This window comes from Cytobacillus sp. EB106-05-05-XG126 (assembly GCF_058791715.1).
Map to the genome: position 1 here is coordinate 1,178,177 of NZ_JBYTDU010000001.1, position 115,343 is coordinate 1,293,519.

The following is a 115,343-nucleotide window of genomic DNA, read 5'->3' on the forward strand; positions in this document are numbered from 1 at the left end:
TCAGTGAGATTTCATCTTCAAGCCACACTTTGTATGTGATTTTATCTTTTTCTGAATAATGCTCCGCATAATTTTGCCCGCTTACCGGATCGTATACCGGAGTAATTTTATTTTGGCTGAGCCATTCTTTCACTTTTCCCATAGAAAGGGCTTTGGAAGAAACATCCCCATTTGATTTTTGTTCCCATAATCTTGTATATAAAGGCACACCCAATATTAATTTCTCATTGGGCACAACCTCAAGCAAAAGTTTCAGGTTTTTCTCCACCCACGGGAGGCTTGCAACACTTCCTGCAACCTGTGAGCTGCCCCAATGCTCATCATAAGCCATGACTACCATATAATCTGCTATCCGGGCAAGCTTATCCCTTTCATAAAAAGCCGACCAATTGCCGCTTGATGAAATGAAGGTGATATCCATCGATACTACTAAACCTGCGTCATGAAAATATGGAGTGGCTTCCCTCACAAACTGCGTTATGAAAGGCCCGTCTTCAGGATTAACATTTTCAATGTCAAGATTAATCCCGTTTAATTCATATAATTGACTGAAATGCAGAAGCTGGCGAATCATATTCTGCCTTGTTTCAAAAGAACCAAAAGCTTCATGTGTTAATTCAGGGTCAAATGCATTTGAAAACAAGCCCCAAATTTGGTATCCCTGTTTTTTGGCCCATTTTGCATAATCCTTCGAACCCAGGTTTTTGATAGCCCCTTTTCCGTCCGCTAGCTCAAACCATGTTGGTGAAATGACATTCACGTCAGCCATCTTCGGGATGCTCGAAGTATTCGGGTTTTTTGTATATACAGCTTCCCAGGTCAGCTGAATTGGACCTTCCATTTTCGGCACTGTGTTTTTTGCTTCTTCAAGAGAAATAGCTATCTCCTTTCTCTCCCCCTTTTTTATGTATTTCTTTTTCAAATAGCCGGCTCTGCCGTCTTCTTTTCTTATAAAATAGTAGTCTTCTTTTTCCTGTTCTATAAATACATTCTCTTTCGGAGATACGGTGGCCGTATATGGAGAATCCAGGCTTGCTTTTGTCCGCAGCCGGAGCAATTCTTCATGAATATCTTTTTCCTGCACTTTACCGGCAGCAAAGGTCTCTCCATTCTTTTTAACCCAAACTGCACCTGTATCAGAGAGTATTGAATAAGTTATTGGATAGAAAGCCAATAAGGGCTCAATCGCTAAATACCTGTTTCCTTCTATCTGTTTAACAACAGAAAAGTCCAATTTCACAGGTTTCTCATTCACATAATAGCTCGAAGATTCAGCCGGCAGCTGCACTACTTTATTTGCAGTGGCAATAATGATAGATTGTGAATGTTCATCAAAAATAATAGCTTCGTCAACAAATTCCTGCAGAAAAGTTAACGGCAGGTAGATCGTTTTGCCTTCTATATAAGCATTTCCCGCTTGTTTGCCCATAAACAAAATCGGATGATCTCCTTTAAAGTAAGATACCTTCTCTTTTGAAGCAAAAGGATATAATAATAGGATGACACTCGAAATTATCAGTGTAAAAGCAAACAAAAGCCCCGCAATAATAAGTTTTTTAGCGGAAGGCTTTTGTGGTCTTGTTTCAATTTCATACATTCCTTTTCCTCCCCTGCATTCATCGTAACGAAATTATCAAAAAATGGGAAGGAAATTTAGAATGTTTTCCAATTATTTCACCCCTCCTATATTAACGGAATTTATATAAGAAAGGTTTCATGTTTTTGTCAGTATGTTGTAAAGTGAGTAAGCTTCTGCAGTCTGTAAGTAATATATTTAACCCCAGGCATCTTCTCATTGGATGAATAGTTCTTTGTATAAATGGCACCGTTATTATTCCAAAGCTTATTAAAATACCTGTCAACATCCCTTATAACCTGGGATTGGGCTGGGGCACTGATTTTTAAATTTGTCTCCAGGTTTAAATCATCCAAATTTCTTTTTGTAAAATTAGCTGAACCAGCTATGATCAAACTTTTTTCTTTGCCGGTTACATACATGATTTTCGGATGGTATTGTTCAAATCCAGTATTGTACCATCTGATTTTTATGTTTTCATGGCCTAGTTTGTCCAATTCAGCTGCAACAGGTATATTAGGCAGCCCAATTTTTTCAGATCCGAAAGCGTTCTGGTTGGGATCCAGGATCATTTTTACTATAACTCCCCGGTCGGCTGCTTCTTTAAGTGCATCAACTACTTTTCGGTCAGCAAGATAAAACATGCCAAGCCAGATGGTTTCCCCTTTCTTAACTTTATTAATTTCCTGAAGAATGTGTTTATAAATCTTTCCTTCAGTCAGTACCTGGACCTTAAGCGGGCCGGTTTTGTTGCTCTTTTCAGGCTTGAAATCTGCCAGTTTACCGGATGCTGAATAATCGGCCACCGCCTGCTCGGTTTTTACGAGATCACCTAAGATTGGCCCTTTTACTTCAAATGCTATATTTGAGTGAAATCCGCTGGCATTGTGGGGATTTCCAGATGTTACAATCCCTGATTTTTCTGTCACAAAGACTTTACGGTGATTTGCTTTTATGTTCATAAGATCAAGATAAGACCGGAATGTCACTTTAGGTGCATTTTCTGCGAGCGGATTGGGCAGCCAGCCTTCTCCACCCTGGCCAAACCATTGTATAAACACACGCCAAAATGCCGAATAAATGGGATTTGAATCCCTTAAAGGAACTAATGAAGTATAAACAACATTTATGCCATTCTCTTTGAGTTTCCGGAATTCCGGAACTTCATGCGATCCATAGGTGCTGTTAATCCGATCTGTGATCACAGTAATATCCATATTCGGGCGGCTAAGCTTTTTATCGATCAGCTTATCAGTTATTTTACCGCTAATATTAGGATAATCTTTATCACCGTCGTTAAAGCTATTGAATAAAAACATATCCATCACTATAAAATCCTCTGCCTCGTCAACTGCTTCTATAATACGCTGAAAGATCTGCTGTTCACTTTCTCTTTTGCCATTTTCTTTTTCATATGTTAAATCGTATAAGAATTGAACATCTTCTGCAGAATATACTTCCCCCTCAAATGAAAGACCCTTTGGCAAAGATTTATTGGATTGATAGATAATGGTTGCTGCCAATACCAGCACAAGGCTCAAAATGGGTATCCATACCTTTTTTGTTTTTACTTTTCCCAGAACCTTTTTCACCAAGACTCCCCCTGCTCCTTAGACTGCGATAACTATATATAGACCATTTTTGACTATTGTAAACTCATCTATGCGCTTTCAGGCAAAATAAAAAACGAAGGCCGGTGCCTTCGCCATTAATATATATTTTTTAGCTAACAAGCTTTACAAGCATATGAGACAGCTTATGCTTTTCTTCTTCTGTTCCTACCTTCCACAATTCCTGAAGAAGCTTTTCTTCACGGTTTCTCGGTTCTTCTTTGGAAGCCAGATAATCGCCTACCTTTTGAGCAGTATTAGCAAGCTGCTCCTCATCCATGCCCATTTTCTGTCCCATGGAAACCTTTCCGCTTAAATAATCTTTAAATCCGTCAAAGCTTGAAAGAATTTCATCTTTCTTTTCGCTCCCCATATTATCTAGCTTTCCCTCTACATTTGCTGCTTGTCCATTTACGTTATTCATATTTTGTTCCATGCTGAATCTCTCCTTTAATTGGATTTGATTGCTGTGACAGTCTACTTATACCCGGTGTCAAACATATCAAACACAAGCCAGAGAGTTTGAAGCACCCCTCAGAAATAAATTGGACTACTTTTTAATTGCACATGGTATGCTGCTTTGCTCACATGGTACAATATACTAACATAGAAAGTATGAAGGAGAGTTCTTATGATTTATGGAATTATCATTATTTTAGCTTATTTACTTGGCTCCATTCCTTCTGGTTTAATTGTAGGAAAACTTTTTTATGGAATGGATATTCGAGAGCATGGCAGCGGAAATCTTGGCGGTACCAATACTTTTCGGACCCTTGGAGTTAAGGCCGGCATGATCGTGACCATAGCTGATATCTTAAAAGGCACCCTTGCTGCATCCCTGCCATTGTTCTTTGGATCAGATATGCATCACCTTCTTGCCGGGATTTTTGCAGTAATTGGACACATGTATCCTCTGTTTGCCGGCTTCCGCGGAGGAAAAGCAGTGGCAACTTCAGGCGGAGTGCTATTAGCCTACGTACCGTTCATGTTTCTTATCCTATTGGGTGTTTTCTTCTTAAGCCTTTACATAACCAAGTATGTGTCTTTATCCTCTATTCTGGCAGCAGCAGCATCTATCATTTACGCACTTGTACTAGGTGACATACCCTTGATAATAGTCGTTTCTATCCTGGGATTCTTTGTTATTTACAGGCATAGGGCAAACATTAAACGAATCAGGGACAAAACCGAGCCCAAAATAAAATGGCTTGGCTGAAAACCAGCCGTAAATGCAAAACAGCAGACCTTTTATCTGCTGTTTTTTATTTTGATTAAAAAATATTTTTTAATTAATAACATGAATATACTTTATACATAAAAGAACATATATTGATATCTTTCGCCATACATTAGTTTAGGCTTAAATTTTGCCGAAAACGCTAATGTTAGGATGAATAATGAGATGGAAAAGGAAAAAATGAAGAATTTAAAAATAGCTGAAGGAAAAATCCTGGAAAGCGACGGCCAGCTGGCAGCAGCATTAGCCCATGAAATCAGAAATCCGCTGACAACAGTAAAAGGGTTTATGGAACTCTTAAAGCCTTATTTAACTGAAATCGGCAAAGAACAGTACGCCCAAATTGCGATTGATGAGATTAATAGGGCAAATGATCTGATTTATGAATTTCTAAATGCATCGAAACCTGGAATAAACAAGAAAACGGAAATAGACTTAAACAAATTGATTCAGGAAATGAAGATTTCTTTCGAAAATCAGGCAAATATTAAAAATATAAACCTTTCAGTTAACCTATGTCCTGGAGAGCCCGCCATCTATGGTGATTCTAATAAGATAAAGCAAGTACTGATTAATTTAATAAAAAATGCACTGGAGGCATGTGAAGAAGCTCATGCAGGAGAAGGAATGGTTTGCCTGACTGCCAAATCAAACAGCCGGAAAATCCAAATCATCATTGAGGATAATGGACCGGGAATGACAGGAGAAACGATCAGCAGATTATTTTTGCCATTTTATACAACGAAAGAAAAAGGGACTGGCATCGGTCTATCCTTATGCCGGAAAATAATAGAGGAACATAAAGGCAGAATTAAAGTCCATTCCACACTTTCACAAGGCAGTGTTTTTACAATTGAACTTCCTATGGCATTTAGCAAATAAAAACATTGAATTTGAATGGGAAAATTGCAGAAAAATGATGAAAAATGCAAAAATTCATATTAAAATTAGACTATTAATATATTCTGCTTCATATTAAGGGGATAATTTTGATGAAATACACCAAAGCCTTCCTGTTATCTGCATTTTTCTGTACCACATTAGTAATTTGCTCGGGTCTCTTAATCTATAAAATGCACACTGAATATAAGGCTGAGGCAGCTGAAGCCAAACCTGTTCAATTGCATGCTGAAAACAGAGAAACTGCCGAGGGCAACAAAATCCTTATTGAAAGGGTGACCTTGGGAGCTATCGGAGACATCCTTATTCATGATTGGGTATATAATGATGCTAAAACAAAAACAGGCTATGATTTCAACCCGATGTTTGAACATGCAAAATCGCTATTAAGTACGCCTGATCTCTTACTTGCCAATCAAGAGACTATTCTTGGCGGCCCAAAGATAGGAATTTCCAGTTACCCAATGTTCAACAGCCCTCAGGAAGTGGGGAATGCCCTCATTGATGCAGGCGTTGATATCGTTTCAACTGCCAATAACCATTCACTCGATAAGGGTGTAAAGGGCTTGGAAGCATCTCTGGATTATATGGATCAAATTGGATTGCCGCATGTGGGAACGAGCAGAACACCACGTGAGCAGCAAACCTTGAAAATACTCAGCAAAAACGGAATTAAAGTTGCCTATCTTTCTTATACCTATGGCACAAACGGAATTCCTGTTCCGGAAGGTAAGGAATATCTCGTTAATCTCATTGATGAAACCGCCATAAAAAAAGAAATTAACCGGGCTAAAGACGAAGCTGACGTCGTTGTGATGAGTATGCATTGGGGAAATGAATATCAGCTTCAGCCAACAGAGGAGCAGAAGAAATTAGCTGAGACTCTCGTAAATGAAGGTGTTGACATTATCTTCGGCCACCATCCACATGTTCTGCAGCCTATGGAGTGGATTGACAGAAAAGACGGCGGCCGGTCATTGGTCGTTTACTCGCTTGGCAATTTTTTATCCGGGCAGATGCGCGATTATAAAGATATAGGCGGGCTTGCCACTGTGGAGGTTACAAAATATATTGACCAAAACGGGGTCGATATCACACTTACCAATCCGGAATTCGTCCCGACCTACGTCAGCAATAAACAGCTGAGTAATTACCGGATCGTACCGCTCGAGGATGCGGGCAGCTTTGGTTTACCACATGCAGAGTCCAAATTTGCCGAAATTATGAAACATATGACTGGAAACGTTCAGTAAAGCGCTTATTAGCGCTTTTTTTTTGTAAAGAATGGTAAAATATTTTGTATACTGGGAGGTTCGAATATGAAAACCGCTTATGTTAATAAGTCTTTTCCTTTTTTGCAGCTAAGCGTATTCACCGCTGGCGTATTGCTTTTTCAAGTGAAGCTCTTCTCTTTCGCTTTCATTCTTTCGTTTGGCCTTATCATTTTTTTATTGTTTCTCTCAAAGCAGGAGCGTGTTTTTTCCTGGACCATTGCCGGATACTTAACAGGCAGCCTTTTGTTTCTTTATGGCGATAAGCTGCTTGATGCACTGCCCCTTCCATACTATATCTTATTGATATTGAATAGGCTTCTTCTGGTAATCCCGATCCTGATTCTGGTCTATATTTCAATAAAGTTTAATAAAACGGCTATCCCCTTTCTGCAAAAACCGGATTGGAATTCCCTCATATTTTTCCCATTCATATGGAGCGGTTTCCATTCAATAAAAATAAAGCATTTTCTTATGATTGCTATCGTAATTAATTTTGCCGCATTTGCTTATTCTATTTTTTCAGCAGATAACTCGTTTTCAAGGGACTTTTTAATATTTCTGATTGGCTTCTCAATTGTAAATGGACTAATGGAAGAGCTCTTATGGAGAGGAATTATCTTATCCAGAATGGCTGAACTTTCAGGAGAAAAGGCAGCAGTTCTTTTTTCCGGGCTGGCATTTGGATTTTCTCATATGATGCTTGGCTACTCATTTATTTTGTGTCTTCTGTTTGCTGTCGGCGGCATATTTTACGCGGCCGTCACAGTGAAATCCCAAAGCATCTTTCCTGCCTTCATATGGCATATGGCCATGAACGTATTTATGATATTAAGCGGTTTAATATCTTTTCCGGGCTAGTTGAATGCTGACATGGCATCAAAAAAGAAATGAAGCAGACATTTTATTCGCGCATAGGGAAAAACTAGCCTATAATATGACTATCACCCAGGAGGAGGAATTTCAAATGAACATACATATCGAAGATCAGGCTGCCCAATGGTATCAGGAAGAAATGCTCTTAAAAAAGGGTGACTATGTCCGCTTTTTTGCAAGGTATGGAGGCTGCAGCACTGTGCAGCAGGGATTTTCACTAGGGGTCTCGAATGAACAGCCACATGACGCTGGAGTGAAGACCGAAAAAAACGGAATTACTTACTTTATCGAAGAAAAGGACTTATGGTATTTTGATAATCACGATTTATTCGTGACATTTAATGAAAAAGCACAGGAACCTGAATTCAAATATAACAATGAGTAAAAGAAGCAGACACCGCCTGCTTCTTTTTTTCAGAAAATAAGTATATATTCTGAAGTTAGATAACTGTCTAGCTCCAGGCGCCTTCCGCTTTTCTTATTCCAGCTGTTCCAGCTGCTCCAATAGCTTCTCTTTTTTAAGGATTTCCTTCTGCCTGGCACCAATTAAATCAAAGTGTGAGTAGCCATCAGTCCGATAATCAATCCACTCTGGCTTAAGCCCATGCGATTCTCCCCAATCTATCAATTTCTTCAAATCTGAACAGCCGACCTTTGTGACCGTTTTACACCCAGGGAATCGCTCATCCAGCCAATAATGAGTCAAAAAAGCAATTTCTCCACGGTCTATTTTCCTCTTCCATTCTTGAAGATCTTTTCTTCGAAGGCCGAATGCCATTTCTATTCTCCATCCTTTAGTTTATCGCAGTTTAAGGCAGTAAGACTCCCACTGATTGAAGTTTCACTTATCTGACAGCACCTTCAGGCTGCTTTTTCGCTTTTTCATATGCTTCATGCCAATCAGGATATTTCTTTTTAATTGAAATTGGGCGGAAATTATCCTTTTTGACGCAAACATGCTTTGACAAGCCTGTTACGGCAAGCTCTCCTTCATCATTGAATATTTCATATCCGTAGCTGACGCGGAAACCGTCATACTCTTCGATCCAGGTTTTAATTGTTGCAGTCTGTCCGTAGCGCAATGGTTTTTTATAAGAAGCAAGAATATCCAGAACAGGAGAGATAATTCCATCCTTCTCCATTTCAGCATAGCTGAATCCAAGATCTTTAATGATCTGTGTCCGGCCAAGTTCCATCCATACCAGGTAATTGGCGTGATATACTACTCCCATTTGATCTGTTTCTGCATACCTTACCTCTATTTCTTTTGTTGAGATGAGCATCCCTATTCCCCTTTACTTATTTTATTTAAAGCTATTTCGAAATCCGGCATCTCCAAAATGCTTACCTGCTCAATATCCTCAGCAAGTGCTGAAACAATTCTCATGGCCTGTGCCTGAATGGCCTCATCAGCAAGATTGGCCGCAAAACGTCCATTCCCGTTTACTTCAATCTTTGATAAAGTGTGGTTAAGGTAATCCTTTGCTTCCTCCGTTAGTGTGTATTCATATTTTCCAGCATACGAAATAATAATTTCCAGGAGCTCTGGGGTTGAATAATCTTTAAAATGAAAGAACTTTTTGAATCGCGATTTTAACCCCGGGTTACTTGACATTAGCTTCTCCATTTCATTCGGATAGCCAGCCAAAACAACAACAAGATTTTCATTATGCTTTGTCATTTCATCCACTAACGTATCAATGACTTCTTTGCCAAAATCTCCTGATGTCTGAGAAAGAAGTGAATATGCCTCATCAATGAATAGGACACCACCCAATGCCTCTCTTATCTTTTTCTTTGTCTTGATAGCAGTTTGGCCAACATAGCCGGCTACAAAATCAGCACGGCTCGCAACTATCAAATGTCCGCGTTTCAGAAATCCGCATTCCTTCAGCAATTCTGCATAGATCTTTGCTACAGTCGTTTTTCCTGTTCCCGGATTACCGGTAAATACTGAATGAAGCTGGATAGGGACAACCGGAAGACCTCTTTCACGGCGCACCTGCTGCATTTTAACAAAGGACACTAAATGTTGAACTTCTTTTTTAACTGTTTCAAGTCCGATCAGCCGGTCAAGCTGCTCCCGAGGATTCATCAGCTTTTCTTCTTCTTCACTTTCAAAATCTTCTTTTTCCAAAAGTGTATAAGACATGATGTTTTCGTTACTTTTTGCTTGAGAGCCTTTTTTAAAAATCGCATCCAGAACAATGTTTCTTACAGTCCTGGCATTACCGAATGTATCATCAACCCGCTCTTTTTCAATACGTTTGCCCAGTTCCTGTTTTGCTCCTTCTGTTAGAACATAATCATTATCGGCTGACAGCTTCTCAGCAATCTGCAAAAGCTCCATATTTGAATAATCAGGCAGCGCAATAAAGTTTGACTCCGGGAAACGGCTGCGGAGACCAGGATTACTGTCCAGAAATTGTCTCATTTCTTCAGGATAACCGGCCATAATAACCGCAAACTTTCCTCCGTATTCAGTTCCGGTCATCAACGATACAAGGGTATCAATAGCAGTTTGTCCATAATCGCTGCCAGTCTGTCCCTCACGCTTTAAACTGTAAGCCTCATCAATGAATAGTACACCGCCGATCGCCTTTTCAACTGCCGCTCTGACATTTTCTTCTGTTTGCCCGACAAACCCTCCAACCAGCTGTGACCGGTCAGCTTCGATTACTTCTTCCCGAGGCAAAACACCAAGGCTGTGATAAATCTTTGCCAAAAGCCGTGCGATAGTCGTTTTGCCCGTACCTGGATTCCCGGTTAGTATCATATTGAGGCTGAGTTCATCCTTCGTCTGAAAACCAAGTGACTTCCGTTCATTTTGATATTTTAAAAACCGATAAAAATCATGAACTCTGCTTTTGACAGAGTGCAGGCCAACCATTTCATTTAGTTCATCCAGAGGATCGGTTTGCACATCAGACTCCTCTTCCTCTGATTCAAATATCACTTTCCACTCATTTTTAAGCCTGCTGATGGCATTCAAGTGGTTTTTCATATCGGTATAATAAGTTGAAGTATGGAAAACACCTGATATGGATTGCTCATATTCCTCCGAAGCCTTTAAAAGTAAAGCTGTCTCCTCAATAGCTTTTTCAAGTATTTCAGCCAGCTTCCGGTATTCCATATCCTCATAGGCATGCTGCTTTTTCTGCAGGTCTTCTAACTCATCATCAGCTTTGTTTATAAAGCTTCGGCAAATTTCAATAAATTGCTCCGCTGTTTTCTTTTTAGCTGCCCTGTTATCGGTTTCGCGAATTGGAGGGAAAGTCAGGGCTTCAAGCAGATTGCTTTTATTTTTCCATTCGGATTTTCCTAATTGGGCTGCTGCCATTGAATTTCCAGTGTCCAGTTCAACAGCTTTCTGCAGCCATGCACTGGCAAGAGTATCATCAGTATTGTTGTTTAGCCTGGAGATAGCAGCCATGGCCAATAATTCCGAAAGCAGACCTGGGTCTGTCTTTTCATTGATATTCTTAATTACATTTAGCAGCTCTGCTTCATTTTGTATGTATCCGTATTGATCAAGCTCATTCTTCCAATAGCCGATCTTAATTTCTTCTGATGTTGCCTGTCTATTCTGCTGTGTCATCGATTATCACTTCTTCTTCTTAGTTTCCTCAACTTATCTTACCATATTTCTGTTATTATCTATAAGGATGCGCACCTTTGCTCCAAAGGAAAAGACCTAATCACATTGGATTAGGTCTTGAAGATGTCAATAATTATTGTTCTCACTGCTATTGCCGTTTTGCTGTGCCTGATATTCATCTTTTATTTCCGAACGGAATGAAGCAAGACTTTCCCGGCGGCGTTCATTTTTAGCTTCAATTCTGGCAAGATCTTCTGCATTTGCATACTTCATTGATTCTTCAGCTTCGTCCATGTTCTCAATTGTATGAACGATCATGGATTGAAGCTTTTCAACGTTATCGCTGCGGTCATCAGGGTTTGGTCTATTATGTGCCATGGTATGTTCCTCCCTTTGTTAGGTGATGGTACAAATTTAGTTTGTGAAAGAACAAGAAAAATATTGGCGGAAAAGTGTGGGTCGCCTGCCTGATTTACCAGAAATGATCAGAAACAAAAGAACCTGCCCTATATAAATGGCAGGTTTTATATATAATTTTGAACGTCGATAACTGTCTAGCTCCAGCGCCTACCCCCTCGAGGTCACGAGCTTGTCTTGTTTCGGCTCATAGGGACGAAAGACTAGCCAATCCCTTCCATAAGGAAAGAACACCTTCTTGCAGGGCTCGTCTTATGCTTGTCGTCCCTAAGCAGTTGCCTCCACATTTCGGACAATCCTCCCCAAAGGCAAAGAACGCCTTTCCCGGAGGCTCGTCTTGTGCTTGAGGCCCGCAGGACAAGGGAAGGCTTCGTCAGCATAAACATCGCACGACCAAAAGCGACAGCTTTTGGGAGGATGCGGGTCATGCAGACGTTGCCACAGGACGTGGCGTTCTTAGTCTGCGTTCCTTCGTGGGCAAGGCGCTTCCGCTTTTCTTAATTATTCGCCTTTAGTTTGTATCACTTGAGCATGCTGTCCGGATTTGTCCTGCATCTTCTTGCCTTTGTTGCCGCCAAATCCCCGTGATTGTGTACCAATATGGTTCGGATTGAAATGATTAGGGTGTCTTTTTGGATTACTCATTATATCCCTCCTCATTTAAAGTTTGTGCATTTGAGGAGGGTTTCATGATTGGCAAGTAATTCTATTCAGCCTTGTTCAGACGTTTAAGCTCGAGGCGCTCTTCAATTTTTTCCATAGCATCATGATCTTTAAGCAGCTGGCGTTTATTTTCTAGTACTAATTCTGCAAAGGAGCGTTTTCTAGGCTTTCTCATAAATCTTTCACCTTCCTTTAATAACATTGTAACAATCATTATCTCCATAAAACCGTTAAATTATTACAACTTTTCGAAAATTTAATCCGCATATACCCAGACTACGTGAAAAAAGTACATATGGTTCGAAGTTTATTGGTGAAATATTCAGAAAATATTAATTCTAATTTAATTTTTCCCTTTTTATTACAGCATAAACCTATAAAAAAACATCTGCTTATGCAAATGTTTTTTTACATTTCATCTATATACTGATTCATAAGCTCCACGGACATCGCACTTAAATATTTATTCCGAATAATTCCTTCTTCATCAATAAAAAAAGTGGTTGGAATTGTTATTATTTGATAGGCGTTAGAAGCTTTTTCGTCCACATCAAGTAAAATCGGAAAGTTCACTTTCATTTCTTCAGCAAAACCTGCAACATCAGATTGAGGATCGATGTTCACTGCCAATATAGCAACATCATCTCCCTTCTGAGTATAGAATTTTTGAATATCAGGCATTTCAGCTTTACATGGAGGACACCAGGTTGCCCAAAAGTTTAGCATGACTTTTTTTCCTTTGTAATCTGAGAGCTTGACGGTTTCCCCTTGCAGGTTTTTCAATTCGAAATCTGGGGCTTTCAAGCCTATTCCTAATCCTGTCTGATTAACGGGCTGACTTTCGATATCACCTTTTTCAAAAGCCTGCACTACAAAAACCGCGGTAATAATGATTAATAACACAGAAGCTGCAAACATTTTTTTGAACATGCTGTTTTCCCTCCTGGCTTATTAAGCCTTTTTGCTTCCTTGATTTTATTTTAACCTAGAAAAGCAAAATTAATAAGGTTCTGAACAGCCAATAAGACAGCATAAATGTGACAGATCCGTAAACAATTCCTTGAATCCATTTATTCAGCGGATAGTTGTATTTCTTAATAGCCAATACTAAATAAAATATAGCAAAAAAAGCTCCTAAAATAATTCCTTTTCGTCCTCCTGAGAAATATAAAAATCCCATCGGACTGCTTAGAATATTTTCTGTTTGGAAAAGGATTGAACTAAACTTATAAGTAAAATAGCCGATAAGAACTGAATTCAAGATGACATTCAGAAAGACTTTTTTATATTCCGCGCTGTCTCTTAGGACTTGTAGAAGAGTGAAATAAGTAACAAATCCTGAAAGCAGCACAATAACCCATTCGTACTTCACTAATAATGGTCCAATCAAAAAAGCACCCAATATCAGCCCTCCACAATTAAAGATACAATCAAGATACCTAAACCCGTAAATTTTGTAAATAAAAAGCCGCTATGTGAACAAACACATAGCGGCGGGTCAAATTAGTTAGCCAATTTATCACGAAGAACCATTTGCAAGATTCCGCCATGACGGTAGTAATCGATTTCAACTTCAGAGTCGAAACGGACTAGAACTTCGAATGTAGTCTGGTTGCCGTTTTCATCTGTAGCTGTAACCTTAACAAAGTCACGTGGTCTAACATTTTCGTCGATCTGAACATCGATCGTTTCTTTTCCTGACAAGCCAAGAGTTTCTGCACTTTCGCCTTCCTTGAACTGAAGTGGAAGAACTCCCATTAGAACAAGGTTAGAACGGTGGATACGCTCATAGCTTTCAGCAATAACGGTTTTAATTCCAAGCAGGTTCGTACCTTTGGCAGCCCAGTCACGGGAAGATCCCATTCCATAGTCTTTGCCGGCAAGAACAACAAGGCCAGTTCCATCTTCTTTATACTTCATGCAAGCATCATAGATAGATGTAACTTCACCAGTTGGCCAGTAAGTTGTGAATCCGCCTTCTGTGCCTGGCGCAATTTGGTTGCGGATACGGATGTTTGCAAATGTTCCGCGCATCATTACCTCATGGTTACCGCGTCGGGATCCATAAGAGTTAAAGTCACGTGGTTCAACACCGTTCTCGCGAAGATATTTTCCTGCTGGCGTATCTTTGCCGATCGCACCTGCCGGAGAAATATGGTCAGTTGTTACAGAATCACCGAACTTGCCGACAACACGCAATCCTGATAAAGGTTTAACTTCATCAGCATTAGGAGTTAAGCCTTCGAAGAACGGAGGATTCTGGATATATGTTGAATTATCATCAAATGAATATAAAGGCTCATTGCTAGTTTGAATTTGATTCCAGCGAGCATTGTCGTCAAATACATGCTCATATTCTTTACGGAACAATTCAGGTGTAACAGTCTGTTTAACCACTTCATTAACTTCAGCAGTTGAAGGCCAGATATCGTTAAAGAAGACATCATTGCCATTCTTGTCTTTTCCGATTGGCTCGTTTTGAAGGTCAATATCAACCGTACCAGCTAGTGCATAAGCGACAACTAATGGCGGAGAAGCCAGGTAGTTAGCTTTTACAAGCGGATGGATACGTCCTTCAAAGTTACGGTTGCCTGAAAGAACAGATGTTACAAGAAGATCGCTTTCAGCTACAGCCTTTTCGATTTCTTCTCTTAATGGACCGGAGTTACCGATACATGTTGTACAGCCATAACCAACAAGGTTGAATCCAAGCTGTTCCATGTATGGAAGAAGTCCTGAATCACGCAGGTATCCGGTAACAACCTTTGATCCCGGAGCCAAAGAAGTTTTTACGAACTTAGGAACTTCCATTCCAAGTTCAACTGCTTTTTTCGCCACTAAACCTGCACCAACTAAAACGTAAGGGTTTGAAGTATTTGTACAGCTAGTGATGGCCGCAATGGCAACAGCACCCGTTTTCATCTTGGTTGAATCGCCATTTGCAAATTCAACAGTGACTTTTTTGTCGATTTCTTTCTTATCCAAGCCAAAGCCCTGGTTGCCCTGTGGAGCAGTGATCGCGTCATTGAACTCCTTTTTCATTGCTGAAAGCGGAATTAAATCCTGCGGACGCTTAGGACCTGAAAGGTTCGCTTCAATTTCGGAAAGATTGATTTCAACTACATTTGTGTATACCGGCTCTAAAGATGGATCGAAGAACATTCCATTTTCTTTGCAGTATTTTTCAACAATCTTGATTTGCTCTTCAGGACGTCCAGTCAGGCGCATGTAATCAAGGGCTTCTGCATCAACAGGGAAGAAACCGCAAGTTGCACCGTATTCTGGAGCCATGTTAGCAATTGTAGCGCGGTCAGCCAGTGGAAGCTGTGTAACACCAGGGCCGAAGAATTCTACAAACTTGCCAACTACTCCCTGGCTGCGCAGTACTTGAGTTACCTTTAATGCAAGGTCAGTAGCAGTTGTTCCGTTAGGAAGCTCGCCAGTAAGCTTAACCCCTACAACTTCAGGAACAGGGAAATATGAAGGCTGGCCCAGCATACCTGCTTCAGCTTCAATTCCTCCTACACCCCATCCAAGAACGCCGATACCGTTGATCATGGTTGTATGGGAGTCAGTACCTACAAGAGTATCAGGGAAAGTTTCGTAGTCGCCCTCTGTTGTCTCAAGCGCATGAACAACATTTGCAAGGAACTCAAGGTTTACCTGGTGAACAATACCTGTTGCAGGCGGAACTGCACGATAGTTGTCAAATGCTTTTTGTGCCCAGCTCAAGAACTGGTAACGCTCAGCATTTCGCTCGAACTCAAGCTCCATGTTGGCTTCAAGAGAATCAGGTGTTCCATACTTATCTACCTGTACAGAGTGGTCAATAACCAGATCAACAGGCTTCTCAGGATTAATTTTATCAGGATCCCCACCCATGTCAGCCATTGCCTTACGCAATGAAGCAAGGTCAACTACTGCCGGAACTCCAGTGAAGTCCTGCAGAATTACACGTGATGGTTTGAAAGGAACATCTACTTCTTTTACTTCAGAAGTTCCCCATTTTGCCAGGTTTTCAACATGCTCTTTTGTAATTACACGGCCGTCATATTGACGAAGTACTGATTCCAATAATACCTTAATTGAATAAGGCAATTTAGAAACATTACCTACGCCAGCTTCTTCCAGAGCACCTAAATGATAGTAATGATAGCGCTTCCCGTCCAGATCAAAGGATTTGCGGGAATTGAACACATCGTTCTTTGCCAAATGTATTACCCCCTCTTTCAATAAACATCATATACCAAGTGTTAGGTAATTGTCGAAAAGTTTGAATTTTCATCCATCCTTACTTTTCTCACAATTCCTATATTAATACAACCTGCTATATAAGTAAATAACAAGAAAGTTATTGTTTTTGATAAGTTTTTCTTATCATAATTTCTTATTTACTTCCTTAAGCCTTTTAAATGCCGTAATTGATAGTGTTTTTCAATTAGACAAAAATACCTTACCTTGCCTGGTTATTATTCTGCAAAAACGAAAAAGGGAATCCGCCAGTCTAAAAAACAACATAAATTGACATTATCCAAGGAAAAATAGTACCAGGGAGGTGAGTGACTATGGCTAAAAGAAAGTCTAATCATATTATTGACGGTATGAACGCCGCAAAAGGTCAAGGCATGGGCGCAGGGTATAATGAGGAATATGCGAATGAACCATTAACAGAAGCTCAAAGGCAAAACAATAAAAAGCGCAAGAAGAATCAATAAAGTGAAACTTCAATCAGTGGGGAGTGCTTTTCTCCCCGCTGATTGTTAGTTGCGGCCCACAGGACAAGGAAGGCTTCGTCAGCATGAGCATCGCACGACCAAATGCGTCAGCTTTTGGGAGGATGTGGGTCACAAAGACGTGGCCACAGAACAAGGAAAGCTACGGCAGCGATACATCGCACGACCGAAAGCGTCAGCTTTTAGGAGGACGTGGCGTTCTTAGTCTTTGTCCTTCTTTCGGGCCTTTACATTATAAAGCGAGGCGACTTGCCCAGGGGTGACAAGCGAGCCCCTAGGAGTCGCAGCTAGACTGGGCAGTTTAACCCCCTCTTATCTTCCTTTGATTCCTTTGATTCTTGAAGTGGGGGTCTTACTGCCCGTTAGACTGCGATAAATAATAATACCCGGCTGAACTGCAGCCGGGTAAATTTCTAGTATTGGTTTACATCATCAACCATGGATCTTAAATCCTGCTGGAATCTCTCCAGCTGTGCACGCTGATGGTCAGAAGCAACCTCCAGGGCATTTTCAATTTGAGCGTATGCTTCATTTACTTCCTGCTTTAGATGTTTTAGCTGATGTCCATAACTGGCAGAATCTTTTACAATTTCAGCGTAGAGCTCCTGTGCATCTTCCATTCCCTGCTGTGCAGCCTGAAATGCCTGCTGTTTATCTTTATGATATGGCATGCTTATTTCACTCCTAATAAAATTTGTACCATTAAATTGTGCAATAGCATCATAAAATATTCCGCGAAATCACTCAGGAGGAACTCTTGACATTCAGCCACATTTTGCAAGGCAATTTTTCAATGAAAAGAGACAAACTAACACATGAGATGAAGGTGAATATCACCTTGTATCTTTTCTACCCGTCAGCCATTAAGACGGCAGCCGGCATATCAGCTGCCTGGAGCGGAAGAAACATCCTATTATCCGAGGAGGGCTTCAATTGAACAAAAACAATGGCAAAGACATGCGCAGAAATGCACCTAAAGGACATAACAATGATGGACAGCCTGAACCATTAAGCGGCTCTAAGAAAGTAAAAAACCGTAACCACACCAGACAAAAACATAATTCTCACCACGATATGTGAATGTAAAGAAGCAGCTGCCTCATCATCAGGCAGCTGCTTTTTCTTTATACAGCAATTAAAGCATTTATTATGGTGTCCTCTTCTTCAGCAGTAACTGTCCTAAGATCAATCAGAATTTCTTCCTTTTGAATCCTGACTATTATGGAAGAATTAATCCTTAACTGGCGGCCGATATGATCTGCTGAATATTGACGGTGCTTTAAAACTGCAATCCAGGATGGAAGCTCTACCTCAGGCATCGTGCCTCCCCCAACCTGCCCTGTACTTTGTCTCATTGAGCATACATAATCGTTCCCGGCGGCTTGTAATCTGTTAAGAAATTGGGACGTTCTCACTTTGAGTTCATCACTGGTCATCAAAACATCATGGACCACAGGAATATTTTTTAAACCCTCTTCGCCTTTTAAGTAATCAATTAGCGTGCCTTCGAGAGCAGCAATGGTCATTTTATCTACCCGGAGAACCCGGGCAAGCTGATGTTTTTTCAGCTTTTCGATTAAATCCTTTCTTCCGGCAATAATTCCTGCCTGTGGACCGCCCAAAAGCTTATCTCCGCTGAAAGAAACGATATCTGCCCCCATTTTTAAAACATCGCTGACTGCTGGTTCATTTCCGATTCCTTTGCTTTTAAAATCAAAAAGTGCACCGCTTCCCAGATCTTCATAAAATATGAGGTTTTTTTCTTTTGATAGGCGGGCAAGTTCCCCGGTGCCGACTTCTTTCGTAAAACCGATAATTTTAAAATTGCTCGTGTGCACCTTCATAATCATGGCTGTATCTTCATTTATCACTTTTTTATAATCTTCCAGGTGGGTTTTATTTGTTGTTCCCACTTCAACGAGCTTTGCCCCGCTCTCTTCCATTATGCTTGATACCCTGAAGGAGCCTCCGATTTCAACTAGCTGTCCACGGGAAACGATTACTTCTTTTTCTTCCGCAAGAGCTCTTAAAATGAAATAAACGGCAGCAGCGTTATTATTGACTGCCATGGCTGCTTCTGCACCTGTCAGTTCTTTGACCAGATTTTCCAGGTGACTATGCCTGGATCCCCGTTCGCCTTCAACCAGGTTATACTCCAAATTGGAATAGTTCATGGCAGCTTCAAGCACATGATCCGCTGCAGACTTGCTTAACCGTGCCCGGCCAAGATTAGTGTGAAGAATAGTGCCAGTAGCATTAATAACTCTTTTAAGTGTATATCCATACCGAACAGTAATTACCTCTTCTGCTTTTTGAAATATTAGGTCCGTAAACTTCTCCGTACCGGGCTCCTCACCGGTCCAATTCCCAGCAAGAATAGTATTCCTTATCTCAGAAATTACCTCTTTCAGCATGTTGGTTGTATGTATAAAGTCAATTCCATACTGGTTCATTAAATTAGTAAAACGCCGGTCTTTTTGCAGTTCATGCACCGGCAAAATATTTCTGACTGTACTCTTCATAATATCCCTCCAGCATTTGCCCCGTTATTATATCATTTTTCACTAATTTGCATGAAATGAATACTATAGAATGAAACAAGGGGGTTTTGAAGTTGAACAAAAAGGAAGATTTCCATCCTTTTAATTTGAGTGAATTGGAAAAATGGATGGAGGATTATTACCTGGACCCGCTTTCTTCTTATTTGGATCAGATAACATTCCGCATCGACTTATACGATACGGAAGCGCAGATTATCGTTGAGGCGCTTTTAACGGGATGTGCATCAAAAGATGTAACCGTTTCCTTAAAAGAAGACAGCGTAATCATCAAAGCTGCTAAAATAGATGACACAGAAGCAATTCGGCGCGGTCATCCATGCATGCGAAAAGTTAAACTGCCTTTCTCAGTTGTAAATAAAATGGTTAGTGCAGAGTTTGCAAATGAGATATTAGAGATTTTTATCAATAAAAATGAAGCGGGACCGGGATGCAATAGAGAGATAATCATCGATTGATAAACTGAGCTAGAGGTTGCCTTATACCCTTTGTTTACATAGATCAGCAAAAAACCTCCTCCGCCCGGAGAAGGTTTTTTACCGTTTTAATTTTGCATTTTTTCGATGATTTCTTTGGTTTTAGGAAAAACGCCTGTATCCAGCTTAGAATAAAGCTTTTCTCCATTCACTGTTACTTCAAAAGCTCCGCCCTTGCTTGGGACCAGCTCCATTTTTGAAATATCAGAACGAAAATGAGTAAATAGCTCTTCCGCGAAACTCGCGGCTTTAGGTGCGTAGTTTCACATCATGCAAAATTCAATTTTTACTTCATAAGTCATATTTTAACCCCCGTGTATTTGTTAAAATTAAATATAATGACATTCTAGTATAACTATTTTATTACTGCAAATCGATTTGTTTTTCCTTCAAAATAGAAAGCAAAAAAATTTATGGAGTGATTTGATGGATGCACAAAAATACCTGCAGCGAATTAAAGTTTCGGCTGACCGTAATCTGGATCTTGAATATCTGACAAAACTGCAGAGAGGGCATATGCTCAATATTCCATTTGAAAACTTGGATGTGACACGAAAAATCCCGATAAGGCTGGACACAGATTTGTTTTCTGAGAAAATACTGGAACGGAGCCGGGGAGGCTTTTGCTATGAATTAAACGGTCTATTTCAGCTTCTCCTGTCAGAACTGGGATTTCAATCACATCTTATTTCCTGCACCGTTAAAAAGCCTGATGGATGGGCCAGAGAAGATTCTCATGCAGCTATACTGGTTTACTTGCACCAAGTTCCTTATTTGGTTGATGTAGGGTTTGGTGATTCCGTCAGGCAGCCTCTGCCTTTAACCGGTGAGGAAAAAACCGATGTCAGCGGAACATACAGGATAAAATCAACAGCTGGAAAAAAATTTGATCTTCAGCGGCTTGAGGATGGCCAATGGAAAATTCTATACCGTTTTTCTGATAAGCCGGTGCAGCTTGGCGACTTTCATGATGCCTGTTTATTTAATCAGACCTCACCCGAATCCCATTTTACACATGGCGATCTGGCTACTATCGCTACAAAAAATGGCCGTATTACAATTTCAGGATTAACTGTCACCAGGTCCGAAGAATCCGGAAAAAATAAATTCGAACTAACCGAGGAGGAAAAAAGAGAATTTCTTCTTGGGCAATTCAAAATAAAATTGTAAAAGGGACAGCCCAGCGGCGTCCCTTTTAATTTGATTATAATTTTGTTCTTAATTTATCAAGCATATCAGCAGTCATTTTTACTAAATCAAAATCTGCTTTGAATCCCCACTCTTCTTTTGCTGCAGAAGCATCAATCGAGTTTGGCCAGCTGTCTGCAATTCCCTGGCGCACAGGATCCACTTCATAGGAAATTTCAAATCCCGGGATATGCTTTCTGATTTCAGCCGCAATCTGTTCAGGTTCAAAACTCATCGCTGTTACATTAAAGGAGTTGCGGTGGATGAGTTTATCTGCATCAGCTTCCATTAAATCAACGATGGCATTCAGCGCATCCGGCATATACATCATATCCATATATGTGCCTTTGTCGATGTAGGATGTATAGCGGCCATTTTTAATGGCTTCATAATAGATCTCAACAGCGTAATCAGTCGTTCCGCCCCCTGGAGGAGTTACATACGAGATTAAACCAGGGAACCTCAAACCTCGAGTATCCACACCAAACTTGTAATAGTAGTAATCTGACAGCAATTCGCCCGCAACCTTATTCACGCCATACATTGTAGTTGGGCGGTGAATAGTATCCTGTGGAGTGTTGTCTTTAGGCGTAGAAGGGCCAAATGCACCAATAGAGCTTGGCGTAAAGAATTGTGCATTACACTCTCTTGCTGTTTCAAGTGCATTCATAAGCCCGCCCATATTTAAATTCCATGCAAACACAGGGTTAGCCTCAGCTGTAGCTGATAATAGAGCTGCCATATGAATAACTGTATCTACATTGTATTTCTTTGCTGTATCCAGCATTGATTTTGCATCGGTAACGTCAACCATTTCAAATGGTCCTGAATTAGCAGCCTCCGAGTCATTTTTTCTGATGTCTGTTGCGATAACATTGTCCGTTCCATAAATCTCTCTTAATTTCAAGGTTAGTTCAGAGCCGATTTGGCCTAAAGCTCCTGTAATCATAATCCGTTTCATCTTATTCCTCCAACGTTTCCTCTTTGCCTTAATTTTGAAGCCATTTATAGCCGAACTTAAATAATTCCCATTTCCTTGCCGACTTTTTCATAAATCGCAATTGCCTGATCCAGCATTTCTTTCGTATGTGCTGCAGATGGCATGTTTCTGACACGTCCCGTTCCCCTAGGGACAGTCGGGAAGACGATTGATTTTGCATAAACGCCTTCTTCATTGAGCTTTTTGCTGAATTCCTGTGTTTTTACTTCATCTCCAACAATACAAGGAGTAATCGGTGTTTCGCTGTCGCCAATATCAAAGCCTAATTTTTGCAGCCCGTCTTTAAGGTAGTTGGCATTTTCCCATAGCTTTTCATTCAGCTCTGTGCTTTCCATCAGCAGCTCAATAGCTTTCGTACTTGCTGCTACATCTGCAGGTGTTAAAGATGTAGAGAATAGGAATGGTCTGCTGCGTACTTTCAGCCAATCAATCAAGTCCTTTTTGCCGGCCACATATCCCCCAACAACACCAATCGCCTTTGAAAGTGTGCCGATCTGGAAATCGATTTTATCGGAAAGGCCGAAGTGCTTAACAGTGCCTGCTCCCTTTCCAAGAACACCTGAACCGTGTGCATCATCCACATATGTGATCAGATCGAACTCTTCAGCGATTTCCACGATCTCAGGAAGCTTGGCGATATCCCCATCCATCGAGAAGACTCCGTCAGTAATAACCATGATCTTGTTGTACTGTCCTGATTCTTTCGCTTCCTTCGCTTTAGCTCTTAAATCTTCCATATCAGAATGATTTACGCGAATAATCCTGGCTTTGGATAAGCGGCATCCATCAATGATAGAAGCATGGTTCAGCTCATCAGATAAAATGGCATCATTTTTATCCATAACAGCAGAAATAGCAGCCATATTACAATTAAATCCGGACTGGTATGCGATAGCTGCTTCTGTATGCTTGAACTCAGCCAGCTTTTCTTCTAGTTTCGTGTGAAGCTCAAGTGTTCCATTGATCGTGCGGACAGCACCTGCTCCAACCCCATATTTTTCAATTGCTTCGATTGCAGACTTTTTTAGTCTTTCATCAGTTGCCAAACCTAAATAGTTATTGGATGAAAGATTAATTAGTTCTCTGCCGTTGATTTTGATTATTGGACCATTTGGGCTTTCAAGTGGGTCAATTACGTTGTAAAGTCCTCTATCCTTTAAATCCTCCAGGTTTTCTTGTAAAAAAGCATCTAAAATTTTGCTGGTCATATCAGTATCCCCCAGTACTTTTTATTGAATGTCGCCAACTCATATACAACTGTATTTTCAGAGAGGACATTTTTTAATTAAACAAACTTAGCTATGTAAAGGTTTTTTCACATTATACTTTAACACAATTTTTCATTTTGTACACTTATGAAGGACAGATTTTCTATTAGTGTTTCTATGAAATTTCCTTATAATAAGTTTTCCCTATTATCTCGAAAAAATTTACCTGCATATTTAGCTCAATTGAATAAATATACACATAATTGATCTGTTTACTCTATGATTGCACAGGGAACCAATCAAACATAGAACAATAGGTCAGGCATTAAGCCTTTGGAGGTATTTATTATAATGAAACATCCGCTAAATGTAACTTCGGAAATAGGAGAATTAAAGACGGTCCTTCTGCATAGACCGGGTAAAGAAATTGAAAATCTTACGCCTCAATATTTGAAAAGACTTTTATTCGATGACATTCCTTTTCTGCCTGCCATTCAAAAAGAACATGATTATTTCGCCAATATATTAAGCAACCGCGGAATTGAGGTCTTATATCTCGATAAATTGATGACAGAAGCCATACAGCAGGACGAGGCCAGACTGGCTTTTATTGAAAAGGTCTTACGGGAAAGTCAATCAAATATCAATGGTTCCTACGATACAGTGAAAGAGTATCTTTTAGCTCTTCCTCCCGATGAACTGGTTAAGAAAGTGATGGCTGGTGTCGTTAAATCGGATATTGATCAGGATAAGAAAATTCATCTTCATGAAATGATGCCGGATCATTATCCTTTTTATCTCGACCCTATGCCCAACCTTTATTTTACCCGGGATCCGGCTGCGGTTATCGGTGAAGGCATAACGATTAATCGAATGCATGAGCCTGCAAGGAGAAGGGAATCCATTTTTATGGACTGCATCATGAATCATCATCCGCGTTTTAATAAACATGAAATCCCTGCTTACTTTAAGCGTGATGATCTCTACTCTCTTGAAGGCGGAGATGAACTGATTTTAAGTGCTGAAGTGGTTGCTATTGGCGTCAGTGCAAGAACCTCTGCACAAGGAATTGAAAAACTTGCACGAGAGTTATTCTCCCGTCAGGATGCCATTAAAAAGGTTGTGGCAGTTGAAATCCCTAAAATTCGCGCATTCATGCACCTGGATACCGTTTTCACTATGATTGATCATGATAAATTCACCTACCATCCTGCAATTGAAGATAGAGATGGCAGTATGAAAATTTACATACTGGAACAGGAGAATAATTCTGATACTCTTAAGATTACAGAGAAAAACTCGCTGAAAGAAACCTTGAAAGAAGTGCTTCATCTTAATGAATTAGTGTTAATCCCCTGCGGAGGAGGCTGCCCGATTGCATCGGCACGCGAACAGTGGAATGATGGCTCCAATACACTCGCCATCGCTCCCGGTGTAGTTGTCACTTACGACAGAAACTATGTTTCAAATGATATACTCCGGCAAAATGGAGTTGAAGTTATTGAAATTCTCAGCTCGGAACTTTCAAGAGGTCGCGGCGGCCCAAGATGCATGAGCATGCCGATCATAAGGGAGAATATTAGCTAATAAATCGGGCGGTTGCCAAACCGCCCGATTTATTATATTAGAGATCCTTCCTACTCCTACTCCTTCCCCTTTCAAAAAACAAGTTCTTTTAGGTAAAAACGGAAATATAAATATACTAATGCCCTTTTAAAACAAGCATTTGCCTGCTCATTTTATAAGATGTTTCTCTTAATAATTTATATTTATTTATAATTATTATAAAAAAGTATTGATTTTACTTTGAGAAGTGTTATCATTAAAAATATAAAGCAAGTTATTAAACTTTTATGAGGTGATTATAGAATGACAAAAAAGAACAATCTCACTACAAGCTGGGGAGCCCCAGTTGGCGACAACCAAAATTCAATGACTGCCGGCTCAAGAGGGCCAACCTTGATCCAGGATGTACACTTGCTGGAAAAGCTCGCCCATTTTAATAGAGAACGTGTGCCTGAGCGTGTTGTTCATGCAAAAGGTGCGGGTGCACATGGCTATTTTGAAGTTACAAATGACCTCACTAAATATACAAAAGCCGCATTTCTGTCTGAAGTAGGCAAAAGAACGCCTTTATTCATCCGTTTTTCAACTGTAGCCGGCGAACTTGGTTCTGCAGATACTGTACGCGATCCGCGCGGCTTTGCTGTTAAGTTCTATACAGAAGAAGGAAACTACGATCTTGTAGGAAACAACACGCCTGTATTCTTTATCCGGGATGCAATCAAGTTCCCTGACTTTATTCATACACAGAAGCGTGATCCTAAGACTCATTTGAAAAATCCGACTGCCGTCTGGGACTTCTGGTCATTATCCCCTGAGTCGCTCCACCAGGTAACCATCTTAATGTCTGACCGGGGAATTCCTGCAACACTAAGACATATGCATGGATTTGGAAGTCATACCTTCAAGTGGGTTAATGATAAAGGCGAAGGCGTCTGGGTGAAATATCACTTTAAAACAGAGCAAGGTGTTAAAAACCTCAGTGTAGAAGCTGCAGCTAAAATGGCGGGCGAAAATCCGGATTACCATACAGAGGACTTATTCAATGCAATTGAGAATGGAGACTATCCTTCCTGGAAGCTTTGCGTGCAAATCATGCCGCTTGAGGATGCAAATACTTACCGTTTCGACCCATTCGATGTCACGAAAGTGTGGTCACAAAAAGATTACCCATTAATCGAAGTAGGACGTATGGTTCTCAATAGAAACCCGGAAAACTACTTTGCTGAAGTTGAGCAGGCTACCTTCTCTCCCGGAACTCTAGTACCTGGCATTGATGTGTCACCTGATAAAATGCTCCAGGGCCGCCTGTTTGCCTACCATGATGCACACCGTTACCGTGTAGGGGCAAACCATCAGATGCTGCCAATCAACCGCCCCAAAAACGAAGTGCAAAACTATCAGCGTGACGGCCAGATGCGCTTTGACAACAATGGCGGAGGATCTGTTTATTACGAGCCGAACAGCTTTGGGGGACCAACTGAAGTACAGGAGCACAAACAGGCTGCATACCCTGTATCCGGTTTAGCCGAAAGCGTTGCGTATGACCATAATGACCACTACACACAAGCCGGTGATCTATACCGCTTAATGAGTGAAGAGGAACGCTCCCGTCTTGTGGCAAACATTGTTGCTGCCATGAAGCCTGTAGAAAAAGAAGAAATTAAACTGCGCCAGATTCAGCATTTCTTTAAAGCGGATCCTGATTACGGTACACGTATTGCTAAAGGCCTTGGCCTGGCAGTTCCGCAGGGAGTCAAGTGAACCATTAGAAATAGCAAAAGGTGCCAATAACCTAATTGGCACCTTTTTTCCGGTTGAAGTGTTAATGTGACCCCCTATTTGCTGATCTCCCAATATTACTTCCCGCCTATTTTTCAATGCTATAAAATTAACCATCAGTTTTAAAAGAGCCTATAATTAAATAAGGGCAGAATTCATTTTATCCCAATAATTGAATTGCATTTTTCACAGGAAATAACTTTAGATAGAAAAAACAGTTTAAATCTAGTAAGATATCCACATGGAATATTAGAGAAGGGGTAAAAAAATGAGCGTATTAAACGTACAAAACTTAAGTCACGGTTTCGGTGATCGTGCGATTTTCAATGATGTGTCTTTTCGGCTTTTAAAAGGTGAACACGTTGGGCTAGTAGGGGCAAATGGTGAGGGTAAGTCTACTTTCATGAATATAGTTACCGGGAAGCTGCAGCCCGACGAGGGGAAAGTTGAGTGGTCACGAAAAGTTCGTGTTGGTTACTTAGATCAGCATGCTGTACTCAAAAAAGGCACTACGATGCGTGAAGCTTTGAGTACTGCTTTTCAATATCTTTTTGATGCTGAAACAGAGATCAATGAACTTTATGCAAAAATGGGTGATGAAGGTGCTGATATCGATGCATTACTTGCAGAAGTTGGAGAGCTGCAAGAAACTTTAGATAGCAATGATTTTTATCAAATTAATTCAAAAGTTGAGGAAGTTGCCCGTGGCCTGGGATTAGACGAAGTTGGACTTGATAGAGATATAGATGATCTCAGCGGTGGGCAGCGTACGAAAGTTTTGCTGGCTAAGCTTTTGCTGGAGAAGCCCGAAATCCTATTACTGGACGAGCCTACAAACTATTTGGATGAACAGCATATCGAATGGCTGAAACGCTATTTACAGGAATATGAGAATGCATTTATTTTGATTTCACATGATATTCCATTCCTGAACAGTGTTGTTAACTTGATCTATCACATGGAAAACCAAGAGTTGAATCGCTATGCTGGGGACTATGATAACTTCTTAAAAGTATATGAAATGAAAAAGCAGCAGCTAGAGTCTGCATACAAGCGGCAACAACAAGAAATTGCCGATTTAAAGGATTTCGTTGCCCGCAACAAGGCAAGTGTTGCGACTCGCAATATGGCGATGTCCCGTCAAAAGAAGCTCGACAAAATGGAAATTATTGAATTGGGGAGAGAGAAGCCGAAACCAGAGTTTATTTTCAAAGAAGCTCGTGCAGCCAGCCGCTGGATTTTCACGACTGAAGATCTTGTTATTGGTTACAATGAACCACTTTCCCGCCCTCTCAATTTGAAAATGGAACGCGGACAAAAAATTGCATTTGTGGGTGCTAACGGTATTGGCAAATCTACTCTGTTAAAAAGTATTCTTGGCTTGATTAATCCAATTTCGGGTATAGTGGAACGCGGTGAGTATCAACACATCGGTTACTTCGAACAGGAAGTTAAACAGTCCAACTATAACACTTGTATTGAAGAGATCTGGAGCGAGTTCCCAAGTATGAATCAGGCTGAAGTTCGTGCTGCTCTTGCAAAATGCGGATTAACGACGAAACATATTGAAAGTAAAGTCGAAGTCCTTTCTGGTGGCGAAAAAGCGAAGGTTCGATTGTGTAAAATATTAAACACAGAAACGAATTTATTAATTCTGGACGAACCTACCAATCACTTGGATGTGGATGCAAAAGAAGAATTAAAGCGTGCTTTAAAGGCTTACCGCGGAAGTATCCTGATGGTTTCCCACGAACCTGATTTCTATCGTGAAATTGCGACCGATATTTGGAATTGTGAGGATTGGACTACGAAAGTTTTTTAATAAAGATTAAGGACTCTCCCCTGCCACGCAGGGGATTTTTTCATTTTAAGATACTTTTTATCATTACATTCATTGTTCACAAAAGATTCTTATTTGCCTTCAAGTGCTCCATATATACTTCTAACTGACATACACAGGATATTTCCTATAAATGGATCACTAAAAAAGCAATACAGGTAATGGTCTATTCGTGTATAATGAGGGGAGTTTTCAATAATGGAAGCGGTTCAATTTATTCCAAAATAATTGACAAAGGACTTAAAACATTTATGATAAAAAAGAAAATTGCCTGGATTACAGACAGCACAGCCTATGTTACTAAGGAGATGCTGGGACATCCTGACGTATATGTGGTTCCTCTAACTATTACATTCGGTGAGGAATCCTATGAAGATGGTATTGATTTAAATACAGATCAGCTGTATAGCCGGATTCGCAATGAAAAAGAAGTTCCTAAAACTTCACAGCCCTCCGCCGGAAAATTTGCGGAACTATTTGAATCATTGAAGCCGGAATATGATGCTGCAGTTGCTGTTCATGTATCCAGCAAGCTTAGCGGCACGCTAAATAGCTGTATAGCCGGAGCAGAGCTGGCAGAGTTTCCTATTTTCACAGTCGATTCTAAATGTATGTCTTATGCTATTACAACATTGATCAATAAAGGATTAAAGCTTGCTGAAAATGATATGCCGGCGCATAAAATTGCAGATATCCTGCAAAGTGAGACAGAGAAATCCGAGAATTATATATTGCTTGGAAGCCTTGAGCAATTTTATAAGGGCGGCAGAATGTCAGGCACACAATACCTGCTGGGAAGCATATTAAAAATAAAGCCAATTATCCGCATTAACCGGGATGGGGAGTTTGAACTGTTTGATAAAGTCCGTTCAGAAAAAAAAGCAATCAAAAGAATGATAGAATTGCTTGGGAATTCATATGAAAACCACACAATCCCCCAGGTTCAAATCATGCATGGGAATGTGCCTGCAAAGGCGGAGGAGCTGGCCGAAGAAATAAAGTCCCATTTTCCGCGCCTCGATATTTTCATTGGTGATATTAGTTCAACGATCGCTGCACATGCCGGCGAGGGAACTCTAGCCATTATTTGGCAGAACGCAAGTTAAAAAAGCACTCTCCGAAAGGAAAGTGCTTTTTTTCTACTCCACCCAAGTAAACATGTACTTCTCATCTTCTATTAGCTTAGCGTGTTTCACCAGCTTTAACGGCTTGAATGTATCAATCATAACAGCAAGCTCAAGAGTTTCCTTTTTCCCTATGCTGGCTTCTGTTTTTCCAGGGTGAGGGCCATGTGGAATCCCGCTTGGATGAAGGGTGATGGAGCCTTCTCTAATCCCTTTCCTGCTCATGAAATTGCCTTCCACATAGTACAGCAGTTCATCACTGTTGACATTGCTGTGATAGTAAGGGGCAGGGATGGCCTCTGGATGATAGTCATATAATCTGGGAACAAAGGAACATACAACAAAGTTATGGCCTTCAAATGTCTGATGGACCGGCGGAGGCTGATGCACCCTTCCGGTAATCGGTTCAAAATCTTCTATATTAAAGACCCACGGATAAAGATAGCCGTCCCAGCCCTCCACATCAAGCGGGTGATGATTCAGAATATGAGAATGCAAATATCCCCTGGTTTTCGTGATAACTTCATATTCTCCTTTTTGATCATATGTTTCCAGTGTTTCCGGTCCCCTGATATCCCGTTCGCAAAATGGACTATGTTCAAGCAGCTGCCCATACTCATTCCGGTATCTTCTTGGTGTTGTAATCTGGCTGAAAGACTCAACAAGGAGCACTTTAGTCATCTGCTCTTTATCCGGAATTACGCGGTAAATAGTGCCAATCGGAATAATGACATAGTCTCCCGGACGATAGGATAAAGTTCCGAACATGGTCTCAACTTTTCCGGTTCCATAGTGAATGTAGAGCATCTCATCTCCATCGCCATTCCGGTAAAAGCTTTTCATGGACTCAGTAATATTTATAGTGCCTATTAAAAGGTCATCATTCCCGAGCAGATATTCCCTTGCTGAAAGTGCATCCCCTTTCTTTTCTATTTGATCTGTAAACAAATGCCGATGCTTTAAGCTCTCCTGATCTTCATACTCTGGAACATATTTTCCGATCAGTTCAGTACGTGCTACTTCTGTCGGCATATAGTGATGATAAAGAATGGATTGGGTGCCGGAAAAACCTTTTGTCCCCATTACCTGTTCCCTGAATAGGGTTCCATCCGATTTTTTGAAGGTTGTATGGCGTTTGTGCGGGATTTTCCCCATTTGGCGATAAAACATATTTCCACCTCACTCTTTTGCGATTCGATTTTTTAATATTCCGAGATTGCCAATCTCAAGCTCAACCTCATCTCCTGGCTTAAGCCAGCGGTGCACATCGGTGCCCAGCTCAAGGATGCAGCCGCTGCCAACAGTCCCGGAGCCTATCATTTCACCTGGACATAGGGTTACACCATCTGAAGCCCGCTCAAGCATTTCGTAAAATGAATAGTAGATATCCTGCATATTCCCTTCTGAAAGAAGAGTTCCGTTGACTTTTGCTGTCATCAGCAAATCATAGCCATTTTCAACACGGAAATTCTCAAGCTCATCCTTTGTAACGATATATGGCCCGACAGAAGTGGCAAAATCCTTCCCTTTGGCAGGGCCAAGACCTACCTTCATTTCTTTTCGCTGAATATCTCTTGCACTCCAATCATTCAGGATGCAATACCCAAATATATAATCATCCGCTTCAGCAGCTTTAATATCCTTTCCTTCTTTGCCGATGATACAGGCAATTTCGAGCTCGTAATCAAGCCATTCACAATGCTTGGGACGCGAAATTTCTTCATTTGGACCCTTAATGCTCAGATGATTTGAAAAATAAAAGACGGGTATTTCATACCATTCGGGTATCATATCAAGTCCGCGGTTATCTCTTGCCGTTTTCACGTGTTCTTCAAAAGCATAGAAATCCCGAAAGCTTTTTGGATTTGGCAGTGGAGCCATTAAGTTCACTTCGGATAAAGGATATACCCCTTTATCCGTGTTCTTCAGTTTTTTGCTGGAAGATAGGTATTCCATAAAAAACTCATGATTCTCAAGGAATGCCAGCATTGTTTTGGGCAGAACACCATTGGTCACTTCATGCATATCAACAGCATACTCCTCATTCTTCAGCCAGCCCGCTCTTATAGATCCATCCGGTTTTTGAAAGGTTATGAATTTCATAGCATCACCTTGGGTCCGTTTTTCGAATCAATTCAAATACATCAGTCATTGGCCTCGTATAGAAATGTCCTGCCATCCGGCCAACAGGCTTCAGCTTTTCGGAATTAATCCTTCCATTTTCGTAAAGCTCTTCAGCAACATGCACATGCTCCACTTTTCCAATCACCAGGCTTCCTGAACCGGGTTGTTCTCCAAAGTGAAGTACCTGATAGAGACTGCATTCTAAGTGGACTTTTGATTCTTTAACCCTAGGAGGCTTAACAGAGGCACTTTTTTCTTTTTCGAGACCCGCTGCGTCCAGTTCGTCTGTACCAGCCGGATAATCCGCTGCACAAATATTCATCTTTTCAGTAAAGTCTTCACTGACGATGTTAATAACGAATTCCTTAGTGGCTTCAATATTAGCAAGCGTATCTTTCTTAGAGCCATCTGTCCCTTTTCGCATAGGTGAAAAGCAAATCAGCATCGGATCTGCACATATGGCTGTAAAAAAGCTGAATGGAGCTGCATTAACATTTCCATCTGTGTCCATAGTGGTAACAAACGCAATGGGACGCGGCAGAATTGAGCCAACCATCAGCTTATATGCGTCTTTCCACTCGAGACTCTGTGGATTTAATTCCATATGCCCTACACCGCCTTTTCATTCAGAAGTTTGTTTATCACAGCCAATGCCGCTTCATTATCTTCCCTTGTTCCTAACGTCATCCGAAAAGCATCAAGATAGCCGTCAAGCTTCATTTTCCGGACAACCAAGCCATTTGCAATCAAGTTGTCTGCAATAGGAAGCTGGCTGAAAATATATATAAAATTAGTTTGGGAAGGAAAATAGCCGACATGTAATTCAGTTAGTTTTTGGCACACAAATTTCATCTCTTCGGCATTTTTTTGTGCACAATCCTTTATAAAGTCCTGATCATTTAGTGCTGCAGAAGCTGCTGCCTGTGCCAGGTGGTTGACATTAAAAACATCTTTTACCTTATGAAGGTCATTCACGATCTCCGGATGCATGATTCCATAGCCGACACGGAGTCCTGCAAGACCATAGATTTTGGAGAAAGTCCTTAGGATGATTAAGTTAGGCCTCTGTGCAAGAAGCGGAATAGAGTCAGGATAATCCTCGGAATTCACATATTCATAGTATGCTTCATCAAGAATAATCAGGATGTTTGAAGGAACTTTATCAATGAATTGCAGCAGTGCTGTTTTTCCGACTATGGTTCCTGTAGGATTGTTGGGATTGCAGATAAACACCATTTTTGTTTTTTCATTCATCTTCTCATACATGGCTCTTAAGTTATGTGTTCCATTTTCCAGCGATACTGTTATCGCACTGCCTCCTTCAATAAGGACGTTTGTTTCATATCGTGGAAATGTATTCTGAGCCATGACAGCTTCATCTCCAGCACTTATGTATGCTCTAGTCAATAATCGGATGATCTCTTCTGAACCATTGCTGACCAGAAAGTTATCTTCACCTATATTATAGAATCCGGCCAGCTTGCGTTTGAGCAGGGAAACTGTGCCATCCGGGTAAAAGTAAAGACTGTTCATCGCTTTGCTGATGCTGTTCCTGACTTCGGGTGAACAGCCATACACATTTTCATTATCAGACATTTTCCGGACAGCCATTAAATTGTACTTTTCTTTGATCTCTTCCGGCGAGCTGCCAAGCGGATAAGAAACAATCTTCTCCACAGCGCTTTTTGTCTGGATTCTAGCCATCTGGTCTGCCTCCTTCTAAAATTTATTAAAAAAGGGAGAAATGCTTTCTCCCTTTTAAGCTGAAAAGTTATAAATTCCCCCGTCTTTCCTGCTCACGTTCAATAGATTCAAAGAGTGCTTTAAAGTTGCCTTCACCAAACCCTCTGGCACCTTTACGCTGAATGATCTCAATGAATAAGGTCGGACGGTCTACGATTGGTTTTGTGAAAATTTGAAGCAAATAGCCTTCGTCATCGCGGTCAACGAGAATATTTAATTCCTTCAATTTGTCGATCTCTTCATCAATTTTCCCTACGCGCTCAGAAAGCATTTCATAATAAGAATCTGGAGTGCTTAAGAACTCTACTCCATTTTTGCGGAGGATGCTGACAGTGCTGACAATATCTTCTGTCAGAATGGCCAGATGCTGTACTCCAGCCCCGTTGTAGTATTCAAGGTATTCTTCAATCTGGGATTTGCGCTTCCCTTCTGCAGGCTCGTTAATTGGGAACTTAATTCTGCCTCCATTATGCATAACCTTGGACATCAGAGCGGAATATTCTGTTGTAATGTCTTTATCTGTAAAGTGCTTCATTTCCTTAAAGCCCATTACATTTGCATAATAATTCACCCATTCCTCCATTCTCTCTACATTTCCAACAACATGGTCGACGCCGATAAAACCTGCATCCTCAAATGGAACTTCAGTTTGATAAGGCTCAAAGCCAGGCATGAATACCCCTTTATAATCATTCCGTTCAACAAGTGTATGAATGGTATCTCCATATGTACCAATAACTGCCTTTTTGACCGTGCCGTGTTCGTCTTTTATCTCAGCTGGAGGCTGTATTTCGATTGCACCTCTTTCAACCGCTGCTTTGTATGCCTTTTCAACATCATCAACAGTTAATGCTATATCTTTTACACCATCTCCATGCTTATGAATGAAATTTGAAACTCTGGAACTGTCATTTAATGTTCCTGTGATCACCAGGCGAATCTTTCTCTGCTGAAGGACATAAGAGACTGTTTCTCTATTGCCGGTTTCCAGACCTGAATAAGCAACTGGCTTAAAACCGAAAGCTGTGCAGAAATAATGGCAGGATTGTTTGGCATTTCCTGTATAGATTTCTAAATAATCTACCTCCTTCACAGGAAAGAAATCGGCTACCTTCTGTTCCTTCAACAATTTTTCATCTTGCATGCTAACCCCTCCGTTTTAATATTAATAATATTTTGAATTCATCATATAGGAAACGGGTAAATGTTCTCAAGAGTTCAAGTTAAAGCTATAATGCACTTCTGCATTAAAGGAATTTACACTTTTACTTTTTGCGTTTTTTTTCTTTGGGGCGGTATGTGAACAGCCAAATTCTTTAAAGCTTCTACAGCTTCCAGCAAGCCTTCATTTATACTTGGATGCGGGTAGTTAGGGAAAATTAAATCTTCATCCCTTGCTCCCATTTCCAATGCAGTAATTCCAGCTGAAATTAATTCTATTGCTCCGGAGCCTATCATGTGGATCCCCAGAAGAACTTGTTTTTTCCTGCAGCTGATCACTTTTATAAATCCATCTTTTGTCCCGCTCAATGTGCTGAATCCGTTGGCAGATAATGAGGATACACCAATTTCAATGTCATAGCCCATGTTAATGGCTTCCTGTTCCGTTAACCCCGCACTCGCAATAGGAGGCTGTGTATGTGCAGCAATCGGAATGAAGTGGAAATCTGATTCCGATTTAATTCCCGCAATTGCTTCAGCGGCTGTTTTTCCTTGTTTAATAGCTTTTACCGCAAGTGCAGGACCTTCTGTTACATCACCGACTGCGAAAATATGTTTCTGTGTTGTCCGGCTTTGACTGTCAACCTTTATGAACCCCGCTTCACATTGCTCCACCCCTATACGGGAGAGTCCCAGCTGGTCAGTGTTTGGCCGAATGGAAGATGAAACAAATATATGTGTGCCTGAAATGGTATCTCTTTTTCCTTTACTCTCAAAAGTTACTGTTAACATTCCTTCATTATGCTGCAGTCCCAATACATCCGAATTTCTTACAATGTCTATTTTTTTCTTTTTTAATATCCTCTTCAGTTCCCGGCAAATGGACTGATCAAAATCAAAATCCTCTCTCCCATCTTCGAGGATCAGAGTCACATTAGATCCCAAAGCCTGATAGGCCATACCTATTTCGAGAGCAATGTAATCACTGCCATAGATTAATAGTTTATCGGGTATTTCACTCAAATTTGAAATGGAATGCTGATCTAATACTAATTCACTTATTTCTTTGAACCAAAGAGGTTTTTCCGGTCTTCCGCCGGTCGCAATGATGGCATTCTGAAATCGGAAAACGTCAAATTGGTCTCCTTTTTCGATCCCAATCTTATCCTCTGACAGAAAAAAGGCTGAACCATTAAGAACTTCTATTTTATTAGCTTGACAGAGGGCTTCAATTCCTGCCCGGAGCTGCTTAATTTTCTTCTGCTTGTATTCCTGGAGCTTGTTTAAGTTTAATGAAATATTTCCTCCTTCAAGCCCCCAATTTTCCCCTTCCTGGAATGAAGTGAATTTTTCAGCAGACTGTGTGAGAATCTTGGAAGGTATGCAGCCTTTATTTAAACAGATCCCGCCAAGCTGATCCTGTTCAACTAATGTAACATTTCGCCCCAGCTGTGCAGCGCGGATTGCGGCATGATAGCCCCCGGGGCCGCCGCCGATTACGATGACATCACGCTCATGTGCCAGTTCTCCAACTACCATTTATACCATCTCCAGAACAAGCATTTTCGGATTTTTAATCAATTCAGCAAAGCGGTTTGTAAAGCGTACAGCTGTCGCCCCGTCTGCAACTCTATGATCAAAAGACATTGATATATTCATCATTGACCGAATGACAATCTGGTCATCATCGGTCACAACAGGCATCTTTTTTGTTTTATGGAAAGATACCAAAGCGGTTTGCGGATGCTGGATAATCGGAGTTGCTCCAAAGCTTCCGCCAAGAGGCCCTACATTGCTGATTGTAAATGTCCCCTCAGAAATTTCTTTAACAGAAAGCTTATTTTCCACTGCTTTTCCCGTAAGATTTTTCATTTCTGCATGAATTTCTCTAATCGTTTTATTTTCAACATGCTTTATGACCGGAACGATTAGACCTTCGTCCGTATCAACCGCAATACCGATATGATGTTCACCTGCCAAATGTATTTCTTCCTTTTCTTCATGCAGCACTGCATTGAACACAGGAAATTCCTTCAGGCAAATTGATAAAGCCTTCAGGAAAAAGGCTGTAGCAGATATATTTAGGTTTAGAAGCTTAAGATCTTTTCTGAAAGCAATCAGCTCGGTTACATCGATTTCTTCAAAGTGGGTACAATGGGGAATGGTAAAGAGTGATTGTGCCATTTTCCTTGCAATCTGCTTCCGTCTGCCCCTAAACGGAATGATCTCTTTCTCAGCAGAGGGGCTTTTTATATTTTCATTCAAAGTTGCTTGTTCCTGTTCATCATGGGCCGGCTTCGTCTGAAGAGAAGCTATGTATTGATAGATGTCTTCATCTAAAATACGGCCAGCAGGACCTGTTCCTCTGATTTTCTCAATATCAATGTCATTATCGCGCGCTATTTTTCTTGTGAATGGAGAAGCAAGAACCCGTTTTCCTTTGAATGCCACAAAAGAATGCTTTTGCTTCTGCGGCGAATGTGTGTAAACAGGAATAGAAACGGCATTCTCTTTTTCAGCGCCTTCCTCACCTGCCTCCTCTAAAATTAAAATGGTCGAACCCACTTTAACCGTATCGCCGGGCTGCACTGTAAATTCCTTAATAATGCCTGCTCTCGGGGCAGGTATTTCAGCAGTCATTTTATCAGTCTGTACTTCAACAAGCGGATCGTCTGCTTTGACTACATCCCCCTGCTTAACTAAAAAGCAATTAATATCTGCTTCCGTCATTCCTTCACCAATATCGTGCAGTTTCACCTCCACGGCTTCCCCTCCTAAAACTTCATTACTTTTTCTATTGCCTGCTGAATCCTTGCCGGAGTTGGCAGGTAATGGTCCTCAAAACCAAAGTATGGAACTGGCGCATCAAATCCAGTAACCCGTTCAACAGGTGCTTTCTGATATAAAAAGGATGTATCATTAATGATGGCAAGCACATCATTTCCCACTCCGCCGGTGGCATGAGCTTCATGGACAATAACTGTTCTCCCTGTTTTTTGCACAGATTCTGCAATCATGTCTTTATCCATTGGAAATAGGGTTCTTAAATCAATTACATCACAATGTACGTTATTTTCTTTCATCTGCTTTGCCGCTTTCAATGCCTCTGGCACCATCGCTCCCCACGTGATGACCGTTACATCGTCACCAACCATGAGCTTTTTGCCTTTTCCTATTTCAATCGTATACTTCCCTTCAGGCACTTCCTCTCTGGCCGAACGATAGCAGCGCATCGGCTCAAGAAACAGAACTGGATCCGGGTCTTCAATCGCAGCAATCAGCAGTCCTTTAGCGTCATAAGGGCTGGATGGGCAGACGACCTTGATGCCGGGCATGTGAGTGAAAATAGCTTCTGTTGAATCACAGTGAATTTCCGGAGCCCTTACACCTGCACCGTATGGAGCCCTTATAACCATTGGAACAGTAAAATGTCCCATTGTCCTCATCCGGAGCCTTGAAGCATGGGTCATAATTTGTTCATATGCGGGATAGATAAAGCCGAGAAACTGAATTTCGATCACCGGCAAAAATCCATTCACAGCCATACCAATCCCCGCTCCGACAAAACCGGCTTCACTTAAAGGCGTATCGATAACACGGCCTTCTCCATACTTAGCCTGAAGACCATCAGTTGCACGGAAAACTCCGCCGTTCCTGCCGATATCCTCGCCCAGCAGCAAAACCTGTTCGTTTTCATTCAGCATAGTATCTAAAGCAGCCGTAATGGCTTGCACTAATGTCATGGTTTTTGCTCCAACTGCTGTTTTCATTAACGGCCGCCTCCAATCAGCTTCAGATATTCTTCTTTTTGCTGCTTGATTTGCCATGTAGGCTCAGCAAAGACATAGTCAAAAATTACTGCAGGATCTGCAGGAGGAAAATCTTCCATATCAGCTACAGCTTTATCTATTTCAGCTGCTGCTTCCTCTTCTATTGCCTTTTGCCATTTCTCATCAAATATTCCTTCATTTTTCATCCAGCGCTCCAGCCTTAAAATAGGGTCAGTCTCCTGTCTTCTGCTATTGCTTTCCGATTGATCGCGGTATTTGGATGGGTCATCTGCTGTAGTGTGTGCACCATATCTCCATGTCACAGCTTCAATTAGTGTCGGCCCTTCACCTTTACGGGCCCGCTCTAAGGCTTTCAGTGTTTCAAAATAAACCATGAAAACATCATTCCCATCGATCCTGACTCCCGGAATATCATATGCAAGGGCTTTCTGGGCAATCGTTTTTGTATTCATCTGCTTCTCAAACGGAACAGAAATGGCGTATTGATTGTTCTGATTAAAGAAGACAACCGGAGCTTTAAATACGCTGGCGAAATTTAATCCTTCATGGAAATCTCCCTCTGAGGTGGCACCATCACCAAAATAAGCAATAGCAGCATTGGCAGTGCCTTTTTTCCTTTCTGCGAACGCAGCTCCTGCTGCATGAGGGATTTGTGTCGCAATCGGAATGCCTGGAGGGAAAATTTTCTTTCCGTCAGGCGGCACACACCCTTCATTTCTTCCGTTCCAAAACAACAGGATGTTTCGCAGTGAGTGGCCAAAGGTCATAGCTGCTCCGTGGTCGCGATAGGTAGGAAACATCCAATCGTTCTCCCCCAGCGCAACAGCAGTTCCGACCTGGGAAGCCTCCTGTCCTTCATAAGGAGCATATGTGCCTATCCTGCCCTGCCGCTGAAGTGAAATAGCTTTGCGGTCAAAAGTACGGATTCTAACCATATGTCTATAAAACTCTTTTACAAGCTTTTCAGTTACTTTTTCTATATCTTCGGAATTGATGATTGTTCCATTTTCGTCCATTATTCGCCTGATCGGAAAGTGATTTTCCATCTTCTCACCCTTTGGCTGGTAAATTATTTTAAGAACTTTTATACGGTACAAATATTGTTATCCAAGCAAAAAAATTAGGTTCTTACTGCCCACTTCGGGCGTTTCATATGGGAGAAAAAGCTGTTTCTGCGTGTGCGTGCTTCAATGCGGCTCTCGCAGAATTGGTTGGATGCTTCAACTGTTGTAATTCCATTTGCTTCAGCATGTTCGTAGATGTTCAGAAGAGAGTTATAAATAGCTTTCGTTTTGCGGAGTACCCTTTCTTTATTAGGTGTATATAATTCATCTGCAACCTGGATTAATCCCCCTGCATTTACAATATAATCGGGAGCGTATAAAATACCCTTATCTTTTAGGATTTGGCCATGGCGCATATCCATTAGCTGGTTATTGGCAGAGCCGACAATTGCTTTTACTTTGAGCAGGTCGATTGTGTCATCATTAATGATCCCGCCCATTGCACAAGGTACAAAAAAGTCTGCCTCGGCCTCATATATCTCTTTGCTGGATAAAACCTTCACACCTGCTCCAATTTCTTTCGCCTTGCTGAGGAGCTGGTCGATTGCCTGCTGGCTGATATCTGTCACAAATAAATCTGCCCCTTCCTCCAGCAGCCTTTCTGCGACTTTATATCCCACTTTGCCAAGTCCCTGAATGGCATAACTCTTGCCTGAAAGGTCGTCTGTTCCGCTCAGTGCTTTATTTGTTGCCTGCAGGCCGTAAATAACACCCTGCGCTGTTGGTACAGAAGAATCGCCGCTTCCCCCATAAACCTCATCAACCCCCACAATGCAATTCGTTTCCTTTAGGGCATGAACGAAATCCTCTGTAGAAGTACCCATGTCTGTTCCTGTATAGAAGCGTCCGTTCAATGATTCAACAAATTGGCCAAAGGCACGGAACAGCTCAGGTGTTTTATCTTTTAATGGATCCCCGATAATGACAGCCTTCCCGCCTCCGAAGTCACAATCACTAGCCGCACATTTATAGGTCATGCCTTTTGATAATCGGAGGACATCCTCAAGGGCATCATCAACGCTTTTATATGGAAACATGCGGCAGCCTCCCAATGCCGGCCCCAGCCTTGTGCTGTGGATAGCAATGATTGCCTTTAGTCCGGTAGATTCATCGTTGCAGAATACGACCTGTTCATGGTCTTTAATTTTTTGAAACATATCTGTCATTACATTCTCCCCTTTATATATATGGTAGCGCTTACAATATAATTAAATTAAAATCCCTTTTATGTGGCTCTGATACTGCTATTCTTTTAATCTTTCTTTAACAACTGTGCAATCCTGCTTTTCTTCAGAATCACCTGTCTGACTTCACCTTCGCCAGCAAGGTTTTCTCCATTATGGACGGTTACAGTTGAGTAAACTGAATTTCCTTCCAGCTTGGATACGGTAGCTGTTATAACAATGGAGGATCCTTCAGGTGACGGAGATAAATGCCTGGCAGAAACAGCTCCACCCATCCCTTCTTCTTCCTCATCCAAATAGGGGGTGATCAGGAGTCGGGAGGCCCACTCCATGTGATAGATCATGGTTACAGTGGAATAGACAGGATGAATGACCTCTCCTTCAAATTGTGCGAACATTTCAGGTGAGACCACTGCACGGATAACTGCCTGGTTTCCAATTTGCAGCCCAGGTTTCATAACACCCCTCCCTTTTTGATTATAAATATGTATGACGTTTATTTAACGATATGATACCATTACGTTAAATGAATAGTCAATAAATTGTAAAAACTTTAAAAATTCTTTTGATTTGATCCATGTAAAAAGGATTAACCGGCAAATTGGCTAATCCTTTTTATTATTCTAAGAAAGCAGTGCACGGTCACTTGCCATTTTTGTTCCGCGGATTCGCTGAAATTCATTCAACAGCTGTTCAATTGTCAGATGCTGTTTCTGTCCATCATCTACTTCAAGTATAATCTGGCCTTTATCCATCATAATCAGTCTGTTTCCTAAATCCAGCGCCTGCTGCATATTATGAGTGACCATTAAGGTTGTTAAATTATACTTTTGAACAATTTCTTTTGTGAGATTTGTAATAAGCTCTGCACGTGCCGGGTCAAGGGCAGCTGTATGTTCATCCAGCAAAAGTATGGAAGGCTCTGTGAAGGTTGCCATTAATAATGAAAGTGCCTGCCGTTCTCCTCCCGATAATAAACCGACCTTAGCATTTAAACGGTTTTCAAGGCCAAGATGAAGGCTTTCAAGAACTTCACGGAAATAGTCTCTGCGCTTTTTCGTCACACCTTTTCGTAATGTTCTTGTTTTATTCCTTGAAAACGCCATGGCCAGATTTTCTTCAATAGTCATGGACGGGGCAGTGCCAGCCATCGGATCCTGAAAAACCCTGCCTATAAGCTTTGCCCGGTTATATTCCGACATGCCTGTGACATTTTGACTATCGATAAACACAGACCCAACATCAGGTATCATGACGCCCGAAATAATATTCATTAAAGTGGATTTCCCTGCCCCATTACTTCCGATGACTGTGACAAAGTCTCCCTCATTCAATGTTAGATTGATCGTATCAAGTGCAATCTTTTCATCTGGTGTCCCTTCATTGAAGACTTTATGAATCTGATTTAATTGCAGCACCAGTCTCACCCTTTCTGCCTGAAGGCAATTCACTTATGTTCATGCTTCCTGCCAGTCTTTTAGCTTTCCGTTTCTTCTCCTTCGTGCGGTCAATAATCTTCGGCATTATTAATGCAAGGATGACGATAGTTGCTGTAATCAGCTTCATATCACCCGGCTCAAGAAACTCTACCCTTAGCGCCATAGTAACCACGATACGATAGATAATTGCTCCGCCAATGACCGCTAAAGTCGTTCTGGCAATTGTTTTTGTTCCAAACAAGGCTTCACCAATAATAACTGAAGCCAGTCCGATAATAATCATTCCAATACCCATACCAACATCGGCGAATCCGCCCTGCTGGGCAATCAGTGCCCCTGAGAATGCAACCATTGCATTGGAAAGGCCCAGCCCCAAAATCACCATCATGTTGGTATTGGCAGAAAGACTGCGGATCATCCTCTTGTTGTCACCAGTAGCCCTTAAAGCTAAACCAATCTCAGTCTGAAGAAAGCGATCTGTCAAAAATTTTATAGCCAATGTGACAACCAGCATAAAGAGAATAATTCCCCATGTTCTCGGGAGGCTGTCGCCCAGCCCTACCATGGACAAAATAGAATTGAAAAAAGAATCGATTCCTGTTTTATCCCAAAAATCTCTTACATGTGTAATGGCTGTTTCTGTGTTCAGGAGAGGAACATTTGATTTACCCATGATACGAAGATTTATCGAATACAGGGCTATCATCATCAGGATTCCAGATAACAGAGCATTAATTTTTCCAAAAGTATGAATAATACCCGTTAGGCAGCCGGCAATAAAACCAGCAAATAATGCAGTGACCGTAGCAAGAAAAGGATTAGCCCCGCTGACAATCATGGTTGCAGCTACAGCTGCTCCAGTCACAAAGCTTCCATCGACCGTTAAATCCGGGAAGTCCAGGACCCTGAACGAAAGATATACTCCAAGTGCCATAATTGCGTAGATAATACCTGACTCGAATGCACCGAATATCGCTGTAAACACTAAGAATCACACCCTTTATTTTGTTTTAGCTTAAAAAGCAGCCGGCCGGATATTTGCATTTCCAGCCGGCTGATTTTCCTACTCTTCATGGAACTCTGCGAAATCAGCCCATTCCTCTTTTACTTCCAGTCCCTGTGCTTCAGCTGCTTTTTTATTGATGACCAGCTTTAGGCTTCCAGGAAGCTCAACCGGAATTTCAGAAGGCTTTTTGTTTCCTTTTAAGATCTCAGCTGCCATTTTGCCTGTCTGGTAACCAAGATCAAAGTAGTTGAATCCGCTGGCTGCTATAGCTCCGCGTTTCATGGAATCAAGCTCACCGACGAATAAAGGAATTTTTTTGCTGTCAGCGACAGAGATAACCGATTCCAAAGCCGATACAACTGTATTATCCGTAGGGATATAGATGGCATCCACCCTTCCAACAAGGGAGTCGGCAGCCTGTTTTACTTCTGCAGAGGTTGAAACAGAGGCTTCAACAATCTTGGCTCCTTTTGGTTCTGCAAGATCTTTCACCTGTTTAACCTGAACCTCGGAATTTTGCTCTCCGGAATTGTAGATGATGCCAATATTATTAACACCCGCTTCATCAATCATAAAATCAATCGTTTTTGATGTTCCTTCCGGGTGGTTATCTGTTGTGCCTGTAATATTGTCTCCAGGCTGATCAAATGATTCAACAAGACCGGCCCCAACAGGATCTGTAACAGATGTAAAGAGAATTGGAATATCTTTAGTCGCATTAAGAGCACTAACAGCACTTGGAGTAGCATTTGCAAAAATCATATCTACTTTATCGCCGACAAAATTATTAGCAATCGTCTGGGTATTGTTCATATCCGCCTGAGCATTCTGGAAATCAAATTTTACATTATCCCCTTCTTTAAATCCCTCATCTTCCAAAGCTTTTTTAAATCCCTCTGTCGCTGCATCCAAGGAAGGATGCTCGACAAATTGTGTAATACCAATTGTGTACTGCTTCTTTTCATTACCTTCTGAAGAAGAACCACTGGATTTCTCCTGTCCGCAGCCGCTCAAAACAAGCATGCCTGCAGCCATTAATAAAGAAAAAGCTTTCAACGATTTTTTCATTATATGACCCCCTATACTACTTTATTTAACTATCAGCTTGCTGATAGCTTACACACCTTATGTATACGCTTACATGTTGAAGCAAATAAATGGTATTTACCATTTATATGATATTTACTTTAGATATCGTAAATACAACGTTATATTATCACCCAGAACCCGAGAGTGTCAATAATATTCGAAAAATTTGATATATTTTAATAAATGATCTGTATAAAAAAGCAAGCAGGTGTTTAAAACCTGCTTGCTAGTTTAATAGCTTATTAGCCTTTTGGAGCTGAAGATCAGCATCCTCTATCATCTTATCCAAGAGCTCCTTTACGCTCGGCAGATCGGAAATCAGGCCGGCTATCTGGCCGCTGTTCATAAAACCTTCGTCACCGTTTCCATTTATCGCTCCAATTTTATGATAGTCTTCAGAAGTGAGTTTATTAAACTCATCAATAGAAATCCCTTGTTTTTCGTAACCTAATAATTTATTGGCATAACCGGTGGAAAGAACTCTTCGAATTCTGCCTACTGTACGCCCCACTATAAGGGTTTCATGATCAGATGCTTCAATGATTTTCTTTTTATATTCCGGATGAAATGGCGCTTCTTTGGTTGCTATGAATCTGGTGCCCATTTGAACACCGCTCGCCCCCAGTGCAAGCATGGCAGCAAGCCCTTTGCCATCGCCGATTCCTCCTGCTGCCACTACCGGGACTGCGACATTGCCTATTATTTGAGGAATCAATACGAGTGTAGTCGTTTCAAGAGCACTATTGATTCCAGCTGCCTCATACCCTTCCGCCGCAATGATATCAGCTCCTGCTGCCTCTGCTTTCATCGCCTGTCTTACGGAAGCAGCAACAGTTATGACCTTCACCCCATTCTCATGAAGCTTTGGAATAAAAGGAGCAGGGTTTCCGGCCGAAAGGGAAACTGCAGGAACCTTATGCTTAATGACAAGAGAAAGAATTTCCTTTACATATGGGGAGACACTTAATGCAACGTTAACAGCAAATGGCTTATCTGTTAAACTCTTAGTTTCCTCAATTATTCTTTCAACATCCTCAGGAATCATTGTTCCTGCTCCAATCGTGCCCAGCCCGCCGGCTTCCGAAACGGCCGCTGTTAAAATGGCATTGCTTATATTCCCCATGCCGCCCTGAATAATTGGATATTTAATATTTAATATGTCTGTTAATCTATTCAATAAAATTCCTCCTTCGTTAAAATAATGTTATACTAATTTTAATAGTTTGACAATTGAAGAAATACAAAAAAAGAGCCATCCTGCTTCCTTTGCAGAAGAATGGCTCATTTTTTACTCAACCATGTAAGGGTGATTTAATGCGTCATAATCAGCATCTCTGTTTTTCAGTTCATTTCCTTCTTTAAAAACACTTTCAAAGAATCTGGATGCGGGTTCTGCCAGCTCTTTATAATATTCACTGAATAACGCAGCAGCATGACTGCCCAGCCACTTATCAGGCAGAAGCTCTTCAGGCAGGCCAGGGTCCACAAATAGGAACTTCCGGTATTCATGCACAAGCTTCGTTCTTTCTACGAAACATTCTGCATCAGTCATATTTCCCTTCAGAATCTTATTTCTATCAATTATATATTTCTGGCTGTATTGAGAAATAAACTCCTGGTATTTTTCATTAATTTCTGTCAGGTTCCAGCTTTTTTCTACAATTTCGATATTTTTATGCGGACCTGCATAACGGGCAATAAAGAAATCCACATAGTTGGCAATATCATATTTCTCAATCAAATCAAATACTTGTTTCTCGAGATTATTAGCAGAGATCCAGCAGCTGCTGGACATGGATCCAAAACCGCTCCATACAAGCTCCTTGCGCAATTCATCCCTCACATTGCGTATTTCCTCCGGGATGGTATACATAAGGATGCGCCACTCGCCATCCCACTCCTCAGGCTTTAATTTAAAAATACGCTTAGCCGCTTCCTCAATCCTTTTCTGGCCTCTTGGCGTTAATGAATAATAGCTTTTATTGCCGATCTTTTCTGCTCTTACCCAGCCCTGCTTATTCATTCTTGAAATAGCCGCTCTGACGGACTGGTCATTATGCCCGAATTCACTTAAAAGCTTTATAAGACTGCCGATCCAAATTTTGCTTCCGTAATGTGTAATATAATCACCATAAAGTGTGAAAATCATTGATCGTGTATTCAACTTGCCTTCATCCTCATTTCATCATGTCGGTTGAACGGATAATTTTCGTTATATATTATTGTACTAAAATTAGGCAGTTTTGAAAATACTTTTTCGGCATACTAAATAATTACCTTCCTGCTTCCACGCTAAAATCGTTAAGAGCTTTAAAAACCATAGAGTATAATGCCTCTATGGTCAGCGCTCAACAATTGTTGATATCCCCTGCCCGACACCCACACACATCGTTGCCAGGCCGTATTTAGAATTCCTGCGCTTCATCTCATGCAATAAAGTTGTCAGGATACGGGCGCCGCTCGCCCCAAGCGGATGGCCAAATGCAATCGCTCCCCCATTCACGTTTACCCGCTCCGGATCTGCGCCCAGTTCTTTGATGCAGGCGAGGGATTGTGAAGCAAACGCTTCATTTAATTCAGTTAAATCAATATCACTCATGGCAAGTCCCGCCCTCTTTAAGGCTTTCTGAGTGGAATAAACAGGACCTGCTCCCATAATCGACGGCTCAAGTCCTGCTGCTGCGGAAACAACGTAAGTCCCGAGAGGCTTTAATCCCAGTTCACGGGCCTTTTCTTCAGACATCAGCAGCAATGCAGAGGCACCGTCGTTAACCCCTGAAGCATTGCCCGCCGTAACAGTTCCCCCCTGGAAGATGGGCTTTAAACTTGAGAGCTTTTCATAAGTTGTTTCCGGACGGGGATGCTCATCTTGTGAAATCGTGATTTCCTTCCCTTTTTTATCCATGTATGCAACAGGAATGATTTCATCGTCAAATAGCCCGTTTTCAATAGCTGATTTCGCCCTCTTCTGGCTTTCAAGTGCAAACTGGTCCTGTTCTTCTCGGGATATGCCATATTTCTCTGCAACATTTTCTGCCGTCTTAGGCATGCTTTCAGCACCATACATATTCTCAAGCCTGCTGTTTGTAAATCGCCAGCCGATGGTTGTATCATACATTTCCATATTCCCTCTTGGAAACTCGCTGCTTGGCTTTGCCATGACAAATGGTGCACGGGTCATGCTTTCGGTGCCTCCAGCAATAAAAATATCTCCTTCTCCTGCTAAAATAGCACGTGCAGCATAATTTACAGCATCTAAACCAGATCCGCAAAGCCGGTTAACCGTTGAAGCAGCCACTTCGACAGGCAAACCGGCGAGCAACGCTGCCATCCTGGCGACATTGCGATTATCTTCTCCTGCCTGATTTGCATTTCCCATTATGACCTCTTCAATTTCTGCAGGGTCCACTACGGGGTTTCTATCCAGCAGGGCCTTAATAACGATGGCTCCCAAATCATCGGGACGGATATCCTTTAACCCGCCTTTATATCTTCCAATCGGAGTTCGGACGGCATCAACGATTACTGCTTTTCTCATTGCCTGACTTCCTCTCTGGCAGTGTAATCATAAACACCTCTGCCCGTTTTACGACCAAGCCTGCCAGCTTTCACATACTGTTCAAGCAGCGGTGCCGGCCGGTATTTTTCCCCCAGCTTGCTGTGAAGGTATTTTAAATTATTCAGGCGTGTATCGAGGCCGACAAGGTCGCCCAGTTCGAAAGGGCCCATGGGATAGTTCAGACCAAGCTTAATGGCTTTATCAATTTCTTCGGGAGTACCGAGACCTTCCTGGAGCATATAAAATGCCTCATTTCCCACGAGCGCGCTGATCCTGCTCGTCACAAAGCCCGGAAACTCATTTATGACGACTGTCTCTTTTCCCATTTGCTCGGCAGCATGTTTTATTAACTGTGCTGTTTCTTCGCTCGTTTCAAGCCCTTTAATAATTTCTACAAGCGGCATTTTATGGACCGGGTTAAAGAAATGCATGGCAATCACTTTGTCCGGACGATTGGTAAAGGACCCAATCTCAGTTGGACTCATGGTAGAAGTGTTTGTTGCAAAACAGCAATGCTCTGAAGCGTGCTGATCGATCACTTCAAAAATATTTTTCTTTATATCCATCACTTCAGGGACTGCTTCAATAACAAGATCTGCTTCACTTACATGCTGTGCAAGACTTACAGAATAGTTAAGCCGGTTCTTGCTTTCTTCCATATCAGCGGCAGTAATTTTCTTCCTCGCGAATCCTTTTTCAAAGATGCTGTCAATCTCTTTTTCCGCACGGATTAATTGCTCCTGGCTGATATCTACAAGGGTTGTTTGGAAGCCCCCGACTGCACTTACATACGCAATCCCGCGCCCCATGACACCTGAACCAATCACGACAATATTTTTCAAGGCATAATCCCCCTTTCAGTTTAAAAAAAGACGAGCACCCGATACGAGATGCTCGCAAACCATATAACGGGCAAATATTCTAAAAGTAATTCTAAGTTTTATAGTTTTACAAAGGCTATTTCCCTTGAAACACAGGCTTCCGCTTTTGCATAAATGCGGCGACACCCTCTTTATGGTCAAGAGTTAGGCCAGCAATCCGCTGGCCCTGTGCATCCCGCTCCAGACTTTCTTCCAGAGTGGATTCCCAGCTCGCTTTCAGATTCTTCTTGATTACGGCAATGGCCGCTGTCGGCATATTGGCAACCTTTTCTGCAAAAGCAGTTAATTCAGCCTGCCATTGCTCCATAGGAATTACTTTAGTAGCAAGGCCCAGCTTTTTGGCTTCCTCTGCATTAATTTTTTCACCAAGCACAGCAAGCTCCATAGCTTTGGCATGACCGATCAGTTTTGGCAGAAAGTATAGATTGCCCGCATCAGGCACCAGCCCAACATGAATAAAAGCTTCTAAAAAACTGGCTTTTTCAGACAGGAGCCTGAAATCGCAGGCTAACGCAAGACTCATTCCGGCACCTGCTGCCACCCCATTAACAGCCGCGATAATAGGTTTCTCGCATCTATGAATCTCCATCACCATTGGATTATAGAACTGCCGAAGAACCTCACCATGATCCATGTCCTCATTTACACCCTGAAGATCCTGGCCGGAGCAGAATGCACGTCCTTCACCTGTAATGACAAGACATCTGACTTCTTTATCTCTGCTTGCCTGTTTTACGGAATGCTGAACCTCTTTATTCAGCTGTTCGGTGAACGCATTCAGCTTATCCGGCCGGTTTAAGGTAATCCATGCTACACCGTTTCCGACCTCGTATTTAACAGTTTCAAACATTCGCTATGTACACCTCCTCTACTTTCCTTTAAAATGAGGCTTGCGTTTTTCAATAAAGGCATTCATTCCTTCTTTTTGGTCTTCTGTCGAGAATAATAGGTAAAAATTCTTTCTTTCGAATTCCATTCCTTCATTTAAAGGAGTGTCAACTGCCTTTAGGACCGCTTCTTTTATGAGGCGTATGGCGATTGGCGCCTGGCTGGAAATATGCTCAGCCGCTTTCATTGTTTCTTCCAGCAGAAGCTCTTCTGCTATAAGCTGGTTGACGATGCCGTGGTGAAGCGCTTCCCTCGCCGAGATTCTTTTGCCGGTAAATAGCCATTCCATTGCTTTCGTTTTTCCGACAAGCTTAGTAAGCCTTTGCGTGCCGCCTGCACCAGGCATAACGCCAAGGTTCACCTCCGGAAACCCAAATTCCGCATTATCCGCCGCATAAAGCAAATCACAGCATAACGCTAGCTCAAAGCCTCCGCCAAGGGCAAAGCCCTGCACCGCTCCGATAATCGGTTTCTTGATCATGGCCAGCCGATCCCAATCTTTAAATTGATTGCGAAGCTCAAAATCGATCGCATGATCATTTGCCATTTCATCAATGTCTGCCCCGGCTGCAAAGGCTCTTCCATTGCCGCTTAATACGATGGCCTTGACGGTTGAGTCTGCCTCAAAGCCCTCCATTGCAGCAAGAATCTCTGAAACCATCGTGCGATTAATAGCATTTAGAACCTTGGGCCGGTTCAAAGCGATTAAACCAAGTTTTCCTTGCTGTGAAACTTCAATGGTTTCATAGCTTTTACTCATCTGCTTCCTCACCGATCATAAGTGTGATAATATCACCTGCAAATTTCATGGCGTCTTTGCCTGATGCCTTGCCTTCGTCTGTTCTCATGGCTTCCTGCAATGCTTCATGGCTGTCATAGTACATTTCGCACATCAAATAGTACTTCCCTTCGCCTCCCATAGGGCTGCCCACAATTTTTGTAACTTCCATTTTTCGGAGACCCGGAATTTTGGCTGTAAGGGGCGCGTGTGTGTTAAAATAATGATCATCAAATGCCTCCTTATTTTCAGGATGCTTATAAAGAGCGATTAATTTTACCATTTGTCAACTTCCTCTCAATTTTTAATAGTTTTACGTACTGGATTTTATTTTTTAAAGATATCTGCTACATCATAGTCGATACTGGTTTCATAGCTTCAAAAGGGTTCTTGCAGGATTTGCAGTATAAGATGCTGCGGCAGGCTGTGGGGCCAAAAAGGTTATCCAACGTCGTGTATGCGGACCCGCAAAAAGGACAATCCACATGCCATTCGCCCGTTCCACTCATGAATTTTGGAGGTGGCGCGATTCCGAATTCCTTTAGCTTTATCCTGCCTGTCTCTGTTACCCGGTCAGACGTCCATGGCGGATGATAGATAAACTGGACTTCTATTTTTTCAAAAATCCCTGCTTTCCCCAGCTCGCCTTCAACGTTTTTTTGAATAATATCCAGGGCAGGGCATCCCATAAAAGTAGGCAGCAGTTTAACCAAAACTGACTGACCCTCCACCTTAATCTGTTCTACCATTCCTAAATCAACGATTGAAATGGTATCTATTTCAGGGTCTTTAACATTATGAAGCGCTTCTAACGCGGTTTTTAGCAATATTTGATCCTGCTCCATTTACATCACCCTTTAAAAAACTTACCAGCTTGCAGCTGGATTTATGTTATACACCTCGCTCAAAGTGGATAAAGCGTCATCAAGGTCGGCAGTATGCTCTCCTATACGTCCGTTTCCAGTCTTCATAGCCAGGTCTGCTTCTGAGACTGCCAGTTTGACAGATTCAAAAACAGGCTTCATGATAAACAGCCAGCGCTGCTTTAAAACTTCTTCCTTTTCAATGAGGCCATGTTCAGCCTTTTCTTTTGCCAGGGGTCCCAAATTCAGGACTCCTTCGAAATCCGCTAATACCCTTCCAATGGCCGCTTCCATTCTCGTTCTGGCTTCCCCGCCAGCCTGCATCAGCTGTATAAACCATGTTTTCCAGTGAAGAAGGTGGTAATAAAGCTCCATATTGACCTTTAATGCCACTTCGGCTAAAGGCTGATAAGAAGAGTTTTTCAGAGAATCCATTCTGATTTTTTTCGCTTGTGTATAAAAATAATTTCTTACAACCGCAAATGCCCAGTCATATTGTGCCGAAGACAAATAATGACCTGGTCCATTTACCAATTCCAAAAGGACAGCATTTCTCCTTTCAGATGTTTTTCTCGCATGAGCAAGACTGTCTACATTGCCTTCCCCGAGATCAGCCAGCAGCTGATAAAACATGGCCGCATGGCCCATGGTATCCTGGCTGATGGATGAAAAGGCGACATCCTCCTCTATGTGAGGGGCCAGGCCAAGCCACTCTGATCCCCGGTAGGCAAGAATGAAATCATCGTCAGCCAGCTGATACAATAATGATGTCAATGGCGGCTTAATCTTAGCGTCGATAGGCATATTTCCTGCTGGCTCAGTCACCTTTCTTCATCCCTCCCCATGAAAGAATTTCCTTTTCATCAAGCATTTCCTGCTCATAGTGGCGCCACTTTTTCTTCAGATAGCCATATCCTTTTGTCGTGCGGTATTCTTTGTTGTCCAGACGCTGAAGTGATTGCTTTTCTTCCGGAGTCATCTTCCGGATATCAGAGCGTTTGACGACCCAGATATCAGCGGCCGGCTCTCTCCTCATAAAATTTTCCTGCGCCATGACGAGTGCAAGCTCCCGATTTGGCGCCAGCAGGGAAAATTGATATTGCAGAGGCGAGGTATCTGTTCTTTGACTAAAAACTTCATATTCCTGATAAAATCCTTCGTTACCCAAAGGTACCCCTCCCATCTGAACGGTTTAGTTTGCAGTATTGAGAGCTTCACGCACCCATTTGTTAGTATCATAAGCTGTGCGCCGGAGGCCGAGCCGCTCCTGAGATTTTGGCCCATTATTTTTAATAATGTCCTTGAACCTATTCCAATCAGGCTGCTTATAAACCCAAAGCTCCCGCTCCTGATCGAAATGCATCGTCTCGTCTGGCAGAGTGAGGCCAAGCGAGAGAACTCGGGGAATATATTTTGTAAAAAAGTCCTGTCTTAAGTCTTCGTTCGTCTTTGTCCGAATTCTGTATTTTATCGTTGTGTCCTGTTTGGAAGTGCCTGTTGTAGAAGCATCACCCGGGCCAAAGAACATTAACAGCGCTTCCCACCATCGGTTAACCGCATCCTGAACCATCGCTCTTTGCTCGTCGGTTCCTTCAGCCAGGGCCATAATTATGGCTTCACCATGCTGGGCATGAAAAACCTCCTCCGCGCAAATTCTCTTAAGTGCTCTTGCATAAGGTCCATAAGAGGCGTTAAGCATATTGGTCTGGGTAATGATCGCTGCACCGTCAACCAGCCAGCCAATCAGACCGGCATCCCCCCATGTTGGTGCTTCCATATGAAAGACATTATGGAATTTTAGTCTGCCGCTGAATAAATCCTGCATAATATCTTCACGGGTTTTGCCGAGGGGCTTCATTAAATCCTCCGCAACACGAAGCAGCAGCTGACCATGTCCCATCTCATCCTGCACCTTTGCCATGATGCCCAGCTTGCGTTTTAATGAAGGAGCTTTCGGCACCCATTCCTTTTCAGGAAGTGCTCCCATAATTTCACTGATACCATGCATTGAAATTAATTTGATTAATGTCATTCGATAATCTTCCGGCATCCAATCATCCGCTTCAATTTTTTCTCCTGCATTAATGCGTTTCATGAACTGCTCATATTTTTGTTCTTCCGTCATTTCTTGAAAGAAAAGAGCTTCTGACATGTGTTTCACCCCCAGTGAGTTTAAAATAATTCATTCAGGTTACTGCATTTCCCACTGCCGGGCTTACAATCCTGACAGCTTTCCCTTCCGATCTCGGCAGCGTTTTGGGCGGATGGAGAACAAGTCTGATGGTAATAAAGCAGTTTTGTTTCAATGCTTCCTGAATCTTCTTTTTTACGAATTCCGCTTCTCCCATATCCCTATAAAACTCTTCGCTCCATTCAGCATGAAGCTCTAAAACTTTTAAGCTTCCCTTTCTATGCACATGGATTTGATAATGGGGGGCAAGCTCAGGCACTTGAAGAATACACCGTTCAATTTCGGACGGAAAGACGTTTACACCATTAACATTGAGCATATCGTCAATGCGTCCTTTCACACGGCTCATGCGGATCGTGGTTCTTCCGCAAGCACATTTCTCTTTTGAAAGGGAGGCGATGTCCCCAGTCCGATAGCGGATGACAGGAAAAGCTTCCTTCGTTAAACTGGTAAAAACAAGCTCACCTTCTTCTCCGTTTGGAAGCGGTGTCATTTTTATTGGATCGATCGCCTCTGCAAAAAAGTGATCCTCTGCAATGTGCAGCCCATCCTGAGCTTCATGGCATTCCATAGCTATGCCCGGTCCCAGCACTTCACTCAGCCCATAAATATCACATGCTTTAATCCCAAGCTTAGCTTCAAGTGCTTTCCGCATTTCTTCAGACCAGGGTTCAGCCCCAAATATCCCAAATTTTAATGATGTACTTGCCGGGTCGATTCCCCGCTCCTCCATCTTCTCTGCTAAATTGAGAACATATGAAGGAGTTCCGCAAATAACCTCCGGCTTAAAGTCCTGAATCAGCATAATTTGTCTCTCTGTGTTTCCTCCAGAAACAGGTACGGTTGCCATGCCAAGCTGTTCGCTGCCATAATGCAGGCCCAATCCGCCAGTAAACAGCCCGTACCCATAAGCATTATGCAATATCTGACCAGGTTCCCCTCCTCCTATGGAGATTGCCCTAGCTATCAGATTGCTCCACATTTCGATGTCATTCCGGGTGTAGCCCACTACAGTCGGCTTTCCGCTCGTTCCTGATGAAGCGTGCAGACGCACAATTTCTTTTTTATCCACAGCAAAAAGCCCGAATGGGTAATGTTCCCGCAAATCTGCTTTCACAGTGAAGGGCAGCTTTTGAATATCATCCAGGCTGGTAACGTCTTGAGGTGCAATATTACTTTCCAAAAACTTTTTCCGGTAAAAAGGCACATGGTTATATACTCTCTCCACTGTCTGCCTGAGCCGGTCCAGCTGCAATTCCTCTATAATATCGCGGCTTTCCGTTTCAATATCATGCAGAATCAAGACATGACCTCCCAGAATATTAGGATAATAATTTAATATAACGTTTATATATCGTTAGATAAAATAAGTGTTATATATTTAACACAAAGATACCGTGTAAACAGGAAAAAGTCAACTTATTTTCTGAAAATTTACTTTTTTATTTTAAAGTTTATAAAAAGACCTAGCCCATATAATGGAGGGCTAGGTTAAATTTCTCAGGACCATTCTTTTAACTTATTGACTATGTTATTTTTCCATTTAGAAATTAAAGGCTCTTCACCTTTTGCTGTTTTCTGTTTCTGCCATTCATTATAGCTTGCTGCAGAAATGAGAATAGAGCCTGCGATTAAAAGGTATGCCCACCAAGGGAGGTTCCCCCAATACGGTCTGGTTTGAAGCAGTACATTCAGGAGCAGAACCCCGGAACCTACAAAGAAATAAGACTTCATCCTCCAAAAAGTGCCGGCCAGCATCGAGGTTAGCGAGAGCGTACCGACTATAAGTGCATCATAAACCGTATTACTTGTAAGGCCATCCTGCACAAGCAGCAAGGATACTGCTATGAGAACTCCCCACTGAATTTTACTGGTCAGCTTTGAGTACTGCCCCTTCAGGACTTTCCTGACAAAAATAATCAGGATGATCCAAGGGAGAACATATGCCTCTCTAATAAAAAGATCCGGTATTTCAATATTCCTTAATACACTATAATATGGCTCCAGTAATACTGCTCCTGCCAGCAATTCAGGGAGCCTATAGTATTTAGATGCCACTCTGCTCCTCTGAAAAAATAAAAATGCGCTGATCAGGAGTCCAGGGAGAACTTCCGCCCATAGGGAAACCGCCGGAAAAAGATAAGCGGTAAGAAAAAATAGCAGGGAAATAATGGTGTAGCTATCAGCTTTTTTGCCCATGAAAATTTTGGCATATACCATTTTGCCGGTGAAAACCGCAGCCATGCCGAAGCCAGCGGAAATCACAATTTTCATATCTGGAGCAATACCGTTAATGAATAAGAATTTAAGTACTGCTGCATACAGTAAAAACAATGGAATAGCACCTAATATATCAAGCTTGGTTCTATGCATATATAAGATTAACCCTGCTGCATAGATAATAGATACGATAAACGGGAGAACTCCAAAGGGATATGACGCCAGAAAAGCCAATAACCCAATCACAGACCAGGGTATAAAAAAGTAAACACTCCTCTGTTTATCCTGAGTTTTACCAGTCATCCAGAATAAGAGTACGGCACAGCTGACTGATAATATAGCATACTCACTATAGTTCTCCTCCCAAATATGCTCCATACCTGTCAAAATCACCATAAACAAAGTCATAAATGAGCTGTAGAGGAATATCTTTACTTTCCACTCATTAGCAGAAACCTTGAAACTGATCCAATAGACTGCCAGGGTGGCTATAAATGGCCAGATACTATCTTCCCTGTAAAGGAAAAATGTTAGAATCATGGCAAAAGGCATGAAGATATGGCCAATCCAGCTGAACCCTCTTGCCAGGACAACGTCTATTTTAGAAATATAAAAAGCCGCACCAAGCAGGATCCATGCCCCTAGCGGAAATTGAACCCAATTAAAAAATGTAAAGTTAAATGGTAAACCAATCAAAATCATAAAGTAAGTAAAAAGTGAAATCGATGCTGTCACAAACGGAATCCAGCTTTGCTTATGGAATTGATATAGGGCAAGGTACATTATTATACCGCCTATAAATACTGCAGGTCTCATCCAAACTTCATTGATCGTCAAAGCAGCGGCTGTAAACAGTGAGATTGTATAAAATCCCAGTGAAATTAAAAACACGTTTTTGGCTTGAGTTTTGTGCCCTTTCTTAGAAAGGATGACATACAGGATAAGGAGGGCTATACTTGCCATTACGGTATTCATGGCCATACCCAGCTCATTCTGATAAAAGCTTGAGTAACTTCGCAGATGTTCACCATAAAACATAAAGGCATACCCGATTGACAATGGAATAGCCCAGGGAATCGTTTCTGTATAAAAAATCCGATTTTCAGCCTTATTCATGAGGTACAGCACAAAGCTGAAGATTAATAGCACGGTGCCTGCAGCAAGCCAATCAAGAAGTCCTGCAGCTATCACAGCCGAAAACAGCATAATACTGACAGCCACATCGCGTGAGCTTGATTCCACGACTTTAATTAGCGGATATTTAAGCAGATACCCGAAACTGATAAAAAGCGCAAAGCCAATGAAGAAAACAGGTAAAGATAGATTGTTGAACGGGATGGCTTTATCCAGCATAAGAACTGCTTGGAATAGGGCAGAAGCTAAAAATACAGGTGCCAGGTAAGCAAACAGCCTGTTTCCCATAATATTTGCCAAATATATAAACTGCCCCGCGAGTATTGTATAAGCCAGCAGCAGTGATACAGAGGGTTCCCCGGCCGTTATCAGGATTCCTTCGATTGAAATATAAAGAAAAGCAAGTATCGAAACTCCTGCACTGGTCAGTCTGAAAATCTTCTCCCAGGAATATTGCTTATCCATTACCATAGGAACAAACAGAAAACCAATTCCTGCAAGCGCATAGAAAACCGGGCCAGCTGCATTTAACATACTGTTTTCAATCAGCTGATAGGCACCATAGACAATCAGTAAGCTGAAGACGAAATGAAACTCCTTCCTGCCTGTTACATACACCATTGATAAATAAACTGCTGCAGTCAGCAGGATATTCGCACTGTAAAAAACATGGCTATTGAAAAAGATAAGCATCAATAAAGTAGAGATCACTAAATTGATTTGAGCAAAGTAAACCATTTCTCTTGTAAATAATTTAAGGAAAGTATGCTTTTTTATGCGATGAAAGGCTGCAGACAGAAGAGCATTAAAAATCATTAAACCTAGATAAAAACTGTCATTTTCAAGGCTGAATGCTGCCAGGATATAACCTGCACATGCAGTCAGGGCAATAAAAGCAAACCAGACAAAAAGACGGGAATTCAGTTTCTTAGCAAATATACTGTATATTGGAAAGATCAATAAGCTGCCAGCCGCTCCAAGTATATAGCGTCCTTCCCCATAAAAGGAAAGATATGGGCCAAGCAGTTCAAACCAGCCGACAGACAAAATGAATATTGGCAAAAATAAACTCCCAAGAACAATGAAAGCAAACGATGTTCTTTCAATTTTCAGCAGCTTTCCGGAAATAAACGCAAAGCCATAGAAAAGAAGGGAAACCACTGCAATGGATGCACTTCTCATAAAATTCGACATTGTCGCCCAGTTGCTTGTTGCAACAAAAAGTCCGCCGATCAGGAGCAGGATGACTCCAATATTCAGCAGCCAGGAAATGTTCCTTTCACGGATTTCTTCCTGAGATAACTTCTTTTTCACAGTTTTTTTTGCCGGCTGAATGGGCTTTAGTCTGATTTCTTCTGCAGCATTTGCAGCCTTTATGTGCTCTCTTTTCATCTCTTCAAGGTCCTGATAGTACTGATGATAGGCTTTCATAGTCATTTCATAATGTTCTGGTGAAATATAGTCCTTCTCTTTCAATTTAGTGAGTTCAGCATGAAATATGTCGTGATGATCTTTTTCTGTCTGTGGGTTCAAAGGATCCACCTCTTTTAGTTATAATCGATTCTTTTAGTGTAATATTACACACTTAAAACAAATTAATCAATCCCTGATTTGGCATTTATTACTTCGCAGGGAAGTGTTTTTAAACATTATTTAATTACAGGAAGAAATGGTGCAATAAGGAACTTTACGCACAGTTTTGTTCTGAATTCTATGCCCCCAATTATTAAACTCCTTGATAAACAAGGATTTCTTCCGTCCCTTTCTGCTGCAAAAAAACCAAATATTATAGCTAATAAAATTCCAAATAACAATTCTATCCGAAAAATATTTTTTCCATTATATTATTCTAGAATTAATTATCTTATTTGGAGGAACCACCATTGAAAAGACTAAGTATTGTTATAGCATTGATCCTTTTGTTGAGCCTGTTTCCGGCTGTCAGCCTGGCAGCTCCAAGCAATGAGGAAGTGACAAAATTCCTGAAGGAAACAAATTGGTCTGAAAAAGGCTTAAATGACCATCTGGAATACTTTTGGGATATGAGTATTGAAGATTTCGAGACCATCGAAGAAATGATTGAATATCTTGGTGAGCCTATTACTGAAGAAAACCTTCAGCAGCTGCTGGCTGACTATGGTTTTGAAAATGAGGAAGAATTAACGGCACTGCTGGTCGAGAATGGGGAAATGGAAGCGGCTGATGATGTTCGCGATGTTTTCAAATATATTGATGCATTGGATTCAACTGTTTCTTTTTTAACCTATACAGGCACTGAAATTAACGACGAAACTCTTCAGCAGCTATTAAATGATTACGGACTTACAAAAGAAGAGCTCCTTTCTCTGCTTGAGGAGAACGATGACTCCCTTGAAAACTACGAATATATTGAGGATCTTGATATCATGGTTTCCATTTATATGGGCGGCGATGAATTGCCCGGTGAAGATGAAATGACTCAAATACTTGAAGATATAGATCTTACCGATGAAGAACTTGAAGCATTATTTGCACATTTTATGACTCTGGATTTCGAAGATCCAGAATTGCTTGATAAAATGATGGATCTTGAAAGCCGGTTAATGGCATTTGGCGAGTTTGACAGTGCCGATGACTTAACAGAAACAGAAATTGCAGAACTAATCAGCATTATGCAGGAAATGATGAATCTATTCCAGCTTGATGCCGAGTTTTACCTATTTAAAGATGGTGAAAAAATCCATTTAACAACAGCTGAAATGATTGCTTTAGAAGATACAAAAGGCTATGACCTGCTTATAGAGCTTTATAATACACAAGGCCAGTTCCTGGCAGATATGATTATTACAGCTGAGATGTTCAGTTCTGAGCTAATAGAAGACACAGTGACCGATTTGAATCAGGCCGAAACGGTAATTAAAAAACAAGATCCTGATAAAGTGAAACAAGTTTCAAAGCATGTAAAAACTGTGAAAGGCGGAAAACTGCCAAACACAGCAGGAAACTATTTTGAAGGAGTATTAGCAGGCATTGGACTTCTCCTAATTGGGATTGCCATTTTACTCAGACGGAAAGTGAAAGAGGCGTGAAAAGAAAACTCACGTTAAAAGGAGTTATTGGTCTGGCTTTTATTTTGGGTGGAGTCTGGCTTGCCGCTTCAAATCTTAAACCATATTTGAATGATCAAAAGACTTCAGCCCATATAGCTCCCCCGAGCAGCAATGTAAAAACAGAAGTGAAGACCGCACAAAAAACGGAGCCTCATAACCTTTACAATGTCCGTCCTAAAATGGGCGAAGAAATGGGTGTCCTGTCAATACCGAAGATATCAGCGGATTTGCCAATCTTCCATGGCACTGATGAAGATGAACTGGAAAAAGGCGTTGGCCATTATGCAGGCAGCGTCCTTCCTGGAGAAGAAGACAATTCTGTCCTGTCCGGCCACCGGGATACCGTCTTTCGTAAACTTGGCGAAGTAGTGAAAGGCGATCTTCTTGTCGTGAGGACTTCTGCCGGGGAATTTACCTATAAGGTGCGTAAGATCAGAATTGTCGATGCAGACGATAGAACAGTTATTGTTCCTAAACCTAGAGCAACTCTGACTGTAACCACCTGTTACCCATTTAATTTTATAGGAGATGCGCCACAGAGATACATTCTGATTGGGGATCTTGTTAGAAAGTGAAAAAGCCCGCTAATCAGGCGGGCTCAGGGGGGAGGCCGATTCCGGCCTTCCTTTTATTCTGTGATTGTGACTAACTTTACATCAGCGAAATCAAATCGGTGATAGTGACCTTCAGAACATGTCAGTTCAACATACCCTTCCAGATCTTTAATGCTCCCGATTACCTCGGATTTATTTTCTGCTTCAATCTCTTCTGTTACGGTAACGCCTTTTTCAAAAGTATAAATAACTTTAAACGTATTCATGTGTGTAAAACTCTCCTTTCCCTATTTTTGTTCCCATCGCTGAAGTGATTAAAACACAAAAATTATTATTTCAGTTATTTTCCAATAACCAGAATTATAATCTTTTAGTGGGAAGTTAATAGCATTATCTAGATCAGGCAGACATAAATAGCGTGTGCTAGCAATATGATATTCGACAGATATCACCTGATATCACCATAAAACTGCACTTACCGCCACTATTATTAATAGAGGTTCATTTTTTTCGACAACCTTAATTTCACTTAGTAAAAATGATAATGAATTATAGTTTACATAACATGATTATAGAAAACTTATGAATAAAAATGGAGCCCAGCTATTAAGCGGACTCCTCTTCTCCATTATTCACCTAAATCAACATTATGATATACACGCTGGACATCTTCCAGGTCTTCAAGGGCGTCGATCAGTTTTTCAAATTGTACCTGTGCATCAGCTTCAAGGGTGACTTCATTTTGCGGGAGCATTGTTAATTCAGCAACAGCAAATTCATTGATGCCTGCTGACTTGAATGCTTCCTGAACTGCATGAAACTGATCGGGCTCTGCATATACAATTACCGTATCTTCTTCTTCCAGAATATCACGTGCGTCTACGTCTGCTTCCATTAGTATTTCCAGTACTTCTTCCTCTGATTTGCCTTCAATGCCGATAACAGCGGTTGAGTCGAACATATAGGAAACAGATCCGCTCACACCCATATTTCCGCCATTCTTTCCAAATGCAGCACGTACATTAGAAGCTGTGCGATTTACGTTATTCGTTAATGCATCAACAATAATCATGGATCCGCTAGGCCCGAATCCTTCGTAGCGAAGCTCATCATAGTTTTCTTCCGCTCCGCCTTTTGCTTTTTCTATTGCACGATCAATAATATTTCTTGGCACGTTATATGTTTTTGCACGCTCAAGCACAAATTTCAGGGCCTGGTTTGCTTCCGGATCAGGCTCCCCTTGCTTGGCAACCACATATATCTCAAGTGCAAACTTGGAATAAACACGGCTCGTATTTGCGTCTTTTGAGGCTTTCTTTTCTTTGATATTGTTCCATTTACGGCCCATATGTCCCACTCTCTTTCAACTTTGGATCAAATAAGTTATAGAGTCTTCAGTGTTCTGAAGAACTCTCACTAAATTATTATACATTAAGACACCTGTTTTTTTCGAGCATTGTTTCTTGATAATGACTGTTGGCTTATAAGTGAAAAAAGAGACACAAATGTGCCTCTGATCAATTCAATAGGATTCTTTCTAATACCTTTTGCACCTGGTGGCCTTCTTTAAAGGATACCAAAAATGCTTTATCTCCTCTTATTGCTTTGAGGAGTTCTGCAGGAAGACTGGTTTCTGGCTCATCAAGCTTTATAATTTCTCCGTTCTTTTCATCGGTAGTTTGAACCAGAATACTCCAGTTCTGCATATCTAAAGTTCCTTTATCACCAAAAACTTTAAAAGACAGATGTTCTTGCTGCCCGATTCCGGCTATTCCGTTAAACACAACCGGAATACCGCCTGGCAGCGTTAAAAATGTCGAAAAGCTTGTTTCACATAATCGTTCATCTTCAGGAAATTCAACAAAAGAATGGACATTGTCCAATTCTCCGAAGGTATCGTGAATCATGTGAATGAAATGGGGCGCTACTTCCCTGATAAAGCCTCCCTGTTCCCTGCTTGATATCCAATCGTTCTGCTGCCATTCACGCGGCCATTGCTTAAACTGCAGGTGCAGTTCAACTTTCTTAATCTTACCCAGCTCACCATTATGTAACTTATCCTTAAACAATTTAAAAGCTGGACTATATGCCATGGGAAAATTCATTGCGTGTATGATCCCGGCATTCACAGCAGCTTCACACATTTCCTTGGCCTCTTCAATGGAATTGGCCAGAGGCTTCTCACAAAGAAGATGCTTGCCGCTCTTTATAATATCCATTGCAATTGTATGATGAAATTTTGGCGGAACACCTAAATAGATCAGCTTGATGGTTTCATCCTGAAGTACATCCAAATAATTGGTATGCATTGTTGCATCTGGCAGCTCAGCTTTAAATTTATCTAGTCGTTCAGCATTTCGATCACAAAGTGCTGCAATCTCAAACTCCTCATTCTGCCGAAATTGACGGAGTATTCTTTCCCCTACGGCACCCATCCCTATCAATCCAACTTTAATCTTTTCTCTCACATACTTCACCTTCTTATGAAAAATCATGTACTAAGTGAATTATAACGTTAATTGCAAATATTCAAAAGTTTAATTTATCTTATAAGTTCTCAGAGTATGGACCAAAAATATACCGGCCAATAATTGGATAGAAAAACGTTGTATGGGGATAATAATTTTAATAAAACAATCAGGAGGTGCCATCATTGAACCTGGATAAGGATATGCAATTTGAAATCACAAGTACCTTCATGCCAAATCTTAACCGTTCCCAAACACTTAAAATTCTGGAGGTGACCCAGAACAGCGTTGTCATTCAGATGGACAGATCAAATGGACGCGGAGTTTTTCCGGCAGAAAACTTTCATTACTGGATTAAAAGAGGCTCTCTTATTAAATTGAATGGCCACCATAAAAGAACCTCATAGAGCACTGGCGCCAGTGCTCTTAATTTTTTATTTTTCACATTGCAGCCTATTAAAAGAGGCTGGCTCTACATCCTGAGCCAGCCCTTCTCTTATCGTTCACAAGCATAATTGTCTTTATCTCTATCATGCTTTGAATCATATGCAGGGTGTGTAGATGGCACACCATTTGGATATACCTTTCTCAACTCCGTACAGTTTTGATAGGACTCTGAACCGCTTTCTGAAGAAGTTGAATTACCGGCTGTACCGCTGCTGTCATTGGACCCGCTTTTAACGGTATTACTTGATGAACCGCTCACAGCTTTAGAATCCAGGTCCCCTTTAGTCGTTCCTTCATCTCCCAGGGCCCATAACCCTTTGTTGGCTTCTCTTGCTTCCCTGCCAAATTCTCTAAAGTATTCACTATATTTCACATCCGGATTGTAGGTGGATGGCTCCGCATAACCATTCAGTACCAAATGGGCATTGAACATTTTTTCACGTATTTCACCTTCGTCCATATCATCCGCCGGAATGTCCAGCCAAACAATTCTCAGCAGGCGGCCATACCGATCTGTGTCTGAAACATCCTTTTGCATCCAGATTTTCTTGCCAGTCAGCTCAGATGTGGTGAATTGGCTTGCTTCTTTTCCGTATTCTTCTACTCTTGTCGTTGATTCGGGAGTGTTCACTCCAATCAGGCGGACTTTCCTGCCGTCAGAGGTTTCAATTGTGTCACCGTCTACTACTCTGCCAACGGTAACTAATTCCAGGCCTAAGCTCTCTGCAGCCCGACTTTGTACTTGTTCCTGTTTTTGCTTTTCTTCCTCTTCCTGCTTCTGTTTTTCTTCCTGTTCTGCTTCTAGCCGTTCTTGCTCCTCAGCTTGCTTTTTTGCTTCCTCTTCTTTAGCCTTCTCTTGGGCAAGCTTTTCGTCTTCAGCTTTTTTCTCTGCTTCATTCTCTTCTGATTGTATTTGTTCCTTCTCAGGCTCATTTACCGTTTCGGTTGCATCGGAATCTGCAGTTGCTAAAAATATGGATAAAATGAAGCCTGCTGCCATAATCCAGCCCGATTTTTTAAAATTTATTTTATATTTACGGTGCTGGTTACTTAAATATAAACCAATTAAAAAGACTGCTAACCCGATAAATGCTGCAGGAGCAGCTATGCCCATTAAAAGCATAAACACAATAACAATAGTAATAATAGTCCATCTTATAACTTTCAAACTCTTATTTCTCCCCTTTATAAAATTTCCCTAAATAAGCATACCTTTTTTCCTTCCAAATTTAAACACCAATTCACTAATGAATTGGTGTTTACAGGCCATAAAATAAAATTACTGCTTTTTACCAAAAATCTCTTCCTGCAGTCTTCTGCCGGTAGGCGTAGCAGCGAGTCCCCCCTCAGCTGTTTCCCTTAGTGCTGAAGGCATGGATTGTCCGATTAGGAACATTGCATTAATGACTTCATCACATGGAATTCTGCTCGTAATTCCGGCTAGTGCCATATCCGCAGCTGTCATGGCATTGGATGCACCCATGGCATTCCGCTTTACACATGGAACTTCTACTAGTCCGGCAACTGGATCACATACAAGGCCCAGCATATTCTTAAGTGTAATTGCCATCGCTTCGGCGGCCTGCTTTGGTGTTCCGCCTGCCAGTTCTACGATGGAAGCTGCCGCCATGCCGCTTGCAGACCCCACCTCAGCCTGACATCCTCCAGCTGCACCTGAAATGGAGGCATTGTTTGCCACAACAAAGCCAAAAGCTGCGGAAGTAAACAGGAATTCGATCATTTCCATCCGTGTGGGTTTGAGGACTTCTTTTACAGCGAACAACGTACCCGGCACCACGCCCGCTGAACCTGCTGTCGGTGTGGCACAGATTATACCCATTGCTGCATTAACTTCGTTGGTTGCGACTGCTTTGCTGACAGCATCCAATAAAATATTTCCTGATAAAGCCTTTCCGCTCTGAATGTATTTTTGCAGAAGAACTGCATCGCCGCCTGTAAGTCCTGTAACAGATGTTACCCCTTTGAGTCCCCTCTCAACTGCCTGTTCCATGACAGTCAGGTTGCGGTCCATTTTGGCAATAATTTCATCACGTGTTAATCCCGTTACTTCTATCTCCTGCTGAATCATGATTTCAGCTATTTTTACACCTTTATTTTCAGCGAGCTCTACAAGCTCAGCAACATTTCTAAATAACATTAGACTTTCCCTCCTGATGACCAGCTAACTATTAGTCAACCATTCTGATTATTTGCGTTACATTTGGAAGCCCTTCAAGCTCCGTCATCACATCCTGGTCGATCTTCTGATCCACTTCAATAACCATGATGGCCATTTTTCCTTTTTCCTTGCGCGAAACTTCCATATGGCCGATGTTGATCTGGTGCTTGGATAAAATATTCGTTACAGCGGAGATAACACCAAACTGATCGTTATGAACAACTAAAATGGCAGGATGCTCCCCGGATAATTTAAGTTCAAAGGAATTCAGTTCAGTTATTTCAATAGTTCCGCCGCCAATGGATATTCCTACAAGTTCAATTTCACGATCACCTTCAGTTAGCTTCACTCTTACCGTATTAGGATGGTCTGTAACAGTATCTTCAACTGTAAAAATGACTTCAATCCCAGCTTCTTCAGCTAATTGAAGGGCAGAAGGAATTCGCTCGTCAAAGGTATCAAAGTCAAGGATACCGCCAACAATCGCCACGTCCGTGCCATGTCCTTTATAGGTTTTTGCAAAAGAACCAAATAAGGAAATCTCTGCTTTGGACGGCTGTTTTCCAAAAAGAGTCCGGGCAACACGTCCAATGCGTGCAGCTCCTGCTGTATGAGAGCTTGAAGGACCGATCATAACCGGGCCGATAATATCAAATGCTGATCTGTATTTCATTTTGTATGCCCCTTTACTGTTAAGGTCTATAATTGGATACAGCTGTAATGATAACAGCATCTATTTTAATAACTACTCTTATTTATGCTCCAAGGCTGCTTCAGGCTGAAGCTCATTTATTGTTCTGATTTTCTGCAGGTAATTATAGATGGTAAATTTCGAAACCCCCAGAACCGACGCGACATAATCAGTTGCCCCTTTAATGAGGAATGTCCCTTTATCTTCAAGCTGGCGTACACATTCAACTTTTTCTTCAAGCGTCATCAATGAAGGTGCCTTCTTAAAGCCCTGAAGAACCTGATCTACCATCTCGTGAATAACATCCTGAACGGAATTAAAAAAGGTTTCCGATTTAGACGAATGTTCATCAAAGCTGATAAATTGTTCAATTTCTCCTCCGAATTGCATGAGCAGACTAATATCATAATTAAGGCATAATGCGCCAATTACTTTATTTTCAACATCCCGGAGAAAAATCGTAGATGATTTCATAACATTTCCTTTTTTTGACTGAGTTTTATAATTCGCAATATCATTAACTTCGTTTTTATGTTTGGCTAATTCATTTAATACAAGGTCGGTGATGGGTGAGCCGATCTTTCTTTCTGTTATATCTCCTGCTATATGGATAAGCGATTTTTTTAAGTCGCTGAAATCGTGAACGGCCACTTCACAGCGGGAACCAAACATTCGCACAAGCATATCAGCAGTCCGGATCGCCAAATCAAATACAGGTCTATGGCATTCCTTCAACTTTGTCACTTCCTTTTATGAAATCGCTTTCAATATTATACTACTCTATATTTCTCTTCAATTTCATAATACCATAAAAACAATATAGTTAAAATAAAATTTTAATAGCTACAAAAAAATTGTAAGATAAATAAATATTGCCGCATCTGATTTATATGCGGCAATTCAATATTATACATTCTTTAGTACAAGGTAAAGCCTGCTGACACGCTCTGTTCGTTCTTCTTCAGAAGCAAGATCAAATTTTTTCAGCAGATGGAAGACTTCATTTAAAATATCCTGTGTATGTTCCTGCTGGAAAAATGACTGAAACAGCGGGTTCATATCTTCCGGGAGAAAACCTCTCTGCTGTTCAAATTTCTTTTGAACATCTTCCGGAGTATGATCCAATTTACATTCGCTCATTAAAAAAACCTCCTGTATGACTGTATACTTTTTTCGTTAGTATTAATCATTATTCTATTTTACCTTCTACAGTCCTATTAAAACATATACCTCTTCTGCATCGTTTCTTCAAACATTTCGACTATAATAGAAGTAATTGATTTGAAATGAGTGAGTTCTTTGAAAAAACTGTCTGTGAAGCTCGGTCTGCTGTTCCTTCTGATCCTTTTTGGCCTTGAAACAACTATGTTCTTCTTTTTACATAGTACCCTTGTTGAATCACGTGTGGAAGAAGAGCTCATAGCCTTGCAGACACGCGGCAATTCACACCGTGCTATACTCGAAAAGCATTTTGATGAAAATACGATTTCCCATGTAGCTCTGATGGAATCTGAAGCCACTACAGATGTAGTTATTACAAATTCAACCAAGGAGATCCTTGGTTCTTCTGTTGATAACAGTTTGATCCAAAGGTACATAGAAAAGCCGACTATATCTTCTGAAAGGGAGGGCAAAACAATCGGTGACAATTGGAAAGAAGAAGATTATATTTCAACTGTCAGCCCGATTGAACAGAATGGTGTGCTGATTGGCCATGTATATATGTTTCAAGATACAGCCTGGATTCAGTCGTTAATCTCACGCTTAAATGAACAATTTTTAATCGCCGGGTTCGTTGCCGTCATTTTTACCATTACGATCATTATCTTTTTATCAAAGGCTCTGGCGAAACCGCTGATTAAAATGAAGGAAGCCACCTCACAAATAAGCAGCGGTGATTTTTCAGTTTCCCTTCCTAAAACCGGTGACGATGAACTTGGGGATTTAGCACGGTCCATCCAGTTATTGGCGGGCGACCTGAATTATCTCAGAGAAGAACGAAGTGAATTTTTATCCAGCATTTCCCACGAGCTTCGCACTCCTCTTACTTATATTAAAGGATATGCGGATATAGTTCAGAAGCGGAACCTGAGCCCGGAAGAGAGAAATCAGTATTTATCGATTATCCTGGAGGAAACCAACCGGCTTTCAGATATGGTTAAAAACCTTTTCGATTTGGCTAAGATCGATAAAAATACCTTTGATATTATAAAAAAACCAATAGACCTGAACGAATTCATGAATAAAATTGAAACAAAATTTTCTCCGGCATTCGCTGAAAAAGGCATGCAGCTATCTGTCAGCTGCCCTGAATCAATCATCCTTTCTGCGGATGGATCAAGGCTGGAGCAAATCATATTTAATCTTCTGGATAACGCGATTAAATATTCCTCAGCTGGAAACAAAACAACAGTAGAGGTAAGCAGGACTAAAAAACATGTCATCATCAGAATAAATGATTCCGGAAGAGGAATCTCTGAAGAGGAACTGCCCTTTATCTTTAATCGTTTTTACCGAGTGGATAAATCACGTGCAAGAGCTCTTGGGGGTACAGGTCTTGGACTCGCCATTGTGAAAGAACTTGTCCATGCCCATGGAGGGACTATTTCTGTATTCAGCAGAGAAGGTGACGGAACAGAATTTGAAATTGTTTTTAAGGGAGAAACGGAAAGATGAAAACAATACTTTTGGTTGACGATGAAACTAGAATGCTTGATCTAATTTCTCTATACTTAGCGCCCAGCGGCTACAATTGCATAAAATTGACTTCAGGTTCAGATGCCTTGCTTTACTTGGAAACCCATTCTGCAGATCTGGTCCTTTTAGATGTCATGATGCCTGATATGGATGGATGGAGTGTATGCAAGGAAATTAAAAAATATTGGGATATTCCTATCATCATGCTCACTGCCAAAAGCGAAAAGCCGGACATTGTAAAAGGATTGAACATTGGAGCAGATGATTATATTCTGAAGCCGTTCGATGAAGAGGAATTATCTGCAAGGATTGAAGCGGTTTTGAGAAGAAGCAAAAAAGATGGAAAAACCAAAACCTTTAAAGGGCTGGAACTTAAAGAAGATTCTTTTGAGCTTTCCTATAAAAATAAGGAAATTCTGTTAACACCAAAAGAGTTTTCAATGTTAAGCCTTTTTCTCTCAAACTTGAACAGAGTTTTCTCACGTGAGCATTTAATAGGCTCTGTTTGGGGTTATGGGGTGTCAATCGAAGATCGCACCATTGATTCGCATGTAAGAAATTTACGTGAAAAATTAAGGAAAGCCGGGTTTCCTGCAGATGAGTATCTGACGACTGTCTGGGGTTTAGGCTATAAATGGACCGGAAAGGATTAATAGATGTTTTCTGATATCATCGAATCGCTTTCAGATGAACCGATATTGGCGGCTTTATTTAGTATCTTCATGAACATTGCTGCAGCGATAACGGGATTCCTCCCAAGTGCCTTTATTACGGCTGGAACAGTTGCGGCTTTTGATTTAAAAGTGGGTCTAGTCCTTTTGATCATCGGAGAAGCAGCCGGAGCAATTATAAGTTTTATACTTTATCGCAAAGGGATCACCAAGCTTACCTCCTCTTTTCCTCAGCTAAAGAATAACAAATTTTTTTCAAAGCTTCAGAGTGCGGAAGGTCCAGATGCGTTTTTCATGGTTGTTTTGCTGAGGGTCTTGCCTTTTGTCCCATCAGGTGCAGTCACACTGGCAGCTGCATACAGCAAAATGAGGCTTCTGCCCTTTGGCATTGCCAGCACGATCGGTAAAGTACCTGCATTGTTCATGGAAGCCTTTGCGGTTTCACATATACTAAAATTTGAAAGGGAGCTGCAAATAGCCTTTCTTCTTTTAGTTGCGTTCTTCTCTTTAGTTTACTATTCATATAAAAAGTATAAATTAAGTTAAAGAGCTTATCTTCTGCAGATAAGCTCTTTAACTTTCTATATTATTCAGCAGGAGAAAGCTCGTTTTCTGTTACCCACATGTGATTTTTTACTTCCTGCCCGTCAGCTGTAGTAAAGTCAACCATATAGACAGTTGTTTCCTGCACAGAATCGATTTCGGCAGTTGCTCCTTCCATTCCCTTCATGTGGCTTGCATTTAATGTTACCTCGTCGCCTTCTTTAAATGGCTCCTCACCTGCATCAGCAATCTCCTCGTGAACTACCCATTTATGGTTTTCAACTTTTTTACCGCCAGTGGTTGGTGTATAAGAGACCGTATATACGATTGTATTATATGCACCTGCAATGGTTGCTTCCGCTCCCTCCATTCCCTCCATATGTCCTTCTGTTATAAAGGCTTTGCTTCCAACTTTATATTTAGGGTTTTCAGCTTCCTTTATTCCTTCAGGAACTTCTCCGGAGCCGGAATGATCCATGTCTGAATGGCCTCCTGAATGGCCGCTGCTTTCATTATTCGTTGTATTCTCTTCCTTGCTGGCACTTTCCTCTCCAGTATCCCCGTCACTTCCGCCGCATGCAGTTAAAGTTAACGCTGCAGCCAGGGAAACAAACCAAATGGCGAATTTTTTTCTTGTTAACATATTCAATTCCTCCTTTTCTTCATGAAGTTAGTATGGCAATAAATTGTGCAGAAATTATGAAACAGGTATGCAAAGGTCTAAATTAATACTGCCTTTTCAGACGGAAAATATGTACAGTCTCCATAACCAAATATTGCAAATAAACTGGATTTAAAACAGACACCCTGCTGGATGTCTGTTTTGTCTGCTGATTTAAGCAGCCATTTTACGGCATTCTTCTGCACACTTAAAGCATGCTTCAGCGCAGCGCTGGCAATGATCGTGATCGTGTTTTTTGCACTCATTTCCGCAGGCATCACATATATCTGCACATAGATTGCAAATTTGCTTGGCAAAGGGGCTGTCAGACTGCATTGCCTTAGCAGCAAAGGCACAGATATCAGCACACTCCCTGTCAAGTCGAATACATTCTGCCATCATTTTAACATCCTCTTCTCCCAAGCATGCATCATAGCATACATTACAGGCTTTCATGCACTCTAAACAAGCTTGGATGCATTCTTCAAAAGATTGGTTGTACATCCTTATCACCCTTTCATTATATCTTTTCAATGATATTCTACCCTTGCATTTTCTCAGTAAACTCCATACTTTCTGCATATATTTAAGGGTTAAAAAAAGAGCAGAGAGTATTCTCTCCGCTCCTGAATCTTACTTCTGTACACCAGGCCCATTTCTTTCCTCTTTAAACGGGACCTCTTTCTTAATATATGAATAATCACTCCGGTTCACTGGAACAAATCCTTCCGGCTTATAAAAGCGCAGCAGGTCTTTATAAACAATGTTGTCCGACATTTCCAGCTCTATTTTCGCCTGATCAGAAAGTGACTTACACGCATTAGCCTCAGCTATTTCGCCGGTTTCCGTAAAATAGCAGGTTTCTTCAATTTGGGTATATTCCAGTGAAATAAAGTTGCCGTTTCGGAATGGGACAACTTCACGGTGTTTTGCCGATAACAGATCTGATCCCATTTCAAGGTGATTTTTCGTATCAATGCCCAGGAGGTGAAGTAAAGTTGGACGCACATCTACCTGCCCGCCGACATTATGGATAATGCCGCCATCTACTCCCGGTACATGTATGAATACTGGCACTCTTTGAAGCCTGGCGTATTCGAACGGAGTAATTTCTTTTCCGATCACCTCTGCCATTGCCTCATTGTGGTTTTCAGAAATTCCGTAATGATCTCCATATAAGACAACTACTGTGTGATCATACAGTCCGGAATCCTTTAAATCGTTAAAGAACTGCTCGAGTGCCTGGTCCATATAATTCGCCGACTGGAAGTAGTGATTAACCACATCATTTTCTGTTTCTCCAGCAGGAAAATCAGTATCCCACTCATCCATCTTAAAAGGGAAGTGGTTAGAAAGAGTGATGAACTTTGTATAAAATGGCTGCGGAAGACTGGTTAGCATCTGCATGGATTCCTTGAAAAAAGGCTTATCTTTCAATCCATAGTTTTTCGTGTTTTCATCGCTCATATTGTAATACTCAGCATCAAAAAACTTATCATAGCCCATGGTTTTATACATTTCGTTACGATTCCAGAATGTCTTGTAGTTTCCATGGAAAGTTGCTGAAGTATAGCCATGTGGCTTTAAGATAGCAGGTGTGCCATGGAATGTATTTTGAGCTTTTGTTACATAAACGGCTCCCTGTGACATGGGATATAGCGATGTATCCATGATGAACTCAGCATCGGAAGTCTTTCCCTGTCCGGTTTGATTGACTATATTATCAAAGTAAAATGTCTTGCCGCTATGTGCCAGTGAGTTAAGGAATGGGGTAACTTCTTTTCCATTCAGCTTGTAATCTATAATAAAAGTCTGCAGTGATTCCATGGATACATAAATAACATTCATGCCCTTGGCTTTTCCGAAGTATTCAGGGTTTGGAGGTGCATATTTTGCTTTAACATAGTTCTCCACTTCAGTCACATCGTTCGTATCCGCAAGAGCTCTCTGGCTGGCAGACTTCGCATTCTGCACAATATCATAAATCGTGAAATTGTATGCTCCCAGGTATTTCACCAAATAATTGCGGTCAAAAGAACGTGTAAGCAGTTCAGGGCGATCATTCTCGGCAATTCCAAGATTGATGAAGAAAACAATAATCCCGGCAGCCATAACAGCCAAGGCTGGTTTTCGGCTAATTTTCTTTCCAGGTTTGTACCACTTCCTGATTGCCAGAAAAAGAAGCAGCAGTGTATCTGTAAAATAAAAGATATCCCAAGGAGTCATTAACGACAGAGCACTATCTCCCAGCTGCCCCCCATTTACTTTTGCCTGCATTAGAACAGGAACCGTAATAAAGTCGTTAAAGAATCGATAATAAACGACATTTGCATAAAGCAGGAAGGATAAGAAGAAATCCAAGCCAATAAGCATGCCGGATTGCCATTTCCCTTTAAAAAACAAAGCCAATCCCAGGAATACCAGTGTAGAACTTAACGGATTCAAAAACAGGAGAAATCGCTGTATGTCATTATTAATCCCTAAGTTAAATTCAATGCGATAGGCTACATATGTTTTTAGCCAAAAAAGAATGACAGTCAGAAAGAATACAGCAAGGCTGCTTTTCACCAATTTGACAGGCGATTTAAATAACTTTCTCATTAGTGTGGTTTCACCTCTTAAATTGTACAATACGAAAAACTTAGCAGCGGCTAAGTTTTTATTATGTAAAAATTTTGTAGATGCAGCATTAATAAATGGTGAACGAATGTAAAATAATATAGCACAATTTCAAATCGATGAAAATGGTTATCTCCTTTATATCTTTCGCCTTTTTCCTGCAAAAACCAACAACTTTTACTAAAACAACCTGTTACCCAATATATTTTAATGGTAAAATGAATTTTCCCTTCATAATTTCAATGCTGAAGGAGTATTGATTTTAAAAAGGGCCAAGCTAAAATTAAACAAGTTGGATTGGAGAGTCTTCATGAAAGAACGTCTATTATTTTTTATAATTGGGATGCTGATCCTGACAATGGGTGTAGCTCTGATTATCAGGTCAAACCTCGGAGCTTCTGCATGGGATGCCCTGGCTGTTGGTGAATCGCAAATGTTTAACTTAACAGTTGGCACCTTTGTTTTTATAAATGGAATCGTGCTCATTTTTATAAATGCCTTTCTAATGAAAAAAAAGCCTGAAGTCCTTGCAGCCATCTCCATTTTGATTATTGGCGCACTGATTGACTTTTGGCTTCTCATCATTTTTGGTGACCTATCGCCGCAGACATTGGCAATGCAATCAATCATATTATTCGTTGGAATCCTTTCGATGGGAATGGGAGTTGCCATCTATCTTCAGGCTAAATTTCCGGCAAGCCCGATGGATACATTAATGGTAGCCATTCACACCAGATTCGGATTAAATTTAAGGAATTCAAGGATCATCAGCGAGAGCTTTGCTTTGCTGCTTGCATTTTTATTCAGAGGTGCAATCGGAGTAGGCACAATCGTGGTAACATTAACACTTGGACTTGTTGTACAATTCTTTTACCCGGTTTTCGAAAGAGCACTCGGAAAAATGCAAGCCCCGAAAGGTCCTGTCATTACTAAATAATACGATTTACATCCTGCTCTTTGAGCAGGATGTTTTTAACTTCTTAATACTTTAAAATCCTTCCATTCCTCTGGCAGCAGGGCCCGATATTTTGCCTGCACATACCTGTCATCCATTAAAACAATCATTCCTGTATCGTCCTCAGAGCGGATCAATCTGCCCCCTGCCTGCAAAACCTTGTTCATTCCAGGATAAGTATAGGCATAATCATAGCCGTTTTTTCCTTGCTGATTAAAATAAGCTTTCATAATGTTGCGTTCAAACCCTAACTGCGGAAGCCCTACACCCACTACGAAAACACCGTTCAGCCTATCTCCCTGCAAATCAATTCCCTCTGAAAAAATCCCGCCCATGACGGCGAACCCCAACAGAGTTCCAGTAGGATTTGGCTGAAATGCATACAGAAACTTCTCCCTTTCCCCTTCATCCATTCCAGTCCTTTGAATGATTGTATGTGCCGGCAGTTCCTCATCGAGTAACCGACGATAGACATCCTCCATATATTGATAGGATGGAAAGAAGATCAAGTAGTTCCCCTTCTGTTCCTTTAACATGCTCTTAATAGTACTGACGATCGGTCCGATAGACCCTTCCCGGTCGCGATATCTTGTGGAAATCGGCTGTATGTATACCTTAGCCTGATCTTTTGAGAAAGGAGAAGGTACGGTTAAAATATAGTCTTCCTCTTGAAAGCCAAGCATGTCCAAATAATAATTAAGAGGCATTAAGGTAGCAGAAAAAAAGATTGATGATTTATATCCTTTTCTGGCCTTGTGCAGAAGATTCGATGGATCCAGGCAAAATAGCTTGATGTTCAGGTCATTTCTCTGCTTTTGAATATACGTTACAAACCTTTCATCATACAGTTTACCTATTCTGATAAAGTTCTGGACAGCAAAGAATACTTCCAGCAATTCTTCGTCCGTATTGTCTCTGTTTTGCCCCAGATAGTCTTCGGCATATTGAACAAATTCCTCAAGAACTTCAAAAAGTTCTTCAGGAGGATCTTTTTCTGCGATTTCCTGATTTTCACCACATTTCTTTTTTAATGCAATAAAAATTCCATTAACCTGTTTTGCACTTTTTTGAATCCTTTCATCCTTCCCCTTAAAGCTTCTGCTCAATTGAAGAAAGGCTGATTTCTCAAGCGAGCTTGAATACATTTCCCTTCCGCGGTCCACAAGGTTATGTGCTTCATCGATCAGGAGCGACGTTTTCTTTTTCTCCTCTTCCAGCAATCGCTTCAGTGAGATCTTCGGATCGAAAATATAATTATAATCACCAACAATGGTGTCAGCTGCATATGCAGCATCCAATGAAAATTCAAAAGGGCAGACTTTATGCTTCAGTGCATATTTTTCAATTGTCGTTCTGGTTATCATGTTCTCATTTTTCAGGAGATCAAGTATTGCATTATTAATCCTGTCGTAATACCCATTGGCAAACTCACAGCTGTCTTTGTGGCATTTGGTTTCTTCCTTAAAGCAAATTTTGTCCTTGGCCGTGATTGTGACCGATTTAAGATTCAAACCATTATTCCTCATCAGGCTAATGGCCCCTTCTGCAGCCTGACGGGTAATGGTTTTAGCCGTGGCATAGATGATCCTCTGAATATGTCCTTCCCCAATGGCTTTTAATGCTGGAAAAAGGGTTGAAATGGTTTTGCCAATGCCTGTAGGTGCGTTGGCAAATAAGTTTTTCCCTTCGGCAATGGTTTTGTATACTGCCCCTGCCAATTTCCTCTGGCCATTTCGATAAGCTGGAAAAGGAAAAGTCAGATCCTGAAGACTTTTTATTAAATCCTTTTGATGCCGAGCCCTTAATTCTGCGTAGGGAGAATAGGATTCGAGAAGATGCACTATGAATTCTTCCAGTTCACAAAACGAATAGCTTTGCAGAAATCTTTTCACTTCATCTGTTTTAGCATGTACATATGTTAATTGAACTGTCATATTTGAAATATTATTGTCTTTCGCATACATGAAAGCATAGCATTTAGCCTGAGCCCAATGGACAGGATATGCAAATTTATCAATTTCAGATAGAGGGAGAGATACAGACTTAATTTCATCAATAATCCGTTCGCCATTTTTAATGATAAGCCCGTCACATCTTCCATCGAGCTGAAAGTCGAGGTGATCGAATGTTAATCCTGCTTGCAGATACACTTCTTTTTGATCCTCTTCCCCATACTGCTTTTGAATTCTCTGATGAATTCTTGTTCCTTCTGAAAGCGGCACTGCAGAACGGAAGCCTGTTTCAATGCTGCCGCTTTTATATACATATTCAACCAGTGATCTTACTGATATTTTTATCTTATTATCCATTGAAACGGCCCCTTATTTTACTATTCATCTATTATAGCACATACGTTCTGCATATAAGAAAGATTTGCAAAAGAAGGAACTAACCATATACAATTTAAGAAGAAAGAAAATGAGAGGAGTGTGAATGGAACTGTTCGCTTCTTGAGCAGTCCATAAAGTTGAAAAAAATTATTTTTTGGACAATCACTGGAGGGTCTTTTATTCTATTGGGTTTTCTCATTTATTTTGCTTCAATGAACTCCATATCAAATAAAGTAATGACAGAAGTTGCCGGCAGCATTACTGAGGATGACCTTGCGATGCTTGCCAGTGACCCCAATGTAGAGGCACTGCTTGGAAGCAGTGAGGATGATTTAATAGCTGTAGATCTTCAAAAGACATCATTGCCGATCAAGACAAAAGAAGAGGCTATGAAAAAGATTTCAGAAAGCTTCTCGATTGATGAAATCCAGAAGAGTGCTTCAAAAGTTAAAGGCGGATTGACTGCTGCAGAGAAAAACGAACTATACAGTCTTTTAACAGAAAGGTTATCCGAGGAAGAATTAACTGCCCTGAAAATCATTGCAGTACAGGAAGCAAAGCATGCACAATAAATAATTCTACAGAATTATTTTTGAGTTATTCTGAAGATTCGGGATATTAGACCAAGCAAGATTGCTTCCTTTTCATACGTTAGTATGGAAAGGAGGGATTTGTAATGTATCAATTGGCATTATTATATCTTGCATGTATGCTTGCTGGCTACGGCATGACAATGGTACCTGTTTCTGCAGTTATTACCTCAGGTATTGCCAGCTTTTTCACCATTGTCGGCAGTCTGGCTATGATCATCTTTGGTCTTGCCATTCTTTATCTTGGAGTGAAAGCTCTGTTAGGAAAATAGATTTTACGCTGGAAAACACCAGCCCTTAGCAGCTGGTGTTTTCGTTATTTCTCCTGCTAACTTTATCCTTCATTCACTGGGCAGCAGCTGTGCTGAGGCAAGCTCAATTCCGTTCAAATAAAAGCTCTCTGCAATTACATGCCTTAGCCGGCTTTCAAATTTCTGCTTGGCTTCAAAGTTTGCAACAGGGACCTCTATCAGAAAGTCCATGGCTTTACTGCGAAAATCGACAAAGCGGATATCAGGTGCAGGAGCGGTTAAAACCCCTTCTGTTTTGGGGATTACCATATCCACAGCGTCTCTCAGAAGCTTATCAACTTTTTCAGTATCAGTCCCGTACACTACGCTGATTTGAACCTGGGCAAGCATTTCTGAGCCTGTACGGTTTTTAATGATCTGTTCGATAAAGTATTGGTTTGGCACAATCAGGGTTCCCTCTTTAGCTGTGCGGACGATAGTGGATCTGAGACGGATGCTTTCTATTTTACCGATTTTGTTGTTTATCTCAATCATTTCCCCAATTTCAATGGGTCGTTCGAAGAGGATAATAATGCCTGAAATAAAGTTACCGGCAATATTGCGCATGCCGAACCCTATCCCAATACCGAGAACACCCAATATGGCAGCAGCCGCTGTTAAATCAAGGCCAACCGTTGTCAGACTGATGGCGAGCGCTGCAATCATGACAGTATAATAGATCATTCTGTTGAATGAATAGCCGAGCCCCCGGTCAACCCCATAGAATTCATAAACAGATGTTAATACATATTTGGTGAATACTTTTACGATTCGACTTGCGAGTGAGACTGTCAAAAACGCTACAATTATTAAATATAGCGTCACATCTACTTCCCCTGCTGTGAACAAGGTATAAAAAAGCCACTTCTCCTTTGAAAAATAGAACAAGAATAGAATGATAATTCCATAAAAAGCAGCCCAGTTCACGAGTGAAGAAACTCCCTGCATGATCCGGTCGTTCTGAACAGACTTGCCCCTCCTCATTTTCACAAGAAAGTTAACTGTCCATTTGGCAGCCAGTATCACTCCTGCAAACAATAAAAACAGCAGTATTTCCTGCATGGTTACATTTTTAAAAAATAGCATCGTCAGATTCCCTCACCTGTAATATAGTTCATTCTTAAACTATTCCTCTTACATAGATTCTTAAACCGGTGTTTAATCCTGTTTAAAAAAAGGAACAGTGAGTAGTAAATACATATATAAGGGTTGGGGTATATGCATGTGGATCAATAAACCATTTTTTAAATATGCAGCAGGCACCATCTCCGTGTTAATCATCATTTTCCTCCTTGGGAAAATTGATTATTTCTTATGGCCGATCCGTGCCCTGATTGCAACTATTTTCTTCCCTGTTTTAATTGCCGGCATTTTTTACTATATTCTAAGACCCCTCGTCAGGCTGGTTTCAAGGGCTGTGCCAAAAACAGCGAGCATTCTGCTTATTTTTGCTGCGGTCCTGGGTTTAGGATATTTAGGTTTTAATCTGCTGGGCACAACAATTGGCAGCCAGATAGCAGAAATCAGCGAAAATCTGCCGGCTAAGATGGAAGACTTATCGGATGAAACGGAGAAAGTGGTTGAGGAAAATAATATGGGCATGTTCTCCTATGACCGTGTAAAAAATAAAGTACTGAACTTCCTGGAAACACTTTTATCAGGGGCAGGAGAAAACGTAATGAAAGTTTTTTCTACCATTACTAGTATTGTCACTGTCATCGTTGTTGTACCTTTTATCCTTTTCTACTTCCTTAAGGATGACCACAAGCTTAGGCCTTTTCTTTTAAAATACCTTCCTGACAAACACGAGGAAGAAGGCCAGCGGATTTTGGGGGATATAGACAAGACCTTATTTTCCTATGTAACCGGCCAGTTTATTGTGGCAGTCGTCGATGGCGTGTTAATGTATGCCGGGTATAAGATTATCGGATTGGAATACGCATTGATATTAGCTGTGTTTGCGATGTTCCTGACTGTTGTTCCTTTTCTGGGTCCTGTACTCGGAATCATTCCTGCAGTATTCATCGGGTTATTGCAGGGACCGGGAATGGTATTGAAAATTATCATGGTACTGATTTCAGTTCAGCTTCTTGAAAGCAATCTCGTCTCACCTCATGTGATGGGCAAAAGACTTAACCTCCATCCGCTTACAGTCATTATTATCTTAATGGCTGCAGGATCGATTTATGGTTTTATCGGAATCCTGATTGCTATACCTTTTTATTCTGTCATAAAGGTTCTCGTAAAAGACTTCAGAAGGTTTTACCGATTAAGAACAAGGAAAAGCCTGCTATCCGAAGAGATTTAATCAAATGGACTGCCGTTATGGCAGTTTTTTATTTATAGCACATGCTTATCCGGACAAATAACAGTATAATAAGAATTGCGTGAGAATAATTTGAGAGGAGTTTTTGAATGGCGTACCCGAGTACAAAAGAAACGATCAGCTTATTAAAAAAGATTGTTTCAATTCCAAGTCCTTCCGGAAATACAAATGAAGTGATTACATATGTAGAAAAGTTTTTAAACGAGCTTAATGTGGAAACGAAGCGCAACCGGAAAGGAGGACTTATTGCAACCCTTCCTGGAAAAGACGAAAATAATCACAGAATGCTGACTGCGCACGTTGATACCCTTGGCGCGATTGTTAAGGAAATAAAGCCGAGCGGACGCCTGAAGATTGATTTAATCGGCGGATTTAAATACAACTCGATAGAAGGAGAGTACTGTGAAATCGAAACATCATCAGGCAAAAAATTCACCGGCACTATTCTGATGCATCAGACTTCTGTTCATGTCTATAAAGATGCCGGGAAAGCTGAAAGAAACCAGGAAAACATGGAAATTCGCCTTGATGAAAAAGTACATAATGCTGACGAAGTCCGCGGGTTGGGAATCGGGGTCGGTGATTTTGTATCCTTTGACCCGCGTGTGCAGACGACACCTGCAGGCTTCATTAAATCACGCCATCTTGACGATAAGGCTAGTGTGGCGATCCTTCTTCAGCTGATTAAACAGCTGAAAGCCGATAACACTGAGCTGCCGTACACAACCCATTTCCTCATCTCAAACAATGAAGAAATCGGCTATGGCGGCAATTCCAATATTACAGCGGAGACGGTCGAATATTTGGCTGTGGATATGGGTGCGATGGGTGATGGCCAATCCACTGATGAATATACGGTATCCATCTGTGTGAAGGATGCAAGCGGTCCTTATCACTACGAATTAAGAAAGCGTCTCGTGCAGCTTGCCGAGGAAAATGGAATCGAGTACAAGCTGGATATTTACCCATTTTACGGTTCTGATGCATCAGCAGCCATCCGTTCCGGCCATGATATCGTACACGGCTTGATCGGCCCAGGAATTGATTCATCACATGCTTTTGAGCGTACACATGAGGATTCGATTGAAAATACGGCTAAACTGCTGTATCACTATGTACAATCTGAGATGATCATTTAGCAAATAAAGAAACTGCACTCGAGTGCAGTTTCTCTTATTATCTTTCGGCTTCAGGCGGCCTCTTCCCTCTCTGCAGCTCCCAGATAGAAAGACCGAAATCCATTTGAAGGTGTGGATAGTCCTTGAATTGTGTCCAGTCTCCACCCCATTCAAAACCAAGGTCCTTTGCAATCTTAACAACCTCCATCCAATCGGCCCTGCTGTTGCCGTTGCCGTCATAATTCATGTCCCAGATCACCTGGCCATCTACGGACATCAGTGCGAAATCAATTGCCAGGCCAAAATTATGGTAGGACTCCCCGCCTTTTGCATGGGTAACAATATTTCCCTCAGCAGTACGGCCTTTTTCATATAAAGCATCCTGTTCTTCAATGCTTCTGAAATCCTGGGTGATGACTACGTTAATGCCCTTATCAGCAGCCTCGGCAATCAGCTCGTCTTTCTTATCTTCAACCACAGGGTGAAGGGAAGTTGGTGGCGGCACATCAGGTAAATCAGTTTCTTCTATAAAATGAATATATTGATAGATTAAAAGTCCGCAAGCTGCAAGGACTAATAAAAAAACAATAAAATTTCTTAGTTTTCTAAAAAGCAAGGTTTTTTGTCCTTTCTTTGTGGGTTCCACAGATTGCTGTTTCTTATTGTAACAAGACTTTGTGAAAACTTCACCTTTCATAAACTGTCATAAATTATTATTTTAGTCCTTACTGCAAATAAAATAAGTGCAGCTGCTGCCAGGAAAAAAAACTTGGGTAGTTTTGAATAATAGAATTTGGGTAAACAATAATCAAACAGTAATAGAGGAGGAAATACAAATGAACAGAGATCAGACAAATGGCAATGCAGATCAATTAAAAGGCGAACTTAAAAAACAATACGGCAAATTGACCAATAATGAATCCAAAGAAGCTGAAGGAAATATGGATAAAGTAAAAGGACAGGCTCAGGAAAAATGGGGAGATGCAAAAGAAGCACTGTCAAAGACTTTCAATGATCGGAGAGATTAATAAAAATACTCAACGCCGAATTAGAGGCGTTGAGTATTTTTAAGAGCAGGTTATTAGAAAGTTGTTTTAGCTCCTAAATAACGAGGCTTCCAATATGAATTATTCATGTCGCTGATTTCTACACCTCGTGATGATCCAGCATGAATAAATTTGTAATTGCCAAGATAGATTCCGGCATGGGATGGTCCGGACTTGTAAGTTTCAAAGAAAACCAAATCCCCAACTTTTGGTGATGCAACATGTTTTGTGGCATCCCAAATGGATGCTACTGTACGAGGAATAGAGATTCCCACATTACCATATACATAGTTCAGGTAGCCGCTGCAGTCAAACCCTGCAGGTGTGCTGCCTGCCCATTCATAAGGTGAACCGATGTATTTCTTTGCCTCAGAAACGAGTTCATTCACCTTTGATGTCGATTGAGCTGCAACCTGTGATTCAGCCGGCTTGCTTGTTGCTGAACCGGAGACCTTTAGAGTTTGGCCAGCATAAATTAAGTCAGAAGAAAGATTGTTCATTGCTTTTAATTGTGAAACCGATAAGTTATGGCGAGATGCAATCCCCGAAAGGGTGTCTCCTCTTTGGATGGTATAAGATCCAGTGCCTGCCGGAGCAGAAGGTGCAGCTGTTTGAGAAGAGCCTTTAACTTGCAGCTTTTGCCCTGGATATATCGTGTCACTGCTGATTCCGTTAAGGCTCTTTAGTGTCCTGACCGAAAGGCCGTGATTTCTTGCAATTCCCCATAAAGTATCGCCTGATTTCACAGTGTAGCTGACTGCAGCGCTTTGAGACCCGCTTGTTGAATCGTTATGGCTGTGCGGTGCCAACAGGGTCAGGGCTTGTCCTTTATATATTGTCGATCCTGAGATACTATTCCAAGTCTTTAACTCTTCAATTGAAAGATTGTTAGAGCGTGAGATTCCCCATAATGTGTCGCCAGTCTGAACAATATATTTATTTTCATGAGCACTTGCTTCTCCATTGAACGGTGTAATCAAAAAACCAGCTGTCGCAGCCAATGTAAGTAGTTGTTTCTTCAAGTTGTACACTCCTTAAATTTCTTTGACATCCTAATATTAGTAATTATTCTAGTAAAATCCTACCCTAAAATTATGGATAAACAGGAAAAATAATCTATAATTTCATATAATTACATAAAACGGTCAATCTGTAGTAATTTCGACACGGATATATTGGTAAAAAAGGGTAACTTTTCTGGTGTAACCGGGTAGTTTTTCATTGTTTAACTGAATATTTTAACTAAACTTTCTTTTATACAATAAAAATAGACCAGCCCTTAAGGCTGATCTATTATTAACAAACTCTTTACATCCAGATTCTCTTATTTTCTGCTCTGCGTGTCATTCCTAAAGAATCAAGTTTTTCGAGAAATGGAATCATATACTTTCTGGAAAGACCTAATACTTCCTTTGCACTGCTTACTTCAAATTCAGCATCTGTTCTCTTTTTTAATTCTTCTACTGCTGCCCTAAAATGATCACCGTGCCAAAAGTATTGTGAATCAAGCGGTATGACTATTTCCTGGTCTTCTAAATATCGTTTTAGATCGCCTTTTAGATTCTCAGGGATTCCTGCGGAAGCGTAATATTCATCAAACGGCTTTACTTTATAGCCATCTCTTTTTAATTCAGCAAGAAGGTTGACAGTACGTTTTTGCCAGCTTTTCGGTACATGAGGATGAAAACCTTTATTCTGCAAAAACTGACCTTTTCGTTGAAATGCATTTTTTTCAATACCTGAATTTAAGACAAATTCAACCAGTATTTTTGGATATATATTTTGCATTGCCTGCAGCAATTCTGCTTTATTGGCCCCTTGCCTCATTGGATTTTCCAGATGGAACTCATTCAGGCGGTCAGCTATTTCTTCCTCTATTGCCTCTTGGATGGCTGCTAAAGTGAATTCCTTGCTGCTGATGCCCTGGAAATCTTCTTCTTTAAGTATTTCTTGAACCGTCAATTCATCCAGTGAAGTCTTTGCTGTAATCTCTGAAAGAGAAAGGACCTTATCTTCGAACAACACGGCTTTTATGCGATCTGTCGGTGTTCCTTCTTTTTTCCTGCTTAAATCCTCAATGGTTTTTTGGCCGAACCGGTACTTTTCTCCATTGGGATCAATAACCCAGCCCCCCCCGATGGTCTCCTGGGGACTTGGCCGTCTTAAAATAAACCGATCTCCCCTTTTTGCTACCACTTCCTCTTCCAAACGCAGCTGGCAGAGAATTTCACCTTCTGCATTGGATAATTCATTACGGTCAAAAAAGACGATTTTGCCCATGACTTCTGCCGTACCAATATGGCATTTAATCGGCATTCTCTGTTTGACGATATGCTCTAAATCCCCTACCATTCTTACAGCTACATCAATGGTTTTTGTGACGCTGAAATGCTCAGATGAAACAAGGACCTCCCCCCGCTCTATATCCTCCTTCGAAACACCAGCAAGGTTAATCGCCGCCCTTTGCCCTGCAAATGCTGCTTTTGCAGGCTGATGATGCACCTGCAGCTGGCGTGCCCTGGTCTCGATGCCATTTGGCATGATTTTTAGAAGCTGTCCCTCTTCTACTTTTCCTTCATAAACAGTGCCTCTGACTACAGTACCCTGCCCTTTCACCGTGAATACCTGATCGATTGGAAGCCGGAAGGCGCCTTTTGCATCCCGTGTGTCCTGTTCTTTCAGTGTTTGGATAATCAGCTGCTTTAACTCTTCAATTCCTTTGCCTGACAGGCTATCTGTTAACATAAATGGAACATCTTCAAAAATAGTGCCTTTCAGTTCCTCAAGAATTTCTTCTTTTACAAGATCAGTGAACTCTTCATCGACACGATCAATCTTTGTTATGGCGACAATGCCATTACGGATCCCGAGGAAGTCGAGAATTTCCAGGTGCTCTCTTGTTTGGGGCATCACTCCTTCATCGGCTGAGACAGCAAGGATGACTAAGTCTATCCCTGCAACACCGGCAATCATCTGTCTGATAAAGCGTTCATGACCTGGTACATCCACTACTGATATTTGAATTTCCTCATCTTCATGCAAAGGGGCAAATCCCAGTTCTATGGATATCTGCCTCTCTATTTCTTCTTTAAGCCTATCTGTATCCACATTTGTTAATGCTTTCGTCAATGTTGTTTTTCCATGATCGATATGGCCAGCCATACCGATTGTAAAATATCTTTTCATTAAATCTGCCACCTGCTTCTTTTGCATTCTTTTTCAACTGTATCCTGAAAAAAAGAATCTTTCAATCATCTGGTTTTATCAGGAGAGCAGCGCACCTAGTGCTCCACAGTAAGCTCCGTTTTGAATAAATACAGGTTTTTTGCCAACCATAGCGGTATATTTCTCTAAAAGGTGCTTTAAGGGGGCATTTTGCCGAAGCGTGCTTCCTATATAAATGATATCGTCGATTTGGTTCCGAACTGCTGCCTGAGTGCTTAGGAGTACAATCGTTTCTGCAATCATGTTAGTTAAGCTGGCAGCTTTGTCTTCCTTACTTATCTGATCATCCTTAATCTTCCCAAAATTACTGGCAGTCAGGCTTCCATCTATCGGCGAATCGAATGGTGAATAAATATCATTGACCATTATATCTGCATTCTCCGCTTTCCCGCTGCCAGCCAGCGAAACGAGCCTGGTGAAATCCTTTTCACCAGTCAGTAAACGTCCCAGTCCCATCAATGTGCCCCCGCCGATGCCGCTTCCGGAAACCCTTGAGATATTCCCGCCGCTGTTTAGGCAAATCGATGTCCCTGTGCCTATAATACTTAAGATGAAATTCTGATAGGATAATCCATCTTGCTTAAGCAAAAAGGATGCACCTATACTGGAAGACTCAAATTCAGGAAAGATCGGGGCATTTTGAAAATACTCTTTTTTTAGATATTCAGCCTTCCCGCCTGTCAAGGCAACTTCGGCATCAGCAGCAGTCATCTTAAGCCAATTCATTGAATTATCCAGCTCATCAATCAGATAGTTTTTATAATGGATTTGTCCTTTTTCTTCAAATGCCATCTTCAGCAAAGAACCTCCGGCATCAATCCCTATTTTTGCAGGTTTCATGCAGATTCCGCCTTTCCATCTTTATTTTTGCCAATCATTTTAAATGGAAGCAGCAGTAATAAAAACAGGAATAATGCCGCTATTTCCAGTGTTATTATGTAATAAGGATAAGGCCCAAAGTAATCTAATAATGAATTATTCTGCGGCTTACGGGCCAGAAACATATAGTTCCCGCCCGTTAGCTTATTTGCAAAAAATGCCGCAGCTGCGCAGAGGTTTAAGAAGATAAAAGATTCGATCAGACCCCTTCCTGTTGGTCTGAATTGACGAACAAACACGAAATAAAGACAAGTCCAGATGATTAGAATATGAGTAATAAAAAATTGAAAAAATCGGAAATGAGGAAAGCCTAAAAACAGCTCAGGAGTCAGAATGGCCATTAACGCACCTGTGACGCCTATGTAATAGACAATTTGGAAGACGGCCTTAGATTCCGTTGCTAATAATACTAAACAAAGAAGTAAGCTAATGGAACAAAGCTGAAGCGGCAAAGTGAAGGAAATTTCCCAATAGCCTCCAATATAAAGCCAGAAATGATAGAGGAGCTCCAATACAAAAAGCAAGAGAAACATAATCATCCTGAGTTTCCGGTCATATCTTTTTATAGTTTTTCTGAATATGTATAAAAACACCGCAACTCCTGTAAATAATGCAATCATGGCAATATGGGATAGGGTAAAAGTACTGAAAGGGAAAGCTTGATAATTGTGAGAAAAAAAATGAGACAAACTATACCCTCCCTTCTGGCCTGGAGACTATAACTCCCCGGCCAGGAAAGAGGTGGACTCCAGTAAAATTATTTATTAAACCAAAGGGGATCATCATTTTCAGCTTCCCCATTATAATTAATCAAAACCTCTTCACCTGCTTTAATATCTTTATAGGCGAAAAAATCAAACGTATGGTTGTCAAAGTTAATATCATATACTGCATTTGGCTGGTAGGAATGGTTGAAAAGCATTCCATAGCCTAATAAAAGGGCACTGTGATTTTTCCCGTATTCAAATGCATAGTCTGCCAGAGTCGTTTTTTCAATATGCTGATGCTCATTGTTTGGATAAGGAAGAACCGGAGCCTCATGAATCAGTTCACCCTTCTTGATATCCCGAGTAGCAAAGACTCCTCTGTTATGTTCGCCATCGCTTACTGCTGATGTCTTAATTTCAATCATTTCATTACCTGCACATTCCCGTCATTGACGTTTATTATTATTTTACAGCGAGCCTAAACTCGCCAAATTCCAATTTCTTTGTTGTCTCAAGCTGAATCACTTCAGGAGAGTCCAGCTGAATCCTATTAGAAAATAGAGGACCGTCATACACAAATGTATGATATTCACCTGATTCACCCATCGGACATACGGGCTCACCTTCTATTTTGCTTACAAAGTCATAATCAAGTTCTTTGCCCAGCCATGAATTGTCCAATACCTCTTCCCGAACCCGTATGACTTTGGCTTTATAGCCTGATACCACAAAGGCTTTTAAAGCCTTAAGACTATCTTTCTCCTCCATCCATAGAGGATATACAGCATCCAATCCTGCTTCAGCCGCTGTTTTTTCTCCCCATTCACGGTGTCCATCCAAGTAAAGATCCCCATATGCAATGCCTGTAATCCCATATGTATCTTTTATTTTTCTTAAATCACTCACAAAACGTTCAGAGTAATCTTCAAAGGTACAATAAATAAACTCTGCAGGTATGGATAAACTTTTAGCCTGAAGCTGGATTAATTCTTTTTTTTCCCCATGCCCAAAGGTTCTGCCAATTTCCTGCGGAACCGTTGTCAGAAGACATGCAACCTCATACCCCTGTTTTACCAGCACATCCAGAGCCAGACAGCTGTCTTTGCCGCCGCTCCATGATAAAACGACTTTCTTACTCAAGAGTCATCACCAACTTTAATAGTATGGGAAAAAGGATAGGAGGTCTATCCTTTTTCCTCTGAATCCTAATTTAAAAATTGAAACTGTGTTCGGCTTCCTGTCTGGCTTGCAGTTACTTCCAGACGTGCATCTATCCTTTCCTTCAGCTCAGGAACATGAGAGATGATGCCTACTAGCCTTCCGCTGCTTTGAATTTCAATCAATGCTTCTATTGCCTGATCCAATGATTCGGGATCTAGTGTCCCAAATCCTTCATCAATGAACATCGTTTCAAGAGATACGCCTCCTGCGTATTGCTGTACCACGTCTGCCAGACCAAGAGCAAGTGCAAGCGCGGCTTTAAAGCTTTCCCCGCCGGATAAAGTTTTAACATGCCTTTCCTGCCCGGTGTATTGATCAAACACAAGTAATTCCAGGCCGCTTTGTGCGTTGCCCTTTGAGCGGTCTGTTTTTCGAAGCAGCATATATCTCCCGCTGGTCATCTTCGATAAACGTCCGTTGGCTTCCCTCAGTATATCATCTAAAAATGCCGCCAGGACAAAACGTTCAAAAGTAATACGGTAAGTGTTCTGCCCTTTGGAAATTTCATATAAGTGTCCGATTACTTTATACCTTTCCTCAAGGGTCTTCATATCTTCATTTATTTCTTTGATTTTTTGCAAAGTCTCTTCATTTTGCTTTTTCTTCATAAACAGATTTGTATATTGATCCTGCAGTTGTTTCAATTGATCATCGGTTTCCTGCAATAATAGCTGCAAGCTTTCCAGGTCAGGTTTTTCAATCCCTTCTAAGAGTTCCACCAGTTCAGCGTATCTGTCATGAATAGAACGGACTTCTTCCCGATATTCCCGAAGTTCACCTTCAAGCTGCCTGATTTGATCTTCTGATTTTTTGGCATCCCGATATTCTCCGTATACTTCAAAGCCCTGGTCCTTCATGCGCTGTACAAAATTCTGCCTTTCAGCTGCAAGCTTTTGCTCGTTTTTAACAGCCTGCTTTTGAAGTGTCTCGAGCTTTGCCTGTTCTGCCATATGAACCGACTTTGCATCTTGATAATTCTGCTGGGCAGTTTCCAGCTGTCTTTGCATAATTTCAAGTTTTTCAGCCGCTTTTTTAAAACTTGACTCGTAAGCTTCAACAGACCGCAGGTTTTCAGGAATTGTGTCCGTCATCCTCGCTAAGTTGCTTCTCTTTTCCGCATGCATAATGGCAGCGTCATTTATTTGGCTTTGCAGAAGGTCAATTTCTGCAGCCAGAGATTCTTTCATCTCCTGTGAATTTTCTAACTCTACAGTACAGTTTTCCAGTCTTGAAGACTTCTCCTTCAGTTCTGCATCAAGTGTCAGCAAATCCTTTTTTTGATCGGCAAGTGTATTTTTCAGCACAAGCAGACTTTCAGGTTTAAAATCAGGACGGTGCTTCTGTATTTGGGCTGTTAATTCCGCTAATCCACTTTCACTGGAATTCAGCTGAGACCGAGCTTCATAAAATGCAGACTCTGCTTTCGCTTTCTCTGCTTCCATTTCAGCTGCCTGTTTTTTTGCTTCCTTCAGATCTTTTTCATCAGGAATATCTTGAGGAGAGACAGCTGGATTTGGATGGTGTTCTGAGCCGCAGACTGGACATGCCTCTCCGTTTTGAAGCCTGTCAGCCAAGATTGATGCCTGTCCATGAAGCCATTTGCCCTCCAGTTCATCTACAAGCAGTTTGGCGTCAGTCAGCCTGGACGAAGTCTGCTCAAAATAACTTTTTTTCTTGCTGAAAGCATTCAGTGATAAGAGATGCTCTTTATGAAGCTCTTCATATCTTTGAAGCCGTTCTATTTCGTCTGATAGTTTCTCCAGGTTTCGTTCATTCTCAAACTGTACGAGCCTGCTCTTTTCAATTTCCTGCTTTTCTGCAGCAAGTGTTTTTATTTGCAGATCAGCTTTTAGGAGGGCTTCATCTTTCTGTTTTTTTTGAAGCCTGAGGTTTTCAAGATTTTTTTCAAGAGAACGGACAAGCTTTTCCACTTTTGCATAAGAGAGAATATCCTCTTTCATACTTTGAAGGTGATTGACCTGTTCGGCAGCTTGTTTTCTTTCTTCCTCCCGGTTCTTTTCAGATTCCCATTTTTCTTGCTTTTCTTTTAGCAGAGATTCAAGAGTGCCTATTTTTTTCTGAAGTCCCTCAATATCAGCATGTGCTGCATCCAGATCTTTCTTCAGTTCATGACAGAGCTGCTCCTGCTGACTAAGCAGTGCTGCTTTGTGGGCGAGAGTAATGGCATTCTCTTTGACAGTATATTGGCCTTTCAGCTCTTCAAGCTCTTCTTTCCGTTGCTTAAGCTCTTCTTTCATCTTCAGCTGTTTAAGCACCATTTCTGCTTCATAGAGCTTTTGCTGAAGATGATCTCTCTGTTCCTTCTTTTTCCTGCCTGCTTCTGTCAGCTCGGCAAGACCTTCTGCCATCTCCTTAATTTCCTCTGCTAGGAGCGGCAAGAGCAGGGTGTCATTAACACTTCCTGCTTCGAGGTACGTTTTCAGCTCCCCGCTGTATACAGGCTGCACATGATTAAAGTATTGATCTCGCAATTTAATCTGTTCTTCTACCGCTCTTTTTAATTCAGTTGCATCTTCTTTAAGTTTTTCTTCGATGCGCTTGTATATTTGAGTATGGAATAACCGCTGCAGAATGATTTCCTTATCCTTGCTTTCTGAAGTCAGGAGCTTTCGGAACTCTCCCTGGGGAATCATCAGAATTTGCCTGAACTGATTGCTGTCAATGATCATAATTTCTTTTATCTTTTCATCAACATCCCTGACATTTGAAGCCAGAAGCTTTTGCTCTCCATTTTCATCATATATATACAGTTCTGCTTTTGCACTTACTGTTGTTGTCCCATCGCCCCGCTCTTTTTTCTTTTCCTGCTGAGGAGATCTTATAATATGATACCGTTTATTTCTTAAAAAGAATTCCAGGGAAACCTCGGTTAGTGTATTATTTTTGGCAAACTGACTCCGAAGCTCAGGACCATTTCGATCTTCTCCGCTTGCCTTTCCATAAATGGCATAGCTGATGCCATCAAAAATAGTGGTCTTGCCTGAACCCGTCTTTCCGGATATGACAAACATGGTCCGATTTCCAAGTTGGGTAAAATCAATGCTTTCACTGTCTGCATAGGGGCCGAATGCCTGCATCGTTAATTTTAATGGCTTCATTTCAGGGCCTCCTCCCTAAGCACTTTTTCAATCACATCCGTCATTACTTGCTGTTTATCTTCTGTAAACTCAGAAGTAGTCATTTGTTCATAGAATTGTTTAAACAGATCAAGCTCCGACTTTTTCTCTTCCTTCATCGATAAGAAGGAGCTTTTTTTCTTCAAATCTGTAACGGCAATTCTTCTTTCCAGATGAAGAACATTCGGGTAGACCTGTCTCAGCTTATTAATTGGATCAAGCAATGCGCCTTCATCCAAAAGGGTGATTTTCAGATAGTCATCAAGATTCTGTTTTTCATAGAAAGCAGGATCCATCAGTTCATCCAGATGCCCTTCAATCTCTCTTAAGTCTTTTTGGGGCTTAAGTGAACGGGTACGCAAGTCAAATTCGCCATTTTCCTTCATTTCTATAATAGAAATGGATTTCTCCTGTTTAGCTTCGGAAAAAGAATATTTTAATAGGGAGCCTGAATAGCGGATCTTGTCATGCTTTATGGCATCAGGACTATGCAAATGTCCAAGTGCCGTATAGGAGAAAGGATCAAAGCAGCTTGAATGGACACAGCCTGATCCTCCGACAGAGAGGGTCCTCTCCGAATCACTGGTAGCACCGCCCAGAACAAAAGCATGTCCGACAAGAACATTCGGTTCATTTGGGTTCAGGTACTCTTCCATTCTGCTCACAATTGCCTTCATTGCATCATCATGGGAGTGCACTCGGTCATCATCAAGCAAATGCCTGACCATTCCGGGTTCAGCATAAGGAACCAGATAAAAGTTCACACCATGGATATGTATAGGCTTAAAATCATTTACCAGTTTTCCAGACAAGTAGAATTTGCTTTGTTTATACCAGGAACTTCCAAAGGACAGCCTTTCAGCGCTGTCATGGTTTCCGCCTATGGCTACCACAGGTATATTGAGCTCTACATTTATTTTAAAGAGAATTTCATTCAGCAATTCAACAGCATCAGTCGGAGGTACGGACCGGTCATATAAGTCTCCTGCAATGACGACTGCATCCGGCTTTTCTTCCTCTACCACATTAATAAATTGATGTAAAAAATGACGCTGATCTTCGGTCATATATACACCATGGACCAGCTTGCCCAAATGCCAATCAGCGGTATGGATAAATTTCATATCTAACACCCTCTTTTCCTTGCCTGAGATTCTTTCTGCAATGTTACCATTATACCAAATCAAAAAACGGCAGTGGCTCAGCAACATTTTACAGAACATTCGTTCTAATTATATCATCAATTATTTTTAAAACACAGCATTGTTCAAAGAAAAAAGAGCCCGGCAGGCTCTCATTTATTGCTTTTTAACTTAGGAAAGTTGATCAGAATGGCAATAATACCGCAAATGCCAATTAATATTGGATAAATGGAATATGCCATGATGCTCACCGGCGAAATGGCAGCGAGCCCCGAAGCAGCGAGCATCTGTGCTCCATAAGGGATAGTCCCTTGTACAAAGCAGGCAAATATATCAAGTATACTTGCTGATTTACGCGGGTCAATCTCATATTGGTCAGCAATTTTTTTGGCAAGCGGCCCTGCAATAATGATGGCAATAGTATTATTGGCTGTAGATAGATTTGTCACAGAGACAAGCGACGCAATACCAAATTCTGCTCCCCTGCGGGATTTTATTTTGCTGGTAGCCATGTGAAGCAAGTAATCTATTCCTCCATTAACCCGGATGATCTCCACCAATCCGCCAATGAGGATGGCAATAATCGCAAGGGTCTGCATACCGGCCATTCCCTCAGCAATCATCTGCAGGAATGAAACAAACGTATAGCTGCCGTCAGCAATTCCAATCAGGCCTGCAAGAAGGATACCCCCGCTAAGCACAAGAATAACATTCATGCCGAACAAAGCTGCAGCCAATACGCCAAGATAAGGGACTACTTTTAAGAAGTTGAAATCTCCGCTGGTCACGACGCTTTCCTGACCTGCTGTTAAAATTGCAAGAATTATAGCAGTAAGAACTGCAGCAGGCAGTACGATTAAAAAATTCACACGGAATTTATCAGTCATTCTCGTTCCCTGCGTCCTGACCGCTGCAATCGTCGTATCAGAAATGACAGAAAGATTATCGCCAAACATTGCACCGCCAATTATTGCTGCCATGGCTAGAGCTACTGTAATATCTGTCTCTGCTGAAATGGCTACACCAATTGGAGCAAGAGCAACAACTGTCCCCATTGATGTTCCCATCGATAATGAAATAAAGCATGCAATGATAAAAATTCCGACCATGAGCAGATTCTGCGGGATAAAAGAGAGTGCAAGGTTCACAGTCGAATCAACCGCACCCATTCCTTTAGCCGTAGAGGAAAAAGCCCCTGCCAGGATAAAAATGATGGACATTAATATAATATCAGGATGTCCGGCCCCTTTTGTGAATATCTCTACTTTTTCCATGAATGGCTTTTTTTTATTCATTGCCAGCGCAATTCCGGCTGCTGCGGATACAATGACAATAATTGGTATGCTGTTAAAATCACCAGTTGCTATACCGCTGCCAATAAAAATAAGCAGGAAAGCGGCTAGCGGCAATAAAGCCCATGGATTGCCCTTGTTTTTCATTGAATTCTCCTTTAATAATGGATTTTCCAAGCAAAATAAAAAGACCCCTTCAAGCAAGAAGAGACCTTGATCTATCAATCGTTCTCTTCTTATCTGCCAAGCATCAATGCTTGCTGGATTTGGCACAGCGCTCTGCAGAGCCCGCTGCCGAGACATCTTCGGGCCAGCCCCTCCGTCTCTCTTGATAAGTGAATAGTATTAAATTATTCTAAAATAACTCACGTTTGAAAATTATACAGGAAACTCGCTAAACTTCAAGTACTTTTTTCTTAATGGAATTTGAATTTGAATAATGCTTAAAGGGGGAAAGACGGAGATTGAAATATAAAAAGCCGCAATGCGGCTAAAAACTAGTGAAGATCTTTAAAATTCGGCGGGGAATGGCCCTTTTTCAGCTCCTGAAAAATATCATCTGATGCTTGATGAGCAGGCTGAACGGGTGACTGCAAAATTATTTCTCCCATCAGCTTTTTAAATTCTCCAACTGTCAAAGGCTTTGCATCATCCATTAATTCATACCCAAGCTGTCCATTTGGCTCAAGTGTAGCCATTTTAACATCTGAAATTTTAGTAATACCGTTGGTTCTGAGCCTCATTTCCAGCTGATCTGCTGTAAAGCGCAATTTCCTCATATTTGCTGTTTTTAGTTTCCCATTCTCAATCACTATTTTGGATTTGCCTGTAATAAATTTTTCAATGAAATTGTATCTCACCTGCAAGTATTCCATTATAATTAGTGATCCAACAAAGATTCCAGCAGCCACGATGGTCTTCCATACACTTGTCTCAATGATAGGCTGAATGATAATGGAACCTATGGAAATCATAACTACCGTTTGCGCCAGCGTCATTTGGGAAATAGACTTCCTGCCTGCTACACGTAAAAGCAAAACTCCTGCTAAAACCAGAATCACTGATTGCCAGGCAAAATTCATCTGGATACACCTTCCTTTTTCTAATAGGGTATGGAACTGGTGGAGGAATATTCAAGTTAGCGCAAAATAAAACAGCCTGACCTAATGGCCAGGCTGTTTTTGTATGGGTGTGTCGATTATAGTTTAGTTACGTTAGCTGCTTGAGGTCCGCGTGCACCTTCAACAACTTCGAAAGAAACTTCTTGGCCTTCTTCTAAAGATTTGAAACCTTCAGATTGGATAGCAGAGTAATGTACAAATACGTCGTTTCCGTCTTCACCTTCGATGAATCCGAAACCTTTTTCAGCATTGAACCATTTTACTTTACCGTTTTTCATGAAAAAAATCCTCCTATTGGCTAGAAAAAGCCATGTGTAAATTCACCATATACACGCTTATTACTTTACGTTCATTACTCATCCAGACCATTGCCTAACGGTTGAAAAAGCAGCTAGCAAAATATAACACGATGCATAACGGCTGATTCAAATTTAGCACTTATAGAAATGATTGTCAACTATTCTGCGCGTCTTTGATAGCATTTTATCAAACTATTCCGTCTTTTTCGAGCGTAATAATTCCCAAGCTTATTAATAAAATCTCTACTATGTTTATAGACAAGCAGACAAACAACTTATAAGGGGATTTCATAAACTATATAAAAACATTAACCAGGGGGTGAGTGGATTGAACTTATTGGATTTTTTAAATCAGAATTATTACATGCTGGTCCCGGCTTTGTGGGTAATTGGGTATGCATTGAAACAGACACCCAAAGTTCCCGATTGGTCCATCGTATGGATTCTTGTAATGATTTCGGTTTCTGCAGGCAGTCTAGCATTTGGCTTTTCTTTTGAAGGGCTCCTTAATGGAATCGTTGCAGCAGGCGTGGCGGTGCTTGGACATCAAATGATGAAACAGACTATAGAAGGTGCATACAGCAATAAAAAGAAATAGATAATATCAAAAAAGTTCATCCAATTGGGATGAACTTTTTATATAATCTATAATTTTAAGCCGGCCAGGACTTTTTCTATATCTTCGGCAGTCATTTCGTGTGCTTTTCCAAAACTGTATACATGATTCGATGCCCAGTAATCATAAAGCCTGGCAAGATCATTTCGGTCATATACTTTATTGGCAAACGTGCTGAAAAAATAAACGATCAGAACATTAACGACATTTGGCGGCAGCTGTTTTCTGTTTGCAAGCGTGCCCAAAGCGATTTTTTCCAATCCTCTAATATTGCCGCCTGTTAAGTACTCAACCAGCTCAAGCGGGGAAGCAGTTTCACACTTCTGCACAAAATCAGGGTCATTTAATAAATTTAACATTGTTCTCTCCCCTCTATAACTTCTATTTATACACATTGGAGGAGATCAATAAACCCGTTTGGGTATTTTGTATTGAAAATGATATAAATAGCTCTAATTTGTTAAGTAAATGTCACTTGCTTTCGTGTTAACCGCGTATGAACCCTCCCTCAGAATGAATCACCTGTCCTGTTATCCACCTTGAATCTTCTCCTGCCAGGAATGCTGCCAGATTGGCTGCATCTTCAGGCTGGCCGATTCTGCCCGCTGGAAACTTGGGCAATAGGTGATTTCTTATCTCCTCATTCATCCATGTAGAGTCAGTAGGTCCCGGGTTAATCGCATTTACCGTAATCCCTAAATGAGCTATTTCTGTTGAAAGCGACCTGGTAAATGCCGTTATGGCAGCTTTGGTAGAAGCATAAGCCAATTCGCCGGGCATTGGGCCAAGCTCTTGGCCGGAAGTCATATTAATGATTCGGCCGTAAGGCAAATTCCATTCTGGAAATCTTTTGGCGAATTCTGTGCAAAGAAGAAATACGGCTCTCATATTAACAGCATAGTGTGCATCCAGTGTTATTGCATCAAACTCCAGATATCCATCTCTTGTTGAATAGGCTGCATTATTAACAAGTATCATCGGATTTCCGACTGTCAAGGCAGCAGATTTCAGCACCTTTTCTGCTGATTGAACCTTCGATAAGTCAATTTCGAGGCCTTTACATACGATGCCAGTTTCCGATAATTCCTTGCTGAATACTTTTTCCCAAAGGGGCTCCGCGTCCCAATAAGTAAAAAAAATATTAAAATTCTGGCTGGCTAATTTTCGGCAAATAGCTGCACCAATACCCTGATGGCTGCTGACACCTGTAACTATTGCGGCTTTATTCTGCTTTTCGATCATACAGCGTTCCCTCCATTTAGGGCCTGCCGGGACTGGCATGGAGATTGGATTCCAATAAAAATGCAGATACACAACAAGGTATCTGCGAATTTATGGTTTGAAATTCCACAGCAAGCATTCCTCGTTCATATCATTTTATAAATAGACAAACCTCTCCCCAAAAAAGCAGGCAGACGTTCATTAAATTAAAATGATTACAAGTTATGCCACATTTAGAATTTCAATTCCCCTTCCGTATATCTCCTAATTTGAGCATATCTGCAAGACCAGGAAAAAGCAACATAATTTTTCAAATTGCTCTGTTATATATGTCTGAGCTCAACCAGATATTAAAGGGAACGATTGTGTAATTTTGTTTCCCTGTGCATGGTGTACCTTTTTAGCTTTGGAGAGTATTTCATTAATTCAATTCTTTCAGGATCTTTTGGCTGTTATATAGTTGCGATCCCCTGTTACAGTGCATGCCAATGCTCTCATATTATTTCCTCCATCATATTAGTTTGAAAAGCTGGCAGCCGGTCAGCAAGACTGCTCCAATCTGAAATCATTTCTTTATCGGTTAGTAAACAGCCATCGAGACTTGATGCGATCTCTTCTGATTTCTTCATACCCAGGCCAATAAAAACGAGCTCTGTCATCCTGTCTCCAAAATCCTTATCCCATCTATCAAGCAGTTCTGGTTCATCTTTTAAGATTTGGTTTCTCTCCATCTCTGGAAGTGCTGCAATCCATTTCCCTACCCCTTGCAGTGTTATAGATGGACCGGCCTGAGACAGGAGACCGGCTATGTCATTTCGTGAAGCCAGCCAAAAAAAACCTTTGGCTCTCACAATATCTACCGGAAAATCTTCAAGCCATCGCATAAATCTTTCTGGATGGAAAGGCCTTATTCTTCTATAGACAAATGATGAAATTCCATATTCTTCAGTTTCCGGCGTATGCTCCTCATTCAGTTCCTTAATCCATCCTGCTCCCTGGCTTACTTTTTCAAAGTCAAAAAGGCCTGTATTGAGTATTTCTTTTAATTCAACTTCTGAATTTACAGCTTTAATTATTTTTGCATCTGGATTTAATTTTTCCAATACAGCCTTTAGTTCATCAGCACTTTCTGAATCAACCAGATCCAGTTTGTTCAGCACCACGACATTTGCGAATTCAATCTGGTCAATTAATAAGTCAGCAACTTCCCGGACGTCACTTTCATCTGTGGCCTGTTTGCGGTCCAGCAGTGTTTCTCCGGATGCATAGTCATGCCAATAACGATTTGCATCTACAACTGTAACCATGGTGTCGAGCGTGCACCTATTTGAAAGATTAATTCCCAAACTTTCATCCATATAAGTAAAAGTCTGGGCAACCGGAATAGGTTCTGAGATGCCTGAGGATTCAATCAGGATATATTCGATATCCCCTTCGTTAACCAGCCTTTCCACTTCTATCATTAAGTCATCTCTCAACGTACAGCAGATGCATCCATTTTGAAGCTCTACCAGTTTTTCATCGGTCCTTGAAAAACCGCCTTTTTTAACCATGGATGCATCAATATTGACTTCACTCATATCATTTACAATCACTGCCATTTTCTTATTGCCGCGATTATTTAAAATGTGGTTCAGCAGAGTGGTCTTTCCTGAACCTAAATAGCCGCTCAGTACAGTGACGGGTATCTTCTTTGTCATGGACGTTCTCCTTTTGAATAAGAATAATATTCATTACGATTTACAATTGATTAATTCCCCCCTTGCTCTGATAAATCAAGAATTGCTGGTGGGTATGGAGAAGCATCTGATAAATCGTAATTGTTTCGATTTAAATGATATTAAAATTTTTATGCGATTGCAAGGATAAACTTTATATCCTTTTATCCTCCAATTCTCCTATCCTTTCAAAATGCTCATAATCCCATTTACAATTTCATAAAATTAATATAGAGTATAAAACGAAATCATTACGATTTTAATTCAGGAGGATACTATGAACCGAATTTTTCGCAGCCACATTATTGATATAACAGGCATAATATTGATAGCCATTCTGGTATATTTAATATCTTTCAGCTCTGGATTAGGTTTGTCTTTTGATATTCCGACTTCCCTGTTAAATCTGAACGTTATCTTTATCAGCATTTTAATAGAAGCATTGCCTTTTGTGCTGATAGGTGTGCTGATTGCAGGGTTTATCCAAATTTTCATTACAGAAGACCATATAAAAAGGTGGATTCCGAAAAATAGAACAGCTGCTGTTGTCATGAGCTGTGTGGCTGGCGCACTTTTTCCAGCGTGTGAATGCGGAATTGTTCCTATCATCCGCCGTCTTATGTCCAAGGGTGTTCCAGTATATGCAGCGATTGGTTTTATGCTGACTGGGCCCTTGATTAATCCCATCGTCATTGCTTCTACATACATGGCTTTTGGAAACGATTTTGAAATGGCGGGCTTACGAATGGGATTGGGATTCCTAATTGCCATTATAGTTGCCTTTAGTGTGAGCATCTTCTTTAAGTCCGGGCAATTGAAGAAAACTCTTCATTTACCCCACAGCAGTGAAATCAATCGTCCTTTCCTGGACCGGATTTGGTCCATGCTGACTCATTCAATCGATGAATTTTTTGACATGGCCAAATATTTGATTATTGGCGCTTTATTAGCTTCCATTGTACAAGTCTATATGCCGGCAAAAACATTTCTGCAAAATGCTGATAATCCAGTTGTATCCTTACTGATCATGATGGGCTTTGCTTATGTTTTGTCACTATGCTCAGAGGCCGACGCTTTTATTGGTGCCTCATTCAGCAGCATATTTCCTAAGTCTTCCGTACTGGGATTCCTGATCTTTGGTCCGATGATCGATTTTAAAAATACAATCATGATGCTTAGTGTGTTTCGGATGAAGTTTGTTCTTGGCGTATTAGCGCTGACTGCTTCTGTTGTCTTTTTCACGCTGCTTCTTGTACAGAATTTCATTTAGGAGGATTGCTATGAAAATCCATTTCCAGCAGGCATTAAGGGCACTGATTCTACTGGCTTTTTGTGGCCTGATTTTTCAGCTTCATTATACAGGCGACATAACCAAGTATATTAATCCCAAATATGTCCGCTTAAGCCAATCCGCTTCCATACTGTTTTTATTTTTATTTTTTATTCAAATTACAAGAATATGGACTTTTAATAGAGAAAACGTTGTTCACGAACATCATCAAGGTCAGGACTGCTGCCATCATGATGTTGATACCTGTTCTCATCATCATGATCATGGAGATACACCGTTTACAGTAAAAAAGCTGCTGTCTTATTCCATTATATTATTTCCGCTATTAACAGGATTCTTCTTGCCTGCAAAGACGCTTGATGCTTCCATAGCTGAAAAAAAAGGCGGACTGGCCATACTTGGTAATCAAAAACAAGAGATGAGCTCCTCGTCAGGCTCTGATAAATCAGACTTTGACCTAGAAGACTATTCTTTTGAAGAAGAGCTGGAGGAAGCCGGGGAGCTGGAACATGACCTGTCTGTAAATGAAGAAGTAGAGGAAATATCCAATGAAGAGTTTGAGCAATTAAAAAAGGACCTTTATTCCGCTTCTGCTATTAAGATGGATGATAAAGTTTTTAGCTTGTATTATGAGGAAATCAGTAAGGATATTGATAAATTCATTGGCAGGGAAATTGAATTTCAGGGATTTATATATAAAGAAGAAGGACTTGCTTCCAATCAGCTTGTCATTTCGAGATTTTTGATTACGCATTGTGTGGCAGATGCAAGTATGATTGGCTTTCTATCAGAGTTGGAGGAAGCTCCGGACCTCTATGATAATATGTGGGTCAAAGTTAGCGGAGTTATAGATAAAGCAGCCTATAATGGAACAGAGATGCCGATGATTAAAATTAAGGAATGGAAAGAAATTGAGGAGCCGTTCATTCCATACCTGTATCCATTAACCATTAAAATCTTGTAGTAAAATTCAAAAGGGACTCAGCTGAGTCCCTTTTATAATTTAAATCTTGATACAAGTTCCTGCAATTCTTCAGAAAGTTTTGCAAGAGACCCCGCTGATGATGATACTTCTTCCATGGTGGCAAGCTGCTCTTCTGTTGCGGCTGAAGTATCCTGTGAAGCTGCTGCGTTTTTTTCTGAAATGTCCTGCACATTGGACATAACATCAATAATCTGGGTGGTTAAGGCAGTCAGTTCTTCCACTGAGGATGAGACTTCTTCAACTTTGTATGTTACATCACCCATTGAATGGGCGATCTCATCAAAAGCTGCACTTGCTACCATTGTATCTACAAGGCCATCCCTTACCTGTTCATTTCCTTTTTGCATTGCCAGAACGGCATGCTTTGTTTCTTCCTGAATAAGCCCTATCATTTGATGAATCTGAATGGCAGATTGCTTGGATCCCTCTGCCAATTTACGGACCTCGTCAGCGACAACCGAGAAGCCTCTCCCGTGCTCACCCGCCCTTGCAGCTTCAATGGCAGCATTGAGTGCAAGCAAATTTGTCTGTTCTGCGATATTCGTGATCAATTCTACGATATTGCTGATTTCTTTTGACCGGGATTCGAGCGTATAAATATGCTGAGCAGCACTGCCTACTGTAGTATTTATTTCATTCATTTGCCTTACAACATTATCGACTGAATTAGTGCCTTGTTTAGTTAAAAAATCTGCCTTTTCCGCTGCTTCAAGCATCAGCTCGCTACTTGAAGAAATTTGCTGCATTCCGGAAGCAATCTCCTTAATTGAAGAAGATACCTCTCTAAAACGGTAAAGCTGCTGTTCAGTCCCCAGAGCATTTTTCTGCGAAATAGCTGCTACCTGTTCAGAAGCCAAAGAACTTTCGTCTGCACTTGCAGCCAGCTGTTCACTGCTTGATGCCACTTGTTCTGATGTGCTTCTTACCTGGCTGACTAGAGACCTCAAGTCCTGGACCATTTTATTTAATGATAAAATAAACACTCCTATTTCATCCCGGTTTTTTACTTTAATAGAGGTCTGACTTAAATCTCCTCCTGCCACTTTGTCTATCGCTCCTGCAGCCAGGTTAATCGGCCTGGATATCATTCTGCTTATAAAATAAGCGATCAGCATGGCAGCAATAACGGCTGTAATCGAAATAATTAAAGTAATCGTCTGAGAGAATTTAACGCCAGAGACAGTTTCATTTATCCCGGCATTTAATTGGGATTCATAAAATTTTACAAGTTCATCCGCTTTTTTATTAAAATCCTGGCTGATCTGTTTATCGGAAGTTTCAACTAATGACATATAAGCATTATTTTCCTCCAGCTTAAACTTAATTTCTTTGTCAATAATGCTCTGATAGCGATTATGGAGCACTTCCAGTTCTTGCGCCAATTCCTTCTCCTTCTTATTGCCGGCTAATTCATTCAGTTTATTGATATGATGTTCCATCCTCTTGCGGGAACTTTCATAGTCACTCAGATATGTAGAGTCGCCTGTCAGGAGATAGCCGCGGATTCCCCCTGCTTCATTCATAAGCTCTGCCTTCAATGTTTTTACAAGCATCACTTCAGAGACATTATCATCTATTAAACTTTGATAATTTCTGTTAACATTACCGAGTTCGTAATTTGATAAACCGGCGACAAGACCAAATAATAAAAGGACAGACAAAAACCCGAGGAACAGTTTTTTTGCCACAGATAATTTCATGCCTTTTCCTCATTTCCAGATATGATAGGATATTCTACTTATAATTTATCATGAACACAACTGGTAAGTCAGGTACTTTTTACCTGGATCTTCAGATATTTACAGAAAATTCTCCTTCTTTCGCTATTATTTTCATAATAATACAAAAAAAATGCCGCTAATCCGGCTGGCAGATTAGCGGCGACTATGCAGACCAAAGATCCTTAGGGAGGAGATCTTCTATATTATTGTATTAAAAGTGACTGGAATGGTGTGGACAAACCCCTCCGCTATTTGCTTATTTTTCCATAACTTATTCAGTGCATTAAAAACAGCTCAGGCACCTAAACCGGAAATAAGTCTTAGGTGCCTGATGCAGTTAAACTGCTTTCTTAAGCATTCCCTCATACTTTTTTGCTGTTCTGATTTCAATTGTTAAGACACCATTTCCGAAGTTTGCTTTTACAAGAAGCGGGATGCCGGTTGTGTTTTCAAATCTGAAGTCTTTGCCTCCATATGAAACGGTTGCGTCCCGGCCCTTTGGGACATAACCCACCGTTACAGAATGGTGGTGTTTTTCTACATAACTGACCCCGACTTTATCAACAGCGTTGTATAGAGTGGAGGATGTTTGGCAAATACCGCCCCCAATCCCCATTACGAGCTTGCCATTAATGGCTTCCTCTGCAGGCTGATACCCATGTGCTTCATCACTGGGCCCCACTGTTGTATTAAAAGAAAAGTGATCTCCCTCACCAAGAATGATATTATTGATGGCTTCTGCTGAGAGTTCAATGTTTTTTGTCCTGCCTGCCACGCCGCTGTTAAAATTGGTACTATAGGATGCGACGATTACTTCTCCTAAATGAGGTACATCAGCAGGATCATAACCGCTTTCTGAAACATAGAGCGGCAGCTCAACATCCCCGCCGCTTACAGAAGCAGCGAAAATCTTATCCACTAATTCGCTTTCTTCAAGAATAATCTCAGGCTGCCCTTTAATGATATTGCCATCGGGACCAATTTTGTCAAGGGTCATCCTTTGGTCATAGCCTTTTATTGTATCCGTTCCTCGCGCTATTTCCTTGGCCCATTGGGAAAGATCTGCTTTATATTTTTCATCATCCTCACCAAATCCCATTTCAGCAGGGCTGAAGGTCTTTAGCACTGTTTTTGCATCAGGATCGATGACATTAACCACAACCGGCTTTATTTCTTCCTTCTTTTCTTCCTCTTTAGCCTGCTCCTCTGCCTTTGCCTCCTCTTTTGTCTTATCTTCTTCAGACTTCTCTTCCGCGGCCTTTTTCTCCGGCTCATTATCGCCGGCAGTTTTTCCTGAACACCCGGCTAATCCTATGAAACAGACAATAAACAAAAGTACTATTCCCCATTTTCGCTTAGTCATTTTTCCCCCAGCTTTTTTAAATATTTGCTTCCTTTCTCTATATAGAAAGCTGTTTCCATTTTCTAATTGTATTCACTGGCGGAAAGGGGTATTCCTGCCATTCTGCAAGTTAAGTTGTACCTTTTTACCTATTTAAAAAAACACCTGCGGAAGTTTTCTTAAACTATGAAAGATTAGCTGCAGCAGGATCGGTTTTAGCAGCCTGACCGGGCTTATCTTCAAAAATTGGGCTGGATGCCGGTTTTGTGATGAGGGAGATTCCAACCAATGATAAAGTAGAGATGATCATAGCAATAGCACCAGTATCAAGTGCCGGAACATAAATCCCTTTTACTTTAAGAATGTAAAGACCAAGGCTCGAGATGAAACCTAATGCAGATGAGCAAATAGCAGCTGTCTTTGTTGCGCGCTTCCACAGCAGACCAATGCTCAATACAGGCAGCAATGAGGCTGAGAAGATTCCCCAGGATGCATTGCCAAGCCAGCCAACGAGATCAGGCGGATTTAGTGAGAGCAGGAATGTAACAGCAATGATGATAAGAGTAAACCATCTGGATAGGGCCAACTCCTTTTTCTCCGGTAATTTTTCACCTTTCTTAATAATCTGCTGGTATATATCTCTTACAATCGATGAGCTTGCTACTAGAAGAAATGCTTCGCTGGTTGACATGATTGCTGCCATTACAGCGGCAAATATGATCCCGGCGACAACAGGCGGGAAAAAGTTTTCGATAAACATTGGGGCCACCATATCAGGAGTAGCCGGTGCTGCCATTTCCCCGCGGTTTACCATTACGCGTGTATATAATCCTACAAACCATAATAAAGCTGTTAATGCGTAAGTGGATGCCGCTATAATGCAAGCCCACTTAAGCATGGAAATTTTTCTGATCATATAAAATTTGGTTACCACATGCGGCTGTCCCTGATGTCCAATTACATAAATGAAGAAATAAGAAATAAAAGCAAAAATTCCGATTGGGCCTGTAGTATGGAAGGCCTGAACCATATCAGGATTAATAGCTGTCAGTTCAGCATTCATCTGGGACATGCCTCCAACCATTCTCATTCCGCCTATGAAAACAATTAAAGAGCCAACAATCATGACAATCATTTGAATAAAGTCTGTCCAGACGGCACTTATCATTCCGCCGCCAACAACATAAACCGTTAATATGGCCACTCCTATAAATAAAGCAAGTTTATAATCAACTCCTAAGACAGTTTCAAGCATATTGCCCAATGCTTTATATTGAGCCATCTGATAGCCTATTGCTCCTCCAAGAATGGCAAGTGCAGTAATGGCCCGCACTGTTTTACTGTTATAGCGGATTTCCAATAAATCCGGAATGGTCAGAGCGCCAAATTTTTGTGTAATTCTCCTCATCGGCTTAGCCAATACCAAAAAGCTTACAAAAATCCCGGCAGTGGCAAAAATACCGATCATAAAAATGGCATAGCCATGCTCATACACAAGCCCAGTCAATCCAATAAAACCGTATCCGGACATGGTTGTGGAAGAGACAGCCAGGGCGACAAGCCACGGGCCAAATCTCCGGCCCCCGGTATAGAAGGTGTCCATGTCTTTCTGATGCTTCATCGATAATAACCCTATAACAAGGATCACAAGCAGATAGATAATTCCGATTGCCAAAATCATAAAGCATCATCCTCTTCCTCTTTATTTTTAAATGCCAATAATCCCCATAATCCAGCGGCGGCCAATGACAGCGGCCAAAAAACAAATAACATAAAAGTCATTAATGGCGATAATCCAAACATTTATATTCCTCCTAATCTTTAAATTATTGATCAGTAAATTTAGGGTCCCTTTTTTGTATAAAAGCCCCGACCCCCTCCTTAATATCCTCGGTCTGAAAAACTTGGCCAAAATATTCAGCCTCGGTGATGAGTCCGTTTTCAAGCCTTTGCTCATAACCTTTATCTATCGACCTCTTGGCAAAAGCCAGGGCGGGAAGTGAATGATTGCTGATAGATTCCGCCAGATCCAAGGCTGTTTCAAACGACTTTCCTTTAGGGGCAATCCGGTTAATTAAGCCTATCCGCCAGGCATCCTCTGCAGACAGTGGCTCACCGGTGAAAATCATTTCTTTTGCTTTTGATTTACCAATAAGACGTGATAGCCGCTGAGTTCCTCCCGCACCTGGAAATAAGCCAAGCTTGATTTCAGGCAGCCCGATTTTTATGTGCTCCTCTGCTATCCGGATATCACAGCTTAAAGCCAATTCACAGCCGCCTCCCAGAGCAAACCCATTAATGGCAGCTATCGTGGGCTGCGGCAGCCTTTCCAGTTTATTTAAAGGCTCCTGAAGCCAGAGAGACTTTTCCTTTGCCAGTTCAATCCCTTTTCCCATCCAATCAGGAAAACCCTTTATATCGCCACCTGCGACAAAAGCCCTTTCTCCAGCCCCCGTTACGATAACAGCTTTGATATTGGAATCGCTTTCAATTTCATCCGCAGCAATTGATAAAAGCTCAATGACTTCCTCACTTAGAACATTCAGTGGTGGATTATCGATTATAATAATGGCAATTTTGTTTTGAATGGACCAGGAAACAGCTTTTGTTTTTTCCAATTTCATTCCTCCTCATCTCAGCTATATTGTTCTCTTAGCATGAACTTCTGAACCTTACCTGAAGGTGTGCGGGGCAGCTCTTCTGTAAAGATAATTTTTCTTGGTTTTTTATAGCTTGCAAGATACTTTTTGCAATGTTCGATGACTTCTTCTTCTGTAAACGTGCTGCCTTCCTTTTTGACTATGACTGCACATACAGCTTCAATATATTTCGGATCAGGAACACCAATAATGGATACTTCCTTCACACCTTCAAGGCGGTATAAGACATCTTCAATTTCAGCAGCATACACATTTTCTCCGCCGCTCCGAATCATATCTTTTTTTCGTCCGGCAATGGATAAATATCCTTCTTCATCCAGCACCCCTAAATCTCCTGTCCTGCACCATCCGCCTGTGAAAGTTTCTTTGGTGGCTTCCGGTTTTCGCCAATATCCAGCTGACACGGCAGGACTTTTAATGGCAATTTCCCCGATTTCCCCTGGAGGAAGGGGCACTCTGTTCTGATCAATAATTTGAATTTCAGTCAATGGCAATGGCTTTCCAACCGTTTTCCCCTTTTTTAAAGCATCCTCGGAATCGAGACAGGCAGCAATGGGAGTTCCTTCTGTAAGTCCATAAACCTGAACAATGCCTATATGCGGGAAATTCTCTTTTAATTTTTCAAGTGCCCAAGGCATTAACGGGTCTCCGCCTGTATAAATTGTTTTTAGATTTATAAATTTGTAATCCCTAAGATTAGCAAGATTGAGCATTTCATAAATCATAAAAGGGAAAAGGAAACAATCCGTTACGTATTCCTTTTCTATCACTGATAAGATTCTGGTTATTTCAAAACCTTTGCTCTCAGTTATAATCACCGTTCCCCCCATCATTAAAATGGGAAGCGCAATATCTTCCATTGCTCCTACATGATAGAGCGGGCCGGTAGTCATTCCGATTTCCTTTCCTTTAAAGTTCCACTTAAGAGCCTGCATAACAGAGAACCAAAAAGTGGTTTCGTGAGTCCAGATGGCCCCTTTCGGTCTACCGGTCGTACCGGACGTATACATTAACATTACGGGATCGCTGAGGCGAATGGAGTCTGTACTGATTTCATCTTCACCGCCATTCTCCAGCAGACTCCAGCTTTGAGCCCATACCGGTATCGGCCCAGTCCTGCCCGCCAGGCAAATATTCCTTTCCACTCCTGTATTTTTGCGAATAGATTCAATCCTGGGAGTCAGCTCCGAGTGAAAGCATAAAATTTTTGTACCGGAATCATTTAGGGCATACTCAAATTCGCTGCTGGTCAGACGGAAGTTCAGACGGACAGCGATAGCTCCAATTTTTGCAGCTGCAAAATACAACGCGAAATACTCAAGACAGTTATAGAGCAGAATCCCTATCCTATCGCCTTTTTGGACACCAAGATCTTTAAGCTTGTTTGCATAAGAGTTTGAAGTCCGGTGTAGGCATTCGTAACTCCATTCTCTGCCGGATTCTTCTTTAATAGCCACTTTGGCAGGATTTTCACGATTAATATCAAGTGCCATTTTCCTTGTAAAATATCCGAGATCCAAGAAATCCTCCTCCTTTAGTTATGTAAGCGTATACATATCTTTCAAAATTGTTTTCTGTTAAAAACATAATGCAAGTTTTGTGCCACATTGGAATTTCAATGCATAAGCCATTCCCGCCAGATTCACGATATTACTTTTCCGACTTTTCAGAAATATTACTGCATATATATGTCCTCAAATATTAAAACTAAAATGAAAAACGCAAAAATCCGGGATTTCGGATTGGATTCCGAGTCCCCGGATTTTTGGCATTAAAAAGAAATATTATATTTTTTTATTTTATCGTAAATAGTAGAATTGCCAATTCCCAATGATTCTGCAGCTTTATTTTTGTCATACCTGTACCTTTTTAGAGCGGCTTCGATTGCATTCTTTTCGGTTTCTTCCAATAAAACTTTTAGATTTTTCACTTCTGGTTTCTTTTTCCCGCCTTTTAGATAATCAGGAAGTTCCTCAACACCAATCAATTCACTGTCAGTTAAGTGGACACTGGCTTCCAGAACGTTCTCTAATTCCCGGATATTTCCCGGCCAGTCATATTGTCTAATCAGAGAGGCTGCCTCAGGACTTGTTCCAGTCACCCTTTTGCCTATCCGCTTAGTCGCTTTCCTCAAAAAGTGTTCGGTCAAGATCGGCAAATCAGATCTTCTGGACCTTAAAGGCGGTATAAATAACTGCACCGCATTAATCCTGTAAAACAAGTCTTCCCGGAATAATTGATCATTGATCATTTTTTCAAGCGGACGATTTGTAGCAGCAATCACTCTCACATTCACTTTTTTAGGCTGAAGCGCCCCAATAGGCTCGAATTCTCTTTCCTGGAGAACCCTTAATAGTTTCACCTGCATATGCAATGGCATGTCCCCTACTTCATCAAGAAAAATAGTCCCTCCATCAGCCAAATGGAATTTCCCTATTTTTCCGCCTTTTCTTGCACCTGTAAATGCTCCATCCTCATAGCCGAACAGCTCAGATTCCAATAAATGTTCAGGTATGGAGCCGCAGTTTACTTTAACAAAAGGCTTCTCGCTCCTTTCACTCAGCTGATGAATGCTTTGGGCAACGATTTCCTTCCCTGTACCGCTCTCCCCCCTCAAAAGAACAGAAATATCGCCTCTTGCAATGCGCATGACTCTATCTTTCAGATCTTTAATCTCCGGTGTTTCCCCGATCAGATCATGAAGGGAATATCTTAATCCATTCGACTCATTCCACTCGCTTCGATAATAATTGAGCTCAGATAATACCCCTTTAATATGACTGTTCAATTTCTTCCATTCATCCAAATCACGAAATATTATCGTACCGACTGCTCCGACAATATCATTATTTTCGATAATCGGAATGCGGTTGGCGATGACAAAATCGCCTTGCAAAAATTGTAAATCAGCAAAATCCTGTTTACCAGTTTGTGCAACGAGATGCATTTTTGTATTTTCAATAACATCCGTTGCATGTTTGCCAATAACTTCGTCTCTTTGAACTTCAAGAAAATCACAATAATTATTGCTCATATATTGAATGATTCCATCTGCATCAACAATCACAATTCCATAGTATGTACTTTCAAAAATCAAGTCCAGCAATTGATTATTGATTAATAGTGCCGTATTGTTCATACTAACCCCCCTTTTTTAAATATTCGTCTTCTTCCTATTTTAGCATGTTATTTTTAGGAATCAGCAAATATAGACAGAAAATTCATAAGAGTAAATTTTCTATTAAGCATTAGTCCCAATTACTCAGCGCATTGGAGCAAACCATTTCATGAAAGGGCAAACAGTCTGCATGTTGGAAATGTATCCCTTTACGTTTAAGAATCTTTTGCTGATGGTGAACTGAAGCGGATCTCAATTTCTGCTACACGGTGAAAGCTGAAGACGTTTTTTGGCAACATGATGGGCGATATTACAATTGGATAAAAACTCTCTCCCTTGTAGGCTATACCTATGAACAGGTACATAACAAAGCTTATATTATTTCCAGTACCGCATCTGTATAAATAAATGCGGTAGCCAACCTTGAGGACAGGATGCCTGTGCTATTAACTTTGTTTTAGTGATTCTTTTTATCAATTTGGCTTTGAGACTGAGAGCAGTCAAAGTGATAATTGTTCATAATTAACAGACAAATTTTAATTCCTACTTGACTAATCGGATAAATATGAATTAAAATAATACTAACAAAAAGGGAGGGTTCATTACATGCCATTAAACAGAGAAACGTTAATCAGCAAATTATTATCACTTTCTAAATTCCAGCATAATCACAGCTTGTTTAATTTAAGTGACCGAAAGCTGGAAGCTCTGTATCTGGATCATATTTTGTTTTCTCCTCACCCTCACAGCGGACATCAATCAATTAAATTAGTAGGAAAAAATAGATAATAAGAAAGCCTGCAAATGCTCAAATAGCATTGCAGGCTTTTTTTTAACCAAAAAACTCCATATGTCCTTTTTCAGATCTGTAGTATTCCAATCTATCCCTTAATGTTCCTGTATGAAATTCAAATTTATGTCCATCCGGATCAGTAAAATATATCGATTTCTTATCTCTCATGTCTCTCGCACGACCAGGCAGGATATGAACTTTCAGCTTTTCAAGTTTATTGCACATATTTTCAAAATCTGAGTCATCGACTTTAAAAGCAACATGAGTATACGAATGGGCAATTTCATTCCTTGGTATGTTCCGTTCTTCATTCAGGGCAATCCAAATACCCGCCAATTCAAAATATGCAGTCGTTTTGCCTTTTACCAGCAGCTTTGCATTAAATACATTTTTATAAAATTGTATCGACCTCTCCAAATCTGAAACGGAAAATAAGAAATGATTTATACCCCTAATCGACAAATGTTCAACCTCCAAATCAGCATTTTAGTAAAACAATCTTTGCATACCAATTTAGACGCACGACGGGCCAATTATGTTTCATATTCATTTCCTGCGCATAAAAAAAAGGGAAATCCTTGATTTCCCTTTCCGATTAATTCTTAGCCAATTTAGGCACCATATTCTCCTGCTTAGGCTCTTCAACCGAGTCCTCCATTGGTGTTGCGCGTTTAATGAAGAAAGCCAGAACAAGTGCAGCTGCAGCTATAAAGGTTGCTACGAAGAAGGCATCATTAATTCCCTCAAGCATGGCTTTCATTAGGACCTGCTGCTGCATTTCCGCCACAGCAGCTTCAGTCATTTGGCCGCCGTTAGCCATAGCCCCGCCTTTCATCGCTTCTTTCGCAATTTCTGCAGCATGGGTTTCTGTCCTAGTTGACATTACTGTTACCAATAAAGCGGTACCAATGGCACCTGCCACCTGGTTCAACGTGTTGTTCATTGCAGTTCCATGCGGATAAAGCCTTCTAGGCAGCTGGTTCAGGCCATTTGTTGAAACCGGCATCATGACCATGGACATCCCGAACATCCTGATCGAGTTGAGTATAATCAGCTGAGTATAGGTTGTTTCCAGAGTCAGCCTGCTGAATACATACGTAGTTCCTACTGTAATGGCTAACCCAATGATCGCCAAAATCCGGCCGCCAATTTTATCGAACAGCTTTCCAGTTAATGGCGACATCACAGCCATAACAAGGGCACCTGGAAGCATCATCAATCCTGCATCCAGCGGTGAGATCCCCCTTAATGTCTGAACATAAATCGGAATCAGAATCATTCCTGAGAACAGCGCCATATTTACCGTCATGCTTATAGCTGACGATAATGCAAACATCGGGTACTTATATACACCAAAATTAAGCATCGGACGTTCTGATTTGGTTTGTTTTAAAATAAACCAAATCAAACTTATGACTCCGACTGCAATTGTTAAATACACATGAGGGCTGTCCCAGCCTTTGTTCCCTGCAGAACTGAATCCGTAAAGTATTCCGCCGAACCCTACACTTGATAGAACAAGAGAAAACATATCCAGACGGATATTCACTTTTTCCTTTTTGTCTTTCAGCATGACTGCTCCAAGAACTAAAATGACACCCGCAATCGGTGAAAGGAAGTGGAATAGCATTCTCCAATCATAATGTTCAATAATCCATCCTGAGAGAGTTGGCCCAATTGCAGGGGCAAACATTAAGATCAGGCCAAATACACCCATGGCTGCTCCGCGTTTTTCTACCGGGAAGCTGATCAGCATTACATTCATCAATAGTGGCATCATAATAGCCGACCCTGATGCCTGCAGCATTCTGCCTGTCAGCAATACAGGGAATACATGAGCAATACCTGCAACCAGCGTACCGATTGTAAATAATCCCATTGCCACAATAAATAGCCTGCGGACTGTATATTTTTCAATTAAAAAGGCAGTAGCCGGGATCAAGATACCATTAACCAGCATAAAGCCGGTAGTCAGCCACTGCACTGTTGCCGCTTCTATTTCTAAATCTGCCATAATAGATGGCAAGGCAATATTTAATAATGTGTTATTCAAAAAGGCAATAAATGCCCCGATCATTAAAACAGCGAGAATCCCATAAGGCGGCCGCTCTGTTTTATTGTTTATTGCTTGTTCCATTATATTTCCTCCTGTACAATCAGTTCATTATTTTATACTGTCGTTACACACAAATCATATAATATACCATGAGTTCAACTTTTGCAACAAAAAAATCCTTGGAAAATAGAAGGTTTGTGTAATTAAATACAATGAGGTACTATTAAGTTATACACATAGTTCAAATAAAATGACAGGTGATTATAGATGAATAACAGGAAAATGCATGTTATAAAAAAAGCACATCAATTATTCCTGGATAAAGGTTTTCAGGCTACATCCATTCAGGATATTTTAGATTACAGCGGGATTTCTAAGGGGACCTTCTATAATTATTTTTCTTCGAAAAACGAGCTTCTTATCTCCATTTTTAAAACATTGCATGAAAAAATGGAATCAGAACGCAATAAGCTTCTTATTGGCCAGGACCCAAGCAGCTTAGAAGTATTCACACAGCAGATCGAATTACAAATGAATATGAATCGGACCAATAAGCTGGTTGCCCTTTTTGAAGAAGTACTTGTTTCAAATGACCCTGAGCTCAAGCAGTTTATTAAGGAAGGCCAGCTTAGGATGGTGGATTGGATTTTCAGCCGGTTTATTGAAATCTTTGGTGAGGACAAGAAACCCTATTTACTGGACTGTGCTGTGATGTTCCTTGGCATCCTCCATCATAACGTAAAATACCATACAAAATTCTTTGAATTCTCTTCAAGCATTAATCCAGTGGTCCGTTATAGTGTAGAAAGGATAAGGAAGGTTGTTGAAGAGGTCAGTTCAGCCGGTGATTACCTGCTGAAGCCTGAACTGATTGAAAACAGATTTAGGCAGACAGATCATAGAAATATGCATATTCTCTGCAAATCCATATTGACTTTGAAGAAGTCCATCAAGCAGGAAGATCAGAACGATTGCATGGATCTTCTGGACTTTATCCAGGAAGAAATGATTCATTCGAAAAAACCAAGAAAATTTCTCATTGATAGCGCCCTCCAATCTTTGAGAAGGTGCATAGCATTTTTGGATGCCAAAGAATTTGAGAATCTTGAAAAGCTGGTTTCAATCTGCTTTAAACATCCGGAAGAAGAACCTGTATAATTCCCAGGCCTGCCCCATTCTGAGGGAGGCTTTTTTTAGCTATTCCCGCCTATTCATTCATAATCCTTCCAAAAACGGTAACACTACACTTAATGCCGAAAAAATTGGTGATTACAGAATGAAAAAAGAGTTAAAAAAGAAGAGACCTGTATCAGAGATCGAACTTGACGAGCTGGAAAAGACGCTTTCACGATCTCATGATTTTCAAAAAGTACATTATAGCAACAGACAAACTAGCCTCTGCTTTTCTTTTACTTATTTCAAAACACTGATTGACCAAAAAATGATCACAAAAAGTTTGCTCCCTCAGCTTCTTCTTGGTGAATTCAACAAAATTGATGATTTGAAAAAACTTTTGCCATCTGCAAGCATACAAATATGCGATGATCTTTCAAAAGCAGAACATATGCTTTTGAATGGCTATGTAATGGTTACATCAGAAGCCGAGAACCAAAAAGCGGCTTTTATGGCTGCTAAATGTTCATATGTCAGGGAAATCACACATCCGGAAGTCGAGCAAACGGTTATTGGAGCAAAGGAAGCCTTTGTTGAGTCTCTGGAGAATAATTTGAATTTAATCCGCAAACGGCTGCCCATCTCTGAACTGATCATAGAGGAATATATAATCGGAAGCATATCCAGAACAGCAGTGGCCGTTCTCTATATTGAGGGAATTACGAATACAGATAATGTCAGCATGGTAAAAGAACGAATCGAAAATATTGATTTTGACGAAATCACTGACAGTTCTTACATTGGACAGCTCATTTCAGATAATAAGAATTCTCCCTTTCCTCAGCTGCTGGATACAGAAAGACCGGACAGGGCAGCCGCTGTCCTTGCTGAAGGAAAAATAGTGATAGCCGTAGATGGGTCACCACATGTACTGATTACCCCTACAACTTTTTCTGAATTCTTCAGTTCCTTTGAAGATTATTTTTTAAATTGGACTATCGCTTCTTTTGCCAGAATATTGCGGGCCTTTTCTGTTATTTTTTCCATACAGATTACGTCTATTTATGTTGCAACGCTTACTTATCATATGGAGCTTGTCCCCACCGATTTATTAGGAACATTGGTAACTTCAAGGCAGCATATCCCTTTGCCTCCTTTCTATGAAGCGTTAATGCTTGAACTGGTAATAGAGCTTTTAAGAGAGGCTGGAGCCAGATTGCCTACGAAAGTTGGTCAGACAATCGGTATCGTAGGGGGGATTGTTATTGGGACTGCGTCTGTACAGGCAGGGCTGACAAGTAATGTCCTGTTAATCTTTATCGCCCTTGCAGCACTTGCCGCTTTTACTACACCTGTATATAAGATGAATAATACCATCCGATTTCTAAGATTTCCGTTTTTATTATTCGCAAATTTATGGGGTTTTGTAGGTGTGCTGTTCTGTTCATGTATTTTGTTAACTCATATGATCAGGCTCACATCTCTCGGCAGACCTTTTATGGAGCCGTTTTATCCGCCAAGGTATCGGGATCTGAAGGATTCGTTTCTCAGATTTCCGTTTCAGCCTTTAAGGCCAGTGTATTTAAGAACACAAAATCCGCATCGGTTTCAGCCGCAGAAAAAATCAAAGGTCAAGAAAGATATTGATGAATGAATAAAAAAGAGAGCCTGGCTTAC

Annotated in this window: 112 protein-coding genes, 2 pseudogenes and 1 riboswitch (1 of these 115 cut by a window edge); of the genes and pseudogenes, 32 read left to right on the top strand and 82 right to left on the bottom strand. The window is 41.0% G+C overall.

The annotated features are described in order from the left end of the window. The 3 genes from AC3WTL_RS05900 to AC3WTL_RS05910 all read right to left on the bottom strand — a co-directional run. Window positions 1-1,597 carry the 5' portion of a glycosyl hydrolase family 18 protein gene (locus AC3WTL_RS05900; protein WP_252221804.1) on the bottom strand. Its footprint begins 125 nt before the window's first position, so 1,597 of the gene's 1,722 nt are visible here — the first part of the coding sequence; it begins with the start codon at window positions 1,595-1,597; its stop codon lies beyond the left edge, outside the window. A 128-nt stretch (window positions 1,598-1,725) separates the two neighbouring features. Beyond that, on the bottom strand, window positions 1,726-3,168 hold the full coding sequence (locus AC3WTL_RS05905) for a phospholipase D family protein (RefSeq protein ID WP_226619255.1): 1,443 nt from the start codon (window positions 3,166-3,168) through the stop codon (window positions 1,726-1,728). 130 nt (window positions 3,169-3,298) lie between these two features. Beyond that, a complete protein-coding gene (locus AC3WTL_RS05910) occupies window positions 3,299-3,622 on the bottom strand; it encodes a DUF3243 domain-containing protein (protein WP_252221801.1) in 324 nt (107 codons plus the stop codon). Window positions 3,623-3,817: 195 nt separating this feature from the next. Here AC3WTL_RS05910 and plsY point away from each other — a divergent pair, with 195 nt between their 5' ends. The 5 genes from plsY to AC3WTL_RS05935 all read left to right on the top strand — a co-directional run bounded on the left by plsY (window position 3,818) and on the right by AC3WTL_RS05935 (window position 7,855). Then, window positions 3,818-4,402 (top strand): glycerol-3-phosphate 1-O-acyltransferase PlsY, encoded by a 585-nt coding sequence (gene plsY / locus AC3WTL_RS05915; RefSeq protein WP_252221798.1) that lies wholly within the window; start codon window positions 3,818-3,820, stop codon window positions 4,400-4,402. A gap of 186 nt (window positions 4,403-4,588) precedes the next feature. Continuing rightward, entirely contained in the window at window positions 4,589-5,305 is a 717-nt protein-coding gene (locus AC3WTL_RS05920) for a sensor histidine kinase (protein WP_252221795.1), read from the top strand. Window positions 5,306-5,415: 110 nt separating this feature from the next. Further along, complete coding sequence (locus tag AC3WTL_RS05925; RefSeq protein ID WP_048010104.1) at window positions 5,416-6,576, top strand: CapA family protein; 1,161 nt, start codon at window positions 5,416-5,418, stop codon at window positions 6,574-6,576. 66 nt (window positions 6,577-6,642) lie between these two features. After that, entirely contained in the window at window positions 6,643-7,455 is an 813-nt protein-coding gene (locus AC3WTL_RS05930) for a CPBP family intramembrane glutamic endopeptidase (RefSeq protein WP_252221792.1), read from the top strand. A gap of 106 nt (window positions 7,456-7,561) precedes the next feature. Next, window positions 7,562-7,855 carry a HesB/YadR/YfhF family protein gene (locus AC3WTL_RS05935; RefSeq protein WP_048010106.1) on the top strand — a complete coding sequence of 98 codons (294 nt, stop codon included), beginning with the start codon at window positions 7,562-7,564 and terminating at the stop codon, window positions 7,853-7,855. A gap of 93 nt (window positions 7,856-7,948) precedes the next feature. On the opposite strand, the gene AC3WTL_RS05940 is transcribed toward AC3WTL_RS05935, so the two are convergent. From AC3WTL_RS05940 to acnA, 9 genes are all read right to left on the bottom strand, one after another. Further along, window positions 7,949-8,248: a hypothetical protein gene (locus tag AC3WTL_RS05940; protein ID WP_061790818.1), complete on the bottom strand. Its 300-nt coding sequence runs from the start codon at window positions 8,246-8,248 to the stop codon at window positions 7,949-7,951. Between the two features lie 67 nt (window positions 8,249-8,315). Then, the gene (locus AC3WTL_RS05945; RefSeq protein WP_048010108.1) at window positions 8,316-8,753 is read right to left on the bottom strand and encodes an acyl-CoA thioesterase; all 438 of its coding nucleotides are present in this window, start codon (window positions 8,751-8,753) and stop codon (window positions 8,316-8,318) included. Between the two features lie 2 nt (window positions 8,754-8,755). Then, window positions 8,756-11,068: an AAA family ATPase gene (locus AC3WTL_RS05950; protein WP_252221786.1), complete on the bottom strand. Its 2,313-nt coding sequence runs from the start codon at window positions 11,066-11,068 to the stop codon at window positions 8,756-8,758. Window positions 11,069-11,194: 126 nt separating this feature from the next. After that, entirely contained in the window at window positions 11,195-11,446 is a 252-nt protein-coding gene (tlp, locus tag AC3WTL_RS05955; RefSeq protein WP_048010110.1) for a small acid-soluble spore protein Tlp, read from the bottom strand. A 540-nt stretch (window positions 11,447-11,986) separates the two neighbouring features. Further along, on the bottom strand, window positions 11,987-12,130 hold the full coding sequence (locus AC3WTL_RS05960) for an acid-soluble spore protein N (protein WP_035332449.1): 144 nt from the start codon (window positions 12,128-12,130) through the stop codon (window positions 11,987-11,989). Between the two features lie 61 nt (window positions 12,131-12,191). Continuing rightward, a complete protein-coding gene (locus tag AC3WTL_RS05965) occupies window positions 12,192-12,323 on the bottom strand; it encodes an FbpB family small basic protein (RefSeq protein WP_175609044.1) in 132 nt (43 codons plus the stop codon). A gap of 233 nt (window positions 12,324-12,556) precedes the next feature. Beyond that, window positions 12,557-13,078: a peroxiredoxin family protein gene (locus AC3WTL_RS05970; protein ID WP_048010113.1), complete on the bottom strand. Its 522-nt coding sequence runs from the start codon at window positions 13,076-13,078 to the stop codon at window positions 12,557-12,559. 55 nt (window positions 13,079-13,133) lie between these two features. Then, on the bottom strand, window positions 13,134-13,550 hold the full coding sequence (locus tag AC3WTL_RS05975; protein ID WP_048010114.1) for a hypothetical protein: 417 nt from the start codon (window positions 13,548-13,550) through the stop codon (window positions 13,134-13,136). 101 nt (window positions 13,551-13,651) lie between these two features. Continuing rightward, a complete protein-coding gene (gene acnA / locus AC3WTL_RS05980; RefSeq protein ID WP_197215113.1) occupies window positions 13,652-16,360 on the bottom strand; it encodes an aconitate hydratase AcnA in 2,709 nt (902 codons plus the stop codon). 353 nt (window positions 16,361-16,713) lie between these two features. Here acnA and sspO point away from each other — a divergent pair, with 353 nt between their 5' ends. Beyond that, entirely contained in the window at window positions 16,714-16,863 is a 150-nt protein-coding gene (gene sspO / locus AC3WTL_RS05985; RefSeq protein ID WP_222499551.1) for a small acid-soluble spore protein SspO, read from the top strand. A gap of 431 nt (window positions 16,864-17,294) precedes the next feature. On the opposite strand, the gene AC3WTL_RS05990 is transcribed toward sspO, so the two are convergent. Next, complete coding sequence (locus tag AC3WTL_RS05990) at window positions 17,295-17,552, bottom strand: hypothetical protein (protein WP_009334724.1); 258 nt, start codon at window positions 17,550-17,552, stop codon at window positions 17,295-17,297. 86 nt (window positions 17,553-17,638) lie between these two features. Here AC3WTL_RS05990 and AC3WTL_RS05995 point away from each other — a divergent pair, with 86 nt between their 5' ends. After that, window positions 17,639-17,818 (top strand): hypothetical protein, encoded by a 180-nt coding sequence (locus tag AC3WTL_RS05995; RefSeq protein WP_061790828.1) that lies wholly within the window; start codon window positions 17,639-17,641, stop codon window positions 17,816-17,818. After that, window positions 17,815-17,961 carry a small acid-soluble spore protein P gene (locus AC3WTL_RS06000; protein ID WP_076256329.1) on the top strand — a complete coding sequence of 49 codons (147 nt, stop codon included), beginning with the start codon at window positions 17,815-17,817 and terminating at the stop codon, window positions 17,959-17,961. The genes AC3WTL_RS05995 and AC3WTL_RS06000 overlap by 4 nt, the downstream gene beginning before the upstream one ends. A gap of 44 nt (window positions 17,962-18,005) precedes the next feature. On the opposite strand, the gene selA is transcribed toward AC3WTL_RS06000, so the two are convergent. Then, window positions 18,006-19,403 carry an L-seryl-tRNA(Sec) selenium transferase gene (gene selA, locus AC3WTL_RS06005; RefSeq protein WP_048010118.1) on the bottom strand — a complete coding sequence of 466 codons (1,398 nt, stop codon included), beginning with the start codon at window positions 19,401-19,403 and terminating at the stop codon, window positions 18,006-18,008. A 92-nt stretch (window positions 19,404-19,495) separates the two neighbouring features. Here selA and AC3WTL_RS06010 point away from each other — a divergent pair, with 92 nt between their 5' ends. Continuing rightward, window positions 19,496-19,897 (top strand): Hsp20/alpha crystallin family protein, encoded by a 402-nt coding sequence (locus AC3WTL_RS06010; protein WP_048010119.1) that lies wholly within the window; start codon window positions 19,496-19,498, stop codon window positions 19,895-19,897. A gap of 86 nt (window positions 19,898-19,983) precedes the next feature. Here the strand turns inward: AC3WTL_RS06010 and AC3WTL_RS06015 are convergent. Continuing rightward, window positions 19,984-20,166 (bottom strand): annotated as a pseudogene (locus AC3WTL_RS06015) (Rdx family protein); the annotation flags it as partial. A gap of 175 nt (window positions 20,167-20,341) precedes the next feature. Between AC3WTL_RS06015 and AC3WTL_RS06020 the strand changes: the two are divergent. Beyond that, window positions 20,342-21,085 (top strand): arylamine N-acetyltransferase family protein, encoded by a 744-nt coding sequence (locus AC3WTL_RS06020; RefSeq protein ID WP_222499546.1) that lies wholly within the window; start codon window positions 20,342-20,344, stop codon window positions 21,083-21,085. A 34-nt stretch (window positions 21,086-21,119) separates the two neighbouring features. On the opposite strand, the gene AC3WTL_RS06025 is transcribed toward AC3WTL_RS06020, so the two are convergent. Further along, entirely contained in the window at window positions 21,120-22,064 is a 945-nt protein-coding gene (locus tag AC3WTL_RS06025) for an L-threonine 3-dehydrogenase (RefSeq protein WP_197246042.1), read from the bottom strand. A 56-nt stretch (window positions 22,065-22,120) separates the two neighbouring features. After that, window positions 22,121-23,311 carry a glycine C-acetyltransferase gene (locus AC3WTL_RS06030; protein WP_492369210.1) on the bottom strand — a complete coding sequence of 397 codons (1,191 nt, stop codon included), beginning with the start codon at window positions 23,309-23,311 and terminating at the stop codon, window positions 22,121-22,123. A gap of 351 nt (window positions 23,312-23,662) precedes the next feature. Between AC3WTL_RS06030 and arcA the strand changes: the two genes are divergently transcribed. The 4 genes from arcA to AC3WTL_RS06050 all read left to right on the top strand — a co-directional run bounded on the left by arcA (window position 23,663) and on the right by AC3WTL_RS06050 (window position 29,602). Further along, window positions 23,663-24,898, top strand: coding sequence for an arginine deiminase (gene arcA / locus AC3WTL_RS06035; RefSeq protein WP_226619246.1), 1,236 nt, complete (start codon window positions 23,663-23,665; stop codon window positions 24,896-24,898). 282 nt (window positions 24,899-25,180) lie between these two features. Then, on the top strand, window positions 25,181-26,638 hold the full coding sequence (gene katA / locus AC3WTL_RS06040; RefSeq protein WP_163141200.1) for a catalase KatA: 1,458 nt from the start codon (window positions 25,181-25,183) through the stop codon (window positions 26,636-26,638). Window positions 26,639-26,924: 286 nt separating this feature from the next. Continuing rightward, the gene (locus tag AC3WTL_RS06045; RefSeq protein WP_197215106.1) at window positions 26,925-28,478 is read left to right on the top strand and encodes an ABC-F family ATP-binding cassette domain-containing protein; all 1,554 of its coding nucleotides are present in this window, start codon (window positions 26,925-26,927) and stop codon (window positions 28,476-28,478) included. A gap of 269 nt (window positions 28,479-28,747) precedes the next feature. Continuing rightward, on the top strand, window positions 28,748-29,602 hold the full coding sequence (locus AC3WTL_RS06050) for a DegV family protein (RefSeq protein ID WP_197215105.1): 855 nt from the start codon (window positions 28,748-28,750) through the stop codon (window positions 29,600-29,602). A gap of 33 nt (window positions 29,603-29,635) precedes the next feature. On the opposite strand, the gene AC3WTL_RS06055 is transcribed toward AC3WTL_RS06050, so the two are convergent. From AC3WTL_RS06055 to AC3WTL_RS06185, 27 genes are all read right to left on the bottom strand, one after another. After that, window positions 29,636-30,790, bottom strand: coding sequence for a homogentisate 1,2-dioxygenase (locus AC3WTL_RS06055; RefSeq protein ID WP_197246047.1), 1,155 nt, complete (start codon window positions 30,788-30,790; stop codon window positions 29,636-29,638). 9 nt (window positions 30,791-30,799) lie between these two features. Further along, window positions 30,800-31,723, bottom strand: coding sequence for a fumarylacetoacetate hydrolase family protein (locus tag AC3WTL_RS06060; protein WP_048010128.1), 924 nt, complete (start codon window positions 31,721-31,723; stop codon window positions 30,800-30,802). Between the two features lie 4 nt (window positions 31,724-31,727). After that, the gene (locus tag AC3WTL_RS06065) at window positions 31,728-32,348 is read right to left on the bottom strand and encodes a flavin reductase family protein (RefSeq protein ID WP_197215103.1); all 621 of its coding nucleotides are present in this window, start codon (window positions 32,346-32,348) and stop codon (window positions 31,728-31,730) included. Between the two features lie 5 nt (window positions 32,349-32,353). After that, the gene (gene hisC, locus AC3WTL_RS06070) at window positions 32,354-33,448 is read right to left on the bottom strand and encodes a histidinol-phosphate transaminase (RefSeq protein WP_197215102.1); all 1,095 of its coding nucleotides are present in this window, start codon (window positions 33,446-33,448) and stop codon (window positions 32,354-32,356) included. A 67-nt stretch (window positions 33,449-33,515) separates the two neighbouring features. Beyond that, complete coding sequence (gene hppD / locus AC3WTL_RS06075) at window positions 33,516-34,631, bottom strand: 4-hydroxyphenylpyruvate dioxygenase (RefSeq protein ID WP_197215101.1); 1,116 nt, start codon at window positions 34,629-34,631, stop codon at window positions 33,516-33,518. Window positions 34,632-34,744: 113 nt separating this feature from the next. Further along, on the bottom strand, window positions 34,745-36,187 hold the full coding sequence (lpdA, locus tag AC3WTL_RS06080) for a dihydrolipoyl dehydrogenase (protein WP_492369211.1): 1,443 nt from the start codon (window positions 36,185-36,187) through the stop codon (window positions 34,745-34,747). Beyond that, window positions 36,188-37,411 (bottom strand): dihydrolipoamide acetyltransferase family protein, encoded by a 1,224-nt coding sequence (locus AC3WTL_RS06085; protein ID WP_283935703.1) that lies wholly within the window; start codon window positions 37,409-37,411, stop codon window positions 36,188-36,190. It abuts the gene before it with no gap. Window positions 37,412-37,422: 11 nt separating this feature from the next. After that, a complete protein-coding gene (locus AC3WTL_RS06090) occupies window positions 37,423-38,418 on the bottom strand; it encodes an alpha-ketoacid dehydrogenase subunit beta (RefSeq protein WP_492369212.1) in 996 nt (331 codons plus the stop codon). After that, a complete protein-coding gene (pdhA, locus tag AC3WTL_RS06095) occupies window positions 38,418-39,485 on the bottom strand; it encodes a pyruvate dehydrogenase (acetyl-transferring) E1 component subunit alpha (RefSeq protein WP_226619244.1) in 1,068 nt (355 codons plus the stop codon). The genes AC3WTL_RS06090 and pdhA overlap by 1 nt, the downstream gene beginning before the upstream one ends. A 74-nt stretch (window positions 39,486-39,559) precedes the next feature. Next, window positions 39,560-40,669, bottom strand: coding sequence for a Leu/Phe/Val dehydrogenase (locus AC3WTL_RS06100; RefSeq protein ID WP_197215096.1), 1,110 nt, complete (start codon window positions 40,667-40,669; stop codon window positions 39,560-39,562). Window positions 40,670-40,755: 86 nt separating this feature from the next. Next, window positions 40,756-41,145: a thioesterase family protein gene (locus tag AC3WTL_RS06105; RefSeq protein ID WP_197215095.1), complete on the bottom strand. Its 390-nt coding sequence runs from the start codon at window positions 41,143-41,145 to the stop codon at window positions 40,756-40,758. Window positions 41,146-41,310: 165 nt separating this feature from the next. Next, window positions 41,311-42,105 carry an ABC transporter ATP-binding protein gene (locus AC3WTL_RS06110; protein WP_159345583.1) on the bottom strand — a complete coding sequence of 265 codons (795 nt, stop codon included), beginning with the start codon at window positions 42,103-42,105 and terminating at the stop codon, window positions 41,311-41,313. Further along, window positions 42,080-43,111, bottom strand: coding sequence for an ABC transporter permease (locus tag AC3WTL_RS06115; RefSeq protein ID WP_197215094.1), 1,032 nt, complete (start codon window positions 43,109-43,111; stop codon window positions 42,080-42,082). The genes AC3WTL_RS06110 and AC3WTL_RS06115 overlap by 26 nt, the downstream gene beginning before the upstream one ends. Before the next feature lie 78 nt (window positions 43,112-43,189). Then, window positions 43,190-44,200, bottom strand: a complete 1,011-nt coding sequence (locus tag AC3WTL_RS06120) for an ABC transporter substrate-binding protein (RefSeq protein WP_197215093.1) — start codon at window positions 44,198-44,200, stop codon at window positions 43,190-43,192. A gap of 247 nt (window positions 44,201-44,447) precedes the next feature. Continuing rightward, window positions 44,448-45,398 (bottom strand): NAD(P)H-dependent flavin oxidoreductase, encoded by a 951-nt coding sequence (locus AC3WTL_RS06125; RefSeq protein ID WP_404324104.1) that lies wholly within the window; start codon window positions 45,396-45,398, stop codon window positions 44,448-44,450. A 111-nt stretch (window positions 45,399-45,509) separates the two neighbouring features. Then, a complete protein-coding gene (gene paaX / locus AC3WTL_RS06130; RefSeq protein WP_197215091.1) occupies window positions 45,510-46,385 on the bottom strand; it encodes a phenylacetic acid degradation operon negative regulatory protein PaaX in 876 nt (291 codons plus the stop codon). Between the two features lie 177 nt (window positions 46,386-46,562). Further along, complete coding sequence (locus AC3WTL_RS06135) at window positions 46,563-47,759, bottom strand: thiolase family protein (RefSeq protein WP_197215090.1); 1,197 nt, start codon at window positions 47,757-47,759, stop codon at window positions 46,563-46,565. Beyond that, window positions 47,756-48,589 carry a 3-hydroxyacyl-CoA dehydrogenase gene (locus tag AC3WTL_RS06140; RefSeq protein ID WP_242069158.1) on the bottom strand — a complete coding sequence of 278 codons (834 nt, stop codon included), beginning with the start codon at window positions 48,587-48,589 and terminating at the stop codon, window positions 47,756-47,758. The genes AC3WTL_RS06135 and AC3WTL_RS06140 overlap by 4 nt, the downstream gene beginning before the upstream one ends. A gap of 148 nt (window positions 48,590-48,737) precedes the next feature. Beyond that, window positions 48,738-49,511, bottom strand: coding sequence for an enoyl-CoA hydratase-related protein (locus AC3WTL_RS06145; RefSeq protein WP_492369213.1), 774 nt, complete (start codon window positions 49,509-49,511; stop codon window positions 48,738-48,740). A gap of 18 nt (window positions 49,512-49,529) precedes the next feature. Then, window positions 49,530-50,309: an enoyl-CoA hydratase-related protein gene (locus AC3WTL_RS06150; RefSeq protein WP_197215087.1), complete on the bottom strand. Its 780-nt coding sequence runs from the start codon at window positions 50,307-50,309 to the stop codon at window positions 49,530-49,532. Then, window positions 50,302-50,610: an EthD family reductase gene (locus tag AC3WTL_RS06155; RefSeq protein ID WP_009334759.1), complete on the bottom strand. Its 309-nt coding sequence runs from the start codon at window positions 50,608-50,610 to the stop codon at window positions 50,302-50,304. The genes AC3WTL_RS06150 and AC3WTL_RS06155 overlap by 8 nt, the downstream gene beginning before the upstream one ends. Before the next feature lie 64 nt (window positions 50,611-50,674). Then, on the bottom strand, window positions 50,675-51,172 hold the full coding sequence (gene paaD / locus AC3WTL_RS06160) for a 1,2-phenylacetyl-CoA epoxidase subunit PaaD (protein ID WP_197215086.1): 498 nt from the start codon (window positions 51,170-51,172) through the stop codon (window positions 50,675-50,677). 21 nt (window positions 51,173-51,193) lie between these two features. Beyond that, complete coding sequence (gene paaC, locus AC3WTL_RS06165; RefSeq protein WP_431189197.1) at window positions 51,194-52,015, bottom strand: 1,2-phenylacetyl-CoA epoxidase subunit PaaC; 822 nt, start codon at window positions 52,013-52,015, stop codon at window positions 51,194-51,196. Then, a complete protein-coding gene (gene paaB, locus AC3WTL_RS06170; RefSeq protein WP_156185173.1) occupies window positions 52,008-52,358 on the bottom strand; it encodes a 1,2-phenylacetyl-CoA epoxidase subunit PaaB in 351 nt (116 codons plus the stop codon). The genes paaC and paaB overlap by 8 nt, the downstream gene beginning before the upstream one ends. A 24-nt stretch (window positions 52,359-52,382) precedes the next feature. Continuing rightward, window positions 52,383-53,342 (bottom strand): 1,2-phenylacetyl-CoA epoxidase subunit PaaA, encoded by a 960-nt coding sequence (gene paaA, locus AC3WTL_RS06175; RefSeq protein WP_076256276.1) that lies wholly within the window; start codon window positions 53,340-53,342, stop codon window positions 52,383-52,385. A gap of 34 nt (window positions 53,343-53,376) precedes the next feature. Next, entirely contained in the window at window positions 53,377-54,684 is a 1,308-nt protein-coding gene (locus AC3WTL_RS06180; protein WP_197215084.1) for a phenylacetate--CoA ligase family protein, read from the bottom strand. 197 nt (window positions 54,685-54,881) lie between these two features. Next, window positions 54,882-58,268, bottom strand: coding sequence for a hypothetical protein (locus AC3WTL_RS06185; RefSeq protein ID WP_492369214.1), 3,387 nt, complete (start codon window positions 58,266-58,268; stop codon window positions 54,882-54,884). A 350-nt stretch (window positions 58,269-58,618) separates the two neighbouring features. Between AC3WTL_RS06185 and AC3WTL_RS06190 the strand changes: the two genes are divergently transcribed. Beyond that, window positions 58,619-59,803 carry a processed acidic surface protein gene (locus AC3WTL_RS06190; protein ID WP_404324096.1) on the top strand — a complete coding sequence of 395 codons (1,185 nt, stop codon included), beginning with the start codon at window positions 58,619-58,621 and terminating at the stop codon, window positions 59,801-59,803. Continuing rightward, window positions 59,800-60,399, top strand: coding sequence for a class D sortase, LPxTATN-specific (gene srtD / locus AC3WTL_RS06195; protein ID WP_492369215.1), 600 nt, complete (start codon window positions 59,800-59,802; stop codon window positions 60,397-60,399). Before AC3WTL_RS06190 ends, srtD begins: the two co-directional genes overlap by 4 nt. A 53-nt stretch (window positions 60,400-60,452) precedes the next feature. Here the strand turns inward: srtD and AC3WTL_RS06200 are convergent, their stop codons facing one another. The 3 genes from AC3WTL_RS06200 to AC3WTL_RS06210 all read right to left on the bottom strand — a co-directional run bounded on the left by AC3WTL_RS06200 (window position 60,453) and on the right by AC3WTL_RS06210 (window position 62,846). Further along, window positions 60,453-60,644, bottom strand: coding sequence for a hypothetical protein (locus AC3WTL_RS06200; RefSeq protein WP_394583845.1), 192 nt, complete (start codon window positions 60,642-60,644; stop codon window positions 60,453-60,455). A 362-nt stretch (window positions 60,645-61,006) separates the two neighbouring features. Beyond that, window positions 61,007-61,726: a YebC/PmpR family DNA-binding transcriptional regulator gene (locus AC3WTL_RS06205; RefSeq protein ID WP_048010155.1), complete on the bottom strand. Its 720-nt coding sequence runs from the start codon at window positions 61,724-61,726 to the stop codon at window positions 61,007-61,009. 169 nt (window positions 61,727-61,895) lie between these two features. Then, window positions 61,896-62,846, bottom strand: coding sequence for a Gfo/Idh/MocA family protein (locus tag AC3WTL_RS06210; protein WP_283935696.1), 951 nt, complete (start codon window positions 62,844-62,846; stop codon window positions 61,896-61,898). Between the two features lie 176 nt (window positions 62,847-63,022). Between AC3WTL_RS06210 and AC3WTL_RS06215 the strand changes: the two genes are divergently transcribed. After that, a complete protein-coding gene (locus AC3WTL_RS06215; RefSeq protein WP_226619234.1) occupies window positions 63,023-63,253 on the top strand; it encodes a hypothetical protein in 231 nt (76 codons plus the stop codon). An 89-nt stretch (window positions 63,254-63,342) separates the two neighbouring features. Here AC3WTL_RS06215 and AC3WTL_RS06220 read toward each other — a convergent pair whose 3' ends face one another. The 5 genes from AC3WTL_RS06220 to AC3WTL_RS06240 form a co-directional block, all read right to left on the bottom strand. Next, window positions 63,343-64,461, bottom strand: a complete 1,119-nt coding sequence (locus AC3WTL_RS06220; RefSeq protein ID WP_404324090.1) for a thermonuclease family protein — start codon at window positions 64,459-64,461, stop codon at window positions 63,343-63,345. 111 nt (window positions 64,462-64,572) lie between these two features. Beyond that, a complete protein-coding gene (sdaAA, locus tag AC3WTL_RS06225) occupies window positions 64,573-65,451 on the bottom strand; it encodes an L-serine ammonia-lyase, iron-sulfur-dependent, subunit alpha (RefSeq protein WP_048010158.1) in 879 nt (292 codons plus the stop codon). A gap of 31 nt (window positions 65,452-65,482) precedes the next feature. Then, window positions 65,483-66,145, bottom strand: coding sequence for an L-serine ammonia-lyase, iron-sulfur-dependent subunit beta (gene sdaAB / locus AC3WTL_RS06230; RefSeq protein WP_404324089.1), 663 nt, complete (start codon window positions 66,143-66,145; stop codon window positions 65,483-65,485). Window positions 66,146-66,223: 78 nt separating this feature from the next. Further along, a complete protein-coding gene (locus tag AC3WTL_RS06235) occupies window positions 66,224-66,898 on the bottom strand; it encodes a helix-turn-helix transcriptional regulator (RefSeq protein WP_404324088.1) in 675 nt (224 codons plus the stop codon). Window positions 66,899-67,069: 171 nt separating this feature from the next. Then, window positions 67,070-67,303, bottom strand: coding sequence for a hypothetical protein (locus AC3WTL_RS06240; protein ID WP_061790869.1), 234 nt, complete (start codon window positions 67,301-67,303; stop codon window positions 67,070-67,072). 159 nt (window positions 67,304-67,462) lie between these two features. Between AC3WTL_RS06240 and AC3WTL_RS06245 the strand changes: the two genes are divergently transcribed. From AC3WTL_RS06245 to AC3WTL_RS06255, 3 genes are read left to right on the top strand one after another with little or no spacing between them, the layout of a single operon-like run. Further along, on the top strand, window positions 67,463-68,839 hold the full coding sequence (locus AC3WTL_RS06245) for a HAMP domain-containing sensor histidine kinase (protein ID WP_404324438.1): 1,377 nt from the start codon (window positions 67,463-67,465) through the stop codon (window positions 68,837-68,839). After that, window positions 68,836-69,513 carry a response regulator transcription factor gene (locus AC3WTL_RS06250; protein ID WP_283914362.1) on the top strand — a complete coding sequence of 226 codons (678 nt, stop codon included), beginning with the start codon at window positions 68,836-68,838 and terminating at the stop codon, window positions 69,511-69,513. The genes AC3WTL_RS06245 and AC3WTL_RS06250 overlap by 4 nt, the downstream gene beginning before the upstream one ends. Before the next feature lie 3 nt (window positions 69,514-69,516). Continuing rightward, on the top strand, window positions 69,517-70,077 hold the full coding sequence (locus AC3WTL_RS06255; RefSeq protein WP_283914361.1) for a TVP38/TMEM64 family protein: 561 nt from the start codon (window positions 69,517-69,519) through the stop codon (window positions 70,075-70,077). 40 nt (window positions 70,078-70,117) lie between these two features. On the opposite strand, the gene AC3WTL_RS06260 is transcribed toward AC3WTL_RS06255, so the two are convergent. From AC3WTL_RS06260 to ltaS, 3 genes are all read right to left on the bottom strand, one after another. Further along, complete coding sequence (locus tag AC3WTL_RS06260) at window positions 70,118-70,717, bottom strand: YdhK family protein (protein WP_048010165.1); 600 nt, start codon at window positions 70,715-70,717, stop codon at window positions 70,118-70,120. 192 nt (window positions 70,718-70,909) lie between these two features. Beyond that, window positions 70,910-71,239, bottom strand: coding sequence for a four-helix bundle copper-binding protein (locus tag AC3WTL_RS06265; RefSeq protein ID WP_163141291.1), 330 nt, complete (start codon window positions 71,237-71,239; stop codon window positions 70,910-70,912). A gap of 129 nt (window positions 71,240-71,368) precedes the next feature. Continuing rightward, window positions 71,369-73,336 (bottom strand): lipoteichoic acid synthase, encoded by a 1,968-nt coding sequence (ltaS, locus tag AC3WTL_RS06270; RefSeq protein WP_283935691.1) that lies wholly within the window; start codon window positions 73,334-73,336, stop codon window positions 71,369-71,371. A 328-nt stretch (window positions 73,337-73,664) separates the two neighbouring features. Here ltaS and AC3WTL_RS06275 point away from each other — a divergent pair, with 328 nt between their 5' ends. Next, the gene (locus AC3WTL_RS06275) at window positions 73,665-74,291 is read left to right on the top strand and encodes a YczE/YyaS/YitT family protein (RefSeq protein WP_048010168.1); all 627 of its coding nucleotides are present in this window, start codon (window positions 73,665-73,667) and stop codon (window positions 74,289-74,291) included. 35 nt (window positions 74,292-74,326) lie between these two features. Here the strand turns inward: AC3WTL_RS06275 and AC3WTL_RS06280 are convergent, their stop codons facing one another. Next, complete coding sequence (locus tag AC3WTL_RS06280; RefSeq protein WP_492369216.1) at window positions 74,327-76,618, bottom strand: ATP-dependent DNA helicase; 2,292 nt, start codon at window positions 76,616-76,618, stop codon at window positions 74,327-74,329. Between the two features lie 158 nt (window positions 76,619-76,776). Between AC3WTL_RS06280 and AC3WTL_RS06285 the strand changes: the two genes are divergently transcribed. Continuing rightward, window positions 76,777-77,211, top strand: a complete 435-nt coding sequence (locus AC3WTL_RS06285; RefSeq protein WP_197215071.1) for a hypothetical protein — start codon at window positions 76,777-76,779, stop codon at window positions 77,209-77,211. Between the two features lie 104 nt (window positions 77,212-77,315). Further along, window positions 77,316-77,501, top strand: coding sequence for a hypothetical protein (locus AC3WTL_RS06290; protein ID WP_076256247.1), 186 nt, complete (start codon window positions 77,316-77,318; stop codon window positions 77,499-77,501). A gap of 69 nt (window positions 77,502-77,570) precedes the next feature. Here the strand turns inward: AC3WTL_RS06290 and AC3WTL_RS06295 are convergent, their stop codons facing one another. Further along, window positions 77,571-78,605 (bottom strand): mechanosensitive ion channel family protein, encoded by a 1,035-nt coding sequence (locus AC3WTL_RS06295; protein WP_492369217.1) that lies wholly within the window; start codon window positions 78,603-78,605, stop codon window positions 77,571-77,573. A gap of 136 nt (window positions 78,606-78,741) precedes the next feature. Here AC3WTL_RS06295 and AC3WTL_RS06300 point away from each other — a divergent pair, with 136 nt between their 5' ends. Together AC3WTL_RS06300 and AC3WTL_RS06305 are read left to right on the top strand one after the other, a co-directional pair. Further along, window positions 78,742-79,827: an AI-2E family transporter gene (locus AC3WTL_RS06300; protein WP_492369218.1), complete on the top strand. Its 1,086-nt coding sequence runs from the start codon at window positions 78,742-78,744 to the stop codon at window positions 79,825-79,827. Between the two features lie 107 nt (window positions 79,828-79,934). Further along, complete coding sequence (locus AC3WTL_RS06305; protein WP_197215069.1) at window positions 79,935-80,984, top strand: M42 family metallopeptidase; 1,050 nt, start codon at window positions 79,935-79,937, stop codon at window positions 80,982-80,984. Window positions 80,985-81,021: 37 nt separating this feature from the next. Here the strand turns inward: AC3WTL_RS06305 and AC3WTL_RS06310 are convergent, their stop codons facing one another. Beyond that, window positions 81,022-81,579, bottom strand: coding sequence for a M15 family metallopeptidase (locus tag AC3WTL_RS06310; RefSeq protein WP_264193725.1), 558 nt, complete (start codon window positions 81,577-81,579; stop codon window positions 81,022-81,024). Between the two features lie 220 nt (window positions 81,580-81,799). On the opposite strand from AC3WTL_RS06310, the gene AC3WTL_RS06315 reads away from it, so the two are divergent. After that, on the top strand, window positions 81,800-81,991 hold the full coding sequence (locus AC3WTL_RS06315) for a CsbD family protein (RefSeq protein ID WP_035330463.1): 192 nt from the start codon (window positions 81,800-81,802) through the stop codon (window positions 81,989-81,991). 53 nt (window positions 81,992-82,044) lie between these two features. Here the strand turns inward: AC3WTL_RS06315 and AC3WTL_RS06320 are convergent, their stop codons facing one another. From AC3WTL_RS06320 to AC3WTL_RS06370, 11 genes are all read right to left on the bottom strand, one after another. Next, the gene (locus AC3WTL_RS06320; RefSeq protein WP_226665194.1) at window positions 82,045-83,031 is read right to left on the bottom strand and encodes a C40 family peptidase; all 987 of its coding nucleotides are present in this window, start codon (window positions 83,029-83,031) and stop codon (window positions 82,045-82,047) included. 286 nt (window positions 83,032-83,317) lie between these two features. Then, window positions 83,318-85,195, bottom strand: coding sequence for a selenocysteine-specific translation elongation factor (gene selB, locus AC3WTL_RS06325; protein WP_197215067.1), 1,878 nt, complete (start codon window positions 85,193-85,195; stop codon window positions 83,318-83,320). 78 nt (window positions 85,196-85,273) lie between these two features. Beyond that, on the bottom strand, window positions 85,274-86,074 hold the full coding sequence (gene coaW / locus AC3WTL_RS06330) for a type II pantothenate kinase (RefSeq protein WP_283935686.1): 801 nt from the start codon (window positions 86,072-86,074) through the stop codon (window positions 85,274-85,276). Beyond that, the gene (locus AC3WTL_RS06335) at window positions 86,071-86,802 is read right to left on the bottom strand and encodes a YwaF family protein (protein WP_283935685.1); all 732 of its coding nucleotides are present in this window, start codon (window positions 86,800-86,802) and stop codon (window positions 86,071-86,073) included. The genes coaW and AC3WTL_RS06335 overlap by 4 nt, the downstream gene beginning before the upstream one ends. A 68-nt stretch (window positions 86,803-86,870) precedes the next feature. Further along, entirely contained in the window at window positions 86,871-87,245 is a 375-nt protein-coding gene (locus AC3WTL_RS06340) for an SET domain-containing protein (RefSeq protein WP_197215064.1), read from the bottom strand. Window positions 87,246-87,282: 37 nt separating this feature from the next. Further along, complete coding sequence (locus AC3WTL_RS06345; RefSeq protein ID WP_197215063.1) at window positions 87,283-87,960, bottom strand: Dph6-related ATP pyrophosphatase; 678 nt, start codon at window positions 87,958-87,960, stop codon at window positions 87,283-87,285. Window positions 87,961-88,025: 65 nt separating this feature from the next. Beyond that, a complete protein-coding gene (locus AC3WTL_RS06350) occupies window positions 88,026-91,160 on the bottom strand; it encodes an AAA family ATPase (protein ID WP_283935684.1) in 3,135 nt (1,044 codons plus the stop codon). Next, a complete protein-coding gene (locus AC3WTL_RS06355) occupies window positions 91,157-92,302 on the bottom strand; it encodes an exonuclease SbcCD subunit D (protein WP_283935683.1) in 1,146 nt (381 codons plus the stop codon). The genes AC3WTL_RS06350 and AC3WTL_RS06355 overlap by 4 nt, the downstream gene beginning before the upstream one ends. Before the next feature lie 170 nt (window positions 92,303-92,472). Next, a complete protein-coding gene (locus AC3WTL_RS06360) occupies window positions 92,473-93,759 on the bottom strand; it encodes a Na+/H+ antiporter NhaC family protein (protein ID WP_492369219.1) in 1,287 nt (428 codons plus the stop codon). 86 nt (window positions 93,760-93,845) lie between these two features. Continuing rightward, window positions 93,846-93,950, bottom strand: a riboswitch (SAM riboswitch). 159 nt (window positions 93,951-94,109) lie between these two features. Next, a complete protein-coding gene (locus tag AC3WTL_RS06365; RefSeq protein ID WP_492369220.1) occupies window positions 94,110-94,694 on the bottom strand; it encodes a DUF421 domain-containing protein in 585 nt (194 codons plus the stop codon). 116 nt (window positions 94,695-94,810) lie between these two features. Then, the gene (locus AC3WTL_RS06370; protein WP_009334826.1) at window positions 94,811-95,011 is read right to left on the bottom strand and encodes a cold-shock protein; all 201 of its coding nucleotides are present in this window, start codon (window positions 95,009-95,011) and stop codon (window positions 94,811-94,813) included. A 340-nt stretch (window positions 95,012-95,351) separates the two neighbouring features. Between AC3WTL_RS06370 and AC3WTL_RS06375 the strand changes: the two genes are divergently transcribed. After that, window positions 95,352-95,630: a phage holin family protein gene (locus AC3WTL_RS06375; protein ID WP_319003799.1), complete on the top strand. Its 279-nt coding sequence runs from the start codon at window positions 95,352-95,354 to the stop codon at window positions 95,628-95,630. A gap of 47 nt (window positions 95,631-95,677) precedes the next feature. On the opposite strand, the gene AC3WTL_RS06380 is transcribed toward AC3WTL_RS06375, so the two are convergent. The 4 genes and pseudogenes from AC3WTL_RS06380 to AC3WTL_RS06395 form a co-directional block, all read right to left on the bottom strand. After that, on the bottom strand, window positions 95,678-96,007 hold the full coding sequence (locus tag AC3WTL_RS06380) for a hypothetical protein (protein WP_492369221.1): 330 nt from the start codon (window positions 96,005-96,007) through the stop codon (window positions 95,678-95,680). A 127-nt stretch (window positions 96,008-96,134) separates the two neighbouring features. After that, entirely contained in the window at window positions 96,135-96,890 is a 756-nt protein-coding gene (locus AC3WTL_RS06385) for an SDR family oxidoreductase (RefSeq protein ID WP_492369222.1), read from the bottom strand. A 329-nt stretch (window positions 96,891-97,219) separates the two neighbouring features. Then, window positions 97,220-97,367, bottom strand: a pseudogene (gene rpmG, locus AC3WTL_RS06390) (50S ribosomal protein L33). Next, window positions 97,364-98,569 (bottom strand): GTP-binding protein, encoded by a 1,206-nt coding sequence (locus AC3WTL_RS06395; protein WP_492369223.1) that lies wholly within the window; start codon window positions 98,567-98,569, stop codon window positions 97,364-97,366. The pseudogene rpmG and the gene AC3WTL_RS06395 overlap by 4 nt, the downstream one beginning before the upstream one ends. Window positions 98,570-98,864: 295 nt before the next feature. Here AC3WTL_RS06395 and AC3WTL_RS06400 point away from each other — a divergent pair, with 295 nt between their 5' ends. Both AC3WTL_RS06400 and AC3WTL_RS06405 read left to right on the top strand, forming a co-directional pair. Further along, window positions 98,865-99,857, top strand: coding sequence for a permease (locus AC3WTL_RS06400; RefSeq protein WP_048008805.1), 993 nt, complete (start codon window positions 98,865-98,867; stop codon window positions 99,855-99,857). A gap of 10 nt (window positions 99,858-99,867) precedes the next feature. Further along, complete coding sequence (locus tag AC3WTL_RS06405) at window positions 99,868-100,842, top strand: TIGR03943 family putative permease subunit (RefSeq protein ID WP_492369224.1); 975 nt, start codon at window positions 99,868-99,870, stop codon at window positions 100,840-100,842. Window positions 100,843-100,874: 32 nt separating this feature from the next. On the opposite strand, the gene AC3WTL_RS06410 is transcribed toward AC3WTL_RS06405, so the two are convergent. The 7 genes from AC3WTL_RS06410 to AC3WTL_RS06440 form a co-directional block, all read right to left on the bottom strand. Next, window positions 100,875-102,563 carry a methyl-accepting chemotaxis protein gene (locus tag AC3WTL_RS06410; RefSeq protein ID WP_492369225.1) on the bottom strand — a complete coding sequence of 563 codons (1,689 nt, stop codon included), beginning with the start codon at window positions 102,561-102,563 and terminating at the stop codon, window positions 100,875-100,877. A 358-nt stretch (window positions 102,564-102,921) separates the two neighbouring features. Then, entirely contained in the window at window positions 102,922-103,947 is a 1,026-nt protein-coding gene (locus AC3WTL_RS06415) for a VanW family protein (RefSeq protein ID WP_492369226.1), read from the bottom strand. A gap of 163 nt (window positions 103,948-104,110) precedes the next feature. Next, on the bottom strand, window positions 104,111-105,607 hold the full coding sequence (locus tag AC3WTL_RS06420; protein WP_197246144.1) for a sodium/proline symporter: 1,497 nt from the start codon (window positions 105,605-105,607) through the stop codon (window positions 104,111-104,113). Next, window positions 105,604-105,729 carry a hypothetical protein gene (locus tag AC3WTL_RS06425; protein WP_261391473.1) on the bottom strand — a complete coding sequence of 42 codons (126 nt, stop codon included), beginning with the start codon at window positions 105,727-105,729 and terminating at the stop codon, window positions 105,604-105,606. The genes AC3WTL_RS06420 and AC3WTL_RS06425 overlap by 4 nt, the downstream gene beginning before the upstream one ends. A 23-nt stretch (window positions 105,730-105,752) precedes the next feature. After that, window positions 105,753-106,544, bottom strand: coding sequence for an enoyl-CoA hydratase (locus AC3WTL_RS06430; RefSeq protein WP_492369227.1), 792 nt, complete (start codon window positions 106,542-106,544; stop codon window positions 105,753-105,755). 17 nt (window positions 106,545-106,561) lie between these two features. Next, a complete protein-coding gene (locus AC3WTL_RS06435) occupies window positions 106,562-108,106 on the bottom strand; it encodes an AMP-binding protein (protein ID WP_048008811.1) in 1,545 nt (514 codons plus the stop codon). A gap of 251 nt (window positions 108,107-108,357) precedes the next feature. Further along, a complete protein-coding gene (locus AC3WTL_RS06440) occupies window positions 108,358-109,725 on the bottom strand; it encodes a sigma-54 interaction domain-containing protein (protein WP_048008812.1) in 1,368 nt (455 codons plus the stop codon). A gap of 585 nt (window positions 109,726-110,310) precedes the next feature. Here AC3WTL_RS06440 and AC3WTL_RS06445 point away from each other — a divergent pair. Then, window positions 110,311-110,493, top strand: coding sequence for a hypothetical protein (locus AC3WTL_RS06445; protein WP_009334884.1), 183 nt, complete (start codon window positions 110,311-110,313; stop codon window positions 110,491-110,493). 43 nt (window positions 110,494-110,536) lie between these two features. Here the strand turns inward: AC3WTL_RS06445 and fosB are convergent, their stop codons facing one another. Next, window positions 110,537-110,959: a metallothiol transferase FosB gene (gene fosB / locus AC3WTL_RS06450; RefSeq protein WP_048008813.1), complete on the bottom strand. Its 423-nt coding sequence runs from the start codon at window positions 110,957-110,959 to the stop codon at window positions 110,537-110,539. Window positions 110,960-111,092: 133 nt separating this feature from the next. Next, window positions 111,093-112,634: a DHA2 family efflux MFS transporter permease subunit gene (locus AC3WTL_RS06455; protein ID WP_048008814.1), complete on the bottom strand. Its 1,542-nt coding sequence runs from the start codon at window positions 112,632-112,634 to the stop codon at window positions 111,093-111,095. Between the two features lie 186 nt (window positions 112,635-112,820). Between AC3WTL_RS06455 and AC3WTL_RS06460 the strand changes: the two genes are divergently transcribed. Then, complete coding sequence (locus tag AC3WTL_RS06460; protein ID WP_048008815.1) at window positions 112,821-113,711, top strand: TetR/AcrR family transcriptional regulator; 891 nt, start codon at window positions 112,821-112,823, stop codon at window positions 113,709-113,711. 118 nt (window positions 113,712-113,829) lie between these two features. Beyond that, entirely contained in the window at window positions 113,830-115,320 is a 1,491-nt protein-coding gene (locus AC3WTL_RS06465; protein WP_226619191.1) for a spore germination protein, read from the top strand. Window positions 115,321-115,343 lie beyond the last annotated feature (23 nt).

What these genes read in the sequence shown, in the direction of transcription:
- sdaAB (WP_404324089.1), bottom strand. Translation starts at nt 66,145, where the DNA reads ATGAAATACAGATCAGCATTTGATATTATCGGCCCGGTTATGATCGGT.
- AC3WTL_RS06200 (WP_394583845.1), bottom strand. Translation starts at nt 60,644, where the DNA reads ATGAATACGTTTAAAGTTATTTATACTTTTGAAAAAGGCGTTACCGTA.
- coaW (WP_283935686.1), bottom strand. Translation starts at nt 86,074, where the DNA reads ATGAAACCTGCAAAAATAGGGATTGATGCCGGAGGTTCTTTGCTGAAG.
- AC3WTL_RS05950 (WP_252221786.1), bottom strand. Translation starts at nt 11,068, where the DNA reads ATGACACAGCAGAATAGACAGGCAACATCAGAAGAAATTAAGATCGGC.
- AC3WTL_RS06260 (WP_048010165.1), bottom strand. Translation starts at nt 70,717, where the DNA reads ATGTTAACAAGAAAAAAATTCGCCATTTGGTTTGTTTCCCTGGCTGCA.
- AC3WTL_RS06030 (WP_492369210.1), bottom strand. Translation starts at nt 23,311, where the DNA reads ATGACCAGCAAAATTTTAGATGCTTTTTTACAAGAAAACCTGGAGGAT.
- arcA (WP_226619246.1), top strand. Translation starts at nt 23,663, where the DNA reads ATGAAACATCCGCTAAATGTAACTTCGGAAATAGGAGAATTAAAGACG.
- AC3WTL_RS06350 (WP_283935684.1), bottom strand. Translation starts at nt 91,160, where the DNA reads ATGAAGCCATTAAAATTAACGATGCAGGCATTCGGCCCCTATGCAGAC.
- AC3WTL_RS06240 (WP_061790869.1), bottom strand. Translation starts at nt 67,303, where the DNA reads ATGAGCGAATGTAAATTGGATCATACTCCGGAAGATGTTCAAAAGAAA.
- AC3WTL_RS06340 (WP_197215064.1), bottom strand. Translation starts at nt 87,245, where the DNA reads ATGATTGAAATTAAGACATCAGCAGTAAGCGATGGCGAACATAACAGA.
- AC3WTL_RS06020 (WP_222499546.1), top strand. Translation starts at nt 20,342, where the DNA reads ATGGATGCACAAAAATACCTGCAGCGAATTAAAGTTTCGGCTGACCGT.
- hisC (WP_197215102.1), bottom strand. Translation starts at nt 33,448, where the DNA reads ATGGCTAGAATCCAGACAAAAAGCGCTGTGGAGAAGATTGTTTCTTAT.
- AC3WTL_RS06280 (WP_492369216.1), bottom strand. Translation starts at nt 76,618, where the DNA reads ATGGATAATAAGATAAAAATATCAGTAAGATCACTGGTTGAATATGTA.
- AC3WTL_RS05910 (WP_252221801.1), bottom strand. Translation starts at nt 3,622, where the DNA reads ATGGAACAAAATATGAATAACGTAAATGGACAAGCAGCAAATGTAGAG.
- AC3WTL_RS05990 (WP_009334724.1), bottom strand. Translation starts at nt 17,552, where the DNA reads ATGCCATATCATAAAGATAAACAGCAGGCATTTCAGGCTGCACAGCAG.
- AC3WTL_RS06055 (WP_197246047.1), bottom strand. Translation starts at nt 30,790, where the DNA reads ATGTTTTATCGCCAAATGGGGAAAATCCCGCACAAACGCCATACAACC.
- AC3WTL_RS05960 (WP_035332449.1), bottom strand. Translation starts at nt 12,130, where the DNA reads ATGAGTAATCCAAAAAGACACCCTAATCATTTCAATCCGAACCATATT.
- paaA (WP_076256276.1), bottom strand. Translation starts at nt 53,342, where the DNA reads ATGTCAGAAGCTCTTTTCTTTCAAGAAATGACGGAAGAACAAAAATAT.
- AC3WTL_RS06355 (WP_283935683.1), bottom strand. Translation starts at nt 92,302, where the DNA reads ATGAAATTTATCCATACCGCTGATTGGCATTTGGGCAAGCTGGTCCAT.
- AC3WTL_RS06105 (WP_197215095.1), bottom strand. Translation starts at nt 41,145, where the DNA reads ATGAAACCTGGGCTGCAAATTGGAAACCAGGCAGTTATCCGTGCAGTG.
- AC3WTL_RS06090 (WP_492369212.1), bottom strand. Translation starts at nt 38,418, where the DNA reads ATGAAAACAGCAGTTGGAGCAAAAACCATGACATTAGTGCAAGCCATT.
- AC3WTL_RS06265 (WP_163141291.1), bottom strand. Translation starts at nt 71,239, where the DNA reads ATGTACAACCAATCTTTTGAAGAATGCATCCAAGCTTGTTTAGAGTGC.
- sdaAA (WP_048010158.1), bottom strand. Translation starts at nt 65,451, where the DNA reads ATGTTATTTAGAAATGTTGCTGAGCTTGTAGAGCTCGCTGAAAATAAA.
- pdhA (WP_226619244.1), bottom strand. Translation starts at nt 39,485, where the DNA reads ATGGAAAATCACTTTCCGATCAGGCGAATAATGGACGAAAATGGAACA.
- paaD (WP_197215086.1), bottom strand. Translation starts at nt 51,172, where the DNA reads ATGGAGCAGGATCAAATATTGCTAAAAACCGCGTTAGAAGCGCTTCAT.
- AC3WTL_RS06205 (WP_048010155.1), bottom strand. Translation starts at nt 61,726, where the DNA reads ATGGGCCGTAAATGGAACAATATCAAAGAAAAGAAAGCCTCAAAAGAC.
- AC3WTL_RS06460 (WP_048008815.1), top strand. Translation starts at nt 112,821, where the DNA reads ATGAATAACAGGAAAATGCATGTTATAAAAAAAGCACATCAATTATTC.
- AC3WTL_RS06405 (WP_492369224.1), top strand. Translation starts at nt 99,868, where the DNA reads ATGAAAATCCATTTCCAGCAGGCATTAAGGGCACTGATTCTACTGGCT.
- AC3WTL_RS05970 (WP_048010113.1), bottom strand. Translation starts at nt 13,078, where the DNA reads ATGTTCAAAAAAATGTTTGCAGCTTCTGTGTTATTAATCATTATTACC.
- AC3WTL_RS06295 (WP_492369217.1), bottom strand. Translation starts at nt 78,605, where the DNA reads ATGCTATTTTTTAAAAATGTAACCATGCAGGAAATACTGCTGTTTTTA.
- katA (WP_163141200.1), top strand. Translation starts at nt 25,181, where the DNA reads ATGACAAAAAAGAACAATCTCACTACAAGCTGGGGAGCCCCAGTTGGC.
- AC3WTL_RS06420 (WP_197246144.1), bottom strand. Translation starts at nt 105,607, where the DNA reads ATGATTTTGGCAATCGGAATTATCTATCTGCTTGTGATCCTTGTTATA.
- sspO (WP_222499551.1), top strand. Translation starts at nt 16,714, where the DNA reads ATGGCTAAAAGAAAGTCTAATCATATTATTGACGGTATGAACGCCGCA.
- AC3WTL_RS06060 (WP_048010128.1), bottom strand. Translation starts at nt 31,723, where the DNA reads ATGAAATTCATAACCTTTCAAAAACCGGATGGATCTATAAGAGCGGGC.
- AC3WTL_RS06385 (WP_492369222.1), bottom strand. Translation starts at nt 96,890, where the DNA reads ATGATCGAAAAGCAGAATAAAGCCGCAATAGTTACAGGTGTCAGCAGC.
- AC3WTL_RS06370 (WP_009334826.1), bottom strand. Translation starts at nt 95,011, where the DNA reads ATGAAAAACGGTAAAGTAAAATGGTTCAATGCTGAAAAAGGTTTCGGA.
- AC3WTL_RS06065 (WP_197215103.1), bottom strand. Translation starts at nt 32,348, where the DNA reads ATGGAATTAAATCCACAGAGTCTCGAGTGGAAAGACGCATATAAGCTG.
- AC3WTL_RS06155 (WP_009334759.1), bottom strand. Translation starts at nt 50,610, where the DNA reads ATGGTAAAATTAATCGCTCTTTATAAGCATCCTGAAAATAAGGAGGCA.
- AC3WTL_RS06445 (WP_009334884.1), top strand. Translation starts at nt 110,311, where the DNA reads ATGCCATTAAACAGAGAAACGTTAATCAGCAAATTATTATCACTTTCT.
- AC3WTL_RS05965 (WP_175609044.1), bottom strand. Translation starts at nt 12,323, where the DNA reads ATGAGAAAGCCTAGAAAACGCTCCTTTGCAGAATTAGTACTAGAAAAT.
- AC3WTL_RS06255 (WP_283914361.1), top strand. Translation starts at nt 69,517, where the DNA reads ATGTTTTCTGATATCATCGAATCGCTTTCAGATGAACCGATATTGGCG.
- ltaS (WP_283935691.1), bottom strand. Translation starts at nt 73,336, where the DNA reads ATGAGAAAGTTATTTAAATCGCCTGTCAAATTGGTGAAAAGCAGCCTT.
- AC3WTL_RS06150 (WP_197215087.1), bottom strand. Translation starts at nt 50,309, where the DNA reads ATGAGTAAAAGCTATGAAACCATTGAAGTTTCACAGCAAGGAAAACTT.
- AC3WTL_RS06050 (WP_197215105.1), top strand. Translation starts at nt 28,748, where the DNA reads ATGATAAAAAAGAAAATTGCCTGGATTACAGACAGCACAGCCTATGTT.
- AC3WTL_RS05940 (WP_061790818.1), bottom strand. Translation starts at nt 8,248, where the DNA reads ATGGCATTCGGCCTTCGAAGAAAAGATCTTCAAGAATGGAAGAGGAAA.
- AC3WTL_RS06135 (WP_197215090.1), bottom strand. Translation starts at nt 47,759, where the DNA reads ATGAGAAAAGCAGTAATCGTTGATGCCGTCCGAACTCCGATTGGAAGA.
- AC3WTL_RS06145 (WP_492369213.1), bottom strand. Translation starts at nt 49,511, where the DNA reads ATGTTTGAAACTGTTAAATACGAGGTCGGAAACGGTGTAGCATGGATT.
- AC3WTL_RS06415 (WP_492369226.1), bottom strand. Translation starts at nt 103,947, where the DNA reads ATGACTAAGCGAAAATGGGGAATAGTACTTTTGTTTATTGTCTGTTTC.
- AC3WTL_RS06275 (WP_048010168.1), top strand. Translation starts at nt 73,665, where the DNA reads ATGAAAGAACGTCTATTATTTTTTATAATTGGGATGCTGATCCTGACA.
- AC3WTL_RS06305 (WP_197215069.1), top strand. Translation starts at nt 79,935, where the DNA reads ATGGCGTACCCGAGTACAAAAGAAACGATCAGCTTATTAAAAAAGATT.
- AC3WTL_RS06290 (WP_076256247.1), top strand. Translation starts at nt 77,316, where the DNA reads ATGTATCAATTGGCATTATTATATCTTGCATGTATGCTTGCTGGCTAC.
- AC3WTL_RS06045 (WP_197215106.1), top strand. Translation starts at nt 26,925, where the DNA reads ATGAGCGTATTAAACGTACAAAACTTAAGTCACGGTTTCGGTGATCGT.
- AC3WTL_RS05930 (WP_252221792.1), top strand. Translation starts at nt 6,643, where the DNA reads ATGAAAACCGCTTATGTTAATAAGTCTTTTCCTTTTTTGCAGCTAAGC.
- selA (WP_048010118.1), bottom strand. Translation starts at nt 19,403, where the DNA reads ATGAAGAGTACAGTCAGAAATATTTTGCCGGTGCATGAACTGCAAAAA.
- AC3WTL_RS06410 (WP_492369225.1), bottom strand. Translation starts at nt 102,563, where the DNA reads ATGAAATTATCTGTGGCAAAAAAACTGTTCCTCGGGTTTTTGTCTGTC.
- AC3WTL_RS06250 (WP_283914362.1), top strand. Translation starts at nt 68,836, where the DNA reads ATGAAAACAATACTTTTGGTTGACGATGAAACTAGAATGCTTGATCTA.
- selB (WP_197215067.1), bottom strand. Translation starts at nt 85,195, where the DNA reads ATGAAAAGATATTTTACAATCGGTATGGCTGGCCATATCGATCATGGA.
- AC3WTL_RS05935 (WP_048010106.1), top strand. Translation starts at nt 7,562, where the DNA reads ATGAACATACATATCGAAGATCAGGCTGCCCAATGGTATCAGGAAGAA.
- AC3WTL_RS06425 (WP_261391473.1), bottom strand. Translation starts at nt 105,729, where the DNA reads ATGTTTGGATTATCGCCATTAATGACTTTTATGTTATTTGTTTTTTGG.
- AC3WTL_RS06120 (WP_197215093.1), bottom strand. Translation starts at nt 44,200, where the DNA reads ATGAAAAAATCGTTGAAAGCTTTTTCTTTATTAATGGCTGCAGGCATG.
- AC3WTL_RS05945 (WP_048010108.1), bottom strand. Translation starts at nt 8,753, where the DNA reads ATGCTCATCTCAACAAAAGAAATAGAGGTAAGGTATGCAGAAACAGAT.
- AC3WTL_RS06315 (WP_035330463.1), top strand. Translation starts at nt 81,800, where the DNA reads ATGAACAGAGATCAGACAAATGGCAATGCAGATCAATTAAAAGGCGAA.
- AC3WTL_RS06140 (WP_242069158.1), bottom strand. Translation starts at nt 48,589, where the DNA reads ATGGGGCGCGGGATTGCGTATGTAAGTGCAGTCGGGGGCTTCCAAACA.
- AC3WTL_RS06300 (WP_492369218.1), top strand. Translation starts at nt 78,742, where the DNA reads ATGTGGATCAATAAACCATTTTTTAAATATGCAGCAGGCACCATCTCC.
- AC3WTL_RS06400 (WP_048008805.1), top strand. Translation starts at nt 98,865, where the DNA reads ATGAACCGAATTTTTCGCAGCCACATTATTGATATAACAGGCATAATA.
- AC3WTL_RS06365 (WP_492369220.1), bottom strand. Translation starts at nt 94,694, where the DNA reads ATGAATTTTGCCTGGCAATCAGTGATTCTGGTTTTAGCAGGAGTTTTG.
- AC3WTL_RS06360 (WP_492369219.1), bottom strand. Translation starts at nt 93,759, where the DNA reads ATGAAAAACAAGGGCAATCCATGGGCTTTATTGCCGCTAGCCGCTTTC.
- AC3WTL_RS05920 (WP_252221795.1), top strand. Translation starts at nt 4,589, where the DNA reads ATGGAAAAGGAAAAAATGAAGAATTTAAAAATAGCTGAAGGAAAAATC.
- AC3WTL_RS06440 (WP_048008812.1), bottom strand. Translation starts at nt 109,725, where the DNA reads ATGAACAATACGGCACTATTAATCAATAATCAATTGCTGGACTTGATT.
- AC3WTL_RS06395 (WP_492369223.1), bottom strand. Translation starts at nt 98,569, where the DNA reads ATGACAAAGAAGATACCCGTCACTGTACTGAGCGGCTATTTAGGTTCA.
- AC3WTL_RS06100 (WP_197215096.1), bottom strand. Translation starts at nt 40,669, where the DNA reads ATGACAGATATGTTTCAAAAAATTAAAGACCATGAACAGGTCGTATTC.
- tlp (WP_048010110.1), bottom strand. Translation starts at nt 11,446, where the DNA reads ATGGCACATAATAGACCAAACCCTGATGACCGCAGCGATAACGTTGAA.
- AC3WTL_RS06380 (WP_492369221.1), bottom strand. Translation starts at nt 96,007, where the DNA reads ATGTTAAATTTATTAAATGACCCTGATTTTGTGCAGAAGTGTGAAACT.
- AC3WTL_RS06465 (WP_226619191.1), top strand. Translation starts at nt 113,830, where the DNA reads ATGAAAAAAGAGTTAAAAAAGAAGAGACCTGTATCAGAGATCGAACTT.
- hppD (WP_197215101.1), bottom strand. Translation starts at nt 34,631, where the DNA reads ATGCAAGATGAAAAATTGTTGAAGGAACAGAAGGTAGCCGATTTCTTT.
- lpdA (WP_492369211.1), bottom strand. Translation starts at nt 36,187, where the DNA reads ATGGTAGTTGGAGAACTGGCACATGAGCGTGATGTCATCGTAATCGGC.
- plsY (WP_252221798.1), top strand. Translation starts at nt 3,818, where the DNA reads ATGATTTATGGAATTATCATTATTTTAGCTTATTTACTTGGCTCCATT.
- AC3WTL_RS06455 (WP_048008814.1), bottom strand. Translation starts at nt 112,634, where the DNA reads ATGGAACAAGCAATAAACAATAAAACAGAGCGGCCGCCTTATGGGATT.
- AC3WTL_RS06025 (WP_197246042.1), bottom strand. Translation starts at nt 22,064, where the DNA reads ATGAAACGGATTATGATTACAGGAGCTTTAGGCCAAATCGGCTCTGAA.
- AC3WTL_RS05925 (WP_048010104.1), top strand. Translation starts at nt 5,416, where the DNA reads ATGAAATACACCAAAGCCTTCCTGTTATCTGCATTTTTCTGTACCACA.